Source organism: Aeromonas sp. DSM 116730 (assembly GCF_046581335.1).
In the GTDB taxonomy this organism is placed as follows: domain Bacteria; phylum Pseudomonadota; class Gammaproteobacteria; order Enterobacterales; family Aeromonadaceae; genus Aeromonas; species Aeromonas rivipollensis.
The window spans coordinates 3,458,927-3,573,344 of sequence record NZ_CP144265.1 but is presented as its reverse complement, the minus strand read 5'-3'; the positions used below and the strand labels follow the sequence as shown (position 1 = coordinate 3,573,344).

100 protein-coding genes and 2 pseudogenes (2 of these 102 cut by a window edge) are annotated in these 114,418 nt (G+C 62.8%); 66 read left to right on the top strand and 36 right to left on the bottom strand.

Annotated elements, in window-relative coordinates; translation table 11 throughout:
• The 5 genes from Aeroheme_RS16305 to Aeroheme_RS16285 all read left to right on the top strand — a co-directional run.
• Positions 1–830: the 3' portion of an ABC transporter permease subunit gene (locus Aeroheme_RS16305; RefSeq protein ID WP_106887695.1), read on the top strand. 196 nt of this gene lie to the left of the window's left edge; the window shows 830 of its 1,026 coding nt (coding positions 197–1,026); its start codon lies off the left edge, out of view; it ends in the stop codon at positions 828–830.
• Positions 831–942: 112 nt separating this feature from the next.
• Positions 943–1,986 (top strand): ABC transporter permease, encoded by a 1,044-nt coding sequence (locus Aeroheme_RS16300; protein WP_408849382.1) that lies wholly within the window; start codon positions 943–945, stop codon positions 1,984–1,986.
• Positions 1,987–2,068: 82 nt separating this feature from the next.
• Positions 2,069–3,886 carry an extracellular solute-binding protein gene (locus Aeroheme_RS16295; protein ID WP_411166206.1) on the top strand — a complete coding sequence of 606 codons (1,818 nt, stop codon included), beginning with the start codon at positions 2,069–2,071 and terminating at the stop codon, positions 3,884–3,886.
• Between the two features lie 13 nt (positions 3,887–3,899).
• Positions 3,900–4,958 (top strand): ABC transporter ATP-binding protein, encoded by a 1,059-nt coding sequence (locus Aeroheme_RS16290; RefSeq protein ID WP_411166205.1) that lies wholly within the window; start codon positions 3,900–3,902, stop codon positions 4,956–4,958.
• Between the two features lie 94 nt (positions 4,959–5,052).
• Positions 5,053–6,054 carry an ABC transporter ATP-binding protein gene (locus Aeroheme_RS16285; protein WP_163154355.1) on the top strand — a complete coding sequence of 334 codons (1,002 nt, stop codon included), beginning with the start codon at positions 5,053–5,055 and terminating at the stop codon, positions 6,052–6,054.
• 614 nt (positions 6,055–6,668) lie between these two features.
• On the opposite strand, the gene Aeroheme_RS16280 is transcribed toward Aeroheme_RS16285, so the two are convergent.
• Positions 6,669–8,120, bottom strand: coding sequence for an aminoacyl-histidine dipeptidase (locus Aeroheme_RS16280; RefSeq protein ID WP_411166204.1), 1,452 nt, complete (start codon positions 8,118–8,120; stop codon positions 6,669–6,671).
• A 938-nt stretch (positions 8,121–9,058) separates the two neighbouring features.
• Here Aeroheme_RS16280 and gpt point away from each other — a divergent pair.
• The 6 genes from gpt to Aeroheme_RS16250 all read left to right on the top strand — a co-directional run bounded on the left by gpt (position 9,059) and on the right by Aeroheme_RS16250 (position 14,897).
• Complete coding sequence (gene gpt / locus Aeroheme_RS16275) at positions 9,059–9,526, top strand: xanthine phosphoribosyltransferase (RefSeq protein WP_025325960.1); 468 nt, start codon at positions 9,059–9,061, stop codon at positions 9,524–9,526.
• 172 nt (positions 9,527–9,698) lie between these two features.
• Positions 9,699–10,967: an esterase FrsA gene (frsA, locus tag Aeroheme_RS16270; RefSeq protein WP_163137402.1), complete on the top strand. Its 1,269-nt coding sequence runs from the start codon at positions 9,699–9,701 to the stop codon at positions 10,965–10,967.
• 62 nt (positions 10,968–11,029) lie between these two features.
• A complete protein-coding gene (crl, locus tag Aeroheme_RS16265) occupies positions 11,030–11,422 on the top strand; it encodes a sigma factor-binding protein Crl (RefSeq protein ID WP_106887691.1) in 393 nt (130 codons plus the stop codon).
• A 134-nt stretch (positions 11,423–11,556) separates the two neighbouring features.
• The gene (proB, locus tag Aeroheme_RS16260) at positions 11,557–12,660 is read left to right on the top strand and encodes a glutamate 5-kinase (protein WP_106887690.1); all 1,104 of its coding nucleotides are present in this window, start codon (positions 11,557–11,559) and stop codon (positions 12,658–12,660) included.
• 197 nt (positions 12,661–12,857) lie between these two features.
• Positions 12,858–14,111 (top strand): glutamate-5-semialdehyde dehydrogenase, encoded by a 1,254-nt coding sequence (locus Aeroheme_RS16255; RefSeq protein ID WP_411166203.1) that lies wholly within the window; start codon positions 12,858–12,860, stop codon positions 14,109–14,111.
• Positions 14,112–14,261: 150 nt separating this feature from the next.
• Positions 14,262–14,897 carry a murein L,D-transpeptidase catalytic domain family protein gene (locus Aeroheme_RS16250; protein WP_025325965.1) on the top strand — a complete coding sequence of 212 codons (636 nt, stop codon included), beginning with the start codon at positions 14,262–14,264 and terminating at the stop codon, positions 14,895–14,897.
• Positions 14,898–14,954: 57 nt separating this feature from the next.
• Here the strand turns inward: Aeroheme_RS16250 and Aeroheme_RS16245 are convergent, their stop codons facing one another.
• Positions 14,955–15,386, bottom strand: coding sequence for a universal stress protein (locus Aeroheme_RS16245; protein WP_139744017.1), 432 nt, complete (start codon positions 15,384–15,386; stop codon positions 14,955–14,957).
• Positions 15,387–15,581: 195 nt separating this feature from the next.
• Between Aeroheme_RS16245 and Aeroheme_RS16240 the strand changes: the two genes are divergently transcribed.
• Complete coding sequence (locus Aeroheme_RS16240) at positions 15,582–16,334, top strand: hypothetical protein (protein WP_411166202.1); 753 nt, start codon at positions 15,582–15,584, stop codon at positions 16,332–16,334.
• A 38-nt stretch (positions 16,335–16,372) separates the two neighbouring features.
• Here the strand turns inward: Aeroheme_RS16240 and Aeroheme_RS16235 are convergent, their stop codons facing one another.
• Positions 16,373–16,876, bottom strand: a complete 504-nt coding sequence (locus Aeroheme_RS16235; protein WP_411166201.1) for an RNA methyltransferase — start codon at positions 16,874–16,876, stop codon at positions 16,373–16,375.
• Between the two features lie 313 nt (positions 16,877–17,189).
• On the opposite strand from Aeroheme_RS16235, the gene Aeroheme_RS16230 reads away from it, so the two are divergent.
• From Aeroheme_RS16230 to Aeroheme_RS16185, 10 genes are all read left to right on the top strand, one after another.
• Positions 17,190–19,814 carry a molybdopterin-dependent oxidoreductase gene (locus Aeroheme_RS16230; RefSeq protein WP_411166200.1) on the top strand — a complete coding sequence of 875 codons (2,625 nt, stop codon included), beginning with the start codon at positions 17,190–17,192 and terminating at the stop codon, positions 19,812–19,814.
• Positions 19,815–19,840: 26 nt separating this feature from the next.
• Complete coding sequence (gene cobA / locus Aeroheme_RS16225; protein WP_395948888.1) at positions 19,841–20,599, top strand: uroporphyrinogen-III C-methyltransferase; 759 nt, start codon at positions 19,841–19,843, stop codon at positions 20,597–20,599.
• A gap of 125 nt (positions 20,600–20,724) precedes the next feature.
• Positions 20,725–21,306 carry an ANTAR domain-containing response regulator gene (locus Aeroheme_RS16220; RefSeq protein ID WP_205642334.1) on the top strand — a complete coding sequence of 194 codons (582 nt, stop codon included), beginning with the start codon at positions 20,725–20,727 and terminating at the stop codon, positions 21,304–21,306.
• A gap of 289 nt (positions 21,307–21,595) precedes the next feature.
• The gene (locus Aeroheme_RS16215; RefSeq protein WP_411166199.1) at positions 21,596–22,951 is read left to right on the top strand and encodes a CmpA/NrtA family ABC transporter substrate-binding protein; all 1,356 of its coding nucleotides are present in this window, start codon (positions 21,596–21,598) and stop codon (positions 22,949–22,951) included.
• Between the two features lie 14 nt (positions 22,952–22,965).
• The gene (locus tag Aeroheme_RS16210; RefSeq protein ID WP_411166198.1) at positions 22,966–23,925 is read left to right on the top strand and encodes an ABC transporter permease; all 960 of its coding nucleotides are present in this window, start codon (positions 22,966–22,968) and stop codon (positions 23,923–23,925) included.
• A gap of 81 nt (positions 23,926–24,006) precedes the next feature.
• A complete protein-coding gene (locus Aeroheme_RS16205; RefSeq protein ID WP_139745503.1) occupies positions 24,007–24,828 on the top strand; it encodes an ABC transporter ATP-binding protein in 822 nt (273 codons plus the stop codon).
• Between the two features lie 66 nt (positions 24,829–24,894).
• Entirely contained in the window at positions 24,895–27,438 is a 2,544-nt protein-coding gene (nirB, locus tag Aeroheme_RS16200; RefSeq protein ID WP_411167256.1) for a nitrite reductase large subunit NirB, read from the top strand.
• Positions 27,435–27,794, top strand: a complete 360-nt coding sequence (nirD, locus tag Aeroheme_RS16195) for a nitrite reductase small subunit NirD (protein WP_163147047.1) — start codon at positions 27,435–27,437, stop codon at positions 27,792–27,794. Before nirB ends, nirD begins: the two co-directional genes overlap by 4 nt.
• Before the next feature lie 286 nt (positions 27,795–28,080).
• On the top strand, positions 28,081–29,172 hold the full coding sequence (locus tag Aeroheme_RS16190) for a PfkB family carbohydrate kinase (protein ID WP_411166197.1): 1,092 nt from the start codon (positions 28,081–28,083) through the stop codon (positions 29,170–29,172).
• A complete protein-coding gene (locus Aeroheme_RS16185) occupies positions 29,166–30,074 on the top strand; it encodes a pseudouridine-5'-phosphate glycosidase (protein WP_411166196.1) in 909 nt (302 codons plus the stop codon). Before Aeroheme_RS16190 ends, Aeroheme_RS16185 begins: the two co-directional genes overlap by 7 nt.
• Before the next feature lie 70 nt (positions 30,075–30,144).
• On the opposite strand, the gene Aeroheme_RS16180 is transcribed toward Aeroheme_RS16185, so the two are convergent.
• Positions 30,145–30,870 (bottom strand): carbonic anhydrase, encoded by a 726-nt coding sequence (locus Aeroheme_RS16180; protein WP_411166195.1) that lies wholly within the window; start codon positions 30,868–30,870, stop codon positions 30,145–30,147.
• 449 nt (positions 30,871–31,319) lie between these two features.
• Between Aeroheme_RS16180 and Aeroheme_RS16175 the strand changes: the two genes are divergently transcribed.
• The 3 genes from Aeroheme_RS16175 to Aeroheme_RS16165 all read left to right on the top strand — a co-directional run bounded on the left by Aeroheme_RS16175 (position 31,320) and on the right by Aeroheme_RS16165 (position 33,884).
• Entirely contained in the window at positions 31,320–32,297 is a 978-nt protein-coding gene (locus Aeroheme_RS16175; RefSeq protein WP_168234491.1) for a cytochrome-c peroxidase, read from the top strand.
• A 243-nt stretch (positions 32,298–32,540) separates the two neighbouring features.
• Positions 32,541–33,296 (top strand): DNA/RNA non-specific endonuclease, encoded by a 756-nt coding sequence (locus tag Aeroheme_RS16170; RefSeq protein ID WP_411166194.1) that lies wholly within the window; start codon positions 32,541–32,543, stop codon positions 33,294–33,296.
• A gap of 240 nt (positions 33,297–33,536) precedes the next feature.
• The gene (locus Aeroheme_RS16165) at positions 33,537–33,884 is read left to right on the top strand and encodes a DUF2541 domain-containing protein (RefSeq protein ID WP_411167255.1); all 348 of its coding nucleotides are present in this window, start codon (positions 33,537–33,539) and stop codon (positions 33,882–33,884) included.
• Positions 33,885–33,921: 37 nt separating this feature from the next.
• Here Aeroheme_RS16165 and mog read toward each other — a convergent pair whose 3' ends face one another.
• Complete coding sequence (gene mog, locus Aeroheme_RS16160; protein WP_234690600.1) at positions 33,922–34,452, bottom strand: molybdopterin adenylyltransferase; 531 nt, start codon at positions 34,450–34,452, stop codon at positions 33,922–33,924.
• A 403-nt stretch (positions 34,453–34,855) separates the two neighbouring features.
• On the opposite strand from mog, the gene Aeroheme_RS16155 reads away from it, so the two are divergent.
• The 7 genes from Aeroheme_RS16155 (at position 34,856) to proX (ending at position 41,135) form a co-directional block, all read left to right on the top strand.
• Positions 34,856–35,194: a DUF3135 domain-containing protein gene (locus tag Aeroheme_RS16155; protein ID WP_171275580.1), complete on the top strand. Its 339-nt coding sequence runs from the start codon at positions 34,856–34,858 to the stop codon at positions 35,192–35,194.
• Between the two features lie 221 nt (positions 35,195–35,415).
• A complete protein-coding gene (locus tag Aeroheme_RS16150) occupies positions 35,416–36,228 on the top strand; it encodes a threonine/serine exporter family protein (protein ID WP_106887672.1) in 813 nt (270 codons plus the stop codon).
• Between the two features lie 115 nt (positions 36,229–36,343).
• On the top strand, positions 36,344–36,811 hold the full coding sequence (locus Aeroheme_RS16145) for a threonine/serine exporter family protein (protein WP_106887671.1): 468 nt from the start codon (positions 36,344–36,346) through the stop codon (positions 36,809–36,811).
• Between the two features lie 24 nt (positions 36,812–36,835).
• Positions 36,836–37,330, top strand: a complete 495-nt coding sequence (gene folA / locus Aeroheme_RS16140) for a type 3 dihydrofolate reductase (RefSeq protein WP_290069910.1) — start codon at positions 36,836–36,838, stop codon at positions 37,328–37,330.
• A 465-nt stretch (positions 37,331–37,795) separates the two neighbouring features.
• Positions 37,796–38,992 (top strand): glycine betaine/L-proline ABC transporter ATP-binding protein ProV, encoded by a 1,197-nt coding sequence (gene proV, locus Aeroheme_RS16135; protein WP_139746091.1) that lies wholly within the window; start codon positions 37,796–37,798, stop codon positions 38,990–38,992.
• Positions 38,989–40,137: a glycine betaine/L-proline ABC transporter permease ProW gene (gene proW, locus Aeroheme_RS16130; protein ID WP_395948882.1), complete on the top strand. Its 1,149-nt coding sequence runs from the start codon at positions 38,989–38,991 to the stop codon at positions 40,135–40,137. Before proV ends, proW begins: the two co-directional genes overlap by 4 nt.
• On the top strand, positions 40,134–41,135 hold the full coding sequence (proX, locus tag Aeroheme_RS16125; RefSeq protein WP_411166193.1) for a glycine betaine/L-proline ABC transporter substrate-binding protein ProX: 1,002 nt from the start codon (positions 40,134–40,136) through the stop codon (positions 41,133–41,135). The genes proW and proX overlap by 4 nt, the downstream gene beginning before the upstream one ends.
• A gap of 95 nt (positions 41,136–41,230) precedes the next feature.
• On the opposite strand, the gene Aeroheme_RS16120 is transcribed toward proX, so the two are convergent.
• From Aeroheme_RS16120 to Aeroheme_RS16110, 3 genes are read right to left on the bottom strand one after another with little or no spacing between them, the layout of a single operon-like run.
• Positions 41,231–42,037 (bottom strand): phosphoadenylyl-sulfate reductase, encoded by an 807-nt coding sequence (locus Aeroheme_RS16120; protein WP_411166192.1) that lies wholly within the window; start codon positions 42,035–42,037, stop codon positions 41,231–41,233.
• Positions 42,027–43,751, bottom strand: a complete 1,725-nt coding sequence (cysI, locus tag Aeroheme_RS16115) for an assimilatory sulfite reductase (NADPH) hemoprotein subunit (RefSeq protein ID WP_411166191.1) — start codon at positions 43,749–43,751, stop codon at positions 42,027–42,029. The genes Aeroheme_RS16120 and cysI overlap by 11 nt, the downstream gene beginning before the upstream one ends.
• The gene (locus Aeroheme_RS16110) at positions 43,751–45,541 is read right to left on the bottom strand and encodes an assimilatory sulfite reductase (NADPH) flavoprotein subunit (protein ID WP_411167254.1); all 1,791 of its coding nucleotides are present in this window, start codon (positions 45,539–45,541) and stop codon (positions 43,751–43,753) included. The genes cysI and Aeroheme_RS16110 overlap by 1 nt, the downstream gene beginning before the upstream one ends.
• A 187-nt stretch (positions 45,542–45,728) precedes the next feature.
• On the opposite strand from Aeroheme_RS16110, the gene Aeroheme_RS16105 reads away from it, so the two are divergent.
• Entirely contained in the window at positions 45,729–46,529 is an 801-nt protein-coding gene (locus tag Aeroheme_RS16105; RefSeq protein WP_411166190.1) for a PhzF family phenazine biosynthesis protein, read from the top strand.
• A gap of 115 nt (positions 46,530–46,644) precedes the next feature.
• Here Aeroheme_RS16105 and lysS read toward each other — a convergent pair whose 3' ends face one another.
• Complete coding sequence (gene lysS, locus Aeroheme_RS16100; protein ID WP_106887662.1) at positions 46,645–48,183, bottom strand: lysine--tRNA ligase; 1,539 nt, start codon at positions 48,181–48,183, stop codon at positions 46,645–46,647.
• Between the two features lie 20 nt (positions 48,184–48,203).
• A protein-coding gene (gene prfB, locus Aeroheme_RS16095) for a peptide chain release factor 2 (RefSeq protein WP_106887661.1) occupies positions 48,204–49,302 on the bottom strand; the annotation gives its coding sequence in 2 pieces (ribosomal slippage) (positions 48,204–49,226 and positions 49,228–49,302; 1,098 coding nt in all).
• Positions 49,303–49,557: 255 nt separating this feature from the next.
• Here prfB and Aeroheme_RS16090 point away from each other — a divergent pair.
• Positions 49,558–51,429: a methyl-accepting chemotaxis protein gene (locus Aeroheme_RS16090; protein WP_289984987.1), complete on the top strand. Its 1,872-nt coding sequence runs from the start codon at positions 49,558–49,560 to the stop codon at positions 51,427–51,429.
• Positions 51,430–51,662: 233 nt separating this feature from the next.
• Here Aeroheme_RS16090 and gltS read toward each other — a convergent pair whose 3' ends face one another.
• Positions 51,663–52,862 carry a sodium/glutamate symporter gene (gltS, locus tag Aeroheme_RS16085; RefSeq protein ID WP_290069916.1) on the bottom strand — a complete coding sequence of 400 codons (1,200 nt, stop codon included), beginning with the start codon at positions 52,860–52,862 and terminating at the stop codon, positions 51,663–51,665.
• Positions 52,863–53,295: 433 nt separating this feature from the next.
• Between gltS and ansA the strand changes: the two genes are divergently transcribed.
• On the top strand, positions 53,296–54,303 hold the full coding sequence (gene ansA, locus Aeroheme_RS16080; protein ID WP_411166189.1) for an asparaginase: 1,008 nt from the start codon (positions 53,296–53,298) through the stop codon (positions 54,301–54,303).
• A 330-nt stretch (positions 54,304–54,633) separates the two neighbouring features.
• Here the strand turns inward: ansA and Aeroheme_RS16075 are convergent, their stop codons facing one another.
• On the bottom strand, positions 54,634–54,912 hold the full coding sequence (locus tag Aeroheme_RS16075; RefSeq protein ID WP_025326001.1) for a YeaC family protein: 279 nt from the start codon (positions 54,910–54,912) through the stop codon (positions 54,634–54,636).
• Positions 54,913–54,968: 56 nt separating this feature from the next.
• A complete protein-coding gene (locus Aeroheme_RS16070) occupies positions 54,969–56,402 on the bottom strand; it encodes a glyceraldehyde-3-phosphate dehydrogenase (protein ID WP_303807438.1) in 1,434 nt (477 codons plus the stop codon).
• A 210-nt stretch (positions 56,403–56,612) separates the two neighbouring features.
• Here Aeroheme_RS16070 and Aeroheme_RS16065 point away from each other — a divergent pair, with 210 nt between their 5' ends.
• Positions 56,613–57,416: a DUF2989 domain-containing protein gene (locus Aeroheme_RS16065; RefSeq protein WP_289975875.1), complete on the top strand. Its 804-nt coding sequence runs from the start codon at positions 56,613–56,615 to the stop codon at positions 57,414–57,416.
• A complete protein-coding gene (locus Aeroheme_RS16060) occupies positions 57,413–57,970 on the top strand; it encodes an NUDIX domain-containing protein (RefSeq protein WP_213345087.1) in 558 nt (185 codons plus the stop codon). The genes Aeroheme_RS16065 and Aeroheme_RS16060 overlap by 4 nt, the downstream gene beginning before the upstream one ends.
• A gap of 69 nt (positions 57,971–58,039) precedes the next feature.
• Here Aeroheme_RS16060 and sppA read toward each other — a convergent pair whose 3' ends face one another.
• The gene (gene sppA, locus Aeroheme_RS16055) at positions 58,040–59,884 is read right to left on the bottom strand and encodes a signal peptide peptidase SppA (protein WP_411166188.1); all 1,845 of its coding nucleotides are present in this window, start codon (positions 59,882–59,884) and stop codon (positions 58,040–58,042) included.
• Between the two features lie 416 nt (positions 59,885–60,300).
• On the opposite strand from sppA, the gene Aeroheme_RS16050 reads away from it, so the two are divergent.
• Positions 60,301–62,328 carry an FAD-dependent oxidoreductase gene (locus Aeroheme_RS16050; protein ID WP_411166187.1) on the top strand — a complete coding sequence of 676 codons (2,028 nt, stop codon included), beginning with the start codon at positions 60,301–60,303 and terminating at the stop codon, positions 62,326–62,328.
• Between the two features lie 143 nt (positions 62,329–62,471).
• Positions 62,472–63,020 carry an NAD(P)H nitroreductase gene (locus tag Aeroheme_RS16045; RefSeq protein WP_411166186.1) on the top strand — a complete coding sequence of 183 codons (549 nt, stop codon included), beginning with the start codon at positions 62,472–62,474 and terminating at the stop codon, positions 63,018–63,020.
• Positions 63,021–63,402: 382 nt separating this feature from the next.
• On the opposite strand, the gene Aeroheme_RS16040 is transcribed toward Aeroheme_RS16045, so the two are convergent.
• From Aeroheme_RS16040 to Aeroheme_RS16030, 3 genes are all read right to left on the bottom strand, one after another.
• Entirely contained in the window at positions 63,403–63,993 is a 591-nt protein-coding gene (locus tag Aeroheme_RS16040; RefSeq protein ID WP_411166185.1) for a sugar O-acetyltransferase, read from the bottom strand.
• Between the two features lie 264 nt (positions 63,994–64,257).
• Complete coding sequence (gene prmA / locus Aeroheme_RS16035) at positions 64,258–65,136, bottom strand: 50S ribosomal protein L11 methyltransferase (protein WP_106887651.1); 879 nt, start codon at positions 65,134–65,136, stop codon at positions 64,258–64,260.
• 519 nt (positions 65,137–65,655) lie between these two features.
• Entirely contained in the window at positions 65,656–66,672 is a 1,017-nt protein-coding gene (locus Aeroheme_RS16030) for a zinc-binding alcohol dehydrogenase family protein (RefSeq protein WP_411166184.1), read from the bottom strand.
• Positions 66,673–66,772: 100 nt separating this feature from the next.
• On the opposite strand from Aeroheme_RS16030, the gene Aeroheme_RS16025 reads away from it, so the two are divergent.
• Entirely contained in the window at positions 66,773–67,645 is an 873-nt protein-coding gene (locus tag Aeroheme_RS16025; protein ID WP_411166183.1) for a LysR substrate-binding domain-containing protein, read from the top strand.
• On the opposite strand, the gene Aeroheme_RS16020 is transcribed toward Aeroheme_RS16025, so the two are convergent.
• The 13 genes and pseudogenes from Aeroheme_RS16020 to torC all read right to left on the bottom strand — a co-directional run bounded on the left by Aeroheme_RS16020 (position 67,646) and on the right by torC (position 82,586).
• Positions 67,646–69,070 carry a PTS transporter subunit EIIC gene (locus Aeroheme_RS16020; RefSeq protein WP_408777300.1) on the bottom strand — a complete coding sequence of 475 codons (1,425 nt, stop codon included), beginning with the start codon at positions 69,068–69,070 and terminating at the stop codon, positions 67,646–67,648.
• A gap of 88 nt (positions 69,071–69,158) precedes the next feature.
• Entirely contained in the window at positions 69,159–70,616 is a 1,458-nt protein-coding gene (gene panF / locus Aeroheme_RS16015; protein ID WP_139745186.1) for a sodium/pantothenate symporter, read from the bottom strand.
• 68 nt (positions 70,617–70,684) lie between these two features.
• Positions 70,685–70,933, bottom strand: coding sequence for a YhdT family protein (locus tag Aeroheme_RS16010; protein ID WP_411166182.1), 249 nt, complete (start codon positions 70,931–70,933; stop codon positions 70,685–70,687).
• Between the two features lie 188 nt (positions 70,934–71,121).
• Positions 71,122–72,462, bottom strand: a complete 1,341-nt coding sequence (accC, locus tag Aeroheme_RS16005) for an acetyl-CoA carboxylase biotin carboxylase subunit (protein ID WP_005326556.1) — start codon at positions 72,460–72,462, stop codon at positions 71,122–71,124.
• Between the two features lie 15 nt (positions 72,463–72,477).
• Complete coding sequence (gene accB / locus Aeroheme_RS16000) at positions 72,478–72,939, bottom strand: acetyl-CoA carboxylase biotin carboxyl carrier protein (RefSeq protein ID WP_025326015.1); 462 nt, start codon at positions 72,937–72,939, stop codon at positions 72,478–72,480.
• 36 nt (positions 72,940–72,975) lie between these two features.
• Positions 72,976–73,425, bottom strand: coding sequence for a type II 3-dehydroquinate dehydratase (gene aroQ / locus Aeroheme_RS15995; protein ID WP_005326561.1), 450 nt, complete (start codon positions 73,423–73,425; stop codon positions 72,976–72,978).
• A 286-nt stretch (positions 73,426–73,711) separates the two neighbouring features.
• Positions 73,712–75,658, bottom strand: a complete 1,947-nt coding sequence (gene acs, locus Aeroheme_RS15990; protein WP_411166181.1) for an acetate--CoA ligase — start codon at positions 75,656–75,658, stop codon at positions 73,712–73,714.
• Positions 75,659–75,858: 200 nt separating this feature from the next.
• Positions 75,859–77,166, bottom strand: a pseudogene (locus Aeroheme_RS15985) (putative bifunctional diguanylate cyclase/phosphodiesterase); the annotation flags it as partial.
• A gap of 93 nt (positions 77,167–77,259) precedes the next feature.
• A pseudogene (locus Aeroheme_RS15980) lies at positions 77,260–77,652 on the bottom strand (PAS domain-containing protein); the annotation flags it as partial.
• Positions 77,653–77,758: 106 nt separating this feature from the next.
• Positions 77,759–78,127, bottom strand: a complete 369-nt coding sequence (locus tag Aeroheme_RS15975; protein WP_106887645.1) for a hypothetical protein — start codon at positions 78,125–78,127, stop codon at positions 77,759–77,761.
• Positions 78,128–78,134: 7 nt separating this feature from the next.
• Complete coding sequence (torD, locus tag Aeroheme_RS15970; RefSeq protein ID WP_163154286.1) at positions 78,135–78,803, bottom strand: molecular chaperone TorD; 669 nt, start codon at positions 78,801–78,803, stop codon at positions 78,135–78,137.
• 99 nt (positions 78,804–78,902) lie between these two features.
• Positions 78,903–81,395 (bottom strand): trimethylamine-N-oxide reductase TorA, encoded by a 2,493-nt coding sequence (gene torA / locus Aeroheme_RS15965; RefSeq protein WP_411166180.1) that lies wholly within the window; start codon positions 81,393–81,395, stop codon positions 78,903–78,905.
• 27 nt (positions 81,396–81,422) lie between these two features.
• A complete protein-coding gene (gene torC / locus Aeroheme_RS15960; protein ID WP_106887642.1) occupies positions 81,423–82,586 on the bottom strand; it encodes a pentaheme c-type cytochrome TorC in 1,164 nt (387 codons plus the stop codon).
• Between the two features lie 151 nt (positions 82,587–82,737).
• Between torC and torR the strand changes: the two genes are divergently transcribed.
• Positions 82,738–83,451, top strand: a complete 714-nt coding sequence (gene torR / locus Aeroheme_RS15955; protein ID WP_411166179.1) for a two-component system response regulator TorR — start codon at positions 82,738–82,740, stop codon at positions 83,449–83,451.
• A gap of 14 nt (positions 83,452–83,465) precedes the next feature.
• Here torR and torT read toward each other — a convergent pair whose 3' ends face one another.
• Positions 83,466–84,518: a TMAO reductase system periplasmic protein TorT gene (gene torT, locus Aeroheme_RS15950; RefSeq protein ID WP_411166178.1), complete on the bottom strand. Its 1,053-nt coding sequence runs from the start codon at positions 84,516–84,518 to the stop codon at positions 83,466–83,468.
• 70 nt (positions 84,519–84,588) lie between these two features.
• Between torT and torS the strand changes: the two genes are divergently transcribed.
• On the top strand, positions 84,589–87,417 hold the full coding sequence (torS, locus tag Aeroheme_RS15945) for a TMAO reductase system sensor histidine kinase/response regulator TorS (RefSeq protein ID WP_411166177.1): 2,829 nt from the start codon (positions 84,589–84,591) through the stop codon (positions 87,415–87,417).
• 3 nt (positions 87,418–87,420) lie between these two features.
• On the opposite strand, the gene Aeroheme_RS15940 is transcribed toward torS, so the two are convergent.
• On the bottom strand, positions 87,421–87,747 hold the full coding sequence (locus tag Aeroheme_RS15940) for a hypothetical protein (protein ID WP_139746384.1): 327 nt from the start codon (positions 87,745–87,747) through the stop codon (positions 87,421–87,423).
• A 433-nt stretch (positions 87,748–88,180) separates the two neighbouring features.
• On the opposite strand from Aeroheme_RS15940, the gene glyA reads away from it, so the two are divergent.
• From glyA to Aeroheme_RS15870, 14 genes are all read left to right on the top strand, one after another.
• Positions 88,181–89,434: a serine hydroxymethyltransferase gene (glyA, locus tag Aeroheme_RS15935; RefSeq protein WP_106887638.1), complete on the top strand. Its 1,254-nt coding sequence runs from the start codon at positions 88,181–88,183 to the stop codon at positions 89,432–89,434.
• 122 nt (positions 89,435–89,556) lie between these two features.
• The gene (locus Aeroheme_RS15930) at positions 89,557–89,985 is read left to right on the top strand and encodes a hypothetical protein (RefSeq protein WP_411166176.1); all 429 of its coding nucleotides are present in this window, start codon (positions 89,557–89,559) and stop codon (positions 89,983–89,985) included.
• Positions 89,986–90,131: 146 nt separating this feature from the next.
• A complete protein-coding gene (nrdR, locus tag Aeroheme_RS15925) occupies positions 90,132–90,581 on the top strand; it encodes a transcriptional regulator NrdR (RefSeq protein WP_025326027.1) in 450 nt (149 codons plus the stop codon).
• 188 nt (positions 90,582–90,769) lie between these two features.
• Positions 90,770–91,879 carry a bifunctional diaminohydroxyphosphoribosylaminopyrimidine deaminase/5-amino-6-(5-phosphoribosylamino)uracil reductase RibD gene (gene ribD, locus Aeroheme_RS15920; RefSeq protein ID WP_411166175.1) on the top strand — a complete coding sequence of 370 codons (1,110 nt, stop codon included), beginning with the start codon at positions 90,770–90,772 and terminating at the stop codon, positions 91,877–91,879.
• A 54-nt stretch (positions 91,880–91,933) separates the two neighbouring features.
• Complete coding sequence (locus tag Aeroheme_RS15915) at positions 91,934–92,587, top strand: riboflavin synthase (protein ID WP_394294165.1); 654 nt, start codon at positions 91,934–91,936, stop codon at positions 92,585–92,587.
• A gap of 142 nt (positions 92,588–92,729) precedes the next feature.
• On the top strand, positions 92,730–93,839 hold the full coding sequence (gene ribBA / locus Aeroheme_RS15910) for a bifunctional 3,4-dihydroxy-2-butanone-4-phosphate synthase/GTP cyclohydrolase II (RefSeq protein WP_106887634.1): 1,110 nt from the start codon (positions 92,730–92,732) through the stop codon (positions 93,837–93,839).
• Positions 93,840–94,132: 293 nt separating this feature from the next.
• Positions 94,133–94,603: a 6,7-dimethyl-8-ribityllumazine synthase gene (ribE, locus tag Aeroheme_RS15905; protein WP_106887633.1), complete on the top strand. Its 471-nt coding sequence runs from the start codon at positions 94,133–94,135 to the stop codon at positions 94,601–94,603.
• A 14-nt stretch (positions 94,604–94,617) separates the two neighbouring features.
• A complete protein-coding gene (gene nusB, locus Aeroheme_RS15900; protein ID WP_025326032.1) occupies positions 94,618–95,031 on the top strand; it encodes a transcription antitermination factor NusB in 414 nt (137 codons plus the stop codon).
• 201 nt (positions 95,032–95,232) lie between these two features.
• On the top strand, positions 95,233–96,192 hold the full coding sequence (thiL, locus tag Aeroheme_RS15895; RefSeq protein WP_234567509.1) for a thiamine-phosphate kinase: 960 nt from the start codon (positions 95,233–95,235) through the stop codon (positions 96,190–96,192).
• Complete coding sequence (locus Aeroheme_RS15890; RefSeq protein WP_163136398.1) at positions 96,189–96,677, top strand: phosphatidylglycerophosphatase A; 489 nt, start codon at positions 96,189–96,191, stop codon at positions 96,675–96,677. The genes thiL and Aeroheme_RS15890 overlap by 4 nt, the downstream gene beginning before the upstream one ends.
• Positions 96,678–97,439: 762 nt before the next feature.
• The gene (locus Aeroheme_RS15885) at positions 97,440–99,164 is read left to right on the top strand and encodes a dipeptide ABC transporter ATP-binding protein (protein ID WP_106887630.1); all 1,725 of its coding nucleotides are present in this window, start codon (positions 97,440–97,442) and stop codon (positions 99,162–99,164) included.
• A gap of 58 nt (positions 99,165–99,222) precedes the next feature.
• Complete coding sequence (locus Aeroheme_RS15880; RefSeq protein WP_106887629.1) at positions 99,223–100,779, top strand: ABC transporter substrate-binding protein; 1,557 nt, start codon at positions 99,223–99,225, stop codon at positions 100,777–100,779.
• A 95-nt stretch (positions 100,780–100,874) separates the two neighbouring features.
• Positions 100,875–101,849, top strand: coding sequence for an ABC transporter permease (locus Aeroheme_RS15875; RefSeq protein ID WP_025326037.1), 975 nt, complete (start codon positions 100,875–100,877; stop codon positions 101,847–101,849).
• Positions 101,850–101,852: 3 nt separating this feature from the next.
• Positions 101,853–102,794 (top strand): ABC transporter permease, encoded by a 942-nt coding sequence (locus Aeroheme_RS15870; RefSeq protein WP_025326038.1) that lies wholly within the window; start codon positions 101,853–101,855, stop codon positions 102,792–102,794.
• Positions 102,795–103,021: 227 nt separating this feature from the next.
• Here the strand turns inward: Aeroheme_RS15870 and dxs are convergent, their stop codons facing one another.
• From dxs to xseB, 3 genes are read right to left on the bottom strand one after another with little or no spacing between them, the layout of a single operon-like run.
• Complete coding sequence (dxs, locus tag Aeroheme_RS15865) at positions 103,022–104,887, bottom strand: 1-deoxy-D-xylulose-5-phosphate synthase (protein ID WP_411166174.1); 1,866 nt, start codon at positions 104,885–104,887, stop codon at positions 103,022–103,024.
• Between the two features lie 21 nt (positions 104,888–104,908).
• Positions 104,909–105,799: a (2E,6E)-farnesyl diphosphate synthase gene (gene ispA / locus Aeroheme_RS15860; protein WP_411166173.1), complete on the bottom strand. Its 891-nt coding sequence runs from the start codon at positions 105,797–105,799 to the stop codon at positions 104,909–104,911.
• Positions 105,800–106,051 carry an exodeoxyribonuclease VII small subunit gene (xseB, locus tag Aeroheme_RS15855; protein WP_025326041.1) on the bottom strand — a complete coding sequence of 84 codons (252 nt, stop codon included), beginning with the start codon at positions 106,049–106,051 and terminating at the stop codon, positions 105,800–105,802.
• A 234-nt stretch (positions 106,052–106,285) separates the two neighbouring features.
• On the opposite strand from xseB, the gene pomA reads away from it, so the two are divergent.
• From pomA to greA, 10 genes are all read left to right on the top strand, one after another.
• The gene (gene pomA / locus Aeroheme_RS15850) at positions 106,286–107,044 is read left to right on the top strand and encodes a flagellar motor protein PomA (RefSeq protein WP_106887625.1); all 759 of its coding nucleotides are present in this window, start codon (positions 106,286–106,288) and stop codon (positions 107,042–107,044) included.
• 8 nt (positions 107,045–107,052) lie between these two features.
• The gene (locus Aeroheme_RS15845) at positions 107,053–107,946 is read left to right on the top strand and encodes a flagellar motor protein MotB (RefSeq protein ID WP_025326043.1); all 894 of its coding nucleotides are present in this window, start codon (positions 107,053–107,055) and stop codon (positions 107,944–107,946) included.
• A gap of 387 nt (positions 107,947–108,333) precedes the next feature.
• Entirely contained in the window at positions 108,334–108,705 is a 372-nt protein-coding gene (locus Aeroheme_RS15840; RefSeq protein WP_368169899.1) for a BON domain-containing protein, read from the top strand.
• 165 nt (positions 108,706–108,870) lie between these two features.
• Positions 108,871–109,992, top strand: a complete 1,122-nt coding sequence (locus Aeroheme_RS15835) for an ABC transporter permease (protein ID WP_411166172.1) — start codon at positions 108,871–108,873, stop codon at positions 109,990–109,992.
• 1 nt (position 109,993) lies between these two features.
• On the top strand, positions 109,994–110,785 hold the full coding sequence (locus Aeroheme_RS15830; RefSeq protein WP_368169901.1) for an ABC transporter ATP-binding protein: 792 nt from the start codon (positions 109,994–109,996) through the stop codon (positions 110,783–110,785).
• A complete protein-coding gene (locus Aeroheme_RS15825) occupies positions 110,782–111,735 on the top strand; it encodes an MlaD family protein (protein ID WP_368169902.1) in 954 nt (317 codons plus the stop codon). The genes Aeroheme_RS15830 and Aeroheme_RS15825 overlap by 4 nt, the downstream gene beginning before the upstream one ends.
• On the top strand, positions 111,732–112,400 hold the full coding sequence (locus tag Aeroheme_RS15820) for an ABC-type transport auxiliary lipoprotein family protein (protein ID WP_168234526.1): 669 nt from the start codon (positions 111,732–111,734) through the stop codon (positions 112,398–112,400). Before Aeroheme_RS15825 ends, Aeroheme_RS15820 begins: the two co-directional genes overlap by 4 nt.
• A 349-nt stretch (positions 112,401–112,749) precedes the next feature.
• The gene (locus Aeroheme_RS15815; RefSeq protein ID WP_163147005.1) at positions 112,750–112,908 is read left to right on the top strand and encodes a hypothetical protein; all 159 of its coding nucleotides are present in this window, start codon (positions 112,750–112,752) and stop codon (positions 112,906–112,908) included.
• Positions 112,909–112,985: 77 nt separating this feature from the next.
• Entirely contained in the window at positions 112,986–113,354 is a 369-nt protein-coding gene (locus Aeroheme_RS15810; RefSeq protein ID WP_106887621.1) for a PRC-barrel domain-containing protein, read from the top strand.
• Between the two features lie 384 nt (positions 113,355–113,738).
• The gene (greA, locus tag Aeroheme_RS15805) at positions 113,739–114,215 is read left to right on the top strand and encodes a transcription elongation factor GreA (protein ID WP_041205192.1); all 477 of its coding nucleotides are present in this window, start codon (positions 113,739–113,741) and stop codon (positions 114,213–114,215) included.
• Between the two features lie 48 nt (positions 114,216–114,263).
• Here the strand turns inward: greA and Aeroheme_RS15800 are convergent, their stop codons facing one another.
• A protein-coding gene (locus Aeroheme_RS15800; RefSeq protein WP_111910385.1) for a PilZ domain-containing protein crosses the window boundary here: on the bottom strand, positions 114,264–114,418 show its 3' end. 439 nt of this gene lie beyond the right edge of the window; the window shows 155 of its 594 coding nt (coding positions 440–594); its start codon lies off the right edge, out of view; it ends in the stop codon at positions 114,264–114,266.

Sequence of the window (114,418 nt, the reverse complement as noted above, 5' to 3'; positions counted from 1 at the left end):
TCGAGGAGCTCAAGGCCTTTTACGGTCTCGACAAGCCCATGCTGATCGCCTACTGGGAGTGGCTGCAGAAGCTGGCGGTGCTGGATCTCGGGGAGTCGACCCGCTACTACGAGCCGGTGTGGGATCTCATCAAGGAGCGACTGCCGGTGACGGCCTTCTTCGGGCTGGCGACCTTCCTGCTGAGTTACGCCGTCTCCATCCCGCTCGGGGTGGCCAAGGCCCTCAGGCACAACAGCCGCTTCGATTCCCTGAGCTCCATGCTCATCTACATGGCCTATGCGCTACCCGCCTATGTGGTGGGGATTTTCCTCATCACCGTCTTCGCCTTCCACCTGGAGTGGCTGCCCATGGGGGGCTTCCCGGGGGACGATTTCGATTCCATGGAGAGCAGCTGGGATCAGATCCGTACCCTCTTCGCCCACGCCCTGCTGCCGCTCATCGCCTATGCCATCGGGGATTTTGCCATCCTCACCATGACCATGAAGAACAGCCTGATGGAGAACCTGTCGGCGGATTACGTGCGCACCGCCGTGGCCAAGGGGCTGCCGTTTCGCAAGGCGGTCACCGACCACGCCATGCGCAACAGCCTTATCCCCATCGCCAGTCACCTGGGGTCCGTGCTCACCGTCTTCTTCGGCGGCTCCTTCCTCATCGAGACCATCTTCAACATCGACGGCATAGGTCTGCTCGGCTACGAGGCAATCGTCGAGCGGGATTACCCCACCGTCATGGGCATACTGGCCATCACCTCCATGCTGATGCTGGTGGGCAATATCGTCTCCGATATCTGTGTTGCCCTCGTTGACCCCCGCGTACGGTTTGGAGACTGAGCATGAGTCATCTTTCGCCAGTCACGGCCAGTTTAACTGTGCGCCCTATCGCCACCGATATCTGTGTTGCCATCCCATTGGTTGACCCTCGCGTGCGGTTTGGAGAATAACCATGAACCTGAACCCGGTAACGCTGAAAAAACTCAAGCGCTTCAAGTCGATCAAGCGCGGTTACTACTCCTTTGTCATCTTCTCGGTCCTGGTGGTCATCTCCCTGCTGGCGGAGCTGCTGGTCAACAGCCGGGCGCTGGCGGTGAGCTATCAGGGAGAGCTCTACTTTCCCACCTATGGCGACGTGATCCCGGGCCAGCAGTTCGGGCTCGATTACGAGTACGAGACCAACTACCGCCAGTTGCAAGCCCGCTTCGCAGAAGCGGGAAAAGGGGACTGGGTGCTGCTGCCTCTGGTGCCCTGGAACCCCTATGAGCAGGACTTCAAGGAGGAGGCCTACCCGCCCTATGCTCCCAGCCTCACGGAGCGCCACTTCCTCGGCACCGACACCAGCGGTCGCGACGTGCTGGCGCGCCTGGTCTACGGCTTTCGTATCGCCATCGGCTTTGCCTTCATCACCCTGGTGGCGAGCTATGTCATCGGGGTCAGCATCGGCTGCATGATGGGCTTCCTCGGCGGGCGCTTTGACCTTGTGTTGCAGCGCTTTATCGAGATCTGGTCCCAGGTGCCCTTCCTCTACGTCATCATGATACTGGTGTCGCTGGCCAAGCCGAACTTCGGCCTCTTCGTGGGGATCAACGTGCTGTTCGGTTGGATGGGGATCACCTGGTACATGCGCACCCTCACCTACAAGGAGCGGGCGCGGGACTATGTGATGGCGGCGCGGGCCCAAGGGGCGAGCACCAAACGGATCATCTTCAACCACATACTGCCCAACACCCTGATGATGATAGTCACCCTGGCCCCCTTCGCCGTGGTGGGGAACATCTCCACCCTGACGGCGCTGGACTACCTGGGTTTCGGCCTGGCCCCGCCGACCCCGAGCTGGGGGGAGCTGCTCTCGCAGGGGATCAACAACCTGGATGCGATCTGGATCGTCAGCTCTGTGGTGGCGGCGGTGAGCCTGGTGCTGATCATGGTCTCCTTCATCGGCGAGGCGATCCGCGAGGCGTTCGATCCACGCAAGTTTACCCGTTATCAGTGACCCGGGGCGCGCCTCAGGGCCCTGGGTATCCAACCCTTAATTGAGACGCCCCCGGTGCAGGGGCATGACATGGAAGTCAAACATGAAAAATAAAATCAAATGGATAGGTGCTCTCTTCGTGCTGGTGAACGGATCCTGGGTGTGGGCCGCCAGCCTGCCCGCGGATCTCAAGTGGGAGACCAACGACACAGACCCTGTGTTTGCCTCCCCCAAGGCGCAGCCCGGCGGCACCCTCAACCTCTTCATCGACAGCTTTCCGCTGACGTTTCGCACCGTGGGGCCCGATTCCAACGGCTCGTTCCGCTCCTTCATCCTGGACAACCAGCTGAGGCTCATCAGTTTCCACCCCAATACAGGCAATCCCATTCCCTCGCTGGCGAGCGCCTGGGCCATAGCATCGGACAGCCAGACCGTCTATTTCAAGCTGGATCCCCGCGCCAAATGGTCTGACGGCAAGCCCGTCACCGCCGACGACTACACCTTCGGCTACGAGATGATGCGCTCCAAGGACATCAAGGGGCCCTGGTTCAACAACTACTACACCACGGAGGTGGTGGCGGTGGAGAAGATTGACGATCACACCATCCTGGTCAAGGCGGGCAGCCGCAAGGCCAGGCTGGATCTCCTCAACACCACGGAGCTGTGGCCCCAGCCGAAGCACTACTACAAGATGGGCCCGAACTGGGTGAAGCAGTACAACTGGGCTGTGGTGCCGACCACGGGCCCCTATGTGATGAGCGAGGTGAAGAAGGGCAAGTCCATCACCTTCAGCAAGCAGAAGGATTGGTGGGCCCAGCAGGATCGCTACAACCAGCACAGATTCAACATCGACCGCATCAAGGTGCAGGTGATCCGGGATCACAACATCGCCTTCCGCCACTTCCTCAAGGGAGAGATAGATACCTTCGAGATGATACTGCCCAACTGGTGGCATGAAAAAGCCGTGACCCCGGAATACAAGAAGGGCTATGTGCAGAAGGTGATGGCGATGACAGACACCAAGCAGGGGGGGCAGGGGGTGCACCTCAATGTGGCCAACCCCAAGCTGGCGGATGTGAATGTGCGCCTGGGCATCCAGCACGCCATGAACCTGGACAAGATGATAGCGACAGTGCTGCACGGCGACTATGACAGGGCCACCACCTTCGGCTCGGGCTTTGGCGAATTCACCGACATCGCGCTGCCGGAGCGGGCCTATGACATCACCAAGGCGCGGAAGTACTTCGCAAAGGGCGGCTACAACAAGCCGGGGCCGGACGGCATCTTGCAAAATGACAAGGGGGAGCGGCTGACCCTGGCCCTCACCTACACCAGCCAGGAGCACTCCAAGCGGCTGACCGTGCTGAAAGAAGAGGCCAAGAAGGCGGGCCTGGATCTGGAGCTCAACCTGGTGGATGGGGCCACCGGCTTCAAGGTGATGCTGGAGAAGAAGCACGAGGCGGCCTGGCTCGGCTGGGGGGGCGGCGGTCTCTATCCGCAATATTGGGAGTCGTTCCACTCGGCCAACGCCAACAAGCCCCAGACCAACAACCTGTTCAACGTGGCCGACAAGGCGCTGGACGCCCTGATCGATGCCTACAACGTCGAGTTCGACATGACCAAGCGGGCCGAGATCTCCCGCCAGATCCAGCAGCGCATCTATGACCTCGCCATCTTCGTGCCCGGGGTGCAGCTCAACTACGTGCGGGCCAGCAGCTGGCGCCACGTGATGCTGCCGGAGGTGCCCGCCACCCGTAACACCCCGGATCTGCTCTACTGGCCCATGGATGGCTACCCCCACAGCAGTGGCGGCCTGCTCTGGCTCGATCCCAAGGTGCAGGAAGAGACCCGGAAGGCCAAGGAAGCGGGTGAGTCGCTCGCTCCCGTCACCCTGATCGACAAGACCTATGCGCATCATTGAGAAGGGGGAGGCGATGGCAGAGACACAGTCCCCCATCCTCGACGTCCGAGACAATGGGGGGAAGTTCACCGCTGATAACGGTCAGGGCAGGGGCCCCATCCTGGAGGTGCGGGATCTCGAGGTGGAGTTCAGCGTCGACGACGGCAAGATAAAGGTGCTCGACGGGGTCAGCTTCAAGGTCGCCCCTGGCCAGACCCTAGGGATCGTCGGTGAGTCAGGTTGCGGCAAGAGTGTCACCTCGCTGGCCATCATGGGGTTGCTGCCCAGGCCCCACGGTCAGGTGGTGGCGGGCTCCATCCGCTTTCAGGGGGAGGAGCTGCTGTCGCTGCAGCCGGATCAGATGTACAAGGTGCGCGGCAACCGCATCTCCATGATCTTCCAGGAGCCAATGACGGCGCTCAATCCGGTGCAAACGGTCGGGACTCAGCTGATGGAGGTGTTCAGCCTGCACAGGCCCGATTTCAGCAAGGCCGAGCGCCGGGAGGCCGCCATTGCCATGCTGCAGAAGGTGGGGATCCCGGAGCCGGCCCAGCGCTTCGCCGTCTATCCCCACAACCTCTCCGGCGGCATGCGCCAGAGGGTGATGATCGCCATGGCGCTTGCCTGCGAGCCGGATTTGCTCATCTGCGACGAGCCGACCACTGCGCTGGATGTGACCATTCAGGCCCAGATACTGGATCTGATGAAGGCGCTGCAGGCCCAGACCGGCATGGCCATCATCTTCATCACCCACGATCTCGGGGTGGTGGCGGAGCTGTGCGACGAGGTGGTGGTGATGTATGCGGGCCGAGCTGTGGAGCGGGCCGACATCTTCGAGCTGTTTGACCACCCGCGCCATCCCTATACTCATGGTCTGATGGCCTCGATCCCGCGCCTCGAAGACGTGCCCAAGAGCCTGCTCAAGACCATCAAGGGCCAGGTGCCCGCCCTGCACGAGATGCCGGCGGGCTGCCGCTTCTCCAACCGTTGTCCCCACGCCACCGAGATCTGCGTGGGCACCATACCGGTGACAGAGCAGCTGAGCGAGCGCCACGCTGTGGCCTGCCACCACTGGAAGGAGTTGAGCATATGAGCATCTTGTTGTCGGTACGGGAGTTGAAGCAGCACCTCAGCAATCGGGAAGGGGCTATGTCGGCTCTTTACCTGGATGGACAGGAGCGGCGGCGATGAGCACCTTGTTGTCGGTCAGAGACTTGAAGCAGCACTTCAAGATGGGTGGCGGCTTTTTGCGCAAGCCCTACACCGTCTATGCGGTGGATGGCATCAGCTTCGATCTCAAGCAGGGGGAGACGCTGGGGCTGGTGGGGGAGTCCGGCTGCGGCAAGTCCACCCTGGGGCGCTCCCTGCTCAAGCTGTTTGAACCCACGGCGGGGCAGATAAGCTTCGAGGGGCGCGACATCACCCGGTTGTCACCCGGGGAGATGCGATCCCTGCGCCAGGAGATGCAGATAGTCTTTCAGGATCCTGCAGAATCCCTCAACGGTCGCCACACAGTGGGCCAGATCCTGGAAGAGCCCTTCATCATCCACGGTAAAGGCAGCACAGCGCAACGACGCGGCTGGGTGCTGGAGCTGCTGGACAAGGTGGGACTGCCCAAGAGTGCGGTGGATCGCTATCCTCACGAGTTTTCCGGCGGCCAGCGCCAGCGCATCGGCATAGCCCGCGCCATCGCCCTCAAGCCCAAACTGCTGGTGTGCGACGAGGCGGTGTCGGCGCTGGACGTCTCGGTGCAGTCCCAGATAGTGAACCTGCTGCTCACCCTGCAGCGGGAGATGAATCTGGCCATCATCTTCATCGCCCACGATCTCTCTGTGGTCAAACACATCTCGGACAGGATTGCGGTCATGTACTTGGGAAGGATCGTCGAGCTGGCCGAGGCCCAGCAACTCTACCTGAGCCCGCGCCACCCCTATACCCAGGCGCTCATCTCGGCTATCCCGGTGCCGGATCCCCGCAGGCGCAACCAGCGCATCCTGCTGACCGGGGACGTTCCCTCACCCATCTCGCCCCCGAGCGGCTGCCATTTCCATCAGCGCTGCCCCTATGCAACAGAGCTGTGCCGAGGCACCTCGCCGAGTCTGGAGCCCTGTGGTACAGAGGCCCATCAGGTGGCCTGCCACTTCCCCTTGTCCGCGGTGGAGGCGGCGCCGCTGGGAAAGGCGGTCTGATGCCGGCGTCCGCTTCGCCAGGGCCGGTATCACAGCAGGGTGGCGTCGGGGACGAGCAATAAAAAATGGGGCCTGTGGGCCCCATCTTCATGGTTGGAGTTCAGGTTTGGCCGTGGAACATCTGGCCCGGGCAGGACAGCGCCCCGAGGGGGTGGCTGTGGTGTGAATTGCTGAGTTATTTTGTAGTTTTATTACGTTACTAATTTCTACTTCCGGGCGGGCGACATCAGGCGCCATAGCGGAAGTAGTAGTTGCGAGTCGAAGGCGCATAAGTGTCTTTCTCTTGTGTGCCTTTCTTGCTGGATGCACCTTTCAGGTGGAACAGCACTGCCAGGTTCTCAAACATAGTCTTACCTCTTCGCTCTGTTGATTATTGTTTCCTGTGACCTTGGTCACAATTTGATGCTAGAGGCTTTTGTGATCTCGATCAACTTATTGTGTTGTAAATTTACATAAATCATGGAAAAGGTTTTCAAATCCAGGGTTGCTTATGGATACGATTTCAAGGGGGATCGGCAGGGGCAGTGAAGGGGTCAACGCAGAGAAAGGAGGGGCACAGCCCCAATGACATGCCCCGCACTGGGCGGGGCATGGAGTGGCTCGGGAGGCCGTGCTTACTTGGCCGGGATCTGTTCCAGCACGTGGACCAGCAGTTGCCAGAAGCGCTCGACCGCCGGGATATGAACCCGCTCGTCCGGTGAGTGGGCACCGCGTATGGTCGGGCCGAAGGAGACCATGTCCCAATCCGGGTAGGCGCTCTTGAACAGACCGCACTCGAGACCGGCGTGGATCACCATGACGTTCGGCATCTCGCCGAACAGGGTCTGGTAGCTGTTGCGTACCAGGGCCATGACGGGGGAGTCCACGTTCGGTGCCCAGCCCGGGTAGGCGCCGGTGAATTCACAGCTGGCGCCCGCCAGGCTGAACAGGGAGCTAGTCATCTGCTCGACGCTCTCGCGACCCGAGTCGATGAGGGAGCGGATCAGGCACTGCACATAGACCTCACCCTCGAGGGTCTTGATGACCCCGAGGTTGGTGGAGGTCTCGGTGACGCCAGGGATGGCATCGCTCATGCGGATGACGCCGTTGGGGCAGGCCATCAGGGCATCCAGCAGGCGGGTCTGGAGGGATTCGCTCATCAGCTTGGCGGGCATGTCCCGGCCGCTCAGCAGCACGGTCAGGTTCGCCTCGGTGGCGGCCAGCTCGCTCTGATAGATGCCGGCGTAGCGGTCAACCAGGGCCTTGAACTCGCTGACGCTGGCGGTGGGCACCAGCAGGGTGGCGCGGGCTTCGCGGGGGATGGCGTTGCGCAGGGTACCGCCGCTTATCTCGGCCAGACGCACCCCCAGTGGCTCGGCGGCCTTGAGCAGGCGCACCAGCAGCTTGTTGGCGTTGCCACGACCGCGGTGGATGTCGACCCCGGAGTGACCGCCACGCAGCCCCTTCACCTGCAGCTCGAAACCTTCACCCTGGGTGGCGGCAACCTGCTCCAGCGGGAAGCGGATATTGGCATCCACCCCGCCGGCGCAGCCCATGTAGACTTCGCCATCCTCTTCGGAGTCGGTGTTGAGCAGGATCTCGCCCTCCAGCCAACCCGCTTCCAGGCCGAAGGCGCCTGTCATGCCGGTCTCTTCGTCCGTGGTCAGCAGCACTTCCAGCGGGCCGTGCTTGATGGTCTTGTCGGCCAGCACGGCCAGACAGCCTGCCATGCCCATGCCGTTGTCGGCCCCCAGGGTAGTGCCACGGGCGGTGACCCATTCACCGTCGATGTAGGCATCGATGGGATCCTGAGTGAAGTCGTGCTGAGTGTCGGCATTGGCCTGGGGCACCATGTCGATGTGGGCCTGCAGCACCACGGCCTTGCGGTTTTCCATGCCCGGGGTGGCCGGCTTCTTGATGATGATGTTGCCCACGGCGTCTTGCTTGACCGCCAGGCCTTCCCCCTGGGCCCACTGCACTATCCAGGCGCTCAACTTGGCCTCGTGCTTGGAGGGGTGGGGAATGGAGCAGATCTGCTCGAAGAATTGCCAAATCAATTTGGGAGACAGAGAACTAAGCTGTGCCACGTCGGGACTCCTTACCAGCACGGAAATGGACAGGGCCCAGTGGGCCGCAGAAGAGGGTAACGATAATACAGTCAATCACACAAAAATGTGAGCGATCTGCGCAAATTGCGGTCTGCTTGTGCTGATAAAGGGAGCCTGAATGGCGAACATGACTGCCTCGCCCATGGTTATCAGCAGAAGATGAAATTCGTGATGCACATCACAAAAATATTGTCTTTTCGCCGCCGGGTGGTAAATTAGCCGCCGTGGGTCAACCACTTGTCAGGATGACAATGAATGCCTCCAGGGAACCGAAGCAAAGCAAGTGCGCCTCCACGGAACCGAGTGTCTGTTCAAGGATCTGAACCCGCATTAAAGGTACGTAACTTGTTAAGCAATCAGGAGTTCATTATGTCAGGCAGCAATTCAACCTATTGGTTTGCCCAGTCTCTCTATACCCAGGGTTTCAACTATCCGAACCCCTACGCCGGTCGTCGTTAAGACGGGCAGTCAGCCGGGCTGACAGAGAAAGCAGAAAAGCAGCAGGTGTGTGAGGGTTCCATCCTCCCCCTGCTATTTTTTTACCCGAAATTCGAGGTTTGCTCTTCGAATGAGCACCCTGTTGATGAGGACTGGGCCCCGAGGGGAGGCCAAACGGGCAGGAGATGGCCGACTTTTCCTGTTTTTCGCATACGTTTGCCAGTCATTTTATCTGCAAAGGGTGCTATCATACCGGCCCAACAGCTGGCCTGAGGTCTGGGTCTAGATCGAGATGGCCGCCAGCCATGCCCGTCCTGCTTTCAATGCATCTGCTTTTTGCTGCCGAGGGTCTACCCCTGAGGCCGCAAAAGTGCAAGCAAAATTCAGGAGACGGGGGCCAGAATTTACCGGATCCCGTGTGTCTGCCGGGACCCTTACGTCTTAAGTGATTGCCTTTATAACTCGTTGAGATCGATAGCATGCCAAAAAAGTTCTATGTATCGTGGGATAACCTGCAACGTGAAGCGCGCCGTCTGGCCCGTCGTCAACTGCCCGTCAGCCAGTGGAAAGGGATCATCGCGGTCAGCCGTGGTGGCCTGGTGCCTGCTGCCCTGATGGCCCGTGAACTTGGCATTCGCAACGTCGAAACCCTCTGCATCTCCAGCTATGACCACAACAGCCAGCGTGAGCTGGTGGTCGTCAAGGCCGCCACCACAGCCGGTGACGGTGAAGGCTGGCTGGTAGTGGAAGATCTGGTGGACACAGGAACTACCGCCAAGGCGATCCGCGAGCTCTATCCCAAGGCCAAGTTCATCGCCATCTTCGCCAAGCCCATGGGTGAGCAATTGCTGGATGACTTCGAGGTCGCCATCCCGCAGGACACCTGGATTGAGCAGCCCTGGGACATGGCGCTGGAGTTTGCCAACCCGATCTGCGACGAAGAGTAATCGCCCCCTGCCTTGGCGCCCCGCCCCTGACTTTTGTGGGGCGGCTCGATCGCGCTGATGGCAAGACGGTTTCATAGGGCCCCTGTTTGGGGCCTTATGCGTTTATGATGTGGCTGCCCGCGGTGAAAAGTGGTTAAGATGGACCATTGTTTGAGACAGAAGAGTCACCATCTTGGAACCAAACGACGATACCAACCTGACGGAAAAGCTGTTCACCCGGGTCAAACAGGTATTGGAAACCTCCGAAATATCCAACTCCAGCCCGGTCGATGAGCAGGACAGCTCCCTGGCCGAGAGCTTCATCGACGGCGCCCTGTCGCCCCATTGGTACCGCCTGCTGCGCCGGCCGACCTGGGCCTGGCAGGGTGCGGATCCGGTGGAAGTGGAGCAGACTCTGGCCCGCATCGCCATGGGGCAGGGGGAGCGCAGCCACGAGCGCTATCTGGATACCATCAAGGGCTATGTGCCCGGCAACTGGGTCTATGAGTGGAGCCAGCTGGCTGGCCGCTATTTCAATGCCGGGCGCGAGCTGGTTAGCCAGGGCGATAGCGCCGGGGCGTTGAAGAATCTGCTCAAGGCGGTGCGCTACTACTCCATCGCGAGCTACCCCCATCTCAAGAATGACGAGCTGGCGGATCAGGCCCAGCTGCTCTGCAACATGGCCTACCGCGAGGCAGGCAGGCTGTTCAAGGTGCCCCTCAAGGAGCTGCAGGTCCCGTTCCGGGGCAAGACCATTCAGGGCTATCTGCACCTGCCCACCACCGACAGGCCTGTGCCCCTGGTCATCGTCAGCGGCGGCATAGACGCCCTCCAGGTCGACTTCCTCAACTTCTACTTCAAGTGCCTCGAGCCCCACGGCATCGGCATGCTGTCGCTGGACATGCCGGGAACCGGCTATGCGGAGCATTGGCCGCTGGTGCAGGACACCAGTCGCCTGCACCAGGCGGTGCTCAACCACCTCTCCGAGGTGGCCTGGGTCGATCATCAGCGCATCGCCATGGTGGGGTTCCGCCTCGCCGGCAATGTGGCGGCGCGCCTCGCCTTCATCGAGCCCTTCAAGCTCAGGACTGTGGTCTGCATCGGGGCCGGCATCAACCAGGTGTTTACCAATCAGGAGATGTTTGCCCGCTGTCCGCGCATGATGCGGGACGGGCTGGCGAACCGCCTGGGGGCCGATGCCGCCCAGTGGGATCTGCTGCGCACCAAGTGCCAGGTCTTCTCCCTCAAGACCCAGGGGTTGCTCGGGAGCCGCACCTCTGTGCCCATCCTGAGCATTGGCCACAAGCGTGACTTCATTTGTCCCGAGCAGGATGTCCGGGCCCTGGCCTCCGCCAGCCGCAATGGCAAGGCGGTGGTGTTCGACAAACAGCCTCTGCTGGAGGTGTATGACGAGGCGCTCAAAGAGACGGTAGATTGGCTAAAAAAACACTTATGTACATGATATAGAACTAAAAATGTAACATCATCATGTGATGGTATGGCTTGTTCAACAGGGAGGTTAGCATGTCAGAAAGAGTGACCTACAAGCGATTGCTGCGGCAATTCGCGGCCATTGGCCCCTATCTGCGCGAGGATCTGTGCGAGGAGGGACGCTACCGCTTCGACTGCCTTTCCGTCTGCGTCAGCGCCAAACCGGCGCCGGACAAGCGGGAGTTCTGGGGCTGGTGGCTGGTGCTGGAGCAGGAGGACCACAGCTTCAGCTATCACTATCAGGTCGGCTTCTACAATGCGGACGGGGAGTGGATCAACAAGCCGCTGCCCAAGAAGCATCAGGCCGAGGTCGAGCGTACCCTCAACCACTTCTACAAACTCATCAGCGCCAAGCTGACCCTGCTGGAGTGCACCTTGTCTCCCGCCAAGCAGGTCACCGCCGAGCTGAACGTGACGGCGGCCTGATCCGCCCGGGCCCTGCGGTCATGGATCCGCGGGGCTTCCTTCTTTGCCATGACAGCTGTGAGGCTTAATTGCCTTGCAGGGTAACAGGGCCGTGGGTATAAAGGGATTCCTTACTTTTCTAACCCTTTGTTCCCATGGAAAACAGAACCATAGTCGTCAAATTGGGCACCAGCGTGCTCACCGGGGGATCTGCCCGTCTCAACCGTGCCCACATGGTGGAGCTGGTCAGGCAATGTGCCGCCCTGCATCGACACGGACACCGTGTCGTTCTGGTGACCTCCGGCGCCATCGCCGCCGGACGTGAGCACCTGGGGCACCCTCCGCTGGCGCCGACCCTGCCCAACAAGCAGATGCTGGCGGCGGTGGGCCAGACCCAGCTCATCCGGGTATGGCAGGACCTGTTCAACCTCTACGGGCTGCACATCGGCCAGATGTTGCTGACCCGCGCCGATCTGGAGGACAGGGAGCGTTACCTCAATGCCCGCGACACCCTGCGCACCCTGCTCGATCACCGCATCATCCCCGTCATCAACGAGAACGACGCCGTGGCCACCGCCGAGATCAAGGTGGGGGACAACGACAACCTCTCCGCCCGCGCCGCCATCCTGGCGGATGCGGATCTGCTGATCCTGCTCACTGACCAGAAGGGGCTCTTTACCGCGGATCCCCGCACCAACCCGGATGCCCAGCTCATCGAAGAGGTGCAGACCATAGACGACACCCTGCGCTCCCTCGCCGGTGACAGCGTCAGCGGCCTCGGGACCGGCGGCATGGCCACCAAGCTGCAGGCCGCCGACGTGGCACGCCGCGCCGGGGTCAACGTGGTGATCGCCACCGGCCAGATCCCGGAAGTGATAGGTCGCCTCGCCGCCGGCGAGCGGGTGGGGACCCTGTTCCCGGCGCTGGCCTCGCCGCTGGAAGGACGCAAGAGCTGGATCCTGGCAGGGCCGCCCCCCCATGGGGAAGTCCAGGTGGATCAGGGGGCCGTGGCCGCCATGCAGGAGAAGGGCTCCAGCCTGCTGCCCAAGGGCATAGTCGCGGTCAAGGGAGACTTCGTCCGTGGCGACGTGGTGCGGATCCTGGGCCCTCAGGGGAGCGAGCTGGCCCGCGGCATCTGCCGTTACGATCATCTGGAGCTTGAGAAGCTGCGGGGCCTACACTCGGATCAGATAGAGGCCGTGCTGGGTTACGGCTATGGCGCCGTTGCTATCCACAGAGACGATATGGTGCTGCTGTGAGCTGTCGGCCCCGATAAACCCTGCCGCTACGGCTACGGCTATGGGATCATGGGCCATCCACAGAGATGACATGGTGCTGCTGTAAAGCAGCTGGCTCGATAGAGACTGCGGCCATGGCTACGGGATCATGGGCCATCCACAGAGACGATATGGTGCTGCTATGAGCGGCACCTATGAAAGAGAAAAAGGATGACGTTATGAGTCTGGAGAAAATGGGGCAGGCGGCCCGCGAGGCCGCCTATCAGCTGGCGACCATCAGCACGGCGCAGAAAAACCGGGCGCTGGCCGCCATCGCCGATGAACTGGAGGCGCACAGTGCGCAGATCCTGGCTGCCAACGAGAAGGATATAGCGGCTGGCCGCGACGCCGGCTTGTCGGAAGCCATGCTGGATCGCCTGCTGCTCAACCCCGCCCGCCTCGCCGGCATAGTGGCGGACGTGCGCAAGGTGATCTCCCTGGATGATCCGGTCGGCGCCGAGATCGACAGCCGGGTGCTGGAGAATGGCCTGCGCCTCTCCCGCCGCCGGGTGCCCATCGGGGTCATAGGCGTCATCTACGAGGCGCGTCCCAACGTCACCATCGACATCGCCAGCCTCTGCCTCAAGACCGGCAACGCCAGCATCTTGCGCGGTGGCCGCGAGACCTTCCACTCCAATCTGGAGCTGGTACGGGTGATCCAGAGCGCGCTGGCCGCCTCCGGTCTGCCGGCCGAGGCTGTCCAGTACATCGACAATCCGGACCGGGCCCTGGTGGGCGAGCTGCTGCGCCTCGATCGCTATGTGGACATGATCATCCCCCGCGGCGGTGCCGGGCTGCACAAGATGTGCAAGGAGAACAGCTCCATCCCCGTCATCATCGGCGGCTTTGGCATCAGCCACATCTTCGTGGACGAGAGTGCCGATCTGGCGCGTTCCCTGGCGGTCATCGACAACGCCAAGGTGCAGCGCCCCTCCGCCTGCAACGCCCTCGATACCTTGCTGGTCCATGAGCAGATCGCCGCCCGTTTCCTGCCGCAGCTGGTCTCCCTGATGAACGAGCGCAAGGTGACCCTGGTGGGGGCCGCCAACGCCATGCCACTGCTGGCCGGGGTCGACAACCTGTGCGAGGCGGGAGCGGAAGATTTCGACACCGAATGGCTGGGGTTGACCCTGGGGGTCAAGCTGGTGGCTGACGTCAACGAGGCGCTGGCCCATATGCGCGAGCACAACGCCGGCCACTCCGATGCCATCCTGACCAACGATCTGGCCAATGCGGAGCGCTTCGTCAACGGCGCCGGCTCTGCGGCTGTCTACGTCAACGCCTCCACCCGCTTCACCGACGGCGGCCAGTTTGGCCTGGGGGCGGAAGTCGCTGTCTCGACCCAGATGCTGCACGCCCGGGGCCCCATGGGGCTGACCGAGCTGACCAGCTACAAGTGGGTCGGTCAGGCGGACTATCTGATCCGTGCCTGAGCAAGGTCGTCAGCATATTGCCGTCAATGCCGACTCGGGTCGGCATTTTTGTGGTTTTTTATTGCGCACTATCAGTGGCTTGCATATAACTATCCAGCGAGACATGGCGTCATTCAGAGCGCCAGTTCAGGAAGGGGAGCGACTTCAAGGATGAAGCGACAGTATTGGATGTCGCGGCTGGCCAGCCTCTGGCTGGGGTTGCCGCTGCTGCTGGGGGCGCTCTGCTTCAGCAGCCAGGGCCACGCCAGCTGGGATCAGGATCTCTATCGCCAGCTGGGTCTGGCGGGCAAGCTGGACAAGCAGGTATTCCGCAAGGCCCTGCAGGGCTATCAAGATGTGCGCCACAAGCGCAAACCCATACTCACCATCATCGACTACAGCAAACCCTCGACCATGCGCCGCCTCTTCGTCATCGATGTGAAGCGTCACAAGCTGCTCTACCACACCTGGGTCAGCCACGGTCGCAATTCGGGGGAGCTGGCCGCGCGCCAGTTCTCCAACCAGCTCAACTCCCGCCAGAGCTCCCTCGGGGTCTATCGCACCGCCGAAACCTATCAAGGCAAGCACGGCTACTCCCTGCGCCTGGACGGCCTTAGCCCCGGCAAGAACAGCAATGCCCGCAAGCGCGCCATAGTGGTGCACGGGGCTGACTATGCCAGCCCGAGGCATTTGCAAAAATATGACAAGCTGGGCCGCAGCTGGGGTTGCCCGGCCCTGCCGCGAGAGCAGTCCAGGGCCATCATAGACACCATCAAGGGGGGCAGCGTCATCTATGCCCACGGTTGAGGGGGCATAGAGAGCAAAAAGGCCAGCTCGTGCTGGCCTTCCGGTCGGGGGTTGGGGTTACTTGCGCACCACCAGCACGGGGCAGGGGGCGTGGCGTACCACGGATTCCGCCACGCTGCCCACCAGCAGGTGGCTGATGCCGGAGCGACCGTGGCTGCCCATGACCAGCAGATCCACCTTGTCTTCCTTCGCCTGGATCACTATCTCGTCGGCGGCGCGGCCGAAGCGCACCTCGAACTTGGCCGGGATGGGCAGGGTGGCGACCAGCTCCTTGAGCTGGCTCTTGGCCTGACGCTCCATCTCATGGGTGATCTCGATGGCGGTCATGTGCAGGATCTTGTAGCTGTCGAAACCGTGCAGCTGATCCACCACGTGGACCAACTTGAGCTCGGCCTGATGGCTCTGGGCCATGAAGACGGCGTAGTCGAGCACGGCCTTGGACATCTCGGAAAAATCGACGGGACAGAGCAGGGATTTGATGGTTGGCATGAGAAGGCTCCCCTCAGTTAGGTCACTAATGAATCTTATGATCCATGATACCGATCGAGGGGGCAATAACCCTCGACTCGCTCGCAAAATCGGGAAAAATGTAACAGGGCAGGCTGGCTTTCTATGCTATCTGTATGCCTGAACGGACCGTCTGGCGGTGAGCGCCTGCCGACGGTCATACCACTGAGGAAACCCATGGTTCGTCTTTTTCTGTTCTGCTGCCTGCTGCTCATCTGGCCCGTGCGGGCCGATACCCTGGATGTCTATTGCGATGACTGGCCCGGCTTCTGCCAGAAGGGTGGCGAAGGTGTCTATCTGGACATAGTGCGCGCCATCTATGAGCCCGAGGGCTATGTGGTGCGCCCGCACCTGGTGCCTTACAAGCGGGCGCTGGCGGTGGTGTCGCAGAAGGCGGGGGACATGGCGATGGGGGTCTATCGGGGAGAGGTGAAGGGCGCCCATCAGCCCGATTACCCCGACTCGGCGGACTACGTGAGCGTGGTGATGCAAAAGCACTGGTTGCCACACTGGGCCGGCGAGCACAGCCTGAAGGAGCAGGAGGTGCTCTGGCTGCGGGGCTGGGCCTTCGACAAGTTCATCCCGCTGCCGATGCGCTGGTACGAGATAGACAGCCATGAGATGGCGCTGCAATTGCTGCTCAAGGGGCGCTACCGCTACTACCTGACCGACGGCGCCCTCTACCCCAAGGATGCCCTCCCGCCCGAGCTGGCGCAGGTGTTCCTGCGCTGGATCCCGACCTACCCCATCTTCGCCGACAACGAGAAGGGCAGGCAGCTGCACGGGCTCTGGGATTCCGGCATGCGCACCCTGATAAGGGAGGGGACACTGGCACGGATCTATCGGGAAAACCGGCTCTACGACGACTACCTGGACTTTATCAGGGAGCAGGAGGCGAGGGTGCGCAGGGAGGCGTCATCACAGGATTGAGGCGGCCTGCTGTCCGGCCACCTGGATCACCGTCTTGCTCAGCCTTCAGCCCTTAGCTTCTTGGCCAGCCGATCGTAGAGGATCACGTTGACCGAGGCGGCCAGGTTCATGCAACCCTGAGTCGGCACATAGACAACCTCCTTCACCGCCGCGAAACGGGCGGGCTCCAGGGTGCCATCCTCAGGGCCAAAGATGTAGAAGGCCCGCTCGGGGTGCTCGTAGTCCGGCAGCGAGGTGGCTCCCTCGATGAGATCCACCAGCACAGGGGTGCAGTCTTCGGGGACGAAGGCCAGCAGATCCTCGACCCCGAGCAGGGGGATCTTCTCCACCATCTGCTTGGTGTCGGTGGCAAAACGCCGCGCCAGCTCGAAGCGTTGACCCGTGTAGTAGACCTCTTCTGCCCCGTAGCAGCCGGCGGCCCGCATCACGGCCCCCACGTTCTCCGGTGACTTGGGGTTGACCAGCCCGATGGCGCAATACTCGGGGGCCGCATCCGGCCGCGCATCGACCCGCTCTGCGGCGCCGTAACCTGACTCTTTCATCTCGTTCTCCTCTGTGGCGGCGCATTATACCCCCGGTGGGCCCCTTGCCCAGCCTGTGGTGCCGACTCCCGCCCGGCGGGCCCAACAAGGGAGCAGTTGCACCGCCCTGGCGCAGCCCTGAGCCCTGGCGCCCAATGGCGACGCACCTTGCATCCTGGCGCGGGCTTTGCAGTCACTTCCCCATACAAGATGATTTAGGCTCATCCGGACAAAGGCGTCCGTCCCCGCAGGGGGGCGGACGCTTTTTTATGGGCTCGTCATCGAACAGGACAAGGAGGCGGCCCCGGGGCCGCCGGCGACAAGGAGCGAGGGAATGAAGACCACCTGTGCCTATTGTGGAGTGGGGTGTGGCATCCGGCTGAGCCGGGAGGGGGAGAACTGGCAACTGCAGGGGGATGAAGAGCATCCGGCCAACGGCGGCGCTCTGTGTGTCAAGGGGGCCAGCCTGCTGGAGAGCCTGGCCTTCCCCGACCGCCTGCTCTATCCGCGCTGGATGGGGCAGCGCATCGGTTGGGAAGAGGCCCTGGACACCCTGGCCAGTCGTTTTACCGCCATATTGGCCGAATCCGGGCCCGAGGCCATCGGCATCTACCTGTCTGGCCAGCTCACCACCGAGGATTACTACGTCGCCAACAAGCTGATGAAGGGGTATCTGGGCAGTGCCAACGTGGACACCAACTCCCGGCTCTGCATGTCGTCGGCTGTGGTGGCCCATCAGCGCGCCTTCGGGGAGGATCTGGTGCCCGCCTGCTACGAGGATCTGGAGCTGGCGGATCTGGTAGTGCTGACCGGCGCCAACACCGCCTGGACCCACCCCGTGCTGTTTCGCCGCCTGCAGCAGGCGCGGGCGCGCCGCCCCGAGCTCAGGCTGGTGGTGCTGGATCCCCGCCGCACCATGACGGCGGAGCAGGGGGATCTGCATCTGGCCCTCAAGCCCGGCAGCGACGTGGCGCTGTGGAACGGCCTGTGCCGCTATCTGCTCGACAGCGACGGCTGGGACAAGGCCTATGTGGCGCAGCATGTGAGCGGCTTCGAGGCGCTGGCGGCGGCGCTGGACGATCCGGCCTGGCAACTGGACGAGGTGGCCCGCAGCTGCGGCCTCTCCCGCAGCGATCTGCTCGGTTTCTACCAGCTGTTTGCCCGCACCCCCAGGACTGTCACCCTGTTCTGCCAGGGGATCAACCAGTCCAACCAGGGGGTGGACAAGGCCAACGCCATCATCAACGCCCACTTGCTGTGCGGCAGCATCGGCAAGCCGGGGGCGGCCCCCTTCTCCATGACGGGGCAACCCAACGCCATGGGGGGGCGCGAGGTAGGGGGGCTTGCGACCCAGCTCGCCGCCCACATGGGCTTTGGCGAGGCCGAGTGCGATAGGGTGCAGCGCTTCTGGGGAAGCCCGACCATAGTGCGCGGGCCTGGGCACAAGGCGGTGGCCTTGTTCGAGGCGGTGCACCGGGGGGAGATCCGCGCCCTCTGGGTGCTCGGCACCAACCCGGCTGTCTCCCTGCCGGACGGCAACCGGGTGCGCGAAGCCCTGAGCCGCTGCGAGCTGCTGGTGGTCTCCGAGGTGACGGCCAATACCGACACGGCGCGCCTCGCCCACCTGCTGCTGCCCGCCGCCGCCTGGGGGGAGAAGAGCGGCACAGTCACCAACTCCGAGCGCACCATCAGCCGCCAGCGCGCCTTCCTGCCCCTGCCGGGGGAGGCCAGGCCCGACTGGTGGGCCCTGACCCAGCTCGCCCGCCGGCTCGGCTTTGGCGAGGGGTTCGCCTATGAGCACGAGCACGAGATCTTCTGTGAACACGCCGCCCTCTCCGGCTTCGAGAACGAAGGGGCCCGCCAGTTCGACATCTCGGGGCTGGCGGATCTTAGCCGCGCCGAGTTCGAGGCGCTCGCCCCCCTGAGCTGGCCCGTCAACGGCAACTGGCCAAAGGGGCGAGCCCGATTGTTCGAGGACGGGCGCTTTGCCACCCCGGATGGCCGGGCCCGCCTGCTGCCCCTGGCCCAGCACTTCCCCCCGCAGCCGAAGGCCGCCCCCCGGGGGGAGGACCTCTCCCTGCTCCTCAACAGCGGGCGGCTGCGGGATCAGTGGCACACCATGACCCGCACCGGTCACGTGCCCAGGTTGCAGGAGGCCGAGCCCTGGCCCAGGGTGCGGGTGGGGGCCGCCAGCCTGCTGGCGCTCGGCGTCAGGGAGGGGGATCTGGTGCGTCTCTACAACGAGCTCGGGGAGGCCCTGCTGCTGGTCGGGTTGGACGAGGGACTCAGGGAGGGGGAGGCCTTCCTGCCCATGCACTGGACCGACAGCCAGTGCAGCCTGGGGGCGGTCAACCGCCTCATCGCCGCCGTGGTGGATCCCCTCTCGGGCCAGCCCATGTTCAAGCAGGGGCGGGTACAGGCCAGGGCGCAAGCCACCCGCTGGCAGGGGCTCTGGTGCGGCCGCCATGACTGGCGCGAGCCGGTGGACTGGTGGGCAAGGCGCCCCCTGCCCGAGGGCAACTGCACCCTGCTGGCCTCCTGGTCCGACAGCTCCCAGGGGCTGTGGCAGCGGTTGGGGGCAGAGGGGCACTGGCTGCGGCTGCCCCTGAAAGAGGGCTGGCTCGCCCTGACCCTGGCCGGGGATCGCATCGAGGGCATCCTGCTGGTGGGGGAGCGACGCCCTGACATCAAGGTCGAGCTGCTGGCCAGCCTGCTCGGCACGCCGCTGCAGGCGGGAGCCCTGAGCCAGACCCTGAGCCTGGCCCTGGCCGGAGAGAGCCGGCTGGTCTGCTCCTGCCTGCGGGTGTCGGAGCAGCGCATCGTGGATGCCATCACCCGGCAGGGGGTGAGCGAGCTGGCGGGGCTGCAGGCCCTGCTCGGCTGCGGCAGCAACTGTGGCACCTGCCTGCCCGAGATCGACAAGTTGTTGATCAAGCATGTTTTTATCGCCTCAGCCTGAGGCTTGGGCAACACAAGGAGTGTGAGATGAGCCAAATCAGTCTGGTGGGAGCGGGCCCCGGCCCCCTCGAATTGTTGACCCTGCGCGCCCTGCACCGCATTGAGGCGGCTGAGGTGGTGGTCTATGACCGTCTGGTGGGGAGCGAGATCCTGGCCCGCATTCCCCAGGGGGCGGCCCGCTTCGACGTGGGCAAGCGCTGCGGCGAGCCGAGCCCCACCCAGGAGGAGATCAACGCCCTGCTGCTGGCCCTGGCCCGCACCGGCAAGCGGGTGGTGCGCCTCAAGGGGGGGGATCCCCTGGTGTTCGGCCGGGGCGGGGAGGAGGCGCTGCACCTGGCCCGCCACGGCATAGAGGCCGAGCTGGTGCCCGGCATCACGGCGGCCCTGGGCTGCGCCGCCAGCACCCTGATCCCCCTGACCCACAGGGGACTGGCGCGCTCCCTGACCCTGGTGACGGGCCACCTGATGGACGAGGGGGACTATAGAGGCTGGCAGGGGCTGGCCCGGGCCGGCCACACCCTGGTGTTCTACATGGGGCTGGAGCGGGCGGCCCAGATCCGGCAGGGGCTGCTGGCGGCAGGGGCATCCGGGGATCTGCCGGTGGCCCTGGTGGTGGCCGGGTGTAGTGCGCGCCAGCAGGTCCATCACGCCCGGCTGGAGGGGCTGGAGCAGGCCGCCCGTGCCCTGCTCGGCCAGAGCCCAGTGCTGATGATCATGGGGGAGGTGGTGAACCTGGGCGCCGAGCTGCAGGCCCTGCTGAACCAGACCATGGAGCGGGTGGCCTGAGCCGGGGTTTCCCCTCTACCCCCACTACCTCTGGATAGATAAAAAGGAGGTAGATTCAAATAGTTGGCCTTCATGTTGCGGCATGTTCAGCAGACACGTTGCGATAGCCGTTGGCAAGGAGCGCCATGACTACTCTTCCCCGGGGCCAGGATGGCCCCCCCTCCCGCCTGCTGATCCACGCCGATGATCCGGGTCAGGCCAATCGCCTGGCCCTGCTGGTGAGCCACTACGGCCATCAGCCCAGGATACTCGACACCCGCCAGCTGCTGACCCCGATGGAGCAGGGGGACGCCCTGCTGGTCAGTTGCCGCCAGTTCGGCGCCGAGGTGCGCCTCGGCCTCTCCCTCTGGCCGGGCTTGCCGCGCCTGCTGTTCTGCGAGCGGCTCGGGGGCGACACCCAGCTCGCCCTGTTGCAGCAGGGGGTGCTGCTGGTACCCCACCCTTGCGGCGAGCGGGAGCCGGTGGAGCAGTGGCTGCGGCTCGCCCGCAGCCAGCTGGCCATGGTGCAGGCCCTGATGCAGACCGAGAGCGAGCTGCGCCAGAAGCTGGAGGAGCGGCGGCTTATCGAGCAGGCCAAGGGGCGCCTGATGCGCCATCAGGGGCTGGACGAAGAGCAGGCCTACCGCCTGATGCGCAGCACCGCCATGAGCCGCCACCTGAGCCTGGGGGAGCTGGCGCGGCAACTGCTGCAGGCACTGCCCGCCTGAGCGCTCCGCTGGCAAACCGTTTTGGTGCAACTGCGCCTAATTGAGGCAAACGAGAAGGCAAAGCGGGAGGAAAAAGGCGGAATAGGGCCAGTTTTGGCGGCTTGGCCAATTTGGCACGGAAAGTGGATTACCCAGAAGACAAGGAGTGATGGCACCCACGGGCCCGTCACTCGCAACAGGGCAAAGAGGCCTCACCGATCCCGGATCGGTGAGGTTTTTTTTTGGCCGCGACCCTGCAACGGCGCAGGGGAATGGCCGCCCATGACTGTGATCTGAGCGAGGAAGGCGAATGAACAAGAGACAAGGATGTGCGGGTCTGCTGCTGGCGCTGCTGTCACTGCCGACGCTGGCGCTGGGGGCTCCGGAGCAGGAGGAGCTGAGGCTCGGCTTCATCAAGCTGACCGACATGGCGCCGCTGGCGGTGGCCTACGAGCGGGGCTACTTCGAGGACGAGGGGCTCTACGTGACCCTGGAAGCTCAGGCGAACTGGAAGATACTGCTGGATCGGGTGATAGACGGCGAGCTGGACGGCGCCCAGATGCTGGCGGGCCAGCCCCTGGCGGCCCACATCGGCATCGGCACTCAGGCCGAGCTGGTGACGGCTTTTGCCATGGATCTCAACGGCAACGCCATCACGGTTGCCAACAGCGTCTGGGCAGCCATGGCCCCCCAGCTGCCCAAGGCGAAGGCGGGCCAGGTGCCGCCGCCGGTGAGCGCCGCGGCCCTCAAGCCCGTGGTGGCCGAGTACCGTCAGGGGGGCAAGCCGTTCAACATGGGGATGGTGTTCCCCGTCTCCCCCCACAACTACGAGCTCAGGTACTGGCTGGCGGCGGGCGGCCTGCACCCCGGCTTCTACGCACCCAAGCTTGGCGACAACTCGGGCCAGCGTCAGGCTGACGTGCTGCTCTCGGTGACGCCGCCGCCCCAGATGCCCGCCACCCTGGAGGCGGGCACCATAGCCGGCTACAGCGTGGGGGAGCCCTGGAACCAGCAGGCGGTCGCCAGAGGGATAGGGGTGCCCGTCATCACCGACCTTGAGATCTGGCGCAACAACCCGGAGAAGGTGTTCGGCGTCACCCGGGAGTGGGCAGAGCGCCACCCCAACACCCATGTCCGGCTGGTGAAGGCGCTGCTGCGGGCGGCCTGGTGGCTGGATGCGGAGCAAAACGGCAACAGGCGCGAGGCGGCCAAGCTGCTGGCCAAACCCGAGTACGTGGGGGCCGACGAGCAGGTGATTGCCAGCTCAATGACCGGCACCTTCGAGTACGCCAAGGGGGACAAGCGTCAGCTGCCGGACTTCAACGTCTTCTTCCGCCACCACGCTACCTACCCCTACTACTCCGACGCCATCTGGTATCTGACCCAGATGCGGCGCTGGGGCCAGATCCCCGAGGCCAAGCCGGACGCCTGGTTCGAGCAGGTGGCCAAGGCCGTCTACCAGCCGGGCGTCTATCGCCAGGCCGCCGAGGCGCTGATCGCCGAGGGCAAGCTCAAGGCCACCGATTTCCCGGATTTTGCCAGCGAGCAGGGCTATCGCGGCCCCCAGGATGGCTTCATCGACGGCTTGCTCTACGACGGCCGCCACCCCAACGCCTATCTGCAGCAGTTTGCCATCGGCCTCAAGGGCGATGAGCGAGTGCAATGAGCAAGGAGAACCCAATGAACCGACACAAGTGGCTATCCATCCATTGGAATGCCGTCAACTGGAAAGTCATGGTGCAGCCCCTGCTGGGCGTGCTGCTCTTCCTCGGCCTCTGGCAGTGGGGGGCGAGCCAGGTGCAGACCAGTCTGGGCACCCTGCCTGGGCCACTCGCCACCGCCAGCCAGCTCTGGTCCCTGGGTCAGGATCACCTGGCCGAGCGGGAGAAGGCGAGCGCCTTCCTCGAGCGCCAGCAGGTGCGCAACGCGGCGCGGCTGGCGGCAGATCCGGCGGCCGAGGTGAAACTGCGCCCCTACACAGGGCGCCCCACCTTCTTCGATCAGATAGCCACCAGCCTGCTCACAGTGCTGTGCGGCTTCGCTCTGGCGACTCTGATCGCCATCCCGTGCGGGGTGCTGCTCGGCATGAATCAGGGGCTCTATCGCGCCGCCAACCCGGTGATCCAGCTGCTCAAACCGGTGTCACCCCTGGCCTGGCTGCCCCTCATCACGCTAGTGGTGAGCGCCCTCTACGCCAACCCCAGCCCCTGGCTCGCCAAGTCCTTCCTCACCTCGGCCCTGACGGTGACCCTCTGCTCTCTCTGGCCGACCCTGATCAACACGGCGGTCGGGGTGGCGGGGCTGGACAGGGATCTGCACAACGTCAGCCGGGTGCTGCGGCTCTCCTTTGTGACCCACGTGCGGCGCATAGTGCTGCCCGGGGCCCTGCCCATGATCTTCACCGGGCTGCGGCTGTCGCTGGGGGTGGCCTGGATGGTGCTGATCGCGGCCGAGATGCTGGCCCAGAACCCGGGGCTCGGCAAGTTCGTGTGGGACGAGTTTCAGAGCGGCGGCTCGGCCTCCCTGGCTCGCATCATGGTGGCGGTGATCACCATAGGCCTCATCGGCTGCGCCCTGGACAGGGGCATGCTGGCCCTGCAGCAGTGGTTGTCCTGGGACAAGCGCCAGGTATTGCGCTAGGGCAGCCAAGGCAGCACAGGCCCTGCAGCAGTGGCCAGGTGCTGCGTTAATCACATTCCTATTCAGGCAGGAGAAGAGCCAATGAAGAGTTATCTGGAAATAAGCGACGTCGGGATCTCGTTCGAGACGGAGCAGGGCAGCTTCGAGGCCCTCAGCCGGGTCAACCTGCGCATCGAGAAGGGGGAGTTCGTTTCCCTCATAGGCCACTCGGGCTGCGGCAAGAGCACAGTGCTCAACCTGGTGGCCGGACTGCTGGAGCCGACCCTCGGCGGCATCATACTCGATGGCCGCGAGGTGGCGGGCCCCGGGCCCGAGCGGGCCATGGTGTTCCAGAACCATGCCCTGCTGCCCTGGCTCAGCGTCCAGCAGAACGTGGCGCTGGCGGTGGGCCAGGTGGAGCCGAACCGGCGGGCGGCTTCGGAGCGGGTGGACTACTACCTCTCCCTGGTGCAGATGGACCACGCCAGCCGGAAGATGCCCCACGAGCTGTCGGGGGGCATGAAACAGCGGGTCGGTATCGCCCGGGCGCTGTCGCTCTCCCCCAAGGTGCTGCTGATGGACGAGCCGTTCGGCGCCCTCGATGCCCTGACCCGGGCCCATCTGCAGGATGCCCTGATGGCGATCCAGGCTGAGCTTGGCAACACCGTCATCATGATCACCCACGACGTGGACGAGGCGGTGCTGCTCTCCGATCGCATCTGCATGATGACCAACGGCCCCAGTGCCACCGTCGGGGAGATCCTGACCGTGGACCTGCCAAGGCCGAGGGACAGGGTCGCCCTGGCGGACGACCCCCACTACCACAAGCTGCGCCAGCAGGTGCTGCGCTTCCTCTACGAGAAGCAGCGCAAGGTGACCCCCCTCAAGGCGGCTGAGAAAGTGCGCAGCAAGCTGCGTGCCTGAGCCCCAACGGATTCAAGGAAGAGAGATATGGCTGACAAAGAGCAACTGTGGGTGGTAGGCGACGGCATGGATCTTAACGATCGCCAGAGCGCCGGATCCCCCGAAAAGGCCGGTAAGCAGCGCCTGCTGGTGGTGGGCAATGGCATGGTGGGTCACCACTTTATCGAGCAGCTGGTGGCGGCCGGCGGGCTGGCGCGCTTCGAGGTGACCGTATTCGGGGCCGAGCCGGACTCCGCCTACGACAGGGTGCACCTCTCCGAGGTATTCGGCGGCAAGGCCCCGGAGGCGCTGCGCATGGCGGATCCCGCCTGGTATGAAGAGAGCGGCATTGCGCTGCGGCTGGGGGCCGAGGTGGAGGTGCTCGACAGAGCTGCCCGCACCCTGACGCTCGCCAACGGCGAGCAGTTCCCTTACGACCGTCTGGTGCTGGCGACCGGCTCTGTGCCCTTCGTGCCCCCCATCCCCGGCCATCAGCGGGAGGGCTGCTTCGTCTACCGCACCCTGGGGGATCTTGCCGCCATCCGCGATGCCTGCGCCCAGGCCCGCAGCGGCGTGGTCATAGGTGGCGGCCTGCTGGGGCTGGAGGCGGCCAACGCCCTGCGCCTGCTCGGGCTCAAGACCCAGGTGGTGGAGTTTGCCCCCAGGCTGATGCCGGTGCAGCTCGACGAGAGCGGCGGCGCCGTGCTGCGAGACAAAATTCAGGCCCTCGGGGTCGAGGTGCTGGTGGAGAAGGCCACCGAGTGCATAGAGCAGGGGGAGCAGGCCCGTCACCGCCTGTGCTTCAAGGACGGCTCTCATCTTGAGACCGATGTCCTGCTGTTCTCGGCGGGCATACGCCCCGCCGACGCCCTGGCCCGGCAATCAGGGCTGGCGGTCGGGGAGCGCGGCGGCATCTGCATCGACGACGGCTGCCACAGCTCGGATCCCGCCATCCTCGCCATCGGCGAGTGCGCGCTCTGGCAGGGGCGCATCTTCGGCCTGGTGGCCCCCGGCTACCAGATGGCGCGGGCCGCCGTGGCCAGCCTGTGCGGCGGCGAGAGCCGCTTCCTTGGGGCCGATATGTCCACCAAGCTCAAGCTGATGGGGGTGGACGTGGGCTCCATCGGCGACGCTCACGCCAGCACCGCCGGCGCCCAGGAGCTGCTGCTGCTGGACAGGGTCAACGGCGTCTACAAGAAGCTGGTGACAGACGGTGAGGGCAATCGCCTGCTCGGCGCCATCCTGGTGGGGGATGGCGCCGATTATGAGCGGCTGCTGCAGTACTACCAGAACGGGGTGGCGCTGCCCCAGCCGCCCCTCTCCCTGCTGGTGGGGGAGGTGGGGGCTGCCCCCGCGCCCCTGGTGCTGCCGGACAGCGCCATCCTCTGCTCCTGCCACAACGTCAGCAAGGGGGAGGTGGTGGCCGCCGTTCGGGCGGGCAATCACGAGCTGGGGGCAGTCAAGAGCTGCACCAGGGCGGGCACCGGTTGCGGCGGCTGCGGCAACCTGCTCAAGCAGGTAGTGGATCAGACCCTGGCAGACCTCGGGGTGGAGGCGGACAAGGGGCTGTGCGAGCACTTCGCCTACAGCCGCCAGGAGCTCTATCACCTGGCCCGGATCGGCGAGCTGAAGAGCTTCGAGGCGCTGCGAGACAAGCATGGCCAGGGTCTGGGCTGCGACATCTGCAAGCCGACGGTCGCCTCCATACTGGCGTCCCTCTGGAACGAGCATGTGCTGGAGAAGCCACACCGCACCCTGCAGGACACCAACGACGCCTTCCTTGCCAACCTGCAAAAGGACGGCACCTACTCAGTAGTGCCGCGCATCCCGGGTGGGGAGATCACCCCGGACGGCCTCATCACCATAGGGGAGGTGGCGCGCAAGTACGGCCTCTACACCAAGATCACCGGCGGCCAGCGAATCGATCTCTTCGGTGCCCGGGTCGACCAGCTGCCCGCCATCTGGGGCGAGCTGGTGGCGGCGGGCTTCGAGACAGGCCAGGCCTACGGCAAGTCGGTGCGCACCGTGAAGTCTTGTGTCGGCTCCACCTGGTGTCGCTACGGGGTGCAGGACTCCATGACCCTGACCCAGACCCTGGAGCACCGCTACAAGGGGCTGCGGGCCCCCCACAAGCTGAAGTTTGCGGTCTCCGGCTGCACCCGGGAGTGCGCCGAGGCCCAGAGCAAGGACATAGGCGTCATCGCCACCGAGCGGGGCTGGAACCTCTATGTGTGCGGCAACGGCGGCATGCGGCCGCGCCACGCCGACCTGTTCGCCACCGACCTCGACGAGCAGACCCTGATCCGCTACATAGACCGGCTGCTGATGTTCTACGTGCGCACCGGGGATCGGCTGCAGCGCACCTCGGTCTGGATGGAGAACATGGAGGGGGGGCTCGACTACCTCAAGTCGGTGATCATCGAGGACAGGCTCGGCATCGGCGCCGAGCTGGAGGCCATGATGGGGGAGATAGTCGGCACCTGGCAGTGCGAGTGGAAGAGCACATTGGCGGACCCGGACAAGCTCAAGCTGTTCGAGGCCTTCGTCAACCGGCCCGAGGACGAGACACCGCCGCGCCGTGAGGAGCGGGGGCAATGGGTGCCGGCGATCAGTATCAAGGAGGTGGTATGAAGGATTTCAAGGAAGGCACAGCGCACCCCGAGCATGGGCAGTGGCATAGGGTGTGCGAGCTGTCAGCCCTGCCGGAGCAGGGGGGGCGCAGCGCCTGGCTGGAGGGGCGGGTGCTGGCGCTGTTTCGCCTCGGGGGGCGGGTCTATGCCCTGGACGGGGTGGACCCTCTGGTCGGCGTGGCCGTGCTGGGGCGCGGCCTGGTGGGGGATGCCGGGGGCGAACCCGTGGTTGCCTCCCCCCTCTACAAGCAGCGCTACGCCCTGATGGATGGCCGCTGTCTGGATGATCCCGCCCTGAGTGTCGCCTGCTGGCCGGTGCGACTGGATGAGGGCGCTGTCTGGGTACAACTGGGCTGAACGGGCTGCACATATGCCATTGAGGATCACCGGACTTGCCCGGTGATGTTCTTGTTGCTGACCCGACATTACAAGCAGCGCTATGCCCTGATGGACGGTCGCTGTCTGGACTATCCGGCCCTGAGTGTCGCGCGGCTGGGCTGAGTGCGCCGCACATATCTCATGAAGGATCACCGGGCTTGCCCGGTGATTTTTTGTGGCTGACCCGACATTTCTTGCACGAGAGGATAGCGGGAAAACGTTTTTCGGAAATAATAGACAAACGTTTGTAACTGGATGTTTGTCTATGACGGAACGTGAACAAGAGATCCTCGCCCTGCTGCGCCAGGATCCCATGATTGCCCAGCAGGAGCTGGCAGACAGGCTGGGTATCAGCCGCTCGGCGCTGGCGAGTCACATCTCCAGCCTGATGCGCCAGGGCTATGTGCAGGGGCGCGGCTATGTGCTGCGGGAAGGGCCCTACGCCGTGGTGATCGGCGGCGCCAACATGGATATCTGCGGCTGCAGCCACGACAACCTGCGCATCGGCGACTCCAACCCGGGCCGGGTGCGCACCTCCGCCGGCGGGGTGGGGCGCAATATCGCCGAGAACCTGGCGCGGCTCGGCACCGACACCCGGCTGCTGACCGCCGTGGGCAACGATCAATACGGCCACCACCTGCTGGAGGTGAGCCAGCGCGCCGGGGTCGACGTGCGCCAGGTGCTGGTGCTGGAGGGGCAGGCGACCTCCTGCTACCTCAGCCTGCACGATGGCAGCGGCGAGATGAGCTGCGCCGTCAACGACATGGGCATCATCGACGAACTCACCCCGGCCCGGCTGACCCCGCTCACCGGTTTCCTTGGCGCGGCCCGGCTCTGGGTGCTCGACACCAATCTCGCCACCCACACCCTGGACTGGCTGTTCGAGCGTCAGGGCGAGCACATCATCTTCGTCGACACCGTCTCTGTGGCCAAGGTGGAGAAGATCCGCCCCTGGCTGCACCGCATCCACACCCTCAAGCCGAACCGCACCGAGGCGGAGCAGCTGTGTGGCTTCACCATAGCCGGGCCGGACACCTGGCCCATGGCGGCGGCCTGGTTCCACCGCGCCGGGGTGCAGCGGCTGTTCCTGAGCCTCGGGGATCAGGGGATTTTCTATAGCGACGGGGAGTGCCAGGGCCATCTGCCTGTGCTCGGCAGCCCTGTCGTCAACGTGACCGGCGGCGGCGATGCCTTCATGGCAGGGCTGGCCCACGCCTGGTTGCAGGAGCAGGGCATCATGGAGACGACCCGTTTCGCTCTCGGCTGCGCCGCCCTCACCGTCAATTGTTCCGATACCGTATTTTCCGGCCTATCCAAGGCCGCCGTTGAACGCATGCTGGAGGAGTACCCATGTTGAACGCTTACCTCGATATCCAACCTGAAGTCGCTGCGGCCCTGGCCGCCGGCAAACCCGTCGTAGCCCTGGAGTCCACCATCATCTCCCACGGCATGCCCTATCCGCAGAACGTGGAGACGGCGCGCCAGGTAGAGCAGGTGGTGCGCGACAACGGCGCCGTGCCGGCCACCATCGCCATTCTGGATGGCCGCCTCAAGGTGGGTCTGGATGCGGGGGCGCTGGAGGCGCTGGGCAAGGCCGGTCACGCCGCCACCAAGTGCAGCCGCCGGGACATCCCCTTCGTGCTGGCGAACAAGGGGCTGGGCGCGACCACTGTCGCCTCCACCATGATCATCGCCGCCATGGCGGGGATCCGGGTGTTCGCCACCGGCGGCATCGGCGGCGTGCACCGCGGCGCCCAGGAGACCTTCGACATCTCGGCAGATCTGCAGGAGTTCGCCCAGACCCCGGTGGCCGTGGTCTGCGCCGGTGCCAAGTCCATACTCGACATCGGCCTGACCCTGGAATATCTGGAAACCCAGGGGGTGCCGGTCATCGGCTACCAGACCGAGGAGCTGCCCGCCTTCTACACCCGCGAGAGTGGCTTCAAGGTGGATTACCGCCTCGACACCCCGGCGGCCATTGCCGAGGCGCTGCGCCTCAAGTGGGAGCTGGGGCTGGCCGGCGGCGCCGTGGTCACCAACCCGATCCCGACCAAGTTTGCCATGCCCAAGGCCGACATAGACGCGGCCATCGCGCAGGCGCTGCAGGAAGCGGACGAGCAGGGCGTCAAGGGCAAGGCATCCACCCCCTTCCTGCTGGCGCGGGTGTGCGAGCTGACCGGTGGCAACTCCCTGGCGGCGAACATCCAGCTGGTGCTGAACAACGCCGCCCTGGGGGCAAAGATCGCCGCCAGCCTCTAACGACTCGCGGTGAATGCAAAAGAGGGCCTGTTGGCCCTCTTTCTATCGTGCAAAGCGGTTACTTACAACCTTATTGCAGCACCTGGCGTCCGTTGAGGGGCTGGACGGGTCTGTTGTTGGGGTGGTGCATCACCGCCTTGAAGGCGTCTATCTGGGCCTGGCTGGCCTGCACCGGCTCCTTCATCACCAGCCAGCGCACCCCTTCCGAGCAGGGCGGCGTGGTCAGGGAGCCGCTGAAGCGGTAGTAGTCGCGCTGGGCGGGCAGCAGTGGCTCTGCCGAGAGCGGCACCTTGAGGGCACGAGTTTCCCCCGCCTTGGCTGGCAGCGCCTGCCAGGCCTGGCTCAGGGCCGGGTTGGCGCGGCCCGGCTCGAACATCACCGCCACCACCGCCAGCTCCCCCTTGTCGTTGGCGTGGACCAGGTGCCCCTCCAGGGGGTAGGACTTGCCCACGATGAGGTTCTCGCTGGGAGCGTGGAAGTGGAACTGCTTGAGCTCGAAGGCCATGCCGTCGAGTTGCAGCGTGCTGCCGGGGGCATAGTTGACCTGTACCGTGTGGCCGTTGTTGACCAGCGTCTTGCCACCTGGCAGATAGTGGAACTGCAGCGGCGCCAGCTCGGCCTCCACCAGAGCCGTGAGGTTGACCGGCGACTGGTTGCTGCCGGCGCACTGGCCAAACTCCGGGGTCAGCCTTGCCCATTTCGCCGGGCCGGCCTCACCACTGTATTCCCAGTGCACAGTAGCGGCGAAGGCAGTGGGGCAGAGCAGCAGGGCGCCGGCCAGCAGGGACTTTTTCATCATATATCCTTATCTTGATTGAAAAGCACAACCATTCGCCTCCTTGATCAAGTGACGGAATAACAAATGGCATCGTCTGAAATAAGGGGAACAGCGGTTCAGACCGGCTTATTTATTATTGGTGGCGACAACGGCTCATATTTATGATGCATATTAAATGGATCTAATTAACGGGCGGTCGCCACTGCATATTGAATAATCGCTTTATTCAATGACAGCAATCTAATTAATGGGCTGTCGTTGCTGATGAATTAGCTCATAATTCACTCATCGAAATTCAGCTTGTTTTTACCTCGCAAGTCCCCGCCATTATTCCGTCTGAAATAAATTAATTCATTGTTTTTATTGTGGTTTTTTGTAACCTATATTGATCTTGGGCAAATAAAAGACAACCTTTCCCGGGCAGGCTGAGGCTGCGATTGTTCGCAGACTCAAGGGAGAGAAAAAAGATGAATAAATATTGTCTGCTGCTGGCACTGGCCTTGCCCGGGATGGGGTGGGCGAGTGAGCCGATACAAGCGGTCGAAGCCGCCAAGGTGAAAGACCCGGCGAAAGTCGAGCTGGGCAAGATGCTGTTCTTCGAGCCCAGACTGTCAAAATCCAATGCCATCTCCTGCAACTCCTGCCACAACCTGGCAACCGGCGGGGTGGACAATCAGGTCAGCTCCCTCGGCCACAAGTGGAAGGAGGGGCCGATCAACTCCCCGACCGTGCTCAACTCCAGCCTCAACTTCGTGCAGTTCTGGGATGGTCGCGCCAAGGATCTGAAGGAGCAGGCGGCCGGGCCCATCGAGAACCCGCTGGAGATGGCCTTCACCCACAAGCTGGCGGTGGGCACCCTGCATACCCTGCCCGAGTACCGTGCCCGCTTCGATGCCGTCTACGGCAAGGCGGACTTTGGCATAGATGAAGTCACCGATGCCATCGCCGCCTTCGAGGAGACCCTGATCACCCCCAATGCCCCCTTCGATCGCTGGCTGAAGGGGGACGGCAAGGCGCTGACGGCGCAGCAACTGAAGGGCTATCAGCTGTTCAAGGAGAAGGGCTGCACCGCCTGCCACAACGGGGTCGCCATAGGTGGCAACTCCTTCCAGAAGATGGGGCTGGTCAAGCACTACCAGACCGACAACCCGGCCCAGGGGCGCGGCGCCGTGACCGGCGAGCCGCAGCTCATCGGCTGGTTCAAGGTGCCCACCCTGCGCAACATAGAACTGACCTACCCCTACTTCCACGACGGCGCCGTCTGGGATCTCAAGGAGGCGGTGCAGATCATGGCGGACATCCAGCTCGGCCAGCGCCTGAGCGAGCAGGAGGCCGACGACATGACCGCCTACCTCGAGAGCCTGACCGGGGAGCAGCCGCAGATAGTGCTGCCCATACTGCCGCCGTCCCGGCCCGATACCCCCAGGCCTGAGGTGAAGAGCTGAGCAGAATGAGGAGAGTGGCGGAGCCGGTGGCTCCGCTTTTTGTCTGCCTATCTATCTGATAACCAAGTCAAAGTGCCGTTCCTGTCACAGCGAGAACGGGATGGCAATCCCCCAGCTGGCGACAGGGATTTCACCGATCTGCCGCCCCCCTCACATTTCCGCACTGCTCGCTATTTGTGCGATTGCCTTGCTCATCCGACCTGGTGTCAAATCACTCCGCCTAACACAAGGAGTGGCATAATAATGAATAATATCAATAAATTAGTTCTGGCTATCGGATTCACTCTCACCGCTTTCCCGACCCTGGCCGCGAGCTTCCAGTGCAAGGATCACATCAAGCTCGGGGTACCGGGTCAATCCAGTCAGCTGTTGTGCCGGGACGGCTATGCCGCCGGTTACAACTACGACACCAAGGTCTCTGACTGGGTCTCTTACCGGATGACGGCGGCCAGCGCCCAGGGGCAGGTGCCGCGCAAGGATGCCTTCGCCGAAGACAAGGAGGTGCCGGTGCAGTACCGCGCCACCCTGGCGGACTACAAGGGCTCGGGCTTTGATCGCGGCCATCAGGCGCCCGCGGCGGACATGCGTACCAGCGCCACCACCATGAAGCAGAGCTTCCTGCTGACCAACATGACGCCACAGTTGCCGGCTCTCAATCAGGGGGCCTGGCGCATCCTGGAAGAGAAGACCCGGCAGTGGGCCATCGCCTATGAGAATGTCCAGGTGATCACGGGCCCCATCTTCACCAACTCCGATGGCGCCATCGGCAACGGCGTGACTGTGCCCCACGCCTATTACCGGGTGGTGATGGATGTAGCCAATCAGGAAGCCATCGCCTTCATCCTGCCCCAGGAGAACGTGTCGGCCAGCCGGCTTGCGGACTACATAGTGACTGTGGATGCGGTGGAGGAGCAGACCGGGCTCGATTTCTTCACCGCGCTGCCGGATGAGCCGGAAGAGGCCATGGAATCCCAGCTGATGACCATGTGGGGCAACTAGTCTCCCCAGAGGTGATGACGGGGGCCTGAGTCCCCGTCATCACAGGTCCCGGGTGTGAGTTGCCATCATCGGTATGAGCCTCGTCTGGCTATTGCCTTGCCCACTGGTACAGCTCCAGTACAGCTTGGGTTTGGCTATGGACCCTTATCATGCCCCTTTTTTTCAGGAGGCATAATGTCAGCTCTGTTTTCTCTTCATCTCTCATCCCCCTTCACTCGCGCCTTGCGCATCCTGGTGCCGATGGCGCTGCTCGGCGGGGTTGTGCCCCCGGCCATGGCCGATGATGAATTTCGGCTGGGCAAGACCATGCTGCTGGGGGTGGGCGACCATGCTGCCATCATTCCCGTCATCATCTGTCGTCCGGCCAAGTCCATCATGGTCAAGGCGGAGCGGGAGCTGACCCTGGACAGGGTCAAGGTGATCTACGGCAATGACCGCAGCAAGACACTGCACTTTGACAAGAGCCTGAAAGAGGATCAGGAGTCCGGCTGGAAGTCCCTCGGCAGCCGGGTCTGCATCAAGCGGATCGAGGTTTATGGCAATTCGGAAGGGAGCAAGGCGGGGGTCAAGGTGTACGGCCGTAAATAAGAGAGGGACGGGGGCTTAACATCCCCCGTCCATTTAGCTATTTCTTGGGGCGGAATGGCTTGATGACGGCTTCATCGCACTCGAGATAGGGCCCGTCCATCAGGTCTATGCAGTAGGGAATGGCAGGGAAGACCGCATCCAGGCACTCGCGGATGGACTTGGGCTTGCCCGGCAGGTTGACGATGAGGGCGCTGCCGCGCAGGCCTGCGGTCTGGCGTGACAAAATGGCGGTGGGTACGAACTTGAGGGATTCGGCCCGCATCAGCTCGCCAAAGCCCGGCATCATGCGATCGCACACGGCTTCGGTGGCTTCCGGTGTCACATCCCGCTTGGCCGGCCCTGTGCCGCCCGTGGTGACGATGAGGCAGCATGACTCTACATCCGCCAGCCGAACCAGGGTCGCCTCAATCTGATCCTGCTCATCCGGGATCACCTGATAGACGGGTTCCCACTCCGAGGTCAGATAGGCGTCAAGGGTGTCGATGATGGCCTTGCCGGAGAGATCTTCATAGATGCCCGCGCTGGCGCGATCGCTGACGGTGACTATACCGATTCTTGCCTTGCTCATGCTCAACCCTTGGTCATTGGAAAAAGTGGTAAATAAAATAACATAATCAGTGAGATATGTTAAACCATCGGCTTGGGTGCGACATGGCAAGGTCTAAATTGAGAGTCGAACGAAAAGCAGATCTATTCGCTATCGATGAATAGGGAATAAGAAGAGCCATAAAAGCCTTTAAAATTTATAAAAAAAGTGACGCATGGGGCATCACTATAATTTCATGAATCCTAAAGAATTAATCTTTCCTCTCGCCCAATATCCGCCCACTGGATGAAAAAGCGGACTCCTGTGACTCGGAGCCGGCAGACCCAAAATCCTCACCATCTTATATAACCTTCCTATGGACAGCGAAATGATGTGCCGGGCGTGGTCGCACTTGGATGTGGGAGGAGTCTGGCCAGGAGGGGATATGGAGCTGCCAGATTTTGATACGCTCAAACACTGGGCCCTGGCCGAGCCGGAGCGGCTCGATGCCTTGTTGCACCAGCAGATAGAGGCCTTGATAGCGCAGGTGGGGCCGGATCGGCAGCGGCGGTTGCGGGGCCTGCAGTTTCGCATCGATTGCCAGCGCCGTCTGGCCAGGAACAACCTCGACAGCTGCATCCGGATTGCCAACATGATGCACGACTCCGTGTATGCCATGCGCCGCCACATCATTCAGTTGCAGGAGGAGTCTCTGGTGCAAGCCGAAGAGAGGCTGCCGCCAGACAATGTGATAGTCCTGGCGGATCATCCGAGGAATAAATAATTTATTGGTCGCCACCCTGCTCCGCTATTTTCAATATTTTCTTCAGCGCAAACCACCCAATGTTAATAAACAGGGTGGTTTGTTTTTTATTTGCTGCAAATTCACATTGCACACTCATTTAATAACATGGCGGCCCGCTAAATCCGCAGATATGGATGAAGGAATATAACGCTTGAGGTAATATCTCGGCACATTTCATCTTGCTACGACTCTAAGGGATTATGAGAAGTATCACACCAAGAAGGGTGCTGTCGCGGGAGCAACAGACAGAGATCACCCGGATCATCGTCAAGGTGGGTCAGTTGCTGGCCCAGCATGGTGCCGAGGGGCGCATCATAGAGCAGACCACGGTCCGGCTCGGGTTGGCGCTGGGGCTGGAGAGCGTCGAGATGGCCATCTCCGCCAGCGCCATAGTGCTCACCAGCCTCTATCAGGGGAGTTGCGTCACCACCACCCGCCGGGTGCGGGATCAGGGGATCAACATGCAGGTGGTGTGCGAGGTCCAGCGCATCTGCATCCTGGCGGAGAAGGAGCTGATCGGTGTGCGGGAGGTGCGCCAGCGGCTCGACGGCATAGTGCCATTCCATTATCACCCCTGGCTGGTGGTGCCCATGGTGGGGCTCTCCTGCGGCGCCTTCAGCCTGCTGTTCGGCGGCGACTGGCCCATCTTCCTGGTGACCTTCATCGCCGCTGCGGTGGCGATGCGAGTGCGCCAGCTGATGGCTCGCCATCATCACAGTCCGCTCATCAACTTCGCCGCGACCGGCTTCGTCGCCACCCTGATCGCCTCCTGTGCCACCTACTTCCAGTGGGGAGACCAACCCTATCTCGCCATGGCGGCCAGCGTCTTGCTGCTGGTGCCGGGTTTCCCGCTCATCAATGCGGTCTCCGACATGGTGAAGGGCTACTTCAACCTGGGGCTGGCCCGCTGGGGCATGGCGACCCTGCTCACCATCAGCGCCGTCATCGGCATAGTGCTGGCCATGTCGGTCACCGGGATCTGGGGCTGGAAACTGTGGTGGAACTCCATATGAGATGCAATGACGCTATCCGCGCTCGAAGCGGGACAATAGCGCGCCGTTTCGGTGCCATTAGTGTGAGTGTTGGGCCAGGGCCTCGTCTGGTGGTCTTGGCGGGAGGGACGCGGCCATGATGGAACTGCTCTTGCTGCTCGCCAGGGATGCGTTCTGGTCGGCCATCCCGGCGGTAGGCTTCGCCATGCTGTTCAACGTGCCGCCTAGGATGCTGAAGTATTGCGCCATGGGAGGCGCCCTGGCCCACAGCCTGCGCACCCTGCTCATTCATTACGGCATGCCCATAGAGTGGGCCACCCTGGCGGCGTCTACTACGGTGGGCTTTGTCTGCGTCTACTGGTCGAAGCGCCTGCTGGCACCGCGTCCCGTGTTCAGCGTTGCCTCCATCATTCCCATGATCCCGGGTGTCTATGCGTTCAAGACCATGATTGCCGTGGTGGAGCTCAACATCTCCGGGGTGACCACGGAGCTTATCCATCACGCTGTGACCAACGGCCTCAAGGTGCTCTTTATCGTGGGGGCCCTCAGTTTCGGTTTGGCGATCCCCTCTCTGGTCGTGTACCGTAACCGGCCCATTGTCTGAGACAGGCTGCAAGAGGCTGAACCCATGCACATTTCCATGATTGCCGCCATGGCGCACGATCGCGTGATTGGCCTGGACAACCAGATGCCCTGGCATCTGCCCGCCGATCTGGCCCACTTCAAGCGGGTGACGCTCGGCAAGCCGGTGCTGATGGGGCGCAAGACCTTCGAGTCCATAGGTCGCCCGCTGCCCGGGCGGCGCAACCTGGTGATCAGCCGCAACCCTGACTATTGCGCAGAAGGGGTGGAGGTGGTCGATTCGGTCGAGGCCGCGCTCGCCTTGCTGGCAAGGGGCGAGAAAGTGGATGAGCTGATGGTGATAGGGGGGGGTCATCTCTATGGCCAGCTGCTGCCCCGGGCCGACAGGCTCTATCTGACACGCATCGATCTGGCGGTGGCAGGGGATACCCGCTTCCCCGCCTTCGATGAGGGGGACTGGGTGCGCACCGAGAGCGATCCCCATCAGCCCGACGAGAAGAACCCTCATCCTTACTGCTTCGAAACCTGGCAGCGACGCTAATCCCTCCCGTCAGCAAGGCCCCTCCACTGCGAGGGGCTTTTTTTGCGACTTCGCCGCCGCGCTCCGCACAGGCTCCTTTCCCGCTCAATCCTCCCCTTAATGCCTCCCCTTCATAGGGATTAAATATGATTAATGTTGTAATTGTTTTGTGGGTCTTGATGAAATGGGGCCTCAGTCCGGGGGAGGACCCTCATTTATGCTCCTCACCCCCTTGATTCTACTCATGATATGGATAATAAACGGACTATTTATGCAGCTATATCATATTTTTCCGATCAACTTCGGTCATCTGTTGAATTTTTGTTTCCTTAAATAAGTTATAAAAATCAGTTATTTATGTCGTGACTTGTTTTTGTGGACTCTTATGGTTCTTTTGTTATTTGGTTTAATTGTTTAGTGTTGAAAGTAGTTGGTGCGCGTTCGGCAGCAGGAACAGCAATATGCCGGCCATAGAAAAAGGACAGTATGACAGTCAAACTCGAAGTGAAATCGCTCTATAAAATCTTCGGAGAACATCCGGAAAAAGCGTTCAAATTGCTGGCGAAAGGGCACGACCGCGCCAGCATACTGCAAAAGACCGGGCAGACCCTGGGGGTCCAGGATGTCAATCTGGCCATCCACGAGGGGGAGATCTTCGTGGTGATGGGCCTCTCCGGCTCGGGCAAATCTACCCTGGTGCGTCTCTTCAACCGGCTGATCGAGCCGACCCGTGGCCAGGTGCTGATCGATGGCGAGGACATAGCCGCCATCTCGGAGCGCGAACTGCGCCAGGTGCGCCGCAAGAAGATCAGCATGGTGTTTCAATCCTTCGCCCTGATGCCCCACCTGAGCGTGCTGGAAAACACCGCCTTCGGCCTGGAGCTGGCCGGGGTGCCGCTGGCGGAGCGCCAGCAGAGTGCCCGTCAGGCGCTCCATCAGGTGGGGTTGGGACAGTGGATCGACGCCTTCCCCGACGCTCTCTCCGGCGGCATGAAGCAGCGGGTCGGCCTGGCCCGGGCGCTGGCCAACGACCCGGACATTCTGCTGATGGACGAGGCCTTCTCGGCGCTGGATCCCCTGATCCGTACCGAGATGCAGGACGAGCTGCTCAAGCTGCAGGCGAGCCAGCAGCGCACCATAGTCTTCATCTCCCACGATCTGGACGAGGCGATGCGCATCGGCGATCGCATCGCCATCATGCAGGACGGCCAGCTGGTGCAGGTGGGCACCCCCGACGAGATCCTGAACCAGCCCGCCAACGACTATGTGCGCGCCTTCTTTCGCGGGGTGGATCTCGCCAATGTCTTCAGCGCCCGGGATGTGGCCAGCCGCAAGCAGATGCCGCTTATCAAGAAACACACCACGGACGGGCCGGGCAATGCTCTGCGCCAGCTCAAGGAGCTAGAGCGGGAGTACGGCTATGTGGTGGATCGCAGCCGCCGCTTCCTCGGGGTCGTCTCGGTCGAGTCGCTCGGTCAGGCGGTCCGTGACAAGGGGAGCCTGGAGCAGGCGCTGCTGGCGGACATCCAGCCCATCCTGGCCGACACCGCCCTCAACGAACTCATTAGCCAGGTGGCCGCCGCACCCTGCCAGGTGCCCGTGGTCGAGGAGGATGGCACCTATCTGGGACTCATCTCCAAGGCCAATCTGCTCAACACCCTGGACAGGAGTACCCCGGTATGAATCTCAACCTCTTGAACCGTCTGCTGACCGGCTTGCTGGCGCTGTTGCTATTGACGAGCGCTCCCGCCTGGGCCGACGAGGCACAGGCCGATCCCTGGGGCGCTGCGACCACCACCACAGCCGAGGATCCCTGGGGCAGTACGGCCACAGAGGCGGCAGACTGGCAGAGCCAGATCGCAGTCGTCGATAACAGTGCCGCCGTCGACTGGCTGGATCCCTTCCAGCAGGCCCTGGTGCCGCTGGATACCTGGGTCGAGGGGGGCATCGGCTGGCTGGTGGAGAACCTGCGGCCTGTGTTCCAGCTGATCCGCGCCCCTGTGGAGCTGGCCCTGGGGGCCATGACCCAGTTGCTGCAGACTGTGCCCTCCACCCTGATGATGGGGCTCTTGACCCTGATCGCCTGGCAACTGGTGGGCGGCCGCATGGCGCTCGGCACGCTCGCGTCTCTTGTTGGGATCGGCCTTATCGGTGCCTGGTCCGATGCCATGGTGACCCTGTCCCTGGTGCTGACCTCCCTCTTCTTCTGCGTGCTGATAGGCTTGCCGGTCGGCATTTTGCTGGCCCGCAGCGAGCGGCTCTCCACCTGGACCCGGCCTCTGCTGGATGCCATGCAGACCACCCCGGCCTTCGTCTATCTCATCCCCATCGTCATGCTGTTTGGCATAGGCAATGTGCCCGGGGTGGTGGTGACCGTCATCTTCGCCCTGCCCCCCATGATCCGCCTCACCATGCTGGGGATCCGCCAGGTGCCCGCCGATCTGGTGGAGGCGGCCCACTCGTTCGGTGCCAGCCCCTCCCAGCTGCTGTTCAAGGTACAGCTGCCGCTCGCCATGCCCACCATCATGGCCGGGGTCAACCAGACCCTGATGCTGGCGCTCTCCATGGTGGTGATCGCCTCCATGATTGCGGTCGGCGGCCTGGGGCAGATGGTGCTGCGCGGCATAGGCCGCCTCGACATGGGGCTCGCCTCCATCGGCGGCCTCGGCATAGTGCTGCTGGCCATCGTCCTCGACCGACTGACCCAGGCGATGGGGCAGCCGGACCGCAGCCGGGTCGGCCGCTGGTATCAGCGCGGCCCCGTCGCCCTGCTGCTGCGCCTGTGCGGCCGCGGCAAATCCCTCGATTACAAAGGAGTAAATGCATGAAACAGATCACCAAAGGATTGACCCTGAGCGCCCTGCTGCTGAGTTCCCTCGCCATGGCCAATACAGCGCTGCCGGGGGAGGGGGTCAAGGTGCAGCCCCTGCAGAGCTCCTTGCCGGAGGAGGCCTTCCAGAGCCTGCTGGTCAGCAAGCTGATGGGTCGCCTCGGCTACGAGGTCCAGCCCGCCCAGGAGGTGGATTACAACGTGGCCTACGCCTCGGTGGCGCAGGGGGATGGCACCTTCCTCGCCTTCAACTGGATACCGCTGCAGGACAACAAGTACGAACAGGCGGGGGGGGACAAGGTGTTCTTCCGTCAGGGCACCTATGTGGCCGGCGCCGCCCAGGGCTATCTTATCGACAAGAAGACAGCGGCCCAATACGGCATCACCAACCTGGGTCAGCTCAAGGATCCCAAGCTGGCGGCGCTGTTTGACGGCGATGGGGACGGCAAGGCCGATCTGGTGGGCTGCAACCCGGGCTGGGGCTGCGAAGGGGCCATCAACCATCATCTGGACGAGTTCGGCCTGACCCCGACAGTCACCCACAAGCAGGGCAACTACGCTGCGCTGATCGCCGATACCCTGGCCCGATACCAGGCCGGCAAGCCGGTGCTCTACTACACCTGGACCCCTTACTGGCTGAGCAGCGAGCTGGTGCCGGGCAAGGACGTGGTGTGGCTGGAGGTGCCCGCCGATGCTCCTGATGGGGACAAGACCCGGCTGCCCAACGGCAAGAACTACGGTTTTGCCGTCAACACCATGCACATAGTCGCCAACAAGGCCTTCACCGATGCCAACCCGGCGGCGGCCAAGCTGTTTGCCATCGTCAAGCTGCCGTTGAACGACATCAACATCCAGAACGGCCTGATGAACAAGGGACAGAACAAGCCGGCGGATGTGGAACGCCACGCCGATGCCTGGCTCAAGGGACACGAGGCCCTGGTCAATGACTGGCTGACCCAGGCGCGCGCCGCAGCGCAAGGCAACTCTGCGGGCTAAGGCCCCCTCGGCGCGGCCCAGTCCATGGATGTCAGCAAGCAAAACGCCCGGCCATTGCCGGGCGTTTTTTTATGGTCAGCCGCTTGTACCCGGGATCAGATGCCGGATCCGTCGTGCTCGCCGCTCTCCTCGTGCAGGCCGCACTCGCGCTTGAGGCCGAAGAAGCGAGTCTGCTCCTCGCTCATGCCCGGCTCCCACTTGGTGGTGGTGTGCACATCGCCTACCGAGAGGTAGCCCTGCTCCCACAGGGGGTGGTAGGGCAGATCGTGCTCCTTGAAGTAGTAGAAGACGTCCTTGTTGCTCCAGTCGATCACCGGCAGGAACTTGAATCGGCCGCGCTGTATGGCCAGCACCGGCAGCTTGCCGCGGCTGCCCGCCTGCTCCCGGCGCAGACCGGAGAACCAGGTGCGGGCGCCGAGCTCGCTCAGGGCGCGGTCCATGGGCTCCACCTTGTTGAGCTGGTTGTAGCGGGTGATCCCCTCCACCCCCTGCTCCCACAAGAGGCCGAAGCGGGCCTCCTGCCAGGCCGGGCTGAGTTCGGCCCGGTAGATCTTCAGGTTGAGGCTGAGCCGCTCGGTCAACTCATCGATAAAGCGGTAGGTCTCGGGGAAGAGATAGCCGGTATCGGTCAGCACTACGGGCACATCGGCCCGCTCGCGGCTCACCAGGTGCAGCATCAGCGCCGCCTGGATGCCGAAGCTCGACGACAGCACATGTTCCCCCGGCAGATTCGCCAGCGCCCAGCGCACCCGCTCGGAGGCGCTCATGGCGTCCAGCTCCCGGTTGAGGGGGGCCAGCGCCTCGCTCTGCTCCTCCCGGCCCAGGGCCAGCAGGGCGTCGAGGTCGAGCCTGCCATCGGCGGTCAGTGTCAGCCGCCCGCTATCCGTCAGTTCAGGCTGCATAGAAGTCCCTCGCGGAGTCGATGACGGGGGCCACCACCCCTGCGCGGATCACGAAGTCGCCGAAGCACTCGTTCCCGTCGCGCTCCTTGGCCCAGCGGCCGATCAGGGCATCGAGCTCGGCCAGGATCTGCGGCTCCGTGATGTTCTCCTGATAGAGGCGGGGAATGCGGGTCCCCTCCAGGTTGCCCCCCAGGTGCAGGTTGTAGCGGCCGGGGGCCTTGCCCACCAGACCCACTTCCGCCAGCATGGCGCGGCCGCAGCCGTTGGGGCAGCCGGTGACCCGGAAGATGATGGAGTCATCCGCCAGCGCGTGTTTGGCCAGCAGACCTTCGATGTCGGTGACAAAGGCCGGCAGCATGCGCTCGGCCTCGGCCATCGCCAGCGGGCAGGTGGGCAGGGCCACGCAGGCCATGGACTGCTTGCGTTGCTCGCTCACGCCGTCGTCCAGCAGGCCATACTGGCGCGCCAGGGCTTCGATGCGCGCCTTCTCGCTGGCAGGGACACCCGCGATGATGAGGTTCTGGTTGGCGGTGAGACGGAAATCCCCCTGGTGGATCTTGGCGATCTCCAGCATGCCGGTCTTGAGGGGCTTGCCCGGGAAGTCCAGCAGGCGGCCGTTCTCGATGAAGAGGGTGAGGTGGTGCTTGCCATCTATCCCCTCCACCCAACCGAAGCGATCCCCACGGCTGGTGAACTCATAGGGGCGCACCTCGCCAAATTTGATGCCGGCGCGGCTCTCCACCTCGGCCTTGAAGGCCGGGACGCCGACCCGCTCGAGGGTGTACTTGGTCTTGGCGTTCTTGCGGTTGACCCTGTTGCCCCAGTCACGCTGGGTACTGACCACGGCGGCCGCCACTTCCAGCACGTGGGAGAGCGGGATGAAGCCGAAATCGCTCGCCTTGCGCGGGTAGGTGCTGGTGTCGCCGTGGGTCATGGCCAGACCCCCGCCCACTAGCACGTTGAAGCCCACCAGCTTGCCGCCATCTGCGATGGCCACGAAGTTGAGATCGTTGGCGTGGATGTCCACGTCGTTGTGGGGCGGGATCACCACTGTGGTCTTGAATTTGCGCGGCAGGTAGTTGGAACCCAGGATCGGCTCCTCGTCACCCCCCAGCTTCTCGCCATCCAGCCAGATCTCCACGTAGGCGCGGGTCTTGGGCAGCAGGTGCTCGGAGATCTTCTTGGCCCACTCGTAGGCCTCCTGGTGCAGCTCGGACTCCACCGGGTTGCTGGTGCAGAGCACGTTGCGGTTTACGTCGCCGGCGGTGGCGATGGAATCTATGCCCGTGCTGTTGAGGGTCTGGTGCATCAGCTTGATGTCGCGCTTGAGCACCCCGTGGAACTGGAAGGTCTGGCGGGTGGTCAGGCGGATGCTGCCGTAGAGGCTGTGCTCCTCGGCGAACTTGTCGATCACCTGCCACTGGGCCGGGGTGATGATGCCGCCGGGTAAGCGGGCGCGCAGCATGACGTTGTGCAGGGGCTCCAGCTTCTGGGCGGTGCGCTCGGGGCGGATGTCTCTGTCATCCTGCTGATACATGCCGTGGAAGCGGATCAGCTGGAAGTTGTCGCCGTTGAAGCCACCGGTGAGGGGATCTTGCAGATCCTGCTCTATGGTGCCGCGCAGGAAATTGCTCTCGCGCTTGAGGCGCTCGTTGTCGGACAGTGGCCCTTCAACCGGTCCTGCTGCTTGTTTCGAGATTGGTTGCTTGCTCATCAGTAGACATCCCTTTGATAACGTTTGGCACGACGCAATTCGCTCAAATACTCTTCTGCTTCTTCACGGCTCTTGTGGCCATGATCGCTGATCACATCCAGCAGGGCCTCCTGCACATCCTTCGCCATGTGGTTGGCGTCGCCGCACACATAGAAGTGAGCACCTGCTTCCAGCCACTGGTAGAGCTCAAGGCCTGCCTCGCGCAGGCGGTCCTGCACATAGATCTTGTTGGCCTGATCCCGGCTGAAGGCCAGGGATATCTTCGACAGCAGGCCGGATTTCACATAACGCTGCCACTCCACCTGATAGAGGAAGTCCTGGGTGAAGTGAGGGTTGCCGAAGATGAGCCAGTTCTTGCCCTCGGCCCCTTGTGCCTCACGCTCCTGCATAAAGGCGCGGAAGGGGGCAATGCCGGTGCCCGGACCCACCATGATGACGGGGGTATCGGGATTGGCCGGCAGGCGGAAGTTGTCGTTGTACTCCACGAACACCCGCACCTCGGCCTCCTCGGCCAGGCGGTCCGCCAGATAGGAGGAGGCGCCACCAGATCGCACTGTGCCATCTTCCTGGCGGTAGCGCACCACGCCGACTGTCAGGTGTACCTCTTCCTCCACCTCGCTCTGGGCGGAGGCGATGGAGTAGAGGCGCGGGGTCAGCGGGCGCAGCAGTTTGACAAGCTGATCCGCGCTCAGGGAGGAGGGGAAGCGCTTGAGCACATCCACCACCTGGGCGCTGGCCACCAGGGCGTTGACATGGGCCTTGTCGCCGGCGAGATCCTTGAGCGCCGCATTGTCCGAGATCTCGGCCAACCCGGTGATAAAGCCGCCGTGCAAGCGGGTCAGCTCGAAGTGGCGGGTCAGGGCCGCGCGCAAGGGGCCCTGTGCGGTGGTTTCATCGCCGGAGAGGCCGGTCAGGGCCAGTACTTCGCCCACCAGATCGGCGTCATTGTCGAACCAGATGCCGAGGGCATCACCCGGCTGATAAGTGATGCCGGACTCTTCCAGGTTGATCTCGATGTGGCGGATGTCCTTGGTGGAGTCGCGGCCGGTGATCTTCTGATTGACCGAGAGCCGTGCCGGGAAGGGGTTCTCCTTGTGATACTGGCTGTGGCCGACGGCTTGCTGCACCGAGCCGGCTACGCTGGCGGTCGCGGCCCCTGCGGACAGGGTGGCGGCGACGGCATTGACTGCCTGCTCGCCCCAGGCCTTGGCCGCGTCCTGATAGTCCACGTCGAGGCTCGCGAGTTCATGAATGCGCTCGGCACCCGCTTTTGACAGGAAGTCGTCGAAGTCCTTGCCGGTCTGGCAGAAGAATTCGTAGGAGCTGTCACCCAGCCCCAACACGGCGAACTTGAGACCTTCGAGTTTGCCTATCTTGCCTTTTTTAAGCTGCTCGAACAGATCCACCGCGCTCTCCGGCGGCTCCCCCTCCCCGTAAGTGCTAACGATCACCAGCAGATGGCTCTCTTTCTTGAGCTGCTTGGGTTTGTAGTCCGCCATCGAGGTCAGGGTCACCGGCAGGCCGTGGGCCTTCGCCTGCGCCTGGATGGCGCTGGCGACACCCTTGGCGTTGCCGGTCTGGGAGCCGTAGAGAATGGTCAGGCTGCCACCGGGGGCGGCCACGACGGCGCTGGTGGCGACGCTCTGGACGCCTGACTGGGAGAGGCCGTAGAGATAACCGCTCACCCAGGCGAGTTGCTGGGTATTGAGGGTCGACAAGACCTGATTCAGCTGGCGCTGCTGCTCGTCAGAGAGCGGGCTTATGGTGGGTATTGGGGCTGTCAATTGCATCACACACGTCTTCCATGGTCTGATTTTTGGTCAGATTAAGGGGTGCAATGAATAACAACAAAGAATAAAAATATCTTCTTTATGCGATTTATGAATTTATAAAGCCGAAATCCGCCTCAGCGGCTCCCCGGCTGTGGTATAAAAATCGCAATATATTGAGTCCCCTTCCGCCTCTCAGGATCTGCCGATGTCCAGACTGTTCCATGTCAATGCCTTCAGCCAGCACCCCTTCGGGGGCAACCCCGCCATAGTCGTATTGGGGCCGGAGCGCAGCGATGCCGAGCTGCAGGCCATGGCGGCGGAGTTCAACCTGTCGGAGACCGCCTTCCTCACTCCCCTGGGGGAGGCGCACTATCGGTTGCGCTGGTTTACCCCGACGGTCGAAGTGGATCTCTGCGGTCACGGCACCCTGGCGGCCGCCCATGTGCTGTGGCAGACCGGTGCTGTGGTTCGCTCCCAGGTGCTGCGCTTCGAGACCCGCAGCGGCCTGCTGGAGGCCAGCGCCGAGGGGGAGTGGATCCGGCTCGACTTTCCGCGCATCCCCCTTGCTCCGCTGGCATTGGATCCCGCCTATGCCGAGGCCCTCGGCTGCACGCCGCTGCAGACCCTGGCCGCCGGCGCCAAGTTCCTGCTGGTGCTGGGCAGCGAGCAGGAGGTGCAGGGGCTCAAGCCGGACTTCCACGCCCTGCGGGCCCTGCCCGGTCGCGGCCTGATGGTGACGGCGCCCTCCAGCCGGGGAGGCGATGATTTCGTCTCCCGCTATTTCGCCCCCTGGGTCGGGGTGGAGGAGGATCCGGTCACCGGCTCCAACCACTGCGCCCTGGTGCCCTACTGGGCCGAGCGCCTCGGCAAGACGCAGTTGCGGGCGCGCCAGATCTCCGCGCGGGGCGGGGAGCTGGTGCTCGAGTTGCAGGGGGATAGGGTGTGGATGTCGGGTCAGGCGCTGACCCTGTGGCAGGGGGAGTGGCTGCTGCCGCCCGCCCCATAAGTCGCCAGCCGGGTGTGCCCGGTTCGCCGGCTTTGGTTTTCGTCATAAAAAACGCCCCGCAGTTGCGGGGCGTTTTCAGTGCCATCGGGCATCAGGCCAGGCCTGAGGCGATCGCTTATTTCTGTTGCGGACGCAGGGCCGGGAACAGGATGACGTCGCGGATGGTGTGGCTGTTGGTGAACAGCATCACCAGACGGTCGATACCAATACCCTGACCGGCAGTGGGCGGCAGGCCGTGTTCCAGCGCGGTGACGAAGTCGGCGTCGTAGAACATGGCTTCGTCGTCGCCCGCTTCTTTCTGGTTCACCTGATCCTGGAAGCGCTTGGCCTGATCTTCCGCATCGTTCAGCTCGGAGAAGCCGTTGGCCAGCTCGCGGCCGCCGATGAAGAATTCGAAGCGGTCGGTCACGTCCGGGTTCTTGTCGTTGCGGCGGGCCAGCGGGGAGACGGCAGCCGGGTACTCGGTGATGAAGGTCGGTTGCAGCAGCATGTGCTCAACTGTCTCTTCGAAGATGGCGGTGATCACGTGGCCCAGCTCCCAGCCCTTCATCAGCTCGATGTGCAGACGCTTGGCGACGGCCTTGGCGCTCTCCAGGGTGGCCAGATCGTCCTGGGTCACATCCGGGTTGAACTTGAGGATGGACTCGACCATGGTGAGGCGCTGGAACGGCTGACCGAAGTCGATGGTCAGGCCCTCTTCGCCCTCTTTGGCGTAACGGATCTTGGTGTCACCCAGGATGTCCTGGGCCAGGGTGCGCAGCAGCTCCTCGGTCAGGTCCATCAGATCGATGTAGTCGGCATAGGCCATGTAGAACTCGATCATGGTGAACTCGGGGTTGTGACGCACCGAGATCCCTTCGTTACGGAAGTTGCGGTTGATCTCGTACACGCGCTCGAAACCACCGACCACCAGACGCTTCAGATAGAGCTCGGGGGCGATACGCAGGTACATGTCGATGTCCAGCGCATTGTGGTGGGTGACGAAGGGACGCGCGGAGGCACCGCCCGGGATGACCTGCATCATGGGGGTTTCCACTTCCATGAAGCGCTTCTCGTTGAAGAACTTGCGGATGCCGGCAACCACCTGGGTGCGGATCATGAAGGTCTTGCGGGACTCTTCGTTGGCGATCAGATCCAGGTAGCGCTGACGGCAGCGGGCTTCCTGGTCGGTCAGGCCTTTGTGCTTCTCGGGCAGCGGACGCAGTGCCTTGGTCAGCAGGCGGATTTCGCCCACATGGACGGAGAGCTCGCCGGTGTTGGTGCGGAACAGGGTCCCTTCCACGCCGACTATGTCCCCCAGATCCCACTTCTTGAACTGCTCGTTGTAGAAGCCTTCCGGCAGGTCGTCACGGGTCACGTAGATCTGGATCTTGCCAGCCATGTCCTGCAGGGTCGCGAAGGAAGCCTTGCCCATGATCCGGCGGGTCATGATACGACCGGCAATCTTCACCCGTTTATTCAAGGCCACCAGCTCGTCGGCGCTCTTGTCGCCAAACTCGGCGTGCAGATCGCCGGACAGGCTGTCACGACGGAAGTCGTTGGGGAAAGGGTTGCCCTGGGCGCGCAAGGCGGCCAGCTTGGAGCGACGCTCAGTCATCTCGTTGTTCAGTTCGAGAGTCTGGTCGACTTCCGGAGTAGTGGTTTGTTCAGACATGGTGATTCCTGCTGCTCTGTTTACAGGCCTGATTTCAGGCTGGCTTCGATAAACTTGTCCAAGTCGCCGTCGAGTACCGATTGGGTATTGCGGGTCTCGACGCCGGTGCGCAGATCCTTGATACGGGAGTCATCCAGTACGTAGGAGCGGATCTGGCTGCCCCAGCCGATGTCGGACTTGGTCTCTTCGAGGGCTTGCTTCTCAGCGTTCTGCTTCTGAATTTCCAGCTCGTAGAGCTTGGCCTTCAGCTGCTTCATACACTGATCTTTGTTCTTGTGCTGGGAACGGTCGTTCTGGCACTGCACCACCACCCCGGTGGGGACGTGGGTGATACGCACCGCGGACTCGGTCCGGTTGACGTGCTGACCACCGGCGCCGGAGGCACGGTAGACGTCGATGCGCAGATCCGCCGGGTTGATGTCGATCTCGATGTCATCATCGATCTCGGGGTAGACGAACACCGAGCAGAACGAGGTATGACGACGGCCACCCGAGTCGAACGGTGACTTGCGGACCAGGCGGTGCACGCCGGTCTCGGTGCGCAGCCAGCCGAAGGCATACTCGCCGGTGAACTTGACGGTGGCGGACTTGATGCCGGCCACGTCGCCGTCAGACAGCTCGATCAGCTCCGGCTTGTAGCCGTGGGCATCGCCCCAGCGCAGGTACATGCGCAGCACCATGTTGGCCCAGTCCTGGGCCTCGGTGCCGCCGGAACCGGACTGGATGTCGATGTAGCAGTCGGAGCCGTCGTGCTGACCGGAGAACATGCGACGGAATTCGAGATCCACCAGCTTGGCTTCCAGCTGATCGGCTTCGGCCACTGCCTCGTTGAAGGTCTCCTCGTCTTCGCCTTCGACCGCCAGGCTGACCAGCATCTCGACGTCCTCAGCACCTTGTGTCAAGACGTCTATGGTGTTGACCACGTTGTCCAGCGACACGCGCTCTTTGCCCAGCGCCTGTGCGCGCTCCGGCTCATTCCAGACATCCGGCTGTTCCAGCTCGGCATTGACCTCTTCTAGACGCTCTTTCTTGGCGTCATAGTCAAAGGTACCCCCTAAGCAGCTCGGTCCTCTCAGACAGCTCCTTAAGCTTGTTTAATACAGGATTGACTTCAAACATCGTGAAAACTCTCGGGGTCGATGTGATTTAAAAACGGGATATTCTAGCCAATTGCGGAAGGAATAAACAGGGTTGGCTGGCCCTGGCCGCCTTCTGTCACCGATTTCGGAGGCTATTTTGTGCTTTCTTGCAGAAAATATCGCCAGCCGCGCCATTCTCCGCTTCAGTTTTGTGCGCTTTGGCCGCTAACAACAACATGGAGTGCCGCGCACTTTTCGAGTAATCCTGTTCCTGACCCCACAAGAAGAAAGCACGATGAAAAACCTATCACTCAAGCAGAAGATACTGTTGTCTGTGGTGATCGCCCTCTCCCTGGTGATCCTGCTGCTCTCCTGGCAGAGCTACAGCAGCCAGAAGTCCCTGTTGCTGCAAGGCAGTCAGGAACAGGTGCAGCGCCTCGGCAGCCAGCAGGCCGCCAGCGTCAGTGACTGGCTCGCCGCCCGTCGCGATGTCATCCAGGCCCTTGGCAACAAGGCCGGCCCCGAGCCCCTCAACGCCCTGCAACAGGCGCAAGTTTCCGGCCGTTTCCAGCTCACCTATTTCGGTGAGGGCAGTGGCAAGATGAATGACTCTGACCCTTCCATCAACCGTGACGGCTATGATCCTCGCTCCCGTGGCTGGTATCAGGAAGCCATGGCCAAGGGCGGCATGATAGTGACCAAACCCTACCTGGACGTGGCCTACAACGTCATGGTGGTGACTCTGGCCCAACCGGCCCAGGGCGGCGTGGTCGGCGGCGATCTCTCCATCGCCTCCCTGGTGGAGGATGTCACCAAGATGGCCCTGCCGGCGGACGGTGTCGCCATCCTGATGCACAAGGACGGCACCGTCATCGCCTATAAAGATGCGGCCAAGGCGATGAAGCCCGCCAGCGAGATCGACAACGATCTCTCCAATGCCCTGATCGAGCAGAGCAAGAGCAACAACAGCCTGCTCCCCGCCTATTTTGACAACGAAGGCCGCGACAAGCTGCTGTGGGCGACGGACATCCCGAACACCGACTGGGAGCTGGTGCTGGTGCTGGACAAGGCCACCCTGGAGGCGCCGCTCTCCTCCCTGCTGATGACCCAGCTCGGCCTGGCCCTGCTGGTGCTGGTGGGCAGCATCATCGCCATCTCCTGGCTGGTCAGCCTGCTGCTGGGCCCCCTTGGCAAGGTTTCCCAGGCCCTGGCCCGCATCGCCGACGGTAACGGCGATCTGACCCAGCGCATCAAGATCGATGCCAATGACGAGGTGGGCCAGCTGGCCAACAGCTTCAACCGTTTCGTCGGCAGCCAGCACCAGCTGATCGGCAATATCCGCCAGCTGGCCAACGAGCTGAATGCCGATGCGGAGCGCAGCCTGGTGACCAACCAGGCCGCGGTGGAAGAGCTGCAGCGTCAACAGCAGGAGGTGACCATGGTCGCCACCGCGGTCACCGAGATGGCGAGCGCCACCATGGAGATCGCCGGCAACGCCGAGAACACAGCCGCCGCCGCCCAGCAATCTGCCCAGAGCAGCGAGCAGGGCAAGATGCTGGTGAACCAGACTCGCCAGTCCATCAACAACCTGGCCGAGGAAGTGGGTCAGGCCACCGGCGTCATCGGCGAGCTGAGCCGCCACGCCCAGGCCATCTCAGGCATCCTCTCCACCATTCAGGGCATCGCCGAGCAGACCAACCTGCTGGCGCTGAACGCGGCCATTGAAGCGGCCCGTGCCGGTGAACAGGGTCGCGGTTTCGCCGTGGTGGCGGACGAGGTGCGGGTGCTGTCGCGCCGTACTCAGGACTCCACCCAGGAGATCCAGTCCACCATAGAGACGCTGCAGCAGACCACGGCCCGTGCGGTCAGCCTGATGCAGACCAGCCAGGGGCTGGCGGACAACAGCGTCAAGGACGCCGATGCCGCGGCCGCCGCGCTGGAAGAGATCACCCAGGCCGTCTCTCTCATCTCCGACATGGCGGGTCAGATCGCCACCGCCGCCGAGGAGCAGACCCAGGTGACTGGCGAGATCACTCAGAACACCACCGCCATCAAGGATGTGAGCGACGAGATCACCGCCGCCGCCATGCGGGATTTGGATCAGGCGCACCACCTCAAGGGACGTGCCACCAATCTGAACCAGCAGGTCTCGACCTTTATCCTGTAAGAAAGGGTCTGGAAGCGGCGCCACTGCGGCGCTCGATGTAAAAAGCCCCGCACAGGAGTGCGGGGCTTTTTGTTGTCCGTCATCCGGCCAAGGCCGTGATGCACCCTGGCTGGCTGTCGCAGCGGCTGAATCCCGGGATGCTCTAGCCTTCCTGGGAACCAAGGGGGCGGGAGAGCGCCAGCAAAGAGCCCACCAAAAGGTGGGCTCTGTCATATGGGGTCTGGCGCCCGGGCTTACAGGAAGGGCAGGGCCAGGAACAGCTTGATCACCACGGCGTTGATGATGTCGATGAAGAAGGCGCCCACCATGGGCACCACCAGGAACGCCAGGTGGGAGGGGCCGAAGCGCTGGGTGATGGCCTGCATGTTGGCGATGGCGGTGGGGGTGGCCCCCAGACCGAAGCCGCAGTGGCCCGCCGCCAGCACGGCCGCGTCATAGTTGCTGCCCATGACCCTGAAGGTGACGAAGATGGCGTAGAGCGCCATCGCCACCGTCTGGGCGGCCAGCAGGATGAAGATGGGCAGGGCCAGGCTGGCGAGATCCCACAGCTTCAGGCTCATCAGCGCCATGGCGAGGAAGAGCGACAGGCTGACGTTGCCGAGCAGGGAGACCTCCCGATCGCTCACCTCGTGCCAGTTGAGCAGGGTCAGCAGGTTGCGCAGCAGCACGCCGACGAAGAGCACGCAGACGAAGACCGGGAGCTCCAGGGCACTGCCCTTGAGGTAGAGGGAGAACATCTCGCCTCCCTTCAGGCTGATGGCGATCAGCGCCAGGGTCTCGATCAGGCTGAAGGTGGTGAGCGGCCGCTCCATGTCCGGCATCTCGAAGCCCTGGGGGGCGCCGTCACGGTTGTGCTCCTCACCGGGTACCTGCACCTTCTTCACCAGGTAGCGGGCGACAGGCCCGCCGATCAGCCCCCCCAGCACCAGGCCGAAGGTGGCGCAGGCGATGGCGAGCTCGGCAGCGGATTGCACGCCGTACTTCTCGGTGAAGATGGAGCCCCAGGCCGCGCCTGTGCCGTGGCCGCCGGAGAGGGTGATGGAGCCGGCCAGCAGCCCCATGTGCGGGTCCAGACCCAGCAGGGTGGCCAGACCGACCCCCAGGCTGTTTTGCACCAGCAGCAGGCCGGTGACCACCAGCAGGAAGGTGATCACCGCCTTGCCGCCGCGCTTGAGGCTGCCCAGATCGGCGGAGAGGCCGATGGAGGCGAAGAAAGCCAGCATCAGCGGGGTTTGCAGTGTGGTGTCAAATTGCAGTTCAAGCTGCATGGTGGAGCGCAGCAGCAGCAGCACCAGGGCGACCACCAGGCCGCCTGCCACCGGTTTGGGAATGTTGAAGGTACGCAGGGGGCCAATCCGGTTGACCAGCAGACGGCCGAGCAGCAACACCAGGGTGGCGGCGACCAAGGTGGCGTAGGAATCAAGTTTTATCATGCGGTACTCCCATGTTGATCGGCTGTGTCTTTGGCGAGAAAGACTCACAGATTCAGCCGGGATAAAAACAGTGTGGCGCAGGCGCCAGTTCAAGAGGGGGCCACAGCCCCAGTCCCAGGCAAAAATGGGATCGATGCGAGCCCGATTTCATCAGGCATCCAGATGACATTAATGAAAAATTCGCCGGATAGTAGCAAAAATCACCGTTTATATCCATGTTCATCATATTAATGCTCAAAACAGTGCATTAACCTAGCATTTAACACTATGTCCTGGGCGTGCTCCTGCCCGCAACAATGACTGCTGTCATTTGCAGCGGCAGTCTCTATAATTCGCCAGTTTCCCGCCCATGAGCGGAACCGGAATAGGAAGTGAAGGAACCGGTTGAACCTTGAATTGTCCGCCGGTTGTCAGTCCAGAGAGAGGAGAGGGTGTGAAGAAGTCTATCTATATCGCCTACACGGGCGGCACCATAGGGATGCAGCGTTCCGACCACGGTTATGTGCCGATGGCGGGTTTCATGGAAGATTGTCTGGCCCGGATGCCCGAGTTTCACCGGCCCGAGATGCCGGATTATCATATCCACGAATATGCCCCCCTCATCGACTCCTCCGACATGACCCCGGCGGACTGGCAGCGCATCGCCGAGGACATTCGTGACAACTACGAGCAGTACGACGGCTTCGTGATACTGCACGGCACCGACACCATGTCGTTCACCGCCTCGGCCCTCTCCTTCATGCTCGAAGATCTGCACAAGCCGGTCATCATCACCGGCTCCCAGATCCCGCTCGCCGAGCTGCGTTCAGACGGCCAGCAAAACCTGCTCAATGCGCTCTATATCGCGGCCAACTACCCGATCCACGAGGTGACGCTGTTTTTCAACAATCAGCTCTATCGCGGCAACCGCAGCAAGAAGGTGCACGCGGACGGCTTCCACGCCTTCGATTCGCCGAACTACCCGCCGCTGCTCAATGCCGGCATCGCCATCTCCCTGGAAGCGGGGGAGCTGGGCGTGTCGTCCGAGCGTCCGCTGGTGCTGCACGACATCACCCCCCAGCCCATCGGCGTGGTGACCCTCTATCCCGGCATCTCGGCCGAGGTGATCGCCAACATCTTGCAGCAGCCGGTGCGGGCGCTGATCCTGCTCTCCTTCGGGGTGGGCAATGCGCCGCAGAACCCGGCCATGCTGGCGCTGCTCTCCGAGGCCTCGGCCCGGGGCGTCATCATAGTCAACCTGAGCCAGTGCCTGCACGGCAAGGTCAACATGGGGGGCTATGCCACCGGCAACGCCCTCTCCCGTGCCGGTGTCATCTCGGGCTTTGACATGACAGCCGAGGCGGCGCTCACCAAGCTGCACTTCCTGCTGAGCCAGGATCTGCCGGCCCCGCGCATCCGCGAGCTGATGCAGCAGTCCCTGCGGGGCGAGCTGACTCCCTGACTGGTTTTCCCCTCACCCTAGCCCTCTCCCAGGGGGAGAGGGGATAGATCGAGGTGCTGTTGGCAGCGAGGCTCGCCACGAAGATTGCCGGCAGGTGGCCCGCTTACTATCCGCAGGCTGAGGACCTGCTCCCTTCTCCCCTGGCGGGAGAAGGGCTGGGGATGAGGGGGATATCCTCACCCGGCAGAGAGACAGGAAAAAAGAGGGGAGCCACTATGGCTCCCCTTTTTGCTGTGGCGTGCGAACCATGGCTCGCGGCAAGGCTCAGTGACTGAGATCGGTACGGACTATCTCTTCCTCATCGCGGTGCTTGGATGCTTGAGCTCGCCCTCAGTGACTGAGGTCGATCCTGACTATCTCTTCCTCATCGCGATACTGGCGCTTGAGCTCGCTCTTGCTCTTCATCACGATTTCGCCGTCGCGGCCTATGTTCATGTGCTCGGGATCGGCAAGGTGCATCGCCTGCCAGGCCATCACGGCCTGCAGGGAAGTGGCCTTCTGCTCCTCGGTGAGGGGCTGGCCGTCCGGCCACTTGCCCAGCTCGACCGCGGTCTTGAGCCGCTCGTACACTTCTTTGGGCATCTGCCCTATCACCTGTTGAAACGACATCGGCCTCTCCTTGCAAATTGAGCCATGAAGGGATCTGGCGGGCAGATCCTGGCGGACTATGCCGGTAGATCCTGGCGGACTACACCGGCCATCTGCTCCATCACCCGCACCACCTGACAACTGTACCCGAACTCGTTGTCATACCACACGTAAAGCACGCAGTGATCCCCCTCGGCTATGGTGGCCTGGGAGTCCACTATGCCCGCGAAGCGCGAACCCACCATGTCGGAGGAGACCAGCTCTGTGCTGGCGCTGTAATCGATCTGGCGATGGAGGGCCGAGCTCAGGGCCATCTGCTGCAGATAGGCGTTCAGGCTCTCCCGATCCGTGCCCTGCTCCAGCGACAGGTTGATGATGGCCAGCGACACATTGGGGGTCGGCACCCGGATGGCGTTGCCGGTCAGCTTGCCCTTGAGCTCGGGCAGCGCCTTGGCCACCGCCTTGGCGGCGCCTGTGCTGGTCATCACCATGTTGAGGGCTGCGCTGCGACCGCGGCGCTCGCCCTTGTGATAGTTGTCGATCAGGTTCTGATCGTTGGTATAGGAGTGCACCGTTTCCACGTGGCCGTGGCGGATGCCGTACTTGTCCTGCATCACCTTGAGCACGGGGGTGATGGCGTTGGTGGTGCAGGAGGCGGCAGAGATGATCTTGTCATCCGGGCCTATCACCTCGTGGTTGACCCCGAACACCACGTTCTTCATCTCCCCCTTGCCGGGGGCGGTCAGCAGCACACGGGCGGCGCCGCGCGCCTTGAGGTGCTCGGACAGACCCGCCTCGTCGCGCCAGACCCCGGTGTTGTCGACGATCAGCGCATTGTCGATGCCATAGGCGGTGTAGTCGATGTCGGCAGGGCTGTTTGCATAGATCACCTGGATGAAGGTGCCGTTGGCGATGATGGCGCTGCGCTCGTTATCCACCTCGATGGAGCCGTTGAAGGGACCGTGCACCGAGTCGCGGCGCAGCAGGCTGGCGCGTTTCTCCAGATCTCCTTCGCGACCGCCACGCACGACTATGGCGCGCAGGCGCAGGGAGTTGGCGGCGCCGGTGCGCTCGATCAGCAGCCTGGCCAGCAGGCGGCCGATGCGGCCAAAGCCGTAGAGCACCACGTCGGTCGGGGCGGGCACTGAATTGCGGTTCAGGGCCGGGGCCAGCTTGGCACGCAGGTAGTCGTCTATGCCGGCTTCATCCTGGTGATCCTGCCAGTAACCCACCGCCAGCTTGCCGAGATCGACTTCGGCGGCGGTCGGGTTCAGGGCGACCATGGCCTGGAGCAGGGGGAAGCTTTGCTGGATGGGGAGGGGAGTGCCCTGGTGGCGGCGAACGACCCTGTGGGCCTTGAGGATGTCGATGGTGGAGGCGTTCTGCAGGGGGCGCCCGTAGAGGGTGATTTCTATCCCTTGCTGTCGGTAGAGGCGACCAATCAAGGGCTGCATGGCTTCGGCGAGCTCCTGGCTCTCCTGCCACGCCTGCAAGTAGTGCTCGTGGGTCATTAACCAGATCCTTTATTTCACGTTGTTGAAGCAAGTTGCCTGGGCAAATTGAAATTCGTCGAATGCAGATCAGTGTAGGGCTGACGGTTTCGTTATATTATTCTGCAGTCGCGGCCTTATACGGCGCGCGCATTGTAATGGATATGTAGCCTGTTTGCTAGTTGGCGGTGGCCAGGGCGGGTTGCGATTGTTACCAACCAGATGTGAACCATGACCCTATTCTCACAGCGTCCGTTACTGCTCCCCCTCGCCTGTTGTCTGACGCTGATGGCCTGCGATGACGACAGGATCCACAACATCTGCACCCAGTCTCCGGCGCTCTGTGCGGATCTGGTGGACGACGGCTGGTGTCGCCATGAGCGCAGCGATGTCATCCGCGCCCGCTACTACCTCCAGGAGGAGGGCACGGACAGGCACAGGTACGAGCTGATGCGTGACCTGGAGCGTTACCTCCAGTGCGCCGAACACTCCACCAACATCGAATACAAGCGGGCCCGCGAGCAGAAGAGCCCCAGGGTGGAGGGCATGCTGGCCGCCGGCGCTCAGCTGGAGCAGCTGGATGCCCAGACCCGTGGCTCCCAGGATCCCTATCTGCTGCTCTGGCACTGGACCAACAACACCAATCCAGCGGCCCGTGCCAGCTTCCTGGCGCTGGAAGGCACCCCCGCCCTCGAGGAGCCGGAGTTGCAGCTGGCCCTGGGGGGCATCTATGCCAAGAGCGAGCCCCAGAAGGCCATCGCCCTGATGCATCACGCCCTCTCCCTCTATGGGGAAGGGGACAAGGTCAACAGCCGGATCCTCACCGCCCTCAGCACCCTCTACATGGGGCAGAAGGCGTTTGATCTGGCCTATCAGTGGGGCAAGGTGAGCGAGTCGTTTCAGGAGACCCCCGAGGTCTCGTCCACCCGCCTCGGGATCTACCACGCCATCGGCAAGGAGCAGCAGGAGAGGCTGGATCAGGCGGCCGCCACCATAGTCGAGGCGCTCAGACAAGGGAGCTACCAGGCCCCATGATACCGCTGCCATCCGGCGCCCTTGAGTGGGCCCATGCCTTCGACATCCGCCTCGTCCATGGTCAGGTTCCCTGCGAGGGGAGGGTGCTCGAGCGGACCACGGTCAGGGCCGTGGTGATGCGCGGGGATGAACTGCTGCTGGTGCACTCTCGCGTCAACGGGGATCTCATGTTCCCCGGGGGCGGCATAGAGGCGGGGGAGTGCCACCATACGGCCCTGGCCCGGGAGCTGCGGGAAGAGTGCGGCGCCGAGCTGGTGGCCGTGGGTCTGCTGCTCGGGCAGACCCGGGAGTTTCGCGCCGCCCGCGAGGCCGACTATGACGCCTACTGCATTCGCTCCTTCTATTACCTCTGCCAGGTGGGGGAGGACTGGTGCGAGCCGCACCCCCAGCCCTACGAGATACGTCTTGGCTTCACTCCGGGCTGGTTTGCCCTGGAAGAGGCCCTGCAGACCAACAAGACCCAGCTGGCCGGCCCTTGCCCCCAGTGGACGGTGCGCGAGACCCGGGTGCTGGCCGAGTTGCAGCACTGGGCAGAGGCCGGGTTGCTGAGCTGACAGCAAGGCGTTACCAAGACAAATAAACCGCCATTCGGCGGTTTATTTGTTTTCGGCACACTGTCAGTCTCAGGGCACGCAGACCGGGCAGAAGGCGTAGGTGCCTTGCGGGTCATTGAAGCGGGTCAGCGGATCCAGGCTGCGGTTCATCTCCACCAGCGCCTTGCCCAATCCTGCGGGCAGCCAGCTTTGCAGGTGCGGGGCCAGCGCCTGGGCGCTGCTGTCAAACAGCTCGCGCAGGAACTTGTCCCTTGCCGACTCTTCCGGCGCTATGGGGGTGACCTGCCAGCTCTTGAGGTTGGCGAGCTCGGCGGCGGCCTTGAGGGCGTCGTCCAGGTTACCAAACTCGTCAACCAGCCCCAGCTCCTTGGCATCCTGACCTGTCCAGACCCGGCCTTCGGCGGCTTTCTCCGCCTCTTCCGGGCTCAGGCCACGGCCCTTGCCGACCAGACCGACGAAGCGCTGATAGGTGTCTTCCACGCTCAGCTGGATGGCCTGACCGACGTGCTCCGGCAGGGCGCGGGTCAGCCCGACCCCCACGAAGTCGGTGGTGCCGACGCCGTCGGTGTGCACCCCGTACTGGGAGAGCGCCTTGTCGATGGTGGCGAACATGCCGAACACCCCGATGGAGCCGGTGAGTGTGGTGGGGGAGGCGAAGATCTTGTCCGCATCGGCGGAGATCCAGTAGCCACCGGAGGCGGCGTAGCTGCCCATGGAGATGACCACCGGCTTGCCCGCCTGTTTCAGGGCCAGCAGCTCGGCGCGGATCTGCTCGGCGGCGAAGGCGCTGCCCCCCGGGCTGTCGACCCGCAGTACCACGGCTTTGACCAGCTCGTCACGGCGGGCCTCGGCCAGCAGCTCGGCGAGGCTGTCACCGCCTATGGTGCCGGCGGGTTGCACCCCGTCCATGATGGCGCCGCTGGCGGTGATGAGTCCCACCTCGTCCTTGCCGCTCTGGGGATATTGCTCGGGGATGGCGGCCAGATACTCTTTCAGCCCGACCCCTTTCCAGCCGTGATCCTCGCTCTCGCCCACCTCCTTGATGACCGCCTGGGTCATCTCGTCGCGGGTGGCGAGCTGATCCACCAGACCGTTGTCGAGGGCGTAGCTGGCGGCATTGCCACCGGCCTTGCGCAGCAGCTCGAGGAAGTGATCCTTGTCTGGCGCGACCGCATCGGGCTCTATCTCCCGTTGCTCGGCCACGTCGGTGACATAGGATTGCCACAGCTGATCCAGCCAGCGCTGGTTCGCCTCCTTGCTCTCGGGGGACATCTCGTCACGGGTATAGGGCTCGACGAAGGATTTGTAGGTGCCGACCTTGAACACATGGGGGGTGACGTTGAGCTTCTCCAGCGCCGACTTGAAGTAGGTCTGGTAGACCCCAAAGCCTTCGATCAGCACGGCGCCGCTCTGGTTGAGCAGCACGTGATCGGCATGGGCGGCGAGCAGGTAGGCGCCCTGGCTGTAGTAGTCGGCCATGGCGATGACCGGCTTGCCGCTCTCCTTGAATGCGTCTATGGCGCTCGCCACCTCCTGCAGCTTGGAGAGGCTGGCCCCCTGCAGTCCCTGGGGCTTGATCACCAGCGCCTTGATGCGATCGTCATCTCCCGCGCTCTTGATGGCCCACAGCAGGTCGGAGAGGACGATTTCACTGGGCTGATCGTCGCTTTTCTCCATCTGTCTCAGCAGCTGCACCGTCGGATCGGTTTGGGTGCGTTGTTCCACCAGTACGCCGGCGAGATTGAGGGTGAGGGCGCCCTCTATGGGGGTGCTGGGGGTCTCGCTCTGGTTGAGGCTGAAGGCGATGACCAGCACGACGATGAGAAACAGCAGATTGACCAGCATCAAGCGGGTAAAGTTGAGCAGACGCCAGAGGCTGCGAAACAGCCACCCCAGACCTTTGAAAATAGACATAGCCGTGCTAACGCCCTGTTAATGGGTAGAGAAGGGCATTATTAACCAGTTGACCCGCCAATTGCCATTTTCGCTTGGCCGCGATCGCTCCCCCTGGCTTCGGGATACGGCTGTTCGCTGAAAAAATGTCCAAACATTTGTTTGAAAAAGAAATTTCGATTCTTTACTCTAGCCTCAATTTGATAACAAAAAATTAACTGGAGGCCCTGTGAGCCGCTACCCGACGTTGCTGACCCCCCGCTGTCCCCTCTTGCGTCACCATGTGCTGGCGGCATCCTGTGTGTCTGCCTCGAAAAGGAGTGCATCATGAGCCTTTATCCAACGCTGCTGACTCCCCTGGATCTCGGTTTTACCCAGTTGAAGAACCGGGTCTTGCATATGGATTCCTGCGTGCCGGCCTCGAAAAGGAGTGCGTCATGAGTCTATATCCAACGCTGCTGACCCCCCTGGATCTCGGTTTTACCCAGCTAAAAAACCGTGTGCTGATGGGCTCCATGCATACCGGCCTCGAGGAGGAGAAGGGGGGCTTTGACAAGCTGGCCGCCTTCTATGCCGAGCGCGCTCGCGGCGGTGTCGGCCTCATAGTCACCGGCGGCATAGCGCCGAATCTGCGGGGGCGCCTGGTGCCCCATGGCTCCCAGCTCAGCTTCCCCTGGCAGGTCGCCAAGCACAAGAAGGTGACCGGCGCCGTGCATCAGGAGGGGGGCAAGATAGCCCTGCAGATCCTCCATGCCGGTCGCTATGCCTACCATCCGTTCAGCCTGGCACCGAGCGCCATCAGGGCCCCCATCTCTCCGTTCAAGCCGCGGGCCATGAGCGAGCGGCAGATCCGTGGCACCATACGGGACTTCGCCTCGACCGCGGCCCTCGCCAAGGCCGCCGGCTATGACGGTGTCGAGGTGATGGGGTCGGAAGGCTATCTCATCAACCAGTTCATCTGCGAGCGCACCAACCTGCGCAGCGACGGCTGGGGCGGCAGCAGCGAAAACCGCATGCGCTTCCCGCTGGAAATAGTGCGGGCCATTCGCGAGCGGGTCGGCACCGACTTCATCATCATCTTCCGTCTCTCCATGCTGGATCTGGTGGAGAAGGGCTCCTCCCTGGAGGAGGTGATAGCGCTCGGGAAAGCGCTGGAGCAAGCCGGGGTTAGCCTCATCAACACCGGCATCGGCTGGCACGAGGCGCGCATCCCCACCATAGCCACCAGCGTGCCGCGGGGCGCCTTCAGCTGGGTGACCGCCGAGCTGAAAAAGCACCTCACAGTGCCGCTTATCACCACCAACCGCATCAACACCCCCGAGGTGGCCGAGCGCATCCTGGCGCAGGGGGAGGCGGACATGGTCTCCATGGCGCGCCCCTTCCTGGCGGATCCCGAGTTTGTCATCAAGGCCGCCGAGAACCGGGCGGACGAGATCAACACCTGCATCGCCTGCAACCAGGCCTGCCTCGATCACGTGTTCAAGCAAAAACGTGCCTCCTGCCTGGTCAATCCCCGCGCCTGTTTCGAGACCGAGCTGACGTTTGGCCGGGTGCCCCAGCCCAAGAAACTGGCGGTGGTGGGGGCCGGGCCGGCCGGGCTGGCGTTCGCCTGCTACGCCGCCGAGCGTGGCCATCAGGTGAGCCTGTTCGATCAGGCGCCGACCATAGGCGGCCAGTTCAACTTCGCCAAGCAGATCCCGGGCAAGGAGGAGTTTCATGAGACCCTGCGCTACTTCGCCAGACGGCTGGAGAAGTGCGGCGTCGAGCTCTATCTCGGCCAGCGCCAGAGCGCCGAGAGCCTGCTTGGCGGCGGTTTTGACGAGGTGATCCTCGCCACCGGCATTCGCCCGCGCACCCCCAACATCCCAGGGATCGAGCATCCCAAGGTATTGAACTACCTCGATGTATTGCGCGATGGCAAGCCGGTTGGCCAGAAGGTGGCGGTGATCGGGGCTGGCGGCATCGGCTTCGACGTGGCCGAGTTCCTGGTGGAGAAGAAGGCGGAGGGGAGCGCGGATCATCATCGCGATCACTGGCTCAGGGAGTGGGGCATCGACAAGAGCCTGGGTGAGCGCGGCGGCCTGATCAAGCCCGAGATAGACGCTCCCGAGCGCCAGATCTGGTTGCTCCAGCGCAAGGAGAGCAAGGTGGGGGATGGCCTGGGCAAGACCACAGGCTGGATCCACAGAACCGTGCTCAAGAACCGCAAGGTGCAGATGCTCCCCGGCGTGCAGTACCTGCGCATCGACGACGAGGGGCTGCACATCCAGGTGGGTGAGGCCAGGCAGTGCCTGCCGGTGGATCAGGTGATCATCTGCGCCGGGCAAGAGCCCCTGCGGGAGCTGCAGGCCGGTCTACAGGCGGCGGGCAAGCCGGTGCACATCATAGGCGGTGCCGACGTGGCGGCGGAGCTGGACGCCAAGCGGGCCATCCGCCAGGGGGCCGAGCTGGCGTCCGTTATCTAGCGCCCTGGCCTTGGCTGACTGCATGATGATAACCCCCTGACTATCAGGGGGTTTCTATTGGTGGCGCGGGCTGGCCCTGGCTGTGCTCCCCTTCGGGCTGTGCTAAGGTAGCGCCATCATTGCCCCCTGATAAGGAACTGACCATGGATGCCCTCTCCCTGTTACTCAACCGCCACTCCTGTGGCCGTCTGACCACCCCGGCCCCGAGTGGCGAGGTGCTCGACAATATTCTGAAGGCCGGCCTGCGGGCACCGGATCACGGCACCCTGACCCCCTGGCAGTTCATCCTGTTTGAAGGGGAGGGGCGCGAGCGACTGGGGGCCCTGCTGGCGGACGCGGCTCGCGCCCGCGGCGAGGACGACGAGAGCATCAAGAAGTGCAATGAGGCGCCTCTGCGAGCGCCCCTGGTGGTGGCCGTCGCGACTCGCTATCAGGCACACCCCAAGGTGCCCAGGCTGGAGCAGGAGCTTTCTGCCGGCTGCGCCCTGATGGCGATGCAGATGGCGGCCCAGGCACAGGGGGTCAACGGCATCTGGCGCTCCGGCTGGTTCATCTTCGACGAGGTGATCAATCAGGGGTTGGGGCTGGCACCGGACGATCAACTGGTGGGCTTCCTCTACCTGGGCACCCCCATGCTGGAGGCGCGCAAGCTGCGCGAGTTGCCTATCGCTGACTTCGTGCGTCGCTTCTAAGCCAGGGACAGTGCAGAAAGGCCCTGATTATTCAGGGCTTTTTTATTTACCCCAAAATGATGGCAGGCTGTACTGATAAATGGAAACTTGCCAAGGGGGAGTTCGGGCTTGCCTGGGAATTTTTTGAATAGTGAGAGGCTGTTCTCAATCCTGGTTGATTACCCTACGTAAAACGTTTGCGCCCCGTTATTATCCCACTGCCAGTTTAGAAGGTGACCCCTTCTAATTTTCTGCGATGAGAGTCGCAATTCCGTAGCACCTTTTTACAGCCCAACGTCGTTATGACATTGGGCTTTATTTTTATCGGCGGTTTTCTGCTTCAGCCCCAGCCCATCTGGGCGGCCTCTTTTTACCGTCTTACGGGCCTTGATGATATCGGGCTTTATGTTGATGGGCATTTTTGCCCCTGGCTCTCGGTCACTGGCATCTTGTCCCTGGCGGGCAGGATGCGGGCCGGATTGCCCACCACCCGGGCTCCGGCCGGGACGTCTCTGGTCACCACGGCGCCTGCGCCGACTATGGCCTCCCGCCCTATGGTGATCCCAGGCAGCAGTATGGCGCCACCGCCGATCCAGACCCTGTCTTCTATGGTGACCGGCAGCGCCGTCTCTACCCCCTGGATGCGCTCATCGGCGTCCAGGGCGTGGGCGGCGGTATAGATCTGCACGTTCGGCCCTATCATGACGTCCGTGCCGATGCGGATAGGCGCGTTGTCCAGCAGGGTGGCCCCCATGTTGATGTAGCTGCGCTCGCCAAGATGGATGTGGCGGCCATAGGTGCAGTAGAGGGGCGGGCAGATAAAGGCGTTTTCTGCCAGTTCACCGACGATCTCTTTGAGCTGCGCCAGCTGCTCCTCCTCGTCCGCGCGATTGAGGCTGCGATAGCGGCGCGCCGTCTCCCGGCGCAGGAGATCCAGCTCCGGGGCCATGCAGTTGTAGGGCTGGCTGGCTAGCATCTTTTCGTAGTCGGTCATGGCTGGGTCTCAATGGGGTGGAGGGGGAGAGGATAAGCCATCAACGGACAGAGAAGCGTGAAGCTCTCCCCAGAGTGGGCAGAAGGGTGCACTGTTGGCGCCGGGAAACGACAAGGGCACCCTGGGGTGCCCTTGTTGATCTGCAGTAGCAGGTATAGAGGATGACTGTTGTTATCAGCCGTGCTTGCGGTCGATAAGTTGGCAGCCTCTTGCAATCAGCCGTGCTTGCGGCCGCAGTGTTGCCACAGTGATGGCCTCCTGCAATCAGTCGTGCTTGCGGCCTGAGAGGCGGCACCACTCTTCCTTCACTGCGGTCGGGTCCATGTCGAACCACTGGCCGTAGATGGTCTCCAGCTCCGGGGCCTGGCTCTCCAGCACGCCGGAGAGGGCCATCAGGCTGCCGGGCTTGCCGTGGCCGGCGATAAGCGGCGCCAGCTCGCGCAGCGGGCCGGCCAGTATGTTGGCCACCACCACGTCGGCCTCGACGTCTTGCGGCTGGTCGGCAGGCAGATAGAGCTCGATCTGGCCGGCGACGCCGTTGCGCTCGGCGTTGTCATGGCTGGCCTGGATGGCCTGCGGATCTATGTCGATGCCGATGACACGGGCGGCGCCCAGCTTCAGGGCGGCGATGCCGAGGATGCCGGAGCCGCAACCGAAGTCGACCACAGTCTTGCCGGCCAGATCCAGCCCGTCCAGCCACTGCAGGCAGAGCGCCGTGGTGGGGTGGGTGCCGGTACCGAAGGCCAGACCCGGATCCAGCATGACGTTGACCGCATCCGGGTTCGGCACGTCGCGCCAGCTTGGGCAGATCCAGAGCCGCTCACCGAACTGCATGGGGTGGAAGTGATCCATCCACTCGCGCACCCAGTCCTTGTCTTCCAGCTGCTCGACCTTGTAGCCGACGTCTTCCCCGAAGATCTGCTGGAAGAAGGCGATGGTGGGCGCCGGATCGGTTTCGGCATCGAACAGCCCCATCACCTCGGTCTCGCCCCAGAGCGGCGTTTCACCAGGCAGCGGCTCGTAAACGGGCACATCCTGGGCATCCATAAAGGTCACCGCCTGGGCTCCACGCCCCAGCAGCATGTTGCTCACCTTGTCCGCGGTCTTGGCGGTGGCGTTGATTCGAATTTGTATCCAGGGCATGGGGTCGACTCTTCATAAATGTGAAACCGCGGGATTCTATCATCATGGGCCTGTGCTGTCGTGGTTTGCCCATGATGGGATGGGGAAGGAAGGCAACTCTGCCAAGTTGGCACGGTTAATGTATTCCTTACAGGGTGACGGGAAGCAACTTGTTCCCGCTGAATGCTTTGCTCTATTAAGTTCCGTCATCTTTTTCAGCCACCTTAGGGTGGCTTTTTTTATGCCGGTGCGCCGAAAAACGGTCATTTTGCGGGTAAAAGCAGACATTGGCACGCAATCTGCAAAGTTACACATGTCCTGCATAAGGATATGTGTGTGATTGTTACCCCAACGTTCAGGTTTTGAGGGCCATCCCGGCGGGATGGCCTCTTTTTTATGGTTTTTTCGGGGGGAAGGCCCCGCTAGGGGCGCAGATTGGCGGCGGGGCTGTGCACTCTTGGGGCTTGTCACTGGTGATCTCACCCCATGATGGTGCATTTTTTACCTATAAGGGAATAGGTTGCATGGCTGCAGGGAGGCTTAGCTGGCGAAGTCGCTCATGTCGATCACCAGCTTGCCCACCATGCGGCCTGCTTCCAGCTCGCGATGGGCCTGTGCCAGGCTGGCCGGGGTCAGTTCGGGCAGGGTACGAGTGAGCGTGCTCTTGAGCACCCCTTGGTTCAGCAGGGCGGCGACCCGGCCGAGCAGCTTGTGCTGCTCTATCATGTCCGGGGTCTGGAACAGGGAGCGGGTAAACATGAACTCCTGGCTGAAGGTGACGCTCTTGGCCTTGAGCAGACCCAGATCCCAGGGCTCGCTGGACTCGGCGATGGTGCAGATGTGGCCGAAGGGGCGAATGAGGCTCGCCATGGCGTTCCAGTGCTGCTCGGTGGCATTGGTGCAGAAGATGGCATCGAGCTGGCTGATGCCAAGGCCGGCCAGCTCTTCTTGCAGCTTGTGATGACTCACTACCTGGTGGGCGCCCATGGCCAGGCACCAGTCACGGGTTTCAGGCCGGGAGGCGGTGGCGATCACTTCCATCTTGGTGAGCTGGCGGGCCAGCTGGATGGCGATGGATCCGACGCCGCCGGCGCCACCTATGATAAGCAGTCGCCCCTCGCTTTCGCTGGTGAGGCCGATGCGCTCAAACAGAGTTTCCCAAGCGGTGATGGCGGTGAGCGGCAGGGCGGCGGCTTCCAGATCGCTCAGGTTCTTGGGGGCGAGGGCGGCGATGCGCTCATCCACCAGCTGCAGGGCACTGTTGCTGCCGGGGCGGCTGATGTCGCCGGCATACCAGACTCTGTCCCCCGCTTTGAACAGGGTTACCTCGTGGCCGACGGCCACCACTTCCCCCACGGCATCCCAGCCCAGCACGCGGGGCGTGGCTTCAACCTTGGCCTTGGGGGCGCGCACCTTGGTGTCGACCGGGTTGATGGAGGTGGCCTTGACCCTTACCAGCAGGTCGCGCGGGCCCGGGGTCGGATCCGGCAGCTCGGTCTCGATGAAGCAGTGGAGGTGATCGCTTGGCAGATAGTGGGTGAGGGCGATGGCTTTCATGGCAGTTCCTTTCAAATCGGTATGAGTGGGATTGCCAGAGAGTCTAGTCTGGTTGATTATTCAGATTAAGATGGGTAATTGGGACAGACTGTTTGTATATATGAACAATGTCGAACTGGAGTTGATGGGGCTGTTCGCTACCGTGGTGGAGCAGGGCAGTTTTACCGGGGCGGCCGAAGTGCTCGGCATGCCCAAGTCCTCGGTGAGCCAGAAGATCTCGCGCCTCGAGTCCCAGCTCGGGGTGCGGCTGTTGCAGCGCACCACCCGCAGACTGAGCCTGACCCCCCAGGGAGAGGTCTATGTGGAGCATTGCCAGTCCCTGCTGGCCCTGGCGAGAAGCGCCAATCTGGCCATGGCCAGGTTGCGCTCGGCCCCGGCGGGCCGGGTGCGGATCACAGCCCCCGAGGCCACGGGCACCCTGCTGCTTGGCCGGATCCTGGCCCAGTTTCGCGCCCTCTACCCCGAAGTGGTACTGGAGTTGACCCTGAGTGACGAGCAGCTGGATCTGGTGGGGGAGGGTTACGATCTGGCGCTGCGGGCGGCGCCGCTGAAAGACTCCAGCCTCATCTGCCGGCGGATCGGCCAGGTGGCACGCCATCTGGTGGCGGCCCCGGGTTATCTGGCGAGCCACGGCATGCCGCAACAATTGACGGAGCTGGGGGGCCATGCCTGCCTGGTGCATGGGGCGCTGCCGGTGTGGCCACTTCAGGAGGGGGGCTGGCGACCTCAGGGTGCCTGCCTCAGCAACAGCCTGCTGGCGCTGAGGGAGCTGGCGCTCCACGAGGGGGGAATAGCCCTGTTGCCGGATCACGTCTGCCGGGAGGATCTGGCGGCGGGGCGCCTGCTGAAGGTGCTGCCGGATCACCCCATACCGCCCAATCCCTTCTACCTCATCTACCCGAGCCGCGAGCACCTGGCGCCCGCCCTGCGCAGCCTGATGGACTTCGTCGCCGAAAGGCTGCCCTTCGCCTGATCAGCGGTGCTGGCTGAGGGGGGCCTGACCGGGTTCGAGACCGAGGGGGACCGACTGGCGCTCTGCCAGCATGCGGATCTGCCCCTCGATGAGGCCGGCGTTGGGGCCCAGCACCAGCACTAGCTGATGCTCGTTCAGGACTATCCAGGAGAGGCAGCCGAGCCTGGCCAGACGGGACTGATCCACCAGGGCCATCTCCCGCACCCGCAGGCTGAGCCTGGTCAGGCAGACGCTCATGGCCTGCAGGTTGTCCATGCCCCCCAGCATCTTGAGGTACTGGATGGCCAGCATCTGCGGATCCGTGGGGGCCACGGCCGCGAGCTGGGGCAGATCCTCGGCGATGGGCTTGCTCGGCAGGCTGAGGGGGGCGTATTCAAGCAGCCGGGAGAAGACCAGGGCATAGATGACGAAGAACAGTATGCCGAGGGGAATGAGCCAGAAACTGTGCTCACCCGAGCCGTAGCTGAGCACCAGATCCAGCAGCCCGGCGGAGAAGTAACTGCCCACCTGGATGCCGAGCCCGCTGCAGATGGCCAGCGACAGCCCGGTCAGCAGGGCATGGGCCAGGAACAGCCAGGGGGCGGTGAAGGCGAACAGGAATTCGATGGGTTCGGTGATCCCCACCAGGGCCGAGGTGAGTGCCAGGGTGAGCAGCAAGCCCCCCTGCGGCAGGCGCCGCATCCGCTGGCGATGGAGCCAGATGGCAAAACAGGCGCCGGGCAGACCAAACATGATGACGGGATAGAGACCCGCCACATAGCCCTCGTGCAGCGGCTGGGCGGCGGAGAGCGCCTGCAGGTTGCTCTCCCCCAGCCCCATCAGGCTGCCCAGCACCTGGTGCAGGCCGAGGGGGATCAGCAGCCGGTTCAGCACGCCGTAGCAGAAGGCGCCAAACGGCGTGGTGAGGAGATCGGAGGCGAGCAGGGTGATGCCTTGCTCCAGCAGGGGCCAGAGCAGGGCCAGAGGCACGACCAGCAGCAGGCTGGCCAGGGCCGAGAGCAGCAGGCCGGGCAGCTCCTCCTGCAGCGGTCGCAACCAGCCGGGGAGGGAGAGGTTGCGGGTCCAGGAGCAGACCATGGCCGTGGTCAGGCCCGCCAGCAGGCCGCAGATCATGTCCGCATGGAGGCCGGGTTGCAGGGTGGCGAGCGCCGAGCTCAGCAGCAGGAAGTTGACAGCGCCAGCCAGGGCCTGTGCCCCTTGCCCCTGTCGGCTCAGCCCGAAGGCGATGGCTACCGCATAGATGAGCGGCATCTGACTGAAGAGGGCGCGTCCGGCCAGGGAGAGCACCGCCAGATCCAGCACGTCCGGCTGGCCGAGCCGATAGAGCAGGGCCGCCAGCGGCAGAATGGAAACGGGCAGCAACAGGGCATAACCGAGCCGTTGCAGGGACTGGGTCAGGATCTTTCTGGCGTTCTGAACTGGCATAAGGGCGCGGCATTTTGTGACGTGGCGCACATTTTACCCACTCGCACCCATTTGGGAATAGGTGCGAGTCCCTTTATTGGCCCCTTTCTTATTTCTGATCAAACAATCGGCGAACCGACTGATCCGGGGGCGGGGTCAGCAGGCTGACCAGGATGAAGGCCACCAGCCCGAGCCCCAGGCTGGGCACTATGGCATGCAGGCCGGCCAGCTTGATCCCCCACTGACTCAAGGCCCCGTAGCAGACAATGCCTGACACCATGCTGGCCAGTGCCCCGGGGCCATTGGCCCGCGACCAGTAGAGGCCGAGCACCAGGGGCCAGAGGAAGACCGCCTGCAGACCGCCGAAGGCGAGCAGGTTGAGCCAGATGATCATCTCTGGCGGCTGCAACGCCGCCAGCAGCACTAGCGTGCCGAGGATCAGGGTGCAGAGCAGGGAGAGCCGTGGAATGCGTACCTCCAGCTTTTCTTGGCGAGGATTGAGGTAGTTGAGGTAGAGATCCTTGACCAGGGTCGCCGAGGCCTGGATCAGCTGGGAGTCGATGGTGGACATGATGGCCGCCATCGGCGCTGCCAGGAAGACCCCCGCCAGCCAGGGGGGCAGCACTTCCATCATCAGGGAGGGCATGATCTTGTCCGGGCTGTCCATGCCGGGCAGGATGGCGCGGCCCAGGGCGCCGGCGAGGTGCATGCCCAGCATCAGCAGGGCGCTGACTACTGTGCCGATGAGGATGCCTCTGTGCAGCGCCTTGCTGTCGCGGTAGCCGAAGCAGCGCAGGGCCGAGTGGGGCAGCCCCACCACACCGACGCAGACCAGGATCCAGAAGCTCAGCATGAAGGGTTGGGTCAGCATGTCACCGGCCCCGGTCGGGCTCACCAGCTTGGGATCTATCACCTTGAGCTGGTGGATGAGGTTCGGCAGGCCGTCACCGGCAATCAGTATCCCCGCCAGCAGGGCTCCCGTGCCTATCAGCATGATGATGCCTTGCAGGGCATCCGTCATCACCACGGCGCGAAAGCCGCCGATCACCGTGTAGAGCAGCACGCAGCTGGCAAACAGGAAGAGCCCCTGCTGGTAGCTGAGGCCGGTGGCGGTTTCCAGCAGGCGGGCGCCGCCGATGAACTGCACCACCATGGTGGCGATAAAGGCGAGGATGATGGTCACCGAGCCCAGCACCACCACCCACTTGCTGCGGTAGCGGGCCCACAGCATGTCGTTGATGGTCACCGCATTGACCCGACGGGCTATGATGGCGAACTTCTTGCCAAGCACCCCCAGGGTGAGCCAGACGGTGGGCAGCTGGATCATCGCCAGCAGCACCCAGCCCAGGCCTATCTTGTAGGCGGCGCCCGGCCCGCCGATGAAGGAGGAGGCCGAGGTGTAGGTGGCCACTAGCGTCATGGCCAGCACCAGGCCGCCCATGCTGCGGTTGCCGATGAAGTACTCCTGCACGAAGTCACCACCGGCGCGGTGGCGACCGGCCCAGAAGCCGACCCCCAGCACCAGCACCAGGTAGATGACGAGGGGGAGCATCAACTCAAGATTCATGGGGGGACTCCTGGGTGTCCAGCGAGACGTCGGTAAACCGGTGGTCCGTCATGGATTCGCAGCTCGGCTCAGGATTCATGGGGAGGCTCTTCGGTGTCGAGAGGTATGTCGATGAAGAGGCGGTCCACCATGAGCGCGCACAGGCCGATAAACAGCAGTGGCATCAGCATGCAGCTGAGCAGGAACCAGAGCGGCATATCCCAGAGTTCCAGCTCTTCCGGGATGAAATAAGCGCTGCCATACCAGGCAACGAAATAGAGCAGGGTCAGCAGCAGACAGAGGGCTGCTTCCCGACGGGCGAGCGCGAAACGATTCACCTTGGCCTCCGACAATTTTGAGGGGCGCAAGGATAACAAAAAAGGGCCATGTCGCCATGGCCCTTTTTTCGTTGCCGATCCGGAGGGACCGGACAATCTCTGTTGACGAGTCCTTACAGACCCAACTTCTTGTGCAGATGGTGGCTGTTAATGCCACAGTGCGGCAAGTTATCGGGTCCTGGCACCTCTTACAGACCCAACTTCTTGTGCAGGTAGTGGATGTTGGTACCACCGTGCTGGAAGTTCTCGTCCTTCATGATCTCTTTTTGCAGGGCGATGTTGGTCTTGATCCCTTCCACCACCAGCTCGTCGAGAGAGTGACGCATGCGGGCGATGGCGATGTCACGGTTCTCGCCGTAACAGATCAGCTTGCCGATCATGGAATCGTAGTAGGGCGGCACCTTGTAACCCGCATAGATGTGGGATTCCCAACGCACACCCAGACCACCCGGCGCGTGGAAGCGCTGGATGAGACCTGGAGACGGCATGAAGGTGGCCGGATCTTCGGCGTTGATCCGGCATTCGATGGCATGGCCACGGATGCGGATGTCCTGCTGGGTGATCGACAGGGGCTGACCGGCGGCGATGCGCAGCTGCTCCTTGATGAGATCCACACCGGTGACCATCTCGGTGACCGGGTGTTCGACCTGGATCCGGGTGTTCATCTCGATGAAGTAGAACTCGCCGTTCTCGTACAGGAACTCGAAAGTACCGGCACCGCGGTAGCCGATTTCCAGACAGGCGCGCACGCAGCGCTCACCGATGAACTTGCGCATCTCTTCGGTGATGCCGGGTGCCGGCGCCTCTTCCACCACCTTCTGGTGACGGCGCTGCATGGAGCAGTCCCGCTCACCCAGATAGAGGGCGGTACCCTGGCCATCTGCCAGCACCTGGATCTCGATGTGGCGCGGGTTCTCCAGGTATTTCTCCATGTAGACCATGTCGTTCTTGAAGAACTGGCCCGCTTCGGATTTGGTCAGGGCGATGGCGGCGGCCAGCTCTGACTCGTTGCGCACCACGCGCATGCCACGACCACCACCGCCACCGGCGGCCTTGATGATCACGGGGTAGCCGATCCGCTTGGCGATGGTGGCGTTGCGCTTGGCATCGTTGTCCACCGGGCCGTCGGAGCCGGGTACGCAGGGTACGCCTGCCTTCTTCATCGCCTCGATGGCGGAAACCTTGTCACCCATCAGGCGAATGGTTTCGGCGCGCGGGCCTATGAAGATGAAGCCGGATTTCTCGACCACTTCGGCAAAGTCGGCGTTCTCGGAGAGGAAGCCGTAGCCCGGGTGGATGGCGACGGCACCGGTCACCTCGGCGGCGGCTATGATGGCCGGCACATTGAGGTAGGACTCACCGCTGGCGGGTTTGCCGATACAGATGGTTTCGTCGGCCAGGAGCACATGCTTGAGCTCCCGATCGGCAGTGGAGTGAACGGCCACTGTCTTGATCCCGAGCTCTTTGCAGGCGCGCAGGATCCGCAGGGCAATTTCACCGCGGTTGGCGATGACTACTTTGTCCAACATGGGTGGCGTCTTCCCTTATTCGATGATGAACAGCGGCTCGTCAAATTCGACGGCCTGACCATTTTCAACCAGGATCGCTTTGATCACACCGGCCTTGTCAGACTCGATTTGGTTCATCATTTTCATGGCTTCGACGATGCACAGGGTATCGCCGACATTGACGTGCTGACCGACTTCCACGAACGGCTTGGCTTCCGGGCTGGAGGAGCGGTAGAAGGAGCCCACCATGGGGGAGCGCATCAGATGGCCACTCGGGGCGGCATCGGCAGCAGGGGCAGCGGCCTGTGCGGCAGCAGCGACCGGAGCGGCGGCTTGTTGAACCTGTGCCGGCTGCATCATCATCTGCGGGGCAACGCTAACCTGGCCGGAGAAATTACGGCTGATGCGAACGGACTCTTCCCCTTCGGAGATTTCCAGCTCGGCGATGCCGGACTCTTCAACCAGTTCAATCAGCTTCTTGATTTTGCGGATATCCATTAGCATTCTCTTTCTTCTTTATCTGATCAGTGATTATCAAGCCGCGCGCAATTGATGCACGGCCGCGGTTAAAGCGAATTGGTAGCCATCGGCACCCAGCCCACAAATGACCCCCTTGGCGACATCAGACAGATAGGAGTGATGACGGAAGGGTTCCCTGGCATGAACGTTTGACAGGTGAACCTCGATAAAGGGGATGGCAACGCCCAGCAGGGCATCGCGCAGGGCGACGCTGGTGTGGGTGAAGGCGGCCGGGTTGATGATGATAAAATCCACCTGGCCCATGGCCTGATGGATGCGGCCGACCAACTCATGTTCGGCATTGGATTGCAGGTGTTCCAGGGTGACACCGAGTTCGTTGGCGTACTGGCTCAGATCGGCGACGATCTCATCGAGCGTCTTGCTGCCGTAGATTCCCGGCTCCCGCTTGCCCAGCAGATTCAGGTTGGGACCGTTGAGCAGGAGAATTCGGTGATGTTGCGACATATTGAGTACATCCTCGATGATTATGCTGCTATCTATCAGCTATCTGTGGACCACCAAAAATCTAGCCACTTTCTGCACAATTCGGTGTGCCCTGGCACACAGATTTCGCAATTATATTGATTTCGTGAAAATTAGCAGCATTTTACTGGTCTAATCTCTACATCTGGCCATTTATTGAGCATGTTGGTGCGCGGAGCCGCTCTGCCGCAACGCCCGCCTCTTCAGGCTTTCCAGACACGACAAAGCCGGCACAAGGCCGGCTTTGTCGATCAGCAAACTAAGGGGATCAGGCCGCTTCCGACTTCTCGCGGATAAGTTTGTCCACGACGCCCGGATCCGCCAGGGTGGAGATATCCCCCAGGCTGTCGGTCTCGCCGGTGGCGATCTTGCGCAGTATCCGGCGCATGATCTTGCCGGAACGGGTCTTGGGCAGGCCCTCGGCCCAGTGGATCACGTCCGGGGTGGCGATGGCGCCAATTTCCTTGCGGACCCACTCCTTCACCTCTTTATGCAGCTCGCGGCTCGGCTCCTCCCCGGCGATCAGGGTGACATAGGCGTAGATGCCCTGGCCCTTGATCTCGTGGGGCACCCCCACCACAGCCGCTTCGGCAATTTTGGGATGGGAGACCAGCGCCGATTCAATTTCGGCTGTGCCCATGCGGTGGCCCGAGACGTTCAGTACATCATCCACTCGCCCCGTGATCCAGTAGTAACCATCCTGGTCGCGACGGGCGCCGTCGCCGGTGAAGTAGCGACCCGGGAAGGTGGAGAAGTAGGTCTGCTCGAAGCGCTCGTGATCGCCGAACACGGTGCGCATCTGACCTGGCCAGGAGTCGGTGATCACCAGGTTGCCCTCGGTGGCCCCCTCCAGCGGCTCGCCCATGTTGTCCACCAGCGCCGGCTGCACCCCGAAGAAGGGACGGGTGGCCGAGCCTGGCTTGAGATCGGTGACGCCGGGCAGCGGGCTGATGAGGATGCCGCCGGTCTCGGTCTGCCACCAGGTGTCGACTATGGGGCAGCGCTCGTCGCCTATGGTGCGGTAGTACCACTCCCAGGCTTCCGGGTTGATGGGTTCTCCCACAGAGCCCATGATGCGCAGGCTGGCACGGGAGGTGCCTTCGATGGCCTCCTTGCCCTTGGCCATCAGGGCGCGGATGGCGGTGGGGGCGGTATAGAGGATGCTGACCTGGTGCTTGTCCACCACCTGGCTCATGCGGTTGGTGGCCGGGTAGTTGGGCACCCCTTCGAACATGAGGGTGGTGGCGCCGTTGGCGAGCGGCCCGTAGACCAGGTAGGAGTGACCCGTGACCCAGCCCACGTCGGCGGTACACCAGTAGATGTCCTCTTCGTGATAGTCGAACACGTACTTGAAGGTGAGGGCGGCGTAGACCAGGTAGCCGCCCGTGGTGTGCAGCACTCCCTTGGGCTTGCCGGTGGAGCCCGAGGTGTAGAGCACGAACAGGGGATCCTCGGCGCCCATGGCTTCGGGCGGGCAATCCGGGCTGGCAGCGGCGACGGCGTCGTGCCACCAGATGTCCCTGTGGTCATGCCAGGCGACCTTGCCGCCGGTGCGTTTGAGGACGATCACCTTGTTGACCCGGGTATCCGGGTGGGTGAGCGCCTCATCCACGTTCTTCTTGAGGGGGATGGGGCGGCCGCCGCGCAGGCCCTCGTCGGCTGTGATGACGATGGAGGAGCCCGAGTCTATGATGCGACCCGAGAGGGCCTCCGGCGAGAAGCCGCCGAAGACGATGCTGTGCACGGCGCCGATGCGGGTACAGGCCAGCATGGCGATGGCCGCCTCCGGCACCATGGGCATGTAGAGGCAGACCATGTCGCCGCGCTTGACCCCTTGGGCTTTGAGCACGTTGGCAAACTTGCACACCTCGCCGTGGAGCTCGCGATAGGTCAGCTTGCGATCCTCGGCCGGGTTGTCCCCTTCCCAGATGATGGCGACCTTGTCACCCCGCTCGGCGAGATGGCGATCCAGGCAGTTGGCCGAGACGTTGAGCAGGCCATCCTCGTACCATTTGATGGAGACGTGGCCCGGATCGTAGGAGGTGTTCTTGACACGGGTGTAGGGGGTCATCCAGTCGAGGATCTTGCCCTGCTCCCCCCAGAAGGCGTCCGGGTTCTGTACCGACGCCTGGTACATGGCTTCATAACCTTCCTTGTCCAGCAGGGCGTCGCTACCTATGTGGGCCTTGACCGGATAGACCTTGCTCTCGCTCATCTCTCACTCCTGTGAATACATTTTTGTAATGATTGAGTAACAACTTATACCTTTGGCACGGGAGGGCAATTAGACTTTTGGATAGCGACGAGAGGAGGAGGGGCGCCTGTGAACAGGCCCTGACGGGAGCAAGCTGAAAGGAATAAAGAGAAGGGAGCCTGGTGCTCCCTTCTTCATTGGATCCCTTGAGGCGGCCGTTGTCAGCGCTGGGGGGCGAGCATGGAGGTCATGTGGGGTTCTGACAGGGGGTGGCTGAACAGGTAGCCCTGGCCCTCCTCGCAGCGCAGAGACTGCAAGAACTGGCGCTGGGGCTGGGTCTCTATGCCTTCCGCCGTGACCGCCATGCCGAGGCTGTCGGCCAGGCTGACTATGGTGCGGCACAGCTCCCGGCTGTGCTTGTCGTCGGGCAGCGCCTGCACGAAGGCCCTGTCTATCTTGATGCGGTCTATGGGCAGGCTTTTGAGCAGGCTCAGGGAGGAGAAGCCGGTGCCAAAGTCGTCGATGGCGATCTGCACTCCCAGCGCCTTGAGGCGGGTAAAGAGACTCAGGCTCTGATCCACGCTCTGGATGATGCTCTCGGTGACCTCTATCTCCAGCCGCTCTGCCGGGAAGCCGGTCTGCGCCAGGATGGCGGTGACCCTGTCCACGTAGTCGGGGGAGCGCATCTCCCTGACCGACACATTGACGGACAACCTGGGCACGGCGAACCCCTCCGCCAGCCACCGCTGTCCCTGCTGGCAAGCGGTGCGCATCACCCATTCCCCCAACTGCTCAATCAGACCGCACTCCTCGGCCACCGGAATGAAGCGGGCGGGAGAAATCATACCCTCGCTCGGGTGCTGCCAGCGCACCAGGGCCTCGAGGCCGCTGAGGCTGTCATTGGCGAGATCCGTCATGGGCTGGTACAGCAGGCGGAACTGCTGCTGCTCCATGGCTTTGATCAGCCCCTGCTCCAGGGCCATCCGCTCCCTCATCTGGGTCATCATGTCGGGAGAGTAGAACAGATAGCCGTTGCGGCCCCGGCGCTTGGCCTCATGCATGGCATTGTCCGCCGCACTGATGAGGCTGTCCGGGGTCAGGCCATGTTCCGGGTAGAGGGCGACGCCTATGCTGGCCGAGAGCCTCACCCGCTCCTGCCCTATGTCGGCCGGATCGTGGAGCCTGTGTTGCAGCCGCTCGATCAGCCCCACCAGATCCTGGGGCTGCCGGATGTCGGGAAGCAGCACCAGGAACTCGTCTGCGCCTAGCCGGGTGGCGAGATCCCCCGGGCGCAGACTGTGGCGGATGCGCTGTGCCAGCAGCTTGAGCAGCAGATCCCCGGCGCTGTGTCCCAGGTTGTCGTTGATCAGCTTGAAGCCGTCGAGATCGATGAACAGCAGGGCGAGGGCCTGCTTGTTCAGGCGGGCCGTCTCTATCTCCAGTTCGAGCCGCTCCTGCAACAGGTTGCGGTTGCCAAGATCGGTGAGGGGGTCGTGATAGGAGAGGTGGTGGAGCCTGGCTTCCGCCTGGTAGAGCCGCTGTGCGTGCTGGCTGCTGGCCTCCTGGATCTCCCCGGTGAAGCGAGTCACGCCCAGGTAGGCGCGGGGATCCTGGGTGAGATCGCGGGCGATGAGGAAGATGCCATTGAAGATCCCAGCGGCATCCATCAGGGGGCTGCAGCTCATCTGCCAGCGCCTCGGCCCGCCGGGACGGGAGACATGAATGCAGCCCAGATCCAGCTCTGCCCGGGGGGCGCCATGGAGCAATTGCTTGAGCCGAGGGAGCAGCATGGGGGCCTGGGCCGGCGTGATGTCGAACAGCGTCTTGCCGAGGTGATCCCCCTGGGCCAGACCGCTCAGCTCGGTGAAGATACCGTTGACGCCACGGCACCTGAAGTCACGATCGAAGACCCCTATCCCAAAGGGTGCCAGCTCGAACAGTTGTTGCCATTCATGAAGGGATAACGGGCCTGACAAATGCAGTGTCTGAACCGATTCGGGTAGCACTTTTTCCATGGAGGCTCCTGAATTGATTTCTTTGTCATTTAGACGACTGTGTCAGTATGGCAGGAAGTTTCAAGAGGGAGAAAAAGTCTGGGAGTGATGCTAAATCAACGGGATGTCAGCCTTTCTGGCGGCCGAATGCCTGAATGCCGCGCACCAATACCAGCCAGCCGAGCAGGTGGAACGGCAGGGCCAGCAGGTAGAGCAGCAGGAAGTGCGACTCGCTGCCGCTGCTGTTGATGAAGTCTATCCAGGCCACCAGCAGGGTCAGCATGCCCGCTATCTGGAAGCGGCGGCGCAGCACCACCTCAACGCCGAGATTAGCGAGGTAGAGGGTGAGCAGAATGCCGGCAAAGCCGGTGAGCTGGGCGGCGCCGTACAGTTCCCTGTCCGGGTGAAACAGCAGGACGGCGAGGGGGGTCAGGCCCTGATCCAGCGGGATCAGGGCCAGCAGCCAGCATGCAATAAGAAGCAGGGCTGTTTTCATGCGAGGCTTAGTCGGCGGACTGCGCCGGCTTGACCAGGCTGAGGTAGTTGGCATCCATGGTGAGGAAGACCCCCAGCAGCCGGGCGCTGGCGCCGTAGAAGCCAAACTGGTCGGCGGCGCGGCAGGCGGCCTCGAAGCGCGGGAACCAGGCCAGCAGATGTTCGTGCAGCAAGGCTTCCTGCTCCCCGAGCCAGCTCTCCCGCTGGGCGGCCGTGGTCGCTTCCGCCGCGTGTATGATAAGGTTGCCCATCAGATCCAGCTCTATGGCCAGGTGATCGGCGGGCTCCTTGTACTTGTCGCTGACATTGATGCCGAGGCGATCGAGGCGGGCCTGCATCTCGGCCATGGGGGCCTGCATCAGCAGCTTGGCATCGCCCCGGTAGAGGGACTCGTAGGGCAGGGCCCCCTGCTTGGGATCGACCAGGAAGAGGCCGGCAAAATCGGCCGCCAGTTCGAGCTGGCGATCGGTGCGCACCAGCAGGCGGGCGATGGCGTCGTTGAGCTCGGCCACTGCCTCGCGCATGGGATCCAGAGTGGAGAGGCTTTTCAGGAAGCTTCGCACGTCATAGGTGTCATATTCGGCGATCTGCTCATCACTGAGTTCGGCGGCAAACAGGGTGGAGAACCACCAGTAGAGTTGGGCCCGGCGTTCGCTGGTAGCCATAAATTCCTGCATTTTTCCTCCGTGGATGGCAATCGGGAGCCTTGATGGCTCCCGATTCTAACGACTTTAAAAATAAAGGAAACTCAAGGGGGCGCTTTCGTCCCCCCTGGGTCAGAGTGCCGGGAACATGGGGTCTATGCCCTTGGCCGACTCAGGTGCGCCGAAGGCGGTGACGGCGGGCGCCTGCCCACTGAACTTCTCGATCTCCACCAGTGCTGTGTGGGCCGTGGTGGCCTGCGCCAGGCTGGAGGAGCCGATGTCGGCGGTCAGTACGTTGGGATCTCCATAGGTACAAAGGGTGCCGACCTTGCCGCCCTCTTGCGGGCCATACCAGGCCCCCTCCTGGATCCTGACGACGCCGGGGGCGTAGTCCTCGCTCACCACCAGACCGGCCAGTACCTGACCACGACCGTTGAACACCCGCACCAGATCCCCGTCCTTGAGGCCGCGGGAGTTGGCATCCTGGGGATTCATGTAGACGGGCTCGCGACCCTGCACAGTGTAAGTGGCGCGGTAATTATCGGAGGAGCAGAGCTGGCTGTGCAGCCGCTTGTCCGGGTGGCAGGATTGCAGGTGCAGAGGATACTGCTTGCTACCCGGCCCGCCGTGGGAGCGCTCATAGGGTTCGATCCAGACCGGGTGGCCCGGGCAATCCCCATAGCCGTAGTCGGCTATGGTCTTGGAGTAGATCTCGATAAGGCCAGAGGGGGTACCGAGGGGTTCCAGATCCGGCTCCTGACGGAACGAAGCGTGGCGCACCCAGGGTTGGCCAGCCGGGAAGCTGACGAAGCCTTCGCCGTGCCAGAACTGGCTGAAACGGGGCAGACGGATGCCGATGCCGCGACCCTGCAGGCGGGCGTCGTCATAGATGCTCTGGATCCACTCCAGCTTGCTCTTGCCGCCGGTAAACTCGGCCTCGCGACCGAAGCGACGGCAGAGATCGGCGAAGATGTCGTAGTCATCGCGCGCCTCGAACAGCGGCTCCACCACCTTGTACATGGCCAGAATGCCGGCGTTGGAGTGGGAGCCCCACTGCTCGATGTCGTCCCGCTCATAGGTGGTGGTGGCAGGCAGCACTATGTCGGCAAAGCGGCAGCTGGCAGTCCACTGGTGATCGATGCTGACCACGGTTTCCAGCTTGCGCCAGGCCGCCACCATCTTGTTGCGATCCTGCTGGTGGTGGAAGGGGTTGTTGCCGCAGAACACCGCCATCTTCATGTGGGGGTAGGTGATGGTCTGGCCGTTGAAGGCGATCTGTTTGCCCGGATTGAGGATGCAGTCGACGAAACGGGCCACCGGAATGTATTTGGAGTAGCCCTTCCAGTCGCCGTCATGGAGCGGCTTGACCCCGGGAATGACAGAGCTGAAACCGGACATGATGGGGCCGCTGGAGGTGATGGTGCCTGCGCCGTTGTAGTGCCAGCCAAAGCCGTAACCGCCCCCCGGCAGGCCGATCTGGCCAATCATCGAGGCCAGTACCACCAGCATCCAGGCGTACTGTTCGCCGTGGTGCATGCGCTGCACGCACCAGCCACCGATGAGCTGGGTGCGGCCACTGCTCATGGCGCGGGCCAGCTCGCGTATGGTCTCGGCAGGGACGCCACAGATGGCGGCTGCCCACTCGGCATCTTTCACCTGACCGTCGCTGGTGCCCAGCAGGTAGGGCAGGAACTTGTCAAAACCTGTGGTGTAGTTCTTGAGGAAGGCCTCGTCGTGACGCTTCTCGCTGTAGAGGGTGTGGGCTATGCCCAGCATCAGCGGCACATCGGTCTGCGGATTCAGGGTTATCTGATCGCAATTGAGGTACTTCTGGGTCTTGGATTTGACCGGATCGACACTGATGACCCGGATCTCGCCCTTGGCCACCTTCTCTTTGAGCTCTGCCCAGTAGTCGTAGACGCTGTGATCCGGCACCAGCCAGCCCACCTGCAAGTTCTTGATGGGGTCAGAGCCCCAGATGACTATGGTCTTGCTGTGCTCCAGCACCAGCGGCCAGGAGGTCTGCTGCTCATACACCTCCATGGCCCCCGCCACGTGGGGCAGGATCACCTGGGCGGCGCCGGTGGAATAGTCACCTGCCTTGGCCAGATAGGTGCCGTGCAGGTTCATGGCGCGCCCCAGCATGGCGCCGGCGGAGTGCAGCTTGCCCACCGACTGCCAGCCGGAGTGACCGGCATAGAGGGCGCTCGGGCCATGGGTTTTCTGCACCCGCTCCAGCTCGTGATAGAAGAAGTCCAGCGCCTGGGACCAGGTCACCCGCACGAAGCGGTTCTGGCCGCGCTCGCTGGTATCGGACTGGTGGCCCTTGCGCAGCCAGTCCAGCCGCACCATGGGGTAGCGGATGCGGGAGGGGTTGTAGACCACTTCACTCAAGGCCTTGAGCATCTCTGTGGGGTGTTTGTCATGCTCGAACGGCAGGGTCTCGACCCAGCGGCCATCGACGACCCGGGCACGGAAGGCGCCCCAGTGGGAGCCGGACTGCACCAGCTTGTCGCCGGACTCGGCGGCCATCACGGCGCGACCGAGCAGGGAGGGGCCGATCAGGGCAGAGACACCACTGGCCAGCAAGCCACCCAGAAAACCACGACGGGAAATGTTGATCATCTTGTTATTCCTCTTTCGAATCCGGACTTAGTGGCTGCCCTGACCGCCGGTGTCGGCGGCATGGTTTTGCAGGTACTTGAGCAGGGTGCGCTCCTCTTCCTTGCTGAGGCGGTAGTAGGCAGACATCGCCTTGAGCCCCGAGATCCAGCCGTTGGCGGTGAAGTGAGCTGGGTCCGGCGCGCCGTGGCAGGAGTTGCAGGTGGACTTGTACATCTCGCCGGCGTAATCCCAGATGGGCTTGAGGGAGGGCTCGAGCCCCTTGCCATCGACCCAGGCCTGCACCTGCACCTGCTCCCACTGGATATGGGTGGCGCTGTCGGTCTCCTGCTTGAGGACTTTCTCGTTCGCTTTCAGCTCGTCACGGACTGTGGCCACGAAGACCCGCTTGCCCATGTATTCGCTCAGCACCCGCCCCTTGCCTTCGCGCTCGCGCCAGCCCTCTATGGTCACCTTGAGGCGATCGCCGCTGCGGGCAATGACGTCGATGCGGGAGGCGGGCAGCAGCTTGCCGACGGGATCCGTGCTCTGCTCGCTGGCATAGAGGTCTTTTTCACCCAGGGTGTAGAGGGTGTCGCCGGTCGGCGCCTGCTGGGCTTCGCTGGCCAGGGTGGCGTAGGTGGCCCTGAAGCCCCCCGCCATGTTGGGCAGCTCGTGGGCTATGCCCTTGTGGCACTCGATGCAGTTCATGTTCTTAGCTGCGGCATCCTTCATGGCCAGGGCGGCGGCGGGGGATTGCTTGGCGTGATCCATGTTGTCGTAGCTGTGGCAGGACTTGCAGGTCTTGGAGTTCTGGCTGCTCATCCGGGCCCACACCTTCTCGGCCAGGTGCAGGCGCCTGTCCTCGAACTTCTCCTGGGTGTCGATGCTGTGGCCTATGTACTCCTGATAGAGGTCATTGGCCGCCTCCATCTTGCGGGCCACCTTGCCGACAAAGTCCTTCGGCTGGTGACAGTCGGTGCAGACAGCCTGGACGCCGGAGGCATTCTTGAAGTGGATGGACTCCTTGTACTCCGGATAGACGGTGTCCTTCATGGAGTGGCAGGAGATGCAGAACTCGAGGCTGCTGGTCTTCTCGAAGCCGTAATGCAGGCCGACGGTACCGGCCAGGGTGACCCCGACGCCGGCCAGAACCAGCGCCAGCACCGACCAGCGGCGGCTGGGTGTGCGCAGGAAGTGCCACAGTTTTTTCATAGCTGTCTCTCATCATCATGACTTTTTGATGAGGGCCATGATAGGGAGAGGCTGTGAACAGGGTTGCCGCCACAAATTAACGAAATAGGGGTATTTATGACAAAATGTGAATAGAATAATCCTCCCTTGTCGACCTTCGTGAACCCTGCCCATGAGCTACCACATTCTGGTTGTTGAAGATGATGCGGTTACCCGCGAGAAGCTGACCGGCTATTTCGAGCGGGAGGGCTATCGGGTGACGGCGGTGGAAAATGGCCAGGAGATGCGGGCCGTGCTGGCACAGCAGGAGGTGGATCTGGTGATGCTGGACATCAACCTGCCGGGGGAGGATGGCCTGCTGCTGACCCGCGAGCTGAGGGCGCGCAGCACTGTCGGGATCATTCTGGTCACCGGCCGCAGCGATGCGGTGGACCGGATAGTCGGCCTGGAGATGGGGGCCGATGACTATGTCACCAAGCCGTTCGAGCTGCGGGAGTTGCTGGTGCGGGTCAAGAACCTGCTGTGGCGGATCTCGTTGGCGGCGCCTGCCACCCGGGTCGCCGAGCCCCTCGACGACGCTGTCTATTTCGGCCCCTGGCGCTTTGATATTCCCCGCCGCCAGCTCAGCAAGGACGGGGTGGCGGTGCGCCTGACCAAGGCCGAATACGAGGTGCTGGTGGCCTTCGTCGCCCACCCCGGGCGGGTGCTGAGCCGGGAGCGGATCCTGACCCTCATCAGCCACCGTGGCGATGGCCCGAGCGATCGCACCATAGACGTGCTGATCCGGCGGCTGCGGGGCAAGATGGAGCTGGATCCCCGGGATCCCCAGCTCTTTGTCACCGTCCACGGGGAAGGCTATCTGTTTGCCGGCGAGCTGGCCCCCTGAGTCAGCTGGCGGGGCTAATGGTCTGCGGGGGCGGCCCCGACCCGGTAGACGGGGCGAAAAGCCCCATCGGAGAGGGAGTCGCCGGTGTCGGCCAGGGGCCCATCCAGGGTCAGAATGGGTGGCCCCATCACTCGCGGGCACTGCTGCTCGCCCGCCTCGGGATGCTGTAGCAGGCAGACGGCCTGGGCCACGGCGAGGCGGCCCTGCAGCCGCATCTGATCGCTGTTGGCCGCCAGCATCTTGCCTCGCAGCAGGCCGCGCTGCACCCCATGACTGAAGTAGGTACTCAGCACTTGGGGCCTGTCGAGATGGCGCTGCGCCAGCTCGTTGACCGCCACTTCGGCGGCAATAGCCCCCCCCACCAGATAGTCGAGGTCCGGGTGGCGGGCCAGGGTCTGCTGCACCAGGGTGCGCTGGATCTCGCGGCTGTTGTCGCCGCGGGCGGTGGTCACCAGCTTGATGGCGCTCCCCCGGATGGCATCGCCAAAGCCGGGCTCGACCACGTTGTTGCCACCGCTGCTCTTGGGGCCCGGGAACAGGGCCACCGAGACGGGTTGGCTGCCCGCCGGGTGACGCAGTGCCAGCCAGTGCCCCATCTGCCAGCCCATCTGATACCAGGAGACGCCCACCTTGGCCTGCACCAGGCCAGCGGGCAGATCGTTGACCAGGCCGAAGACCGGCAGCGGGCTGGCGGTGATTGCCTCCCTCAGTCCCTCATGACTCACGGCGCCGAGCAGGATGGCGTCGCTCCCCTCCCTCAGGCACTGCTGCAACTGCTGGCGCTGCTCGGCCAGGGCACCGTAGCCTCCCGCCTCGTGGATCCGCAAGCTGACCCCCAGCCGTGTCGCCTCTTCCACCATGCCCTGATTGACCGACAGCCAGTAGGCGTCCCGCAGATGGGGATAGAGGGCGCACAGGGTCAGGGGTTTGGTTGCGGCAGCGGGTTCCGGCCACTGCTGGCGCACCGGCTGGCCGCTGAAATCGCCACCGGGCCAGTGATCCACCTCGAAGGCGAGCAGGGGGCCAGGGAGCAGCATGAGCAACAGGGAGAGATAGACGCTTCGCATGACCCGGGGTTTTGTTAAAGTGTGGGCCCACATTATCCGGTCAAAGCCGACCACAACCAAGGTGCTGAGCGTGAGAATCTTTTCCGGCCTGGGGGGCAGGCTGCTGCTGGCCTTCTCCCTGATGGCGCTGCTGACCCTGAGCGCCTCCCTGCTCGGGTGGATTGGGCTCACCCACCTGCGCCAGCTGGAGCAGGGGGTGCAGCAGACCCTGGCCGATCAGGAGCGGGCCCGTACCCTGGCGCGCCTGAGCGGCGAGATCCAGAGCGCCTCCCATCTGCTGGCCACGGCGACCAGCGAGGCGGAACGGGAGCATCAGGGGCGCTTGCTCACCCTGCAGGGGCAGCAGATGCAGCGCCTGCTGGCCCAGCTCGGCGGTGAGGGGGAGAGGCAGGTGCAGGAGCAGATCCATCCCCTGAGCCAGGCCATCATAGGGAACCTGGGGCAGCAGGGCTGGCTGGTGGGGGAGCGCCTGACCCTGATGGCGCAGGGTGACGCCCTGCGCGCTCGCCTGGTGGCCGCGGCCGGCGAGGTGGCTGAGCTTGCCCGCAGCCAGATGGAGAATGCCGAAACCGTGATGGTGGCGGGACTCGGCTCCCTCTACCCCTTGCAGGGGCGCGCCGCCGCCGCGGCGATAGACAGGTTGCTGGAGCAGGATCTCGACTGGCTGGAGCAGATGACTGAGCTGCGTCACAGGACCCTGATGCAGCAGCAGCGGATCGAGGGGATCTGGCGTGGCGAGCGGCAGGATCGCTTGCAGGCGCTGTTGCGGGATGGGCAGCGGGAGCTGGCGATCTTGCAGCTGCGCGCAGGGGCTGTGACGGACCCGGCGCGCCGCCAGGGGGTGGAGCAGGCGCTGACCGTGCTGGCGCAGAGCGACAAGCTGGTGCAGCTGCGCAGCGACTGGCTCGGCAAGGGGGAGGCGCTGCGGGTGCTGGCCAGCGCCAATGAGGCCTTGATGAGCAGCCTCAACCAGCAGGTGGATGACCTGGTCAACCGTGCCCGCGACTCCCTGGGGGAGAGTCAGCAGGCCCTGAGCCAGCGTCTCAAGCTGCTGGAGCAGGCCCTGATGGGGATAGGCTTGCTCACCCTGGTGCTGCTGATGCTGTTGATGTGGCGCATGGTCTACGGCCGCATCGTCTGGCCGCTGCAACACGCGGTGGCGGGGATGAGCCGGTTGGCGCGAGGGGATCTGGCCCCCCTGGACCCGATCGTCGGGGCGGGTAGTGACGAGCTGGCGGAGCTGGGGCGTGCCCTGCAGGTGTTTCGTGACAACGCGGTCGAGCTGGGTCGCTACCAGCGGGAGCTGGAGTCACGGGTGGTGGAGCGCACCCGCCAGCTCAGCCATGCCAACCTGCGCCTCAACGAAGAGGTGGAGAACCAGCGCCTGGCCCGCGCCGAGGCGGAGCAGGCCAATAGGGCCAAGTCGGTCTTCCTCGCCACCATGAGTCACGAAATTCGCACCCCCATGAACGGCATTCTGGGGGGCCTGACCCTGCTGGAGGATACCCATCTCAGCGAGACCCAGCGGCGCTATCTGGCCGCCATAGAGCACAGCGGCGAATCCCTGCTGGAGATCCTCAACGACATCCTCGACTACTCCAAGATTGAGGCGGGCCACCTGGAGGCGCGCCGGGAACCCTTCCCGCTGCATCAGCTGGTGGATGAGCTGAGCGCTCTGTTCAGGCCCAAGGCAGAGGCCAGAGGAGTGGCCCTGGTGCTGGAATACGCCCCCACTTTGCCCCCCGTGGTGGAAGGGGATCTGGGCAAGCTGCGCCAGGTGCTCGGGAACCTCTTGGGCAACGCGGTCAAGTTCACCGCCAGGGGGCGGATCTGCCTCGAGGTGAGCCCCCTCCCATGCGGTGGCCCCTGCGCCGAGCCCTGCATCCTGTTCGTGGTGAGCGATACCGGCCCCGGCATTCCGGAGCATGAGCAGGAGGCGGTGTTCGAGGCGTTCCGCCAGCGCAAGCGGGACATGGGGCACCAGGGGGGCACAGGGCTCGGGCTTGCCATCAGCCGCAAGCTGGTGGCCGCCATGGGGGGCGAGCTGTGCCTCGCCAGCCGGCCCGGGGAGGGTTGCCGCTTCAGCTTCAGCCTGCCCCTGCAACGCTCGGCCGCCCAGTTGCCGGCCACGGCCCAGCCGCTGCATCTCGGCCAGCCTCGCGACATCCTGCTGGTGGAGGACAACGAGATCAACCGACTGGTGGCGCAGGGCATGCTGGTGCGCCTAGGCCACAGTGTCACCCTGGCGGAAGACGGGCGCTCGGCCCTGGCGCGGGTGACAGAGCGGGGTTTCGATCTGGCGCTGCTCGACATCAATCTGCCGGACATGGATGGCCTGACCCTACGCGAGGATCTGGCCGCCATCAGCGAGGAGGTGCATGAGCGCCCCCTGCCTGCCATCGCCATCTCGGCCCAGATGTATCCCGAAGATATCCGTCTCTGCCTGGAGGCGGGCTTTGCGGACTTTGTCGGCAAACCGGTGCGCCTGGCGGCGCTGGCCAGCGCCATAGACCGGCAGTTCCAGGGAGAGACAACGCAGGCCCCGCCGGGCGCGAGGGAGGGCGCCGTCAGCCCGCCCGCCCCCCAGGCCGCCAACCCAGTGCTGGACGCGGATCTGGCCTTGCTCGGCAGCCAGCGCATCCGTCAGCTCATCGGATTGTTTGAATCCCAGGGGGCGGCCCTGGTGGCCGCGCTGGTGCGGTGCGAGGGGGAGGAGCGCAAGGGGATGGCCCACAAGCTCAAGGGCAGTGCCCTGGCACTCGGGCTGGATGACTTTGCCGCGCAGTGCGCCACCCTGGAGGCGGGGGAGGGTGATCCAGCGGGGCTGGCCGGGGAGTTCGATGCGGCGGTGGCGACACTCAAGGCGTGGCAGGAGAGGCAGCTGTCGGCCCCGGCATGATCCTCAGCCTGGCCTGCTGCCGACGGTTTCTCCGCCGCTTTCTTCCTGCTCCTCGTCTCTATAGAGCGCCTGCTTGCAGCGGGGGCAGATGTGCTGGCGCCGGTAGTCGGCCTGGTGCACCACCCCCACCTCGAGCTGCTGATGGTGGCCGCAATGGATGCAGAAGATGATATCGCCATCGACGGCCTCGGGGTGGGCCGCCAGGTACTGCGTCCGGGTGGGCAGCGCCTCCCAGCTGGTGGTGCAGGCGCCCTTGCGACTGCCGGTGTAGTAGACCCAATAGAAGATGGCAAAGACAGCGACAATCACAAACAGCATCAGATGATCCATGGTGGAGTTCCCCCTTGTGGTGAGAGAGGCAAATGCAGGGCTCTGGTATGACCCTGTGCGCCAAAGGGCCCTGCCGTTGCCAGCCCATGGCCGCTCGCCAGGCTTCGCAACCGCTGTGCTGTCTAAAGATGTTATCTGTTAGTAAATGCTATATCCATGATCTGGCTCTGGTTTTTGCCCTTCACTGGGGAAGACTCGGAGGGTGAGCCAGGCAGGAGCATCGGGCGCCTGAGGAGGGGCTGAGCCGGCGCAGGGCGCATGGGGCCCGCGAGAGGCAAGGGGGAAGAGGGGCGTCCGGCTTCGAAAATTGCGACGTATTTTACATTTTATAAACAAGTTTTTGGGTGGTTGGACTGTCTCTTTGATCCAGCTCACGTTACAATGCGCGGGCCCACTTCACCTATCGCGCAAACGATTTTCAGGAGATAAACGGATGTTGAAACGTGACATGACCATCGCCGGCTATGATCCAGAGCTGTGGCAGGCCATCACAGACGAAACCCGTCGTCAGGAAGAACATATCGAGCTGATCGCGTCTGAGAACTACACCAGCCCCCGCGTCATGGAAGCCCAAGGCTCCCAGTTGACCAACAAGTACGCTGAAGGCTATCCGGCCAAGCGTTACTACGGCGGTTGCGAGTACGTCGACGTGGTCGAAACCCTGGCCATCGAGCGCGCCAAGGAACTGTTTGGTGCCACCTATGCCAACGTGCAGCCGCACTCCGGCTCCCAGGCCAACAGCGCCGTCTACATGGCCCTGCTGCAGCCGGGCGACACAGTGCTGGGCATGAACCTGGCCCACGGTGGTCACCTGACCCACGGCTCCCCCGTCAACTTCTCCGGCAAGCTGTACAACATCATCCCCTACGGCATCGATGAGTCCGGCAAGATCGACTATGACGAGATGGAGCGCCTGGCCGTCGAGCACAAGCCGAAGATGATGATCGGTGGCTTCTCCGCCTACTCCGGCATTGTCGACTGGGCCCGCATGCGCGAAATCGCCGACAAGATCGGTGCTTACCTGTTCGTCGACATGGCTCACGTGGCCGGTCTGATTGCCGCAGGCGTCTACCCGAACCCGGTGCCCCACGCCCACGTGGTCACCTCCACCACCCACAAGACCCTGGCCGGTCCCCGTGGTGGTCTGATCCTCTCCGCCGCTGATGACGAAGATCTCTACAAGAAGCTGAACTCCGCCGTCTTCCCGGGTGGTCAGGGTGGCCCGCTGATGCACGTCATCGCCGGCAAGGCCGTGGCCTTCAAGGAAGCGCTGGAGCCAGGGTTCAAGACCTATCAGGCCCAGGTCGTGAAAAACGCCAAGGCCATGGCTGCGACCTTCATGGAGCGCGGCTACAAGATCGTCTCCGGCGGTACCGACAACCATCTCATGCTGGTTGACCTGATCGGCCGCGAGCTGACCGGTAAAGAAGCCGATGCCGCCCTTGGCAAGGCCAACATCACTGTCAACAAGAACTCGGTGCCGAACGACCCGCGTTCCCCCTTCGTCACCTCGGGTGTGCGGATCGGTACCCCGGCCATCACCCGCCGTGGTTTCAAGGAAGCCGAGTCCATCGAGCTGACCAACTGGATCTGCGACGTGCTGGACAACCACGACAACGACGCCGTGCTGGCCACTGTTCGCGAGAAGGTGCTGGACATCTGCCGCCGTTTCCCTGTCTATGCCTGATCGGCCAGACAGTCTGGTTTGAGACCAATGCCACCTGCGGGTGGCATTGTTTTTTCTATCGCGGCCCATGGGCTGTGCACTGATGCAACAGTCCGTGTTTAACAACTGCAAGAGGAGGCATGATGACCAGTCAGATCCGGATCGCCGACGAGGAGGCTATCTCGTCCATACGCCCCCAGTATCACTTTCGCCCGGTGCCCGAGGGGCTGCTGGCGTGGGATGTGCGCCGACTGGTGAGGCTGAGCCGTGAGCTGCCGGTGCAAGCTGTGCCGCTCTCGCAGATTGCCGAACTGGACAGCGTGCACTGGTACGGGCATGGCAGCGTGAAACCCACTGTGCGCAGCATCATAGAACACTGCCAGCTGATGCTGGCCGCCGATCTCGCCTATCCCATCATACTGGACAGTGCCGGACGGGTGATGGATGGCATGCACAGGGTGAGCAAGGCCCTGATGCAAGGGGCTACCCAGATAGGGGCGGTACAGTTTGAGCAAGATCCGGCTCCCGACTATGTGGATTGCGATCCGGATCTGTTGCCCTACGACGACTGAGCCTGCGCCATTTCAGCCCCAATGCCACCTGCGGGTGGCATTGTTTTTTCTGGGCTTTTACCGGCTTTGGATGGCCGTGCTACACTGGCCGGCCAAGATCCTGACCCTGCGGGGCAGGTGCCTTTTCCGTTAACGCCGGAGGTCAGATGCATTGCCCTTTCTGTAGTGCCGTTGATACCAAGGTGATCGACTCCCGTCTGGTGGCAGAAGGCCATCAGGTGCGCCGCCGTCGTGAATGCCTGCTCTGCCACGAGCGCTTCACCACCTTCGAGATGGCCGAGCTGGTGATGCCCCGTGTCATCAAGTCCAACGGCTCCCGCGAGCCCTTCAATGAAGACAAGCTGCGGGCCGGCATACTGCGGGCCCTGGAGAAGCGGCCGGTGAGCATGGAGGCCATCGAAAAAGGGGTCAACCACATCAAGTCCCGGCTGCGTGCCACCGGCGAGCGCGAAGTCGCCTCCCAGCTGGTGGGCAACCTGGTGATGGATGAGCTCAAGAGCCTGGACAAGGTGGCCTATATCCGCTTCGCCTCCGTCTATCGCAGCTTCGAGGACATCCGCGAGTTTGGCGAAGAGATCGCCAAGCTGGAGAAGTAATGCTATCGGGTGGGCAAGGTGATATCCGCTTCGTTTCCACCTATCGCAGCTTCGAGGACATCCGCCTTGTTTATGACAAGAAGCGGTGAAGAGATCGCCAAGCTGGAGAAATAAGCTTCCCAATGTCCGATTACGCTGCGCTAATCGAACCTACAACGCCAATTTTCTCGCTTTGAACGGGAGCCCAGATGTTTAGTCAAGATGATTACCAATGGATGAGTCGGGCCCTCGAACTGGCCCGCCGCGGCCGCTATACCACGGCCCCCAATCCCTGTGTCGGCGCCGTGCTGGTGAAGGCCGGCGTTGTGGTGGGGGAGGGCTGGCACCAGCGTGCCGGTGAACCCCATGCCGAGGTCTATGCTCTGCATGCCGCCGGGGAAGAGGCCCGCGGCGCCACCGCCTATGTGACCCTGGAGCCCTGCTCCCACCACGGTCGCACCCCTCCCTGCGCCGAGGCGCTGATCAAGGCCGGGGTGACCCGGGTGGTGGCGGCCATGGTGGATCCCAATCCCCAGGTGGGGGGACGCGGCCTGCGCATGCTCTCCGAGGCGGGCATCAAGACCGACTTCGGCCTGCTCAGCGCCGAGGCCGAGGCCCTCAACCCGGGTTTCTTCAAGCGGATGCGCACCGCCTTCCCGCAGGTGACGGTCAAGCTCGGTGCCAGCCTCGACGGCCGCACCGCCATGGCGAGTGGCGAGAGCCAGTGGATCACCTCCCCGGAGGCGCGCCGCGACGTGCAGCGGCTGCGTGCCCGCCACGATGCCGTGCTCTCCAGCGCCGAGACTGTGCTGGCCGACGGCGCCTCCCTCAACGTGCGCTGGGACGAGCTGCCAGCCTCGGTCAAGGCAAGCTATCCCAGGGAGACCCTGCGCCAGCCGCTGCGGGTCATCGTCGATTCCCAGAACCGGCTCACCCCTGACCTGCCCCTGTTCCAGAGCGATAGCCCCGTGCTGCTGGCCCGTCACAAGGTAGACGGGGACTGGCCTGCCTGGGTGCAGCAGCTGACCCTGCCGCTGCTGGATGGCAAGCTGGATCTGGTGAGCCTCTTCATGCTGCTGGCCAAGCAGAACATCAACTCTGTGCTGGTGGAGGCGGGCCCAAGGCTGTGCGGCGCCCTGCTGGCCAAGGGGCTGGTGGACGAGCTGGTGCTCTATCAGGCCCCCAAGCTGCTGGGGGATGAGGGGCGTGGCCTGTTCCACCTGCCGGAGTTGACCAAGCTGTTCCAGGCCCCCAAGCTCCAGCTCAAGGATGTGCGTCTGGTGGGGCAGGACATTCGCATCACAGCGAAAATTGCCTGATTTTTCACTGTCTATCGGGGCCGGTTCGGCCCCGTCATCATCAAGGTGATCTGCATGTTTACCGGAATTATCGAAGCCATGGGCACCCTGGCCGCCCTGCGCCGCCAGGGGGATGACATGGCCCTCACCGTCCATGCGCCGACCCTGGACTTTGGCGACGTCAAGCTGGGCGACTCCATCGCCACCAACGGCGTCTGCCTGACGGTGGTGGCCCTGGGGGACAAGAGCTACACCGCGGACGTTTCCCTTGAGACCCTCGCTCGCACCGGTTTTGCCGAGGCCAAGGTGGGGGATCCGGTGAATCTCGAGAAGGCGCTGATGCCGAGCTCCCGCCTCGGCGGCCACCTGGTCTCGGGCCATGTGGATGGCATAGGCGAGGTGAAGAGCAAGTCCAGCAGCGGCCGCGCCATCGAGTACTGGATCCAGGCGCCACAGGAACTTTCTCGCTACATAGCCGAGAAGGGGTCTATTGCGGTGGATGGTATCAGTCTGACGGTCAACGCCGTGCAGGGGGATCTCTTTCGCCTGACCATAGTGCCCCACACCGCCCAGGAGACCACCATAGCTCGCTGGAAACCGGGCCACAGGGTGAACCTGGAGGTGGATCAAATCGCCCGCTATCTGGAGCGGCTGATGCAGGGCAGGGCGCAGGAGCAGGGCGGATCCAGTCTGACTCTGGAGACCCTGGCCCGATCCGGGTTTATCTGACAGGCAGGCGAGCGGGCAAAATACGGTTCTGTGATCCCGCTCCGATTGAAATGGGGCCCCGCGCCCCCATCTAGCACACAATGATGCAGTATCAAGCCGAGCCGGCAGGCTCAATTCCCCAAGCATGTTGATGGAGTAGCCCATGGCGCTGAGCACAACCCAGGAAATCATTGCCGATATCAAGGCGGGCAAGATGGTGATCCTGATGGATGACGAAGACAGGGAGAACGAAGGGGACCTCATCATGGCCGCCTCCTGTGTCCGTCCGGAGGATATCAACTTCATGGCCCGTTACGGCAGGGGCTTGATCTGCCTGACCCTGACCCGGGATCGCTGCAAGCAGCTGGCGCTGCCGCTGATGGTGGACAGGAACAACGCCCAGTTCTCCACCGCCTTCACCGTGACCATAGAAGCGGCCGAGGGGGTGACCACCGGCATCTCCGCCGCCGACCGCGCCGTCACCGTACAGGCCGCCGTCGCACCGAACGCCAAGGCAGCCGATCTGGTGCAGCCTGGCCACATCTTCCCGCTGATGGCCCAGGATGGCGGCGTGCTGACCCGTGCCGGCCATACAGAAGCGGGCTGCGATCTGGCCCGTCTGGCCGGTTACGAGGCGGCCTCCGTCATCGTCGAGATCCTCAACGAGGATGGGAGCATGGCGCGCCGTCCCGACCTTGAGATCTTCGCCGAGCAGCACGGCATCAAGCTCGGCACCATCGCCGACCTCATCGAGTATCGCAACCAGCATGAGACCACGGTGGAGAAGGTGGCCGAGTGCAAGCTGCCCACCGAGTTCGGGGAGTTTGATCTGGTCACCTTCCGCGACACCATAGACAACCAAGTACACTTCGCCCTCAAGAAAGGCGAGGTGAAAGCCGACCAGCCGACCCTGGTGCGGGTCCATCTGCACGACGTGCTGAGCGATCTGCTGCTGACGGATCGCCACAGCGCCCGCAGCTGGCCGCTGCCCAAATCCATGGCCCGCATCGCCGAAGAGGGCGGTGTGCTGGTGATCCTGGGGGCCGAAGCCCAGGGCGCCGAGCTGCTGGCCCGGGTCAAAGGCTTTGAAGCCGCCGACAAGGGGCTGGCCCCGGAAGGGGCCAAGTGGCAAGGTACCTCGCGCCGGGTCGGCGTGGGCTCCCAGATCCTCAAGGCGCTCGGGGTCGGCAAGATGCGCCTCTTGAGCTCGCCGAAGAAATACCATGCCCTAGGCGGTTTCGGCCTTGAGGTGGTGGAGTACGTCGGCGAGTAAACGCCCTGGTACTCGCTTGACGAAATACCATCCTCGTCAGCGGCTTCAGCCTGGAAGTGGTGGAGTACGTCGGCGAGTAAGCGCCCTGGTACTCGCTAGATGAAGTACACCACCCTCTTACAGCGGCTTCGGCCTTGAGGTGTTGGAATACGTCGGCGAACAAGTCCCTGATGGCTTGAATGACTATCATGGCCGCACGTTGCGGCCATGGTTTTTTGTCGCGGCTCTGTTGTGCTAGAATGCGTGCACTTTTGGCCCCGGCCCCTATTGATTGCACAGAGACAGGATTTCCAATGAAGATTATCGAAGGGAATATCGCCGCTCCCGAGGCGCGTGTTGCTATTGTCGTTGCCCGTTTCAACAGCTTCATCAATGACAGCCTGGTGAACGGCGCGCTGGACGTGCTGAAGCGTCAAGGCCAGGTCCAGGACAGCAATCTCACCCTGGTGCGTGTGCCGGGTGCCGTCGAAATTCCCCTGGCAGCCAAGAAGCTGGCCAAGAGCGGTCAATACGACGCCATAGTCGCGCTCGGTACCGTCATCCGTGGCGGCACCTATCACTTCGAACTGGTGGCGAGCGAGAACGGCAAGGGGCTGGCCCAGGTGATGATGGAGTATGAAATTCCCGTCGCCTTCGGCGTACTGACCACTGAAAATATTGAACAAGCCATCGAGCGCGCCGGTACCAAGGCGGGTAACAAGGGTGCAGAGGCTGCACTGAGCGCGCTCGAAATGATCAACGTCCTGAAACAGCTGGACGTGTAACGAGGAGAAGTACATTGAAACCGTCCGAGCGCCGTAAGGCCCGCCATTGCGCCACCCAAGCCATCTACCAGTGGCAGATGACCCAGGCCAACGTGGGCGACATCGAAGAGCAGTTCAAGATCGATCAGGACACCAAGGGTGTGGACCTGAGCTATTTCCGCGATCTGCTGTTCGGGGTAGCGGTCCACTGCAACGAGCTGGACAAGGTGTTCTCACCTTTCCTCTCCCGTCCGCTGGAAGAAGTGGACATGGTGGACAAGGCGATCCTGCGTCTGGCGACCTACGAGCTGACCCGTCGTGATGATGTGCCGCCGCGCGTGGTGATCAACGAAGCGATCGAACTGGCCAAAGCCTTCGCCGCCGATGACAGCCACAAGTTTGTCAACGGTGTACTGGACAAGGTGATCAAGACGCTGCCCAAGCGTTGATCCCGCCGTCCATCAGCATTCAGTGCTGATAGATGCTCTGTCGCGAGAAGTCGTCAGCAAGGTGAAGGGCTGCGCAGGGGCCGGAGTGTATAGAGATACATGAGGAGCCCGAGCAGCAGATGAGCCTTGATCACTATGTCGCAGCAAGCGCATCAACAGCATCTAAGAGAGGAGCCAGCTTAACCGCTGGCTTTTTACTGTATGGGTGAATTTGAGCTGATTGAGAAGTACTTCAAGGTCCCCCACGCCCGCAAGGACGTGGTGATGGGCCCAGGGGATGACTGCGCCCTGCTGACCCTGCCCGCCGATACCCAACTGGCGGTGAGCACCGATACCCTGGTGAGCGGCGTGCACTTCTTCCCGGACATGGATCCGGTGGATCTGGGCTACAAGGCGCTGGCGGTCAACCTCTCCGATCTCGCCGCCATGGGGGCCGAGCCGCGCTGGGTCTCCCTGGCGCTGACCCTGCCCGCCGTCAACGAGGCCTGGGTCGCGGGCTTTGCGGAAGGGTTCCTCGAGCTCGCCGAATATTACAATGTGGCCCTGGTGGGGGGGGACATGACCCGCGGGCCACTCTCCATCACCGTTTCGGTGAAGGGATCCGTGCCGACCGGCCGTGCCCTGATGCGCAGCGGCGCCAGGGTAGGGGACGGCATCTATGTCACCGGCACCCTGGGGGATGCGGCCCTGGCCCTCTCCCATCTGCTGGGCAAACGCACCCTCAACGAGAACCAGCTAGCGGCCGTGCTGCCCAGGCTCGATCATCCCCATCCCCGCATCCTGGCCGGTCAGGCCTTGCGCGGGCTGGCGAGCAGCGCGCTGGATCTCTCCGACGGCCTGGCTTCCGATCTCGGTCATATCCTCAAGGCGTCCGGTGTGCGGGCCCAGATAGATCTGGACCTGCTGCCCCTCTCGCCCGTGTTGCAGGACGCCGTGCCCGCACGGGATGCCTGGCAACTGGCGCTGGCCGGTGGCGATGACTACGAGCTCTGCTTCACTGTGCCACAGGAGCATCACGGTGCCCTGGACACGGCGCTGGCCAACTGTGGCGTCAGGTTCACCCGCATCGGCCGCATCCAGGCCGGCGACCCCGGCATCGACTATGTGCAGGATGAGCAGCCGGTCGAGCTTCATCTCAAGGGCTGGGATCACTTCGCATGAGCTTTTTCAAGATAAGGCCCGAGCTGAACAGCCTGAGCCTGAAGAACCCGCTCCACTGCCTGGCGCTGGGCTTTGGTGCCGGTCTCTCTCCCAGGGCGCCGGGCACCATGGGGACCCTGGTGGCCATTCCGCTCTACCTGCTGGTGAGCGGCCTGCCGACCCCCTGGTTCATCGCCCTGCTGGCGGTGGGGTTCGTGGCTGGTATTCGCATCTGTCAGGCGGCCACCGATGCCATCGGCATGCCGGATCACGGTGCCATCGTCTGGGACGAGGTGATAGGCTTCGGCGTCACCATGATTGCCGCTCCGGCTGGCTGGGAGTGGGTGCTGGCCGGCTTCGTGCTGTTCCGGCTGTTCGACGTGCTCAAGCCCTGGCCCATCTCCTGGTTCGATCGCCGTATCCATGGCGGGCTCGGCATCATGCTGGATGATCTCATCGCCGGTCTGTTCGCCCTGCTCTGCATGCAGTTGCTGGCCCGCTGGTAAGGCGGGGTCGGCGGTCGCGGTGGGCTCGGCATCATGCTGGATGACCTCATCGCCGGTCTGTTCGCCCTGTTCTGCATGCAGTTGCTGGCTCGCTGGTAAGGCGGGGTCGGCGGTCGCGGCGGGCTCGGCCCTCGATGCCGCGCAGTGTCATCCTCTGTCTGCCCGCTCTTTCGATACAATTAAGCTTCAGGCGCAGTTCCTTGGTGGGACTGCGCCTTTTTGTATGCAATCCCCCCGGCTTGTCCGGTGATGGCGCACCGGGCTCTGGCAGATCATTCTGAGTTGACCCTATTTATCTCTGCTTAGTTTTCCTTCATCCAGATATGCTGCCGCTAAAAAATCATTTCACATAAATATTCACTACTCATTCGAAGCCGCGTAGTCTGTATTGAATAGTGGATTCGATTGCTTGTTACATCTTTGTTGAAATTTAAATAAGCTAATCTCTCGCATTGCCATCACAATCTCTGTTAATGTGATATTTATCGACATTTTGCGCCAATGACGAGTGCGTTATCTGCGCAAAGTATTGCGAAATTGTATAACTGGATCATTTACACCCGCGGGCAAACCGACTAACTTACTCGCGGGTTATTCCAAAAAAATGCAAAAAACCCGCCCGGATCGCTGGTTTGGCTGCCTCATGGATTGAGCGTTTATTACACAAGACAAGCTCTCAACATAAGTACCAAGGCACAACCAGCATCTGCGGCTGATTTACGGACGAATTATTTGGGACGGATGTCCCCCGCAGAGGTAACCATGTCCTTGCTCGAAGTGAAAAACTTGCGGATCGAGTACCCCTCCCGCTATGGGGTGCTGGCCGCGGTCAAGGATCTCTCTTTTTCCGTGGAAAAAGGCGAGATCGTCGGTGTGGTCGGTGAATCAGGTGCCGGCAAGTCCACCATAGGCAATGCCGTCATCGATCTGTTGAGCCCGCCCGGTCGCATCGCCCGTGGCGATATCTACCTCAACGGCGAGCTCATCTCCGGCAAGAGCCAGAACGAGATGCGGGCCATCCGTGGCTCCCGTATCGGCTTCATCTTCCAGGATCCCATGACCTCCCTCAATCCGCTGTTCACCGTTGAACAGCAGTTGGTGGAGACCATACTGGCCAATACCGATCTCAATCGCGAGGCCGCCTTTGCCAAGGCCCTCGAGCTGATGGGGGCGGTCGGGATACCGCAGCCGGAAATCCGCATCAAGCAGTACCCGCACCAGTTCTCCGGTGGCATGCGCCAGCGGGTGGTCATCGCCATTGCGCTGTCGGGGGATCCCGAGCTCATCATCGCCGATGAGCCGACCACGGCGCTTGACGTTTCGATTCAGGATCAGATCCTCCAGCTCATCCGCAACCTCTGCAAGGAGCGTCAGGTGGGCTGCATGCTGGTGACCCACGACATGGGCGTGGTCTCCAACGTCACCGACAAGGTGGCTGTCATGTATCGCGGGGATCTGGTTGAGTTCGGCACCACCGAACAGGTGCTGGGTCGCCCCAGCCACCCCTATACCCGCAGCCTCATCTCGGCGGTGCCCCGCTCGGATGTGAAGCTGGTGCGCTTCCCCCTGGTCTCCTACATAGAGGATGCCGGTGCGCCGGATCTCAGCATCGATCTCAAGACCCACTGGCTCGGCCAGAGTCAGGACGAGCGCAGCTATGAAGGTGCCCTGCTGCGGGTGGAGAACGTGGATCTGAAGTTCGTTACCAAGGATTCCATCTTCCCGAGCCGCCGCCAGTACGTGCGTGCCTGCAACAACATCAGCTTCGAGATCTTCGAAGGGGAGACCTTCGGTCTGGTGGGGGAGTCGGGCTCCGGCAAATCCACCATAGCCCGTGCCATCACGGGCCTCTATCCGCCCGATACCGGCAAGATCTTCTTCGAGGGGATCGACCTCACCGCCCTGAAAGGGGAGCATGAGCGCCGCCCGCTGCGCCGCCAGATGCAGATGGTGTTCCAGAACCCTTACTCCTCGATGAACCCGCGCATGAAGGTGCGTGACATCATCGCCGAGCCGATCCGCTTCCACAAACTGGCGAGCAGCGAGAGCCAGATCCAGGGCATAGTGAGCGATCTGCTGGATCACGTCGGCCTCGGCCGCGGGGCAGGGGTCAAGTATCCCCACGAGTTCTCAGGTGGTCAGCGCCAGCGCATCTCTATCGCCCGCGCCCTGGCGACCCGGCCGCGCTTCCTCATCTGCGACGAGCCCACCTCGGCGCTGGATGTCTCGGTGCAGGCCCAGATCCTCAACCTGCTCAAGGATTTGCAGCAGGAGCTTGGGCTCACCATGCTGTTCATCAGCCACGATCTGCCGGTCATCCGCCAGATGTGCGATCGCATCGGCGTGATGCAGCACGGCCACCTGGTGGAGGTCGCGGAGACCGAAAAACTATTTACCAATGCCGAGCATGAGTACAGCCGCAAGCTGATCTCCCTCATGCCGGAATTTAAGGGAATGTCCCGCGAGGGGCTGGAAATCGCAAGCTAGGAAAGCACCGGCTCGCCGGTTTGTCTGTCAATAAAAAGCCAAAAGCATGGAGAAAGACATGAAGAAAGGATTATCCAAGATCGCCATGGCGCTGTTCGCCGCTGGTCTCGCGTTCAACGTTTCTGCCGCCGACATCAAGGTTGCCGTCGCCTCTGACGCCACCTCGCTGGACCCGCAGGAGCAGCTCTCCGGTCAGACCCTGGAGATGTCTCACCTGGTGTTCGATCCCCTGATGCGTTACACCCAGGATCTGCAATTCGAGCCGCGTCTGGCCGAGAAGTATGAGCGCATCGACGACAAGACCGTCCGCTTCCACCTGCGCAAGGGTGTCAAGTTCCACTCCGGCAACGACTTCACCGCCGATGACGTGGTATGGACCGTCAACCGTCTGAAGGCCTCCCCGGACTTCAAGGCGATCTTCGACCCCATCGCCGAAGCCAAGAAGGTGGATGACTTCACCGTGGATCTCGTCACCGCCAAGCCGTTCCCGCTGGTGCTGCAGACCGTCACCTACATCTTCCCGATGGACTCCAAGTTCTACAGCGGCAAGGATGAAGCCGGCAAGGACAAGGCCGCCATCGTCAAGAACGGCGACTCCTATGCCTCTACCCATGTTTCCGGTACTGGTCCGTTCAGCGTCAAGTTCCGCGAGCAGGGCGTGAAGCTGGAGTATGCCCGCAACGCCAACTACTGGGACAAGGCCTCCAAGGGCAACGTCCAGAACCTGACAGTGGTACCGATCAAGGAAGACGCGACCCGCGTAGCCGCCCTGCTGGGTGGTGACGTGGACATGATCTACCCGGTTGCCCCGAACGATCTGGAGCGCGTGAAGAACGGCAAGGATTCCCAGCTGGTGACCCTGTCCGGTACCCGCGCCATCATCATCGAGCTGAACCAGAACACCAACCCGGCGCTCAAAGACAAGCGCGTGCGTCAGGCAATCAACTACGCCATCAACCAGGTGGGCATAGTCGACAAGATCAACAAGGGCTTCGGTACCCCCGCTGGCCAGCTGAGCCCGAAAGGCTATGCCGGTTACAACGAGGCGCTCAAGCCCCAGTATGATCTGGCCAAGGCCAAGGAGCTGATGAAGGAAGCCGGTTACGAGAAGGGCTTCAAGATGACCTTCATCTCCCCGGCTGCCCGCTACGTCAACGACGTCAAGATCGCCCAGGCCGTCTCCGCCATGCTGTCCAAGATCAACATCAAGGTGGATCTGAAGACCATGCCGGTTGCCCAGTACTGGCCCGAGTTTGACAAGTGCGCCTCCGACATGCAGTTGATCGGCTGGCACTCCGACACCGAAGACAGTGCGAACTTCTTCGAGTTCCTGACCTTCACCAAGGATGCCAAGACCGGCATGGGTCAGTACAACTGCGGCGGTTATGCCAACGCAGAAGCTGACAAGATGGTGATGGAAGCGAACACCGAAACCGATCCGGCCAAGCGTGCCGCCATCCTGCAGAAGGTGGAAGCCATGCTGATCGACGACGCTGCCTACGTGCCCTTGCACTGGGAAGACCTGGCCTACGGTGCCAAGAAGAACGTCGACATCAAGCCTGTGGTCAACGTGATGAACTTCCCTTACCTGGGTGACCTGGTGGTCAACAAGTAAGTGAAGCGCTAAGGAAGGACTTGGCGGGGCGCCCATGGGTGCCCCGTCATTAACAGAAGCCTGTGCCAAGACACAGGCCACGTAGAAGGACAAGCATGTTTACATTCCTGCTGAAACGGTTCTATCAGGCCGTGATAGTGATGTTCGTCATCAGCCTGGTCGCCTTCTCCATCCAGGACAACCTGGGGGATCCGCTGCGCGAGCTGGTGGGACAATCCGTCTCCGAGTCCGTGCGCCAGGAGCTGCGCGACAAGATGGGCCTCAACGATCCCTTTTTGGTGAAATACAGCCGCTTCTTGCAGAACGCGGTGCAAGGGGATCTGGGCACCTCCTATTTCTTCAAGCGACCGGCCCTCGAGGTGATCCTCGACAAGCTGGTGGCTACCCTTGAGCTGGTGTTTGCTGCCGCGCTCATCATCGTCGTGGTCTCCATTCCGCTGGGGGTTTATTCGGCGATAAGGCCGCGCAGTTTCCTGACCAAGCTCATCATGGCGGTGAGCAGCATCGGCATCTCGATCCCGGTCTTCCTGACCGCCATCATGCTGATGTACCTCTTCTCCATCCAGCTGGGCTGGCTGCCGGCCTATGGCCGTGGCGAGACCTACAACCTGCTGGGCTGGGAGTCGGGCTTCTTTACCTGGGACGGTATACTGCACCTGATCCTGCCTGCGGTGTCGCTCTCCTCCATCATGCTGCCGCTGTTCATCCGGCTGGTACGCTCCGAGATGCTGGAGCAGCTCTCCTCCGAGTACGTGAAGTTCGCCCGTGCCAAGGGGCTGGACAACAACAAGGTCTACTACAGCCACGCCCTCAAAAACACCATGCTGCCTGTCATCACAGTCGGCGGCGTGCAGATCGGCACCATGGTGGCCTACACCATACTGACCGAGAGCGTGTTCCAGTGGCCGGGGACGGGTTTCCTGTTCCTCGAGGCGATCCACAGGGTCGATACCCCGCTGATCACCGCTTACGTCATCTTTGTGGGCCTTATCTTCGTGGTGACCAATACCCTGGTCGACCTGCTCTACGGGTTCATCAACCCGACCGTCAACCTGACCGCCAAGGGGTAACAGATGACTAACGCTGTAACTGCAAGCCCAAGCCGTTGGGCGCGATTCAAGAACTCTGACATCGTCTACTACTTCCTGCGGGACAAGGTAGCCATGTTCAGCTTTGCGGTGTTTGTGGTGTTCGTACTGGCGGCGCTGCTGGCGCCCTGGCTGGCACCGCACAACGTCTATGACCAGACCAGCTTCGATCTGATGGATGCGGAGCTGCCTCCCTCCTGGCTGGAAGGGGGCGAGGCGCGCTTCTGGCTCGGCACCGACAACCAGGGTCGTGACATCTGGAGCACCATCCTCTATGGCGCCCGCATCTCGTTGACCATAGGCCTGTTCGCCGTCGGTCTGCAGCTGGTGCTCGGCATCGTCATCGGCCTCATCGCCGGTTACTTCGGTGGTCGCATCGACAACCTGCTGATGCGCTTTGCCGACGTGCAGCTGTCGTTCTCCACCATGATGGTGGCCATCATCATCTCCGCCATCTTCCAGGCGACCTTTGGCTCCGAGTTCTACTCTAAGTTCGCCATCCTGATGCTGGTGGTGATCATCGGCATCGCCGAGTGGCCCCAGTACGCCCGGACGGTACGCGCCTCCGTGCTGGCGGAGAAGAAGAAGGAGTATGTGGAAGCGGCCCAGGTGATGGGGTTCCGTGCCCCGCGCATCATGTTCCGCCACATACTGCCGAACTGCCTGTCGCCCATCCTGGTCATCTCAACCGTGCAGGTGGCGAACGCCATCATGAGCGAGGCGGCACTCTCCTTCCTGGGGCTGGGCATGCCGGTGGATCAGCCGTCGCTGGGCTCGCTCATCAGCGTGGGCTTCAACTACATCTTCTCCGGCTCCTGGTGGATCACCGCCTTCCCGGGCATCTGCCTGGTGGTGCTGGTGCTGGTCATCAACCTGCTGGGTGACTGGCTGCGGGATGTGTTCAACCCCAAGATCTACAAGGGCTGATAAAAACCTGTCCTCACACTTACTGCGAGGGCGTGATCAAGGCTCATGTGCTGCTCGCTTATGTGGAACCAAAGAGTGCTCACGTATGTCTATACGTTCCGGTTCCTGAGCAGCTTGTAACCTTGCTGACGCCCTTCTCGCGACAGTGTGTGCACAGGTTTGAAATAATGGATAACAAGAAGGGCGCCATCAGGCGCCCTTCTTTATTTGCTCGTCAACGAGCCTGTTCAGGTCAACAGCCAGGCCTCTATGCTGGCCTGAATGCCAACGGCATCCAGCCCCAGCTGGGCATAGATCTCCTCCTGGGTACCTTGCTCCACGAAGCGATCCGGCAAACCGAGATTCAGCACAGGTTTGCACTGCTTGGCACGCATCAGCAGCTCGTTCACCGCAGAGCCAGCCCCGCCCATGATGGCGTTGTCTTCCAGAGTGACAAACTGATCGTGGGAGGCGGCAAGGGAGAGCACCAGCGCCTCGTCCATGGGCTTGACGAAGCGCATGTCCACCAGGGTGGCGTCCAGCGCCTCGGCGGCGGCCTTGGCCTGATGCAGCAGGGTGCCAAACGCCAATATGGCGGTGCCCTTGCCTTCACGAATGACGCGACCCTTGCCGAGTGCCAGCGCTGTCATCTCGCCCATTATCTCGGTGCCGCAGCCGCTGCCACGGGGGTAGCGCACCGCCGCGGGCTGGTTGCACTGATAGCCGGTGTAGAGCATCTGGCGGCACTCGTTCTCGTCGGACGGCGTCATCACCACCATGTTCGGCACTGTGCGCAGGAAGCTGATGTCGAACGCCCCCTGATGGGTAGGGCCGTCGGCACCCACCAGACCGGCGCGGTCGATGGCGAACAGCACCGGCAGGTTCTGCAGCGCCACGTCGTGGATCAGCTGGTCATAGGCCCGTTGCAGGAAGCTTGAATAGATGGCAACCACGGGTTTCTTGTCGGCGATGGCCAGGCCGGCGGCGAAGGTGACCGCATGCTGCTCGGCGATGGCCACGTCGAAGTAGCGATCCGGATACTGCTGGCTGAACTTGACCAGGCCCGAGCCCTCGCGCATGGCGGGGGTGATGCCGACCAGCCGCTCGTCCTTGGCGGCCATGTCGCACAGCCACTGGCCGAAGATGGCGGAGAAGGTCGGCTTGCCGCCGGCATTCTTGGGCAGGGCGCACTCGTCCGGGTTGAACTTGGGCACGGCGTGGTAACCGATGGGGTCTTTCTCGGCAGGCTCGTAGCCCTTGCCCTTCTTGGTCTTGACGTGCAGCAGCTGGGGACCCTTGAGGTTGCGCATATTGCGCAGGGTCTCGACCAGAGCGTGGATGTCGTGGCCGTCGATGGGGCCTATGTAGTTGAAGCCGAACTCCTCGAACAGGGTGCCTGGCACCACCATGCCCTTGAGGTGCTCCTCGGCCCGCTTGGCCAGCTCCTTGACCGGCGGCAGCCCCGCCAGCACCTTCTTGCCGCCTTCGCGGATGGTGGTGTAGAGCTTGCCGGACATCAGCCTGGCCAGGTGGTTGTTGAGCGCCCCGACATTTTCGGAGATGGACATCTCGTTGTCATTGAGCACCACCAGCATGTCCTTGTGGACATCCCCAGCGTGGTTGAGGGCCTCGAAGGCCATGCCCGCCGTGATGGCGCCGTCACCTATGACCGCCACCACCTTGCGGCCCAGCCCCTCGCTCTCGGCGGCAACCGCCATGCCGAGGGCAGCACCTATGGAGGTGCTGGAGTGGCCCACGCTGAGCACGTCGTACTCGCTCTCTTCCCGCCAGGGGAAGGGGTGCAGGCCATCTTTCTGGCGAATGGTATGAATGCGCTCGCGCCGACCTGTCAGGATCTTGTGGGGATAGGCCTGATGGCCCACGTCCCACACCAAGCGATCGAAGGGGGTGTTGTAGACGTAATGCAGCGCCACCGTCAGCTCGACTGTGCCAAGGCCGGAGGCGAAGTGGCCGCTGGAGCGGCTCACCGAGCGCAGCAGATACTCACGCAGCTCTTCGCACAGAATAGGCAGCCGCTCTTTGGGCAGGGATCGCAACTCGACCGGCGTATCCGCGAGGGCCAGGTTGGGGAAATCGCTAATATCAACGCTCATATTGTTACTGTTATCCAGCGTTTAGTGGGTTCGCTCGATGATGTAATCGGCAAACGCTTCCAGAATGTCGGTATTGTAGGGCAAGGATTGCAGGGCTGTTAAGGCCTTGTCATGCAGTTCGCGAGCCAGCTCACGGGCATTGTCTAGCCCGAGCAGGGCCGGATAGGTGCTCTTCTCCTGCGCCAGATCCGAACCTTGCGGCTTGCCGAGGGTCGCGGTATCGCCCGTGATGTCGAGAATGTCATCCTGCACCTGGAAGGCGAGCCCGATGGCGGCGGCATAGGTTTGCAGCGCGGCCAGGGTGGCAGGCGCCACGTCGGCCTTGCACAGGGCTCCCAGGGTGACGGCGCACTCGATGAGGGCTCCCGTCTTGTGGCGGTGCACCTGCTCCAGCTCGGCCAGGCTGATGCGGCGGCCTTCGGCCTCCAGATCCAGCGCCTGACCGCCGCACATGCCGAGATAACCGGAGGCGCGGGCCAGGGCGCTCAGCATCTGTACCCGGTTGGCCAGCAGCTCGTCGGGGAGGGGATGGTCCGCCAGTATGGAGAATGCCAGGGTCTGCAGGGCATCACCGGCCAGGATGGCGGTGCCTTCATCGAACGCCTTGTGCACTGTCGGTTGGCCGCGGCGCAGATCGTCGTTGTCCATGGCGGGCAGATCGTCGTGCAGCAGGGAGTAGGCGTGAATGCACTCCACCGCCGCGGCGGGGCCGTCGAGCCGCTCGCTTGGCACCCCCAGCATCTCGCCCACGGCGTAGACCAGGAAGGGGCGTACCCGTTTGCCGCCGAGCAGCAGGCCGTATTTCATCGCGTCCCGCAGGCGCGGCGCCATGGCGGGCAGAGCCTCAAGCTGTGCCGAGAGGCAGTCGTCGATGCGGCGCCGGTGCTGGCGGGAGAAATCGTCCAGGGTCACTCACTCCTCTCCTTGCTCTGATCGAAAGGGGACCGCCTGTTCGCTGCCGTCGGCCTGGGTCAGGAGGATCTGGATCTTCTGCTCGGCTTGCTCCAGCTTCTGCTGGCCGGCCCGCACCAGATGGATGCCCTGTTCGAATTGTTTGAGTGCTTCCTCGAGGGGGAGAGACCCCTGTTCGAGTTGATGCACTATGGTTTCCAGCTCTTCCAGGGTGGCATCAAAACTCAGACGGTCGATTTTTTTACTGGCCATGTCCATCCTCGGGGATTGAAAAAAACGGCTCATCTTAACATCGACCGGGCACAGGGGGGAGGCAGAAAAGTGTGCCGCCCTCAAACTATCCTGACCGCGGCCGATAACAGGGGGCTGGCATCCATCTATTGCCGACGTGTTATGAAGGCGTGCCGGGCTTGCTGCCCGAGGCGCAATAGCAGAAAATTCAACGCAATATAAATAAATGGCAAGTTCGGCGACAGGAGTAGGGATGTGGATTTAGGCAGTCTGATAGGCATAGTGCTGGGATTTGGGGTCGTGGTGTACGGCATGCTGCTGGGTGGCCCCATGAACATGTATGTGGATATGCCCTCGGTCTATATCACCATACTGGGCTCCCTCTTCATCTGCATGATGAAGTTCAACCTCAGCCAGTTCCTGATGGCGTTCAAGGTCGCGGGCAAGGCCTTCATGTACAAGGGCGACAAGCTCGATGACCTGATTGCCAAGGCGGTGGAGCTGGCGGACGCGGCCCGCAAGGGGGGCTTTCTGGCGCTGGAAGCGGCGGAGATCCCCAATGCCTTCATGAAGAAGGGCATCGACATGCTGGTGGACGGCCATGACGCCGATGTGGTGCGCGCCGTGATGGAAAAAGACATAGAGCTGACCTCGGAGCGCCACGTCATCGCCATCAAGGTGTTTCGCTCCCTGGGTGATCTCGGCCCCGCCATGGGGATGATAGGTACGCTAGTGGGGCTGGTGGCCATGCTGGCGAACATGAGTGATCCCAAGTCCATAGGCCCGGCCATGGCGGTGGCCTTGCTGACGACCCTGTATGGCGCCATCGAAGCCAACATGGTGGCCATTCCCATCGCCGACAAGCTGGAGCTGCGCAGCGGCGAGGAGCAACTGAGCCGCACCCTGATCCTCGACGCCATCATGGGCATCCAGGACGGCCAGAATCCTCGCGTGATCCAGGCCATGCTGCAGAACTACCTCAACCAGTCCAAACGCAACAACGGGCTCGACTAGGAGGCCCCATGGCAAAGTGCAAGTGTCCGCCTCCCGGCCTGCCGGGCTACATGGGTACCTTCGCCGATCTCATGTCCCTGTTGATGTGCTTCTTCGTGCTGTTGCTCTCCTTTGCGGAGATGGATGTGCAGAAGTTCAAGCAGATCGCCGGCTCCATGGAGAAGGCATTCGGGGTGCAGAACATCCTGGAGGTGAAGGATATTCCCAAGGGGACCTCGGTCATCGCTCAGGAGTTTCGCCCTGGCCGGCCCGAACCGACCCCCATCGACACCATCATGCAGCAGACCATCGACATGACCCAGACCGAGCTGGATTTTCAGCCCGGGGATGCGGATCAGGCGGGGGGCCATGACAAGACCGAGGGTCAGCAGAGCGGTGGTGACACCGCCCAGCAGGCCCAGAAGGCGCAGGCGCAGTCCAACGAACTGGCCAAGGCGCTGGCCGAGCAGATGCAGGCCCAGATCCAGGACGGGGCCATAGAGATAGAGGCGCTGGGTCAGCAGATCATCATTCGCATCCGCGAGAAGGCGGCGTTCCCGGCGGGTTCCGCCTTCCTGCAGCCCCAGTTCTGGCCGGTGATCCGTAAAGTGGCGACCCTGCTCAAGGATGTGCCCGGGGAGATCACCGTCTCCGGTCACACCGATGACGTCGCCACCGAAGACGAGCTGTTCCAGTCCAACTGGGAGCTTTCGTCCCAGCGGGCGGTGGCGGTGGCCCACCAGATGATCAAGGTGCCCGGCTTTGACGGCAACCGCCTGGTGGTGCAGGGAATGGCGGACTCCCAACCGCTGGTGCCGAACAACAGCCCGGAGAACCGGCGCATGAACCGGCGGGTGGAGATCGCCATCATGCAGGGCAAACCGACGGTATCTGCCCCTATCGGCGTGGCTGATCCCAAGTAGCGTTCGCAAGAAAGCGCGATCCCGCTGGCAGCGGTTGTCTCCGATAACCGCTGCTTCTCTTTTTCTGTTGAGTCGGAGTCGCCTAGCATAGGGCCTCCGCTCGCCGCATGTTCAGGCAAATTGGGTGAGAACAGTGGCCGATTGAACCGCGCCTCTGCGGTTCGCCCGCCCATCAGTCACTCCCAATGCGCCGCCTGTCGCGCGGCAATGCGCTATCATCTCCCCCCTGATCTCATGCCGCTCCCCCGTGGCCTTGTAGACCTCCCGCGTTATGTACGATGCCGTACAGAACTGCGCGCTGCCCCGTGTTACATCTTCGTCACGGCGAATGGATAGCACCCGGGCTGCCGGATGTGCGTTTTTTCAGCCCTCCAGGAAGGAACCACCATGAACCATATCTTCAGTGCCAGCTTGCTCCTCACCGGACTGCTGTTGCTCCCGTTAGCCAGCCACGGCGCCGGGCTCACCGACGACACCGATGCCGCGCAGTCGATGCCATCTGAATCGACGACCATGGAGTCCTCGACGCTGGAATATGTCGAGGACTCGGTCATCACCACCAAGATCAAGGCGGGGCTTGCGGCCGAGCAGATGTCCAGCCTGGTCAATATCCATGTCGATACCGATGATGCCGGGGAGGTCACCCTGAGTGGCGGCGCGGTGGATCAGGCGGCGCTGGACAAGGCCGTCGCGATTGCCATGGGCGTCGAGGGGGTGACCTCTGTCAAGAATGACATCAAGGTCGAGACCGACCGCTAGGCAAACACCCGACGAGCCCTCAGGCCCTGGCACCCTGCCCTGCAGGGGAACCCTTGACCCTGCGGATCCTGCACGCTGCCTGTGTGGCTACCGCCATCGGTCGATGGGGGCCCTTAGGCAGGTCGCCTGTTCGGGGTTGCCACTCCGTCGTCAGGGTGGCCAGCCTTGAAACCGACCACCACACCGGCTGCCATGAGCCGGGCGACGCCACAGGCGCTGGCGTTGTCGGGATCCTGGACTGCGCTGGGTATGGGCAGTCTGACAAGCGAGCTCGACTCCCTTGCCGTCCCGGCCGGAGAGCATTGGGTCATCGACGCCTCTGGTATCGAGGCCCTCGATACGGCCGGGGCCTGGATCCTGCAGACACTGCTGCGCCGGCTGCGTGATGGTGCGGCCGGCGTCGAATTGCACCAACTGCGCCCGGAGTTCGCCAGGCTGTTCGATGCCCTGGCTCAGGAGGCCGCTCCGGGGCCCACATTTCTACCCCGGCCTCTGTCCCGCCTGGAAAGCCTGGGTCAGGGCACGGTGACCCTGCTGGCACAAGGCTGCGCCCTGCTCGCCTTCATCGGCGAGTGCACCTTCGCCTTGGGTGGCTGGCTGGCCCATCCGACACGGATTCGCTGGCGCCCAATTCTTTACAACATCCGCAGCGCAGGTGTCGATGCCCTGCCCATCGTCGGTTTGCTCTCCTTTCTGCTCGGCATCGTCGTCGCCTATCAGGGGGCCGCGCAGCTGCGCCTCTATGGCGCCAACATCTTTGTCGTCGATCTGGTCGCGCTTTCGATGCTGCGAGAGTTTGCTCCGCTGATCACCGCCATCATAGTCGCCGGCCGCTCCGGTTCCGCCTACGCGGCGCAGATTGGCACCATGGCGGTGACCGAGGAGATCGACGCCATGCGCACCATAGGCATTGCACCACTCGACATGCTGGTGCTGCCCAAGGCGCTCGCTCTCCTGATCACTCTCCCCTTGCTCACCCTCTTCGCCGATCTCTTCGGCGTCCTGGGGGGCATGCTGATGGCGCACATCCAGCTGGACGTCGGCACGGCCGAATTCCTCGATCGCTTCGTCAAGACGGTGAGCGTCACGGATCTGCTGATCGGCATCGGTAAGGCGCCGGTATTTGCCGCCATCATAGTGACCGTTGGCTGCTTCCAGGGGTTTCAAACCAAGGGAGGAGCCGACAGCGTCGGACGGCAGACCACGCGCAGCGTCGTCCACTCCATCTTTATGGTGATAGTGGCCGATGCGCTCTTCTCGGTTGCCTTCAGCGCCCTGGATCTCTGAGATGAAGGCGCCAGATGGCAGTGTCACCCCGGCCATCATCATCAGCCAGTTGATGACGCGCTTTGGCGAGCATGTGGTCCATGACGGGATCGATCTGGTGGTCAACCACGGCGAGATCTTCGCGCTGATCGGCGGCTCGGGATCGGGCAAGTCGACCCTGCTGCGGGAGATCATCCTGCTTCAGCAACCCGAGTCGGGCTCGATCCGGGTGCTCGGGGTCGATCTCGCCAACATCGAAGACGCCGACGCCCTTGCCCTGCGCCAGCGCTGGGGCGTCATGTTTCAGAGTGGCGGCTTGTTCGGCTCCCTGACCGCCAGGGAAAACGTGGGTCTGCCGCTGCGTGAGCACACCGAACTCGCACAAGGGCTGATCGACGACATCGCTGACAGGAAGCTGGCGATGAGCGGCCTGGAGCCGGTCGTGGGTGATCAGTACCCGGCCGAGCTGAGCGGCGGCATGCTAAAGCGCGTTTCGCTGGCACGTGCCCTGGCCCTCGATCCCGAACTGCTCTTTCTCGATGAGCCGACTGCAGGTCTGGACCCCGAGAGCGCTGGCGAGATTGACAGCCTGATCCGCAAGTTACGCGATCTGTTCGGCCTGACCATAGTCCTTATCACCCACGATCTCGATCTGCTGTGGCAGGTGGCCGACCGCGTCGCCGTGCTCGGTGACGGCAAGGTGCAGGGGATAGGGTCGATGACAGCGCTGGCAGAGATGGATCTGCCGGCAATCCGGCCATTCTTCGAGGGCCCGCGAGGGCGGGCCGCCGAGCAACGCAGCGAGGGGACATGATGGAAACCAAGGTCAGTTACGCCCTGGTAGGGGGTTTTGTCGTCATCCTCGGCACCCTGCTGGTGGCCGTCATCCTCTGGCTCGCCTCGGGAGGGGCTTTCCAGAAGGCATACGATCTCTATCTGGCGATCTCGGAGGAGTCGGTCGCCGGCCTCAATCTCAATGCACCGGTCAAATACAACGGTGTTGATGTCGGCAGGGTCAGGCAGATACGGCTCGATCCGACCAATCCCGAGCAGGTCAATCTGCTGTTCGCCATCGAGCGAGGCACGCCGATCAGGCAGGACACTGTGGCCGTGCTCAAGACACAGGGCCTGACGGGCATCGCCTACGTCGAGCTGAGCGGCGGGGCCAGCGACATGCCCCTGTTGCAGGCCACCCCTGGCTATCAGTATCCGGTGATCCGCACCCATCCATCGCTTGCTGCTCGCCTCGAGAACGTCCTCACCAGCGTGCTGGCCAAGCTGGACAGTACCTCGAACAGCCTCAACGCCCTGCTCGGTCCGGAGAATCAGGCGGCCTTCCAGAGCACCCTGACCGACATTGCCCGGGTGGCGCATACCCTGGCCGAGCGCAACGAGAGCATAGATGCCGGCCTGAAGGATGCGGCCAGGGTGATGAAAAACAGCGCAAGCGCGAGCCACGAGCTCGCCCCCCTGATCGCGCGTATCGGGCGGGCGGCGGATGCCGTCGAGAAGATGGGCAATGAGATCGCCGGCACCAGTGCCAGCGCAGGCAAGACCCTCAACGCGGTCGGCAGCGACATCAACCGCTTCACGGCGGAGACCCTGCCACAGCTGGAACGCCTGCTCGGCGAGCTCAGCGTGCTGACGACCTCGCTGCGCCGCCTCAGCGAGCAGACCGAACGCAATCCCTCCGGACTCCTGTTTGGCCGCAAGCCGGTGCCGGATGGCCCCGGAGAATCATCCGAAGGAGGGAAACAGCCATGATCCGCCAGCCACCACCTCCCTTCACCCGGCTCGCCATCACCGCGCTGTTGCTGCTCCTGCCCACTGCCTGCAGCATGTTCGATGCGACCAAGGTGCCGCCACCGGCCTTCTATTCGCTCTCCGGGGTGGGTGCATCCCCCCCGGCCAAGGCCGCAGCGGCCAGACTGGGCGCCGCGCCTACGCTGATCGTCAACCCACCACGTGCCGCCCCCGGTTTCGACAGCCAGCGGATCATCTATGTTCGCGAGCCCTATCAGCTGGAGTATTTCGCGCACAGTGAATGGATCGATACGCCCGCCCGGATGATAGCCCCACGCATTGTCGCCGCACTCGAGGGCACGGGGGCCTTTCGCGCCGTCGTCCTGGCTCCCAGCCCGGCTGCGGGGGATCTGCGCCTCGATGTCGAAATCATCCGCCTGCAGCAGGAGTTCGACAGATCACCCAGCCGTACCCGCTTCACGCTGCGGGCCTACCTGGTGGACAGCGACAGCCGCCAGGTGCTGGCCTGGCGCGAATTCGACGAGACAGTGCCAGCACCGCAGGCCAATCCCTACGGCGGCGTGATGGCGGCCAATAGTGCCGTTCAGCAGGTCGTGCAGCGCCTGGCCAGCTTCTGTGCCGACGCCGCGGGCAACTGGCGCCCCTCACCCGGGGCACGTCGCTGAACCGCAGACATGGCAGAGAAAAGGGGGCAGGCACAGGCCGGGGAGCTGCAGGCTCCCTTGGTTCTGACATCTGGATGGGGCTTCATCTTGATGCCTGACACTCAGCCTCTCCTGTCGGCGGGTTGTGTCGCCTCGGGGCCTTGCCGGCGGTAGCCGGGGGAGGGGGTCGAGCAAGTGGTGCTCTGATTTAACGCAGCATCAGCGAGCCATTGGTCAGGTGCCGGGCCCGTGCTCTATGTGGGTCAACGTACAGACCCCCTGTTGTGTGCGGCTTATTCTCACGATGGTTGGTGCGGGATCCCTTGTTGCTTCTCGCACCCCTCATCCAACTGACTATCAGGAGTTCATCATGAACAAGGACCAACTCAAGGGTCGTACTGAAGAGACCAAAGGCAAGGGTAAGGACGATAAGGAATCAAAGGGGGCGATTCCAGTGTCCGCCGGCAAACACCAGGCGGCCCCCGACGATAGAAAAGAAGAGCGCAGGGACGCCAGAAAGGGGAAATAAAACGTCACCGCGTTGGTGAGCGTTCTGCCAACGCTCTTTCCCCTCACTCTTTCTTCCAACAATGTCAGGAGTATCAAATGAACAATATCATTCCATCCAGCCGTCTTGGGTCAAGAGTACTCAGCGCCAGCACGCTCAGTGGCGACGATGTGTACGACCCGAGAGGTGAAAAGCTGGGCAGCATCAAGGAGCTCATGCTGGATATCGAAAACGGCAAGGTGTGCTATGCGGTGCTCTCCTTCGGCGGTTTCCTCAGTCTCGGCGAGAAGCTGTTTGCCGTACCCTGGAGTGCCCTGAAGGTCGATACTGAAAACAAGCGCTTCATCATGGATACCACAGAGGAACGCATGAAGAATGCCCCGGGTTTTGATAGCGACCACTGGCCCAACATGGCAGATACCTCTTGGGAAAAGAGCATTTACAGCTATTACGACACCAGGTACTGAGGTGGTTTTGCACGCTGGCTTGATGTTGGTCTGCCTTTTGATCCCCTCCGGCCTATGATCGCCAGCAAGGCATGGAAACGTGTCTGCAAGCAGGATTTCACCTAGGCAAGGCGAGGCTCGATGCGGTGGTGAGCCTGATCAGACAACCAAAACGAAAATATTGCAGCCAGGGTCAAGGTCGCCGTGGCTGCCTCCGCTCGCCTCATCCTCTCGATTTTCTTCAGCCTCCCGGCAGGCCTCTGGTCATTCAAAGCGCGATCCCGCTCGCAGGGGCTGACATGGATTTTGTGGCGGCTTCATATTAAGATGCCTCATCCGAACCGATAGCTGCGGCTCTCTTTGATTGCCGCAGCTTCTCTTTTTCAAGCAACCCAGGTTTCGACTATGAATCATACTCCGATGACTGTTCGCGGCGCTGAAAAGCTGCGTCAAGAGCTCGACTATCTGAAGAGCGAGCTGCGTCCCCAGATTATCGAAGCGATTGCTGATGCCCGTGAACATGGTGATCTGAAAGAAAACGCCGAATACCATGCCGCTCGCGAGCAGCAAGGTTTCTGTGAAGGCCGCATTCAGGAAATTGAGAGCAAGCTCTCCAATGCCCAGGTGATCGATATCACCAAGATTGCCAACAATGGCCGCGTCATCTTCGGTGCGACCGTGACTCTGCTGAAAAGCGAAACGGAAGAGGAAGTGGTCTACCGCATCGTGGGTGACGACGAGGCGGACATCAAACAGAACATGATCTCCGTGAACTCGCCCATTGCCCGTGCCCTGATCGGCAAGGAAGTGGACGACGTGGCCATCGTCAAGACACCGGCTGGCGATGTTGAGTACGAAATTCTGGAAGTCGCCTACCTCTGACGATGAGGGGCGGTGAAGAGACAGGGGAGCCCGGCTCCCCTGTTGCATTTAGTCCCCCTGATAGGTCTGGACGAAGGCGTCCTGATGACGTTGGAAGAGCCAGTCCCGCAGTTGCTCCTGATCTCCCTTGTCCAACTGGAATTGCAAGGCCCAGTCATGGTGCTTCTGGTGGGACTGGACATGCCTTATGAGGGTGCCGCTCA

Coding starts and splice junctions, on each gene's coding strand:
- Aeroheme_RS16300 (WP_408849382.1), top strand. CDS start 943: ATGAACCTGAACCCGGTAACGCTGAAAAAACTCAAGCGCTTCAAGTCG.
- Aeroheme_RS16295 (WP_411166206.1), top strand. CDS start 2,069: ATGAAAAATAAAATCAAATGGATAGGTGCTCTCTTCGTGCTGGTGAAC.
- Aeroheme_RS16290 (WP_411166205.1), top strand. CDS start 3,900: ATGGCAGAGACACAGTCCCCCATCCTCGACGTCCGAGACAATGGGGGG.
- Aeroheme_RS16285 (WP_163154355.1), top strand. CDS start 5,053: ATGAGCACCTTGTTGTCGGTCAGAGACTTGAAGCAGCACTTCAAGATG.
- gpt (WP_025325960.1), top strand. CDS start 9,059: ATGCCAAAAAAGTTCTATGTATCGTGGGATAACCTGCAACGTGAAGCG.
- crl (WP_106887691.1), top strand. CDS start 11,030: ATGTCAGAAAGAGTGACCTACAAGCGATTGCTGCGGCAATTCGCGGCC.
- proB (WP_106887690.1), top strand. CDS start 11,557: ATGGAAAACAGAACCATAGTCGTCAAATTGGGCACCAGCGTGCTCACC.
- Aeroheme_RS16255 (WP_411166203.1), top strand. CDS start 12,858: ATGAGTCTGGAGAAAATGGGGCAGGCGGCCCGCGAGGCCGCCTATCAG.
- Aeroheme_RS16250 (WP_025325965.1), top strand. CDS start 14,262: ATGAAGCGACAGTATTGGATGTCGCGGCTGGCCAGCCTCTGGCTGGGG.
- Aeroheme_RS16245 (WP_139744017.1), bottom strand. CDS start 15,386: ATGCCAACCATCAAATCCCTGCTCTGTCCCGTCGATTTTTCCGAGATG.
- Aeroheme_RS16240 (WP_411166202.1), top strand. CDS start 15,582: ATGGTTCGTCTTTTTCTGTTCTGCTGCCTGCTGCTCATCTGGCCCGTG.
- Aeroheme_RS16235 (WP_411166201.1), bottom strand. CDS start 16,876: ATGAAAGAGTCAGGTTACGGCGCCGCAGAGCGGGTCGATGCGCGGCCG.
- Aeroheme_RS16230 (WP_411166200.1), top strand. CDS start 17,190: ATGAAGACCACCTGTGCCTATTGTGGAGTGGGGTGTGGCATCCGGCTG.
- cobA (WP_395948888.1), top strand. CDS start 19,841: ATGAGCCAAATCAGTCTGGTGGGAGCGGGCCCCGGCCCCCTCGAATTG.
- Aeroheme_RS16220 (WP_205642334.1), top strand. CDS start 20,725: ATGACTACTCTTCCCCGGGGCCAGGATGGCCCCCCCTCCCGCCTGCTG.
- Aeroheme_RS16215 (WP_411166199.1), top strand. CDS start 21,596: ATGAACAAGAGACAAGGATGTGCGGGTCTGCTGCTGGCGCTGCTGTCA.
- Aeroheme_RS16210 (WP_411166198.1), top strand. CDS start 22,966: ATGAACCGACACAAGTGGCTATCCATCCATTGGAATGCCGTCAACTGG.
- Aeroheme_RS16205 (WP_139745503.1), top strand. CDS start 24,007: ATGAAGAGTTATCTGGAAATAAGCGACGTCGGGATCTCGTTCGAGACG.
- nirB (WP_411167256.1), top strand. CDS start 24,895: ATGGATCTTAACGATCGCCAGAGCGCCGGATCCCCCGAAAAGGCCGGT.
- nirD (WP_163147047.1), top strand. CDS start 27,435: ATGAAGGATTTCAAGGAAGGCACAGCGCACCCCGAGCATGGGCAGTGG.
- Aeroheme_RS16190 (WP_411166197.1), top strand. CDS start 28,081: ATGACGGAACGTGAACAAGAGATCCTCGCCCTGCTGCGCCAGGATCCC.
- Aeroheme_RS16185 (WP_411166196.1), top strand. CDS start 29,166: ATGTTGAACGCTTACCTCGATATCCAACCTGAAGTCGCTGCGGCCCTG.
- Aeroheme_RS16180 (WP_411166195.1), bottom strand. CDS start 30,870: ATGAAAAAGTCCCTGCTGGCCGGCGCCCTGCTGCTCTGCCCCACTGCC.
- Aeroheme_RS16175 (WP_168234491.1), top strand. CDS start 31,320: ATGAATAAATATTGTCTGCTGCTGGCACTGGCCTTGCCCGGGATGGGG.
- Aeroheme_RS16170 (WP_411166194.1), top strand. CDS start 32,541: ATGAATAATATCAATAAATTAGTTCTGGCTATCGGATTCACTCTCACC.
- Aeroheme_RS16165 (WP_411167255.1), top strand. CDS start 33,537: ATGGCGCTGCTCGGCGGGGTTGTGCCCCCGGCCATGGCCGATGATGAA.
- mog (WP_234690600.1), bottom strand. CDS start 34,452: ATGAGCAAGGCAAGAATCGGTATAGTCACCGTCAGCGATCGCGCCAGC.
- Aeroheme_RS16155 (WP_171275580.1), top strand. CDS start 34,856: ATGGAGCTGCCAGATTTTGATACGCTCAAACACTGGGCCCTGGCCGAG.
- Aeroheme_RS16150 (WP_106887672.1), top strand. CDS start 35,416: ATGAGAAGTATCACACCAAGAAGGGTGCTGTCGCGGGAGCAACAGACA.
- Aeroheme_RS16145 (WP_106887671.1), top strand. CDS start 36,344: ATGATGGAACTGCTCTTGCTGCTCGCCAGGGATGCGTTCTGGTCGGCC.
- folA (WP_290069910.1), top strand. CDS start 36,836: ATGCACATTTCCATGATTGCCGCCATGGCGCACGATCGCGTGATTGGC.
- proV (WP_139746091.1), top strand. CDS start 37,796: ATGACAGTCAAACTCGAAGTGAAATCGCTCTATAAAATCTTCGGAGAA.
- proW (WP_395948882.1), top strand. CDS start 38,989: ATGAATCTCAACCTCTTGAACCGTCTGCTGACCGGCTTGCTGGCGCTG.
- proX (WP_411166193.1), top strand. CDS start 40,134: ATGAAACAGATCACCAAAGGATTGACCCTGAGCGCCCTGCTGCTGAGT.
- Aeroheme_RS16120 (WP_411166192.1), bottom strand. CDS start 42,037: ATGCAGCCTGAACTGACGGATAGCGGGCGGCTGACACTGACCGCCGAT.
- cysI (WP_411166191.1), bottom strand. CDS start 43,751: ATGAGCAAGCAACCAATCTCGAAACAAGCAGCAGGACCGGTTGAAGGG.
- Aeroheme_RS16110 (WP_411167254.1), bottom strand. CDS start 45,541: ATGCAATTGACAGCCCCAATACCCACCATAAGCCCGCTCTCTGACGAG.
- Aeroheme_RS16105 (WP_411166190.1), top strand. CDS start 45,729: ATGTCCAGACTGTTCCATGTCAATGCCTTCAGCCAGCACCCCTTCGGG.
- lysS (WP_106887662.1), bottom strand. CDS start 48,183: ATGTCTGAACAAACCACTACTCCGGAAGTCGACCAGACTCTCGAACTG.
- Aeroheme_RS16090 (WP_289984987.1), top strand. CDS start 49,558: ATGAAAAACCTATCACTCAAGCAGAAGATACTGTTGTCTGTGGTGATC.
- gltS (WP_290069916.1), bottom strand. CDS start 52,862: ATGATAAAACTTGATTCCTACGCCACCTTGGTCGCCGCCACCCTGGTG.
- Aeroheme_RS16075 (WP_025326001.1), bottom strand. CDS start 54,912: ATGTCGTTTCAACAGGTGATAGGGCAGATGCCCAAAGAAGTGTACGAG.
- Aeroheme_RS16070 (WP_303807438.1), bottom strand. CDS start 56,402: ATGACCCACGAGCACTACTTGCAGGCGTGGCAGGAGAGCCAGGAGCTC.
- Aeroheme_RS16065 (WP_289975875.1), top strand. CDS start 56,613: ATGACCCTATTCTCACAGCGTCCGTTACTGCTCCCCCTCGCCTGTTGT.
- Aeroheme_RS16060 (WP_213345087.1), top strand. CDS start 57,413: ATGATACCGCTGCCATCCGGCGCCCTTGAGTGGGCCCATGCCTTCGAC.
- sppA (WP_411166188.1), bottom strand. CDS start 59,884: ATGTCTATTTTCAAAGGTCTGGGGTGGCTGTTTCGCAGCCTCTGGCGT.
- Aeroheme_RS16050 (WP_411166187.1), top strand. CDS start 60,301: ATGAGTCTATATCCAACGCTGCTGACCCCCCTGGATCTCGGTTTTACC.
- Aeroheme_RS16045 (WP_411166186.1), top strand. CDS start 62,472: ATGGATGCCCTCTCCCTGTTACTCAACCGCCACTCCTGTGGCCGTCTG.
- Aeroheme_RS16040 (WP_411166185.1), bottom strand. CDS start 63,993: ATGACCGACTACGAAAAGATGCTAGCCAGCCAGCCCTACAACTGCATG.
- prmA (WP_106887651.1), bottom strand. CDS start 65,136: ATGCCCTGGATACAAATTCGAATCAACGCCACCGCCAAGACCGCGGAC.
- Aeroheme_RS16030 (WP_411166184.1), bottom strand. CDS start 66,672: ATGAAAGCCATCGCCCTCACCCACTATCTGCCAAGCGATCACCTCCAC.
- Aeroheme_RS16025 (WP_411166183.1), top strand. CDS start 66,773: ATGAACAATGTCGAACTGGAGTTGATGGGGCTGTTCGCTACCGTGGTG.
- Aeroheme_RS16020 (WP_408777300.1), bottom strand. CDS start 69,070: ATGCCAGTTCAGAACGCCAGAAAGATCCTGACCCAGTCCCTGCAACGG.
- panF (WP_139745186.1), bottom strand. CDS start 70,616: ATGAATCTTGAGTTGATGCTCCCCCTCGTCATCTACCTGGTGCTGGTG.
- accC (WP_005326556.1), bottom strand. CDS start 72,462: ATGTTGGACAAAGTAGTCATCGCCAACCGCGGTGAAATTGCCCTGCGG.
- accB (WP_025326015.1), bottom strand. CDS start 72,939: ATGGATATCCGCAAAATCAAGAAGCTGATTGAACTGGTTGAAGAGTCC.
- aroQ (WP_005326561.1), bottom strand. CDS start 73,425: ATGTCGCAACATCACCGAATTCTCCTGCTCAACGGTCCCAACCTGAAT.
- acs (WP_411166181.1), bottom strand. CDS start 75,658: ATGAGCGAGAGCAAGGTCTATCCGGTCAAGGCCCACATAGGTAGCGAC.
- Aeroheme_RS15975 (WP_106887645.1), bottom strand. CDS start 78,127: ATGAAAACAGCCCTGCTTCTTATTGCATGCTGGCTGCTGGCCCTGATC.
- torD (WP_163154286.1), bottom strand. CDS start 78,803: ATGCAGGAATTTATGGCTACCAGCGAACGCCGGGCCCAACTCTACTGG.
- torA (WP_411166180.1), bottom strand. CDS start 81,395: ATGATCAACATTTCCCGTCGTGGTTTTCTGGGTGGCTTGCTGGCCAGT.
- torC (WP_106887642.1), bottom strand. CDS start 82,586: ATGAAAAAACTGTGGCACTTCCTGCGCACACCCAGCCGCCGCTGGTCG.
- torR (WP_411166179.1), top strand. CDS start 82,738: ATGAGCTACCACATTCTGGTTGTTGAAGATGATGCGGTTACCCGCGAG.
- torT (WP_411166178.1), bottom strand. CDS start 84,518: ATGCGAAGCGTCTATCTCTCCCTGTTGCTCATGCTGCTCCCTGGCCCC.
- Aeroheme_RS15940 (WP_139746384.1), bottom strand. CDS start 87,747: ATGGATCATCTGATGCTGTTTGTGATTGTCGCTGTCTTTGCCATCTTC.
- glyA (WP_106887638.1), top strand. CDS start 88,181: ATGTTGAAACGTGACATGACCATCGCCGGCTATGATCCAGAGCTGTGG.
- Aeroheme_RS15930 (WP_411166176.1), top strand. CDS start 89,557: ATGACCAGTCAGATCCGGATCGCCGACGAGGAGGCTATCTCGTCCATA.
- nrdR (WP_025326027.1), top strand. CDS start 90,132: ATGCATTGCCCTTTCTGTAGTGCCGTTGATACCAAGGTGATCGACTCC.
- ribD (WP_411166175.1), top strand. CDS start 90,770: ATGTTTAGTCAAGATGATTACCAATGGATGAGTCGGGCCCTCGAACTG.
- Aeroheme_RS15915 (WP_394294165.1), top strand. CDS start 91,934: ATGTTTACCGGAATTATCGAAGCCATGGGCACCCTGGCCGCCCTGCGC.
- ribBA (WP_106887634.1), top strand. CDS start 92,730: ATGGCGCTGAGCACAACCCAGGAAATCATTGCCGATATCAAGGCGGGC.
- ribE (WP_106887633.1), top strand. CDS start 94,133: ATGAAGATTATCGAAGGGAATATCGCCGCTCCCGAGGCGCGTGTTGCT.
- thiL (WP_234567509.1), top strand. CDS start 95,233: ATGGGTGAATTTGAGCTGATTGAGAAGTACTTCAAGGTCCCCCACGCC.
- Aeroheme_RS15890 (WP_163136398.1), top strand. CDS start 96,189: ATGAGCTTTTTCAAGATAAGGCCCGAGCTGAACAGCCTGAGCCTGAAG.
- Aeroheme_RS15885 (WP_106887630.1), top strand. CDS start 97,440: ATGTCCTTGCTCGAAGTGAAAAACTTGCGGATCGAGTACCCCTCCCGC.
- Aeroheme_RS15880 (WP_106887629.1), top strand. CDS start 99,223: ATGAAGAAAGGATTATCCAAGATCGCCATGGCGCTGTTCGCCGCTGGT.
- Aeroheme_RS15875 (WP_025326037.1), top strand. CDS start 100,875: ATGTTTACATTCCTGCTGAAACGGTTCTATCAGGCCGTGATAGTGATG.
- Aeroheme_RS15870 (WP_025326038.1), top strand. CDS start 101,853: ATGACTAACGCTGTAACTGCAAGCCCAAGCCGTTGGGCGCGATTCAAG.
- dxs (WP_411166174.1), bottom strand. CDS start 104,887: ATGAGCGTTGATATTAGCGATTTCCCCAACCTGGCCCTCGCGGATACG.
- xseB (WP_025326041.1), bottom strand. CDS start 106,051: ATGGCCAGTAAAAAAATCGACCGTCTGAGTTTTGATGCCACCCTGGAA.
- Aeroheme_RS15845 (WP_025326043.1), top strand. CDS start 107,053: ATGGCAAAGTGCAAGTGTCCGCCTCCCGGCCTGCCGGGCTACATGGGT.
- Aeroheme_RS15840 (WP_368169899.1), top strand. CDS start 108,334: ATGAACCATATCTTCAGTGCCAGCTTGCTCCTCACCGGACTGCTGTTG.
- Aeroheme_RS15830 (WP_368169901.1), top strand. CDS start 109,994: ATGAAGGCGCCAGATGGCAGTGTCACCCCGGCCATCATCATCAGCCAG.
- Aeroheme_RS15825 (WP_368169902.1), top strand. CDS start 110,782: ATGATGGAAACCAAGGTCAGTTACGCCCTGGTAGGGGGTTTTGTCGTC.
- Aeroheme_RS15820 (WP_168234526.1), top strand. CDS start 111,732: ATGATCCGCCAGCCACCACCTCCCTTCACCCGGCTCGCCATCACCGCG.
- Aeroheme_RS15815 (WP_163147005.1), top strand. CDS start 112,750: ATGAACAAGGACCAACTCAAGGGTCGTACTGAAGAGACCAAAGGCAAG.
- Aeroheme_RS15810 (WP_106887621.1), top strand. CDS start 112,986: ATGAACAATATCATTCCATCCAGCCGTCTTGGGTCAAGAGTACTCAGC.
- greA (WP_041205192.1), top strand. CDS start 113,739: ATGAATCATACTCCGATGACTGTTCGCGGCGCTGAAAAGCTGCGTCAA.